The sequence below is a fragment of the Paenibacillus sp. 8b26 genome (genome assembly GCF_050626875.1).
Taxonomy (GTDB): domain Bacteria; phylum Bacillota; class Bacilli; order Paenibacillales; family Paenibacillaceae; genus Paenibacillus.
This window is the reverse complement of record NZ_CP192445.1, coordinates 57,672-173,014: the sequence shown is the minus strand read 5'-3', so window position 1 is coordinate 173,014 and position 115,343 is coordinate 57,672. Positions and strand designations below refer to the sequence as shown.

Annotated in this window: 75 protein-coding genes, 7 pseudogenes and 1 riboswitch (1 of these 83 only partly in view); of the genes and pseudogenes, 14 read left to right on the top strand and 68 right to left on the bottom strand. The window is 44.8% G+C overall.

The genetic code is table 11. The features are described from left to right. The 9 genes from ACQ4MX_RS00705 to ACQ4MX_RS00665 all read right to left on the bottom strand — a co-directional run. Positions 1–238: the 5' portion of a thioredoxin family protein gene (locus tag ACQ4MX_RS00705; RefSeq protein WP_431088772.1), read on the bottom strand. Its footprint begins 104 nt before the window's first position; the window shows 238 of its 342 coding nt (coding positions 1–238); the start codon lies at positions 236–238; its stop codon lies off the left edge, out of view. Between the two features lie 28 nt (positions 239–266). After that, a complete protein-coding gene (locus ACQ4MX_RS00700; protein WP_431088771.1) occupies positions 267–755 on the bottom strand; it encodes an OsmC family protein in 489 nt (162 codons plus the stop codon). 97 nt (positions 756–852) lie between these two features. Then, positions 853–1,782 carry a thioredoxin-disulfide reductase gene (trxB, locus tag ACQ4MX_RS00695; RefSeq protein ID WP_250261923.1) on the bottom strand — a complete coding sequence of 310 codons (930 nt, stop codon included), beginning with the start codon at positions 1,780–1,782 and terminating at the stop codon, positions 853–855. A 153-nt stretch (positions 1,783–1,935) separates the two neighbouring features. Next, a complete protein-coding gene (locus ACQ4MX_RS00690) occupies positions 1,936–3,357 on the bottom strand; it encodes a BglG family transcription antiterminator (protein WP_431088769.1) in 1,422 nt (473 codons plus the stop codon). Positions 3,358–3,578: 221 nt separating this feature from the next. Then, positions 3,579–4,118 carry a 6-phospho-3-hexuloisomerase gene (gene hxlB / locus ACQ4MX_RS00685; RefSeq protein WP_431088768.1) on the bottom strand — a complete coding sequence of 180 codons (540 nt, stop codon included), beginning with the start codon at positions 4,116–4,118 and terminating at the stop codon, positions 3,579–3,581. 73 nt (positions 4,119–4,191) lie between these two features. Continuing rightward, entirely contained in the window at positions 4,192–4,647 is a 456-nt protein-coding gene (locus ACQ4MX_RS00680) for a PTS sugar transporter subunit IIA (protein WP_431088766.1), read from the bottom strand. 8 nt (positions 4,648–4,655) lie between these two features. Then, complete coding sequence (locus tag ACQ4MX_RS00675; protein ID WP_431088765.1) at positions 4,656–4,943, bottom strand: hypothetical protein; 288 nt, start codon at positions 4,941–4,943, stop codon at positions 4,656–4,658. Next, positions 4,936–6,306, bottom strand: coding sequence for a PTS galactitol transporter subunit IIC (locus tag ACQ4MX_RS00670; RefSeq protein WP_431088764.1), 1,371 nt, complete (start codon positions 6,304–6,306; stop codon positions 4,936–4,938). The genes ACQ4MX_RS00675 and ACQ4MX_RS00670 overlap by 8 nt, the downstream gene beginning before the upstream one ends. An 18-nt stretch (positions 6,307–6,324) precedes the next feature. Beyond that, positions 6,325–6,858 carry an RpiB/LacA/LacB family sugar-phosphate isomerase gene (locus tag ACQ4MX_RS00665; RefSeq protein ID WP_431088762.1) on the bottom strand — a complete coding sequence of 178 codons (534 nt, stop codon included), beginning with the start codon at positions 6,856–6,858 and terminating at the stop codon, positions 6,325–6,327. A 239-nt stretch (positions 6,859–7,097) separates the two neighbouring features. On the opposite strand from ACQ4MX_RS00665, the gene ACQ4MX_RS00660 reads away from it, so the two are divergent. Beyond that, positions 7,098–7,853 carry a DeoR/GlpR family DNA-binding transcription regulator gene (locus tag ACQ4MX_RS00660; RefSeq protein WP_431088761.1) on the top strand — a complete coding sequence of 252 codons (756 nt, stop codon included), beginning with the start codon at positions 7,098–7,100 and terminating at the stop codon, positions 7,851–7,853. A gap of 409 nt (positions 7,854–8,262) precedes the next feature. Here the strand turns inward: ACQ4MX_RS00660 and ACQ4MX_RS00655 are convergent, their stop codons facing one another. The 3 genes from ACQ4MX_RS00655 to ACQ4MX_RS00645 form a co-directional block, all read right to left on the bottom strand. Continuing rightward, complete coding sequence (locus ACQ4MX_RS00655; RefSeq protein WP_431088760.1) at positions 8,263–8,925, bottom strand: methyl-accepting chemotaxis protein; 663 nt, start codon at positions 8,923–8,925, stop codon at positions 8,263–8,265. A 12-nt stretch (positions 8,926–8,937) separates the two neighbouring features. Next, the gene (locus ACQ4MX_RS00650; RefSeq protein WP_431088759.1) at positions 8,938–10,248 is read right to left on the bottom strand and encodes a methyl-accepting chemotaxis protein; all 1,311 of its coding nucleotides are present in this window, start codon (positions 10,246–10,248) and stop codon (positions 8,938–8,940) included. A gap of 99 nt (positions 10,249–10,347) precedes the next feature. After that, complete coding sequence (locus ACQ4MX_RS00645) at positions 10,348–10,761, bottom strand: MFS transporter (RefSeq protein ID WP_431088758.1); 414 nt, start codon at positions 10,759–10,761, stop codon at positions 10,348–10,350. A 155-nt stretch (positions 10,762–10,916) separates the two neighbouring features. Between ACQ4MX_RS00645 and ACQ4MX_RS00640 the strand changes: the two are divergent. The 3 genes and pseudogenes from ACQ4MX_RS00640 (at position 10,917) to ACQ4MX_RS00630 (ending at position 13,835) form a co-directional block, all read left to right on the top strand. After that, positions 10,917–11,637 (top strand): annotated as a pseudogene (locus ACQ4MX_RS00640) (IS5 family transposase). Between the two features lie 411 nt (positions 11,638–12,048). Beyond that, positions 12,049–12,717, top strand: a complete 669-nt coding sequence (locus tag ACQ4MX_RS00635; RefSeq protein WP_023988726.1) for an ArsR/SmtB family transcription factor — start codon at positions 12,049–12,051, stop codon at positions 12,715–12,717. Positions 12,718–12,866: 149 nt separating this feature from the next. Then, entirely contained in the window at positions 12,867–13,835 is a 969-nt protein-coding gene (locus ACQ4MX_RS00630; RefSeq protein WP_431088757.1) for a LacI family DNA-binding transcriptional regulator, read from the top strand. Positions 13,836–13,963: 128 nt separating this feature from the next. Here ACQ4MX_RS00630 and ACQ4MX_RS00625 read toward each other — a convergent pair whose 3' ends face one another. The 15 genes from ACQ4MX_RS00625 to ACQ4MX_RS00555 form a co-directional block, all read right to left on the bottom strand. Beyond that, positions 13,964–14,926, bottom strand: coding sequence for a zinc-binding dehydrogenase (locus ACQ4MX_RS00625; RefSeq protein ID WP_431088756.1), 963 nt, complete (start codon positions 14,924–14,926; stop codon positions 13,964–13,966). 418 nt (positions 14,927–15,344) lie between these two features. Continuing rightward, positions 15,345–15,674, bottom strand: coding sequence for a thioredoxin family protein (locus ACQ4MX_RS00620; RefSeq protein ID WP_190299327.1), 330 nt, complete (start codon positions 15,672–15,674; stop codon positions 15,345–15,347). Positions 15,675–16,248: 574 nt separating this feature from the next. Beyond that, positions 16,249–16,914 (bottom strand): ArsR/SmtB family transcription factor, encoded by a 666-nt coding sequence (locus ACQ4MX_RS00615; protein WP_431088755.1) that lies wholly within the window; start codon positions 16,912–16,914, stop codon positions 16,249–16,251. Between the two features lie 245 nt (positions 16,915–17,159). Next, the gene (gene trxA / locus ACQ4MX_RS00610) at positions 17,160–17,477 is read right to left on the bottom strand and encodes a thioredoxin (RefSeq protein ID WP_431088754.1); all 318 of its coding nucleotides are present in this window, start codon (positions 17,475–17,477) and stop codon (positions 17,160–17,162) included. 2,251 nt (positions 17,478–19,728) lie between these two features. Further along, positions 19,729–20,703, bottom strand: coding sequence for a cation diffusion facilitator family transporter (locus ACQ4MX_RS00605; protein ID WP_431088753.1), 975 nt, complete (start codon positions 20,701–20,703; stop codon positions 19,729–19,731). 517 nt (positions 20,704–21,220) lie between these two features. Continuing rightward, the gene (locus ACQ4MX_RS00600) at positions 21,221–21,892 is read right to left on the bottom strand and encodes a class I SAM-dependent methyltransferase (protein WP_431088752.1); all 672 of its coding nucleotides are present in this window, start codon (positions 21,890–21,892) and stop codon (positions 21,221–21,223) included. A gap of 313 nt (positions 21,893–22,205) precedes the next feature. Continuing rightward, positions 22,206–22,394, bottom strand: a complete 189-nt coding sequence (locus ACQ4MX_RS00595; protein ID WP_431088751.1) for a DUF6250 domain-containing protein — start codon at positions 22,392–22,394, stop codon at positions 22,206–22,208. A gap of 37 nt (positions 22,395–22,431) precedes the next feature. After that, positions 22,432–22,905, bottom strand: coding sequence for a PTS sugar transporter subunit IIA (locus tag ACQ4MX_RS00590; RefSeq protein WP_023988785.1), 474 nt, complete (start codon positions 22,903–22,905; stop codon positions 22,432–22,434). A 45-nt stretch (positions 22,906–22,950) separates the two neighbouring features. Then, positions 22,951–25,011 carry a BglG family transcription antiterminator gene (locus ACQ4MX_RS00585; protein WP_053325503.1) on the bottom strand — a complete coding sequence of 687 codons (2,061 nt, stop codon included), beginning with the start codon at positions 25,009–25,011 and terminating at the stop codon, positions 22,951–22,953. Positions 25,012–25,172: 161 nt separating this feature from the next. Next, complete coding sequence (hxlB, locus tag ACQ4MX_RS00580) at positions 25,173–25,736, bottom strand: 6-phospho-3-hexuloisomerase (RefSeq protein ID WP_025722481.1); 564 nt, start codon at positions 25,734–25,736, stop codon at positions 25,173–25,175. A gap of 10 nt (positions 25,737–25,746) precedes the next feature. Beyond that, positions 25,747–26,799, bottom strand: a complete 1,053-nt coding sequence (locus ACQ4MX_RS00575; protein ID WP_023988788.1) for a galactitol-1-phosphate 5-dehydrogenase — start codon at positions 26,797–26,799, stop codon at positions 25,747–25,749. Then, entirely contained in the window at positions 26,796–27,461 is a 666-nt protein-coding gene (rpe, locus tag ACQ4MX_RS00570; protein ID WP_053325504.1) for a ribulose-phosphate 3-epimerase, read from the bottom strand. The genes ACQ4MX_RS00575 and rpe overlap by 4 nt, the downstream gene beginning before the upstream one ends. Before the next feature lie 22 nt (positions 27,462–27,483). Beyond that, on the bottom strand, positions 27,484–28,737 hold the full coding sequence (locus ACQ4MX_RS00565; RefSeq protein ID WP_023988790.1) for a PTS transporter subunit IIC: 1,254 nt from the start codon (positions 28,735–28,737) through the stop codon (positions 27,484–27,486). A 14-nt stretch (positions 28,738–28,751) separates the two neighbouring features. Next, the gene (locus ACQ4MX_RS00560; protein ID WP_049828419.1) at positions 28,752–29,054 is read right to left on the bottom strand and encodes a PTS sugar transporter subunit IIB; all 303 of its coding nucleotides are present in this window, start codon (positions 29,052–29,054) and stop codon (positions 28,752–28,754) included. A gap of 1,482 nt (positions 29,055–30,536) precedes the next feature. Continuing rightward, positions 30,537–31,277 (bottom strand): SDR family oxidoreductase, encoded by a 741-nt coding sequence (locus ACQ4MX_RS00555; RefSeq protein WP_431088749.1) that lies wholly within the window; start codon positions 31,275–31,277, stop codon positions 30,537–30,539. 177 nt (positions 31,278–31,454) lie between these two features. On the opposite strand from ACQ4MX_RS00555, the gene ACQ4MX_RS00550 reads away from it, so the two are divergent. Beyond that, the gene (locus tag ACQ4MX_RS00550; RefSeq protein ID WP_068939620.1) at positions 31,455–32,030 is read left to right on the top strand and encodes a TetR/AcrR family transcriptional regulator; all 576 of its coding nucleotides are present in this window, start codon (positions 31,455–31,457) and stop codon (positions 32,028–32,030) included. Between the two features lie 725 nt (positions 32,031–32,755). Here ACQ4MX_RS00550 and ACQ4MX_RS00545 read toward each other — a convergent pair. Then, positions 32,756–33,418: a nitroreductase family protein gene (locus tag ACQ4MX_RS00545; RefSeq protein WP_023988794.1), complete on the bottom strand. Its 663-nt coding sequence runs from the start codon at positions 33,416–33,418 to the stop codon at positions 32,756–32,758. Between the two features lie 190 nt (positions 33,419–33,608). On the opposite strand from ACQ4MX_RS00545, the gene ACQ4MX_RS00540 reads away from it, so the two are divergent. Beyond that, positions 33,609–34,199, top strand: a complete 591-nt coding sequence (locus ACQ4MX_RS00540; RefSeq protein WP_023988795.1) for a TetR/AcrR family transcriptional regulator — start codon at positions 33,609–33,611, stop codon at positions 34,197–34,199. Positions 34,200–34,907: 708 nt separating this feature from the next. On the opposite strand, the gene xerS is transcribed toward ACQ4MX_RS00540, so the two are convergent. From xerS to ACQ4MX_RS00515, 5 genes are all read right to left on the bottom strand, one after another. Then, positions 34,908–35,987 (bottom strand): tyrosine recombinase XerS, encoded by a 1,080-nt coding sequence (gene xerS / locus ACQ4MX_RS00535; protein WP_431088747.1) that lies wholly within the window; start codon positions 35,985–35,987, stop codon positions 34,908–34,910. A 354-nt stretch (positions 35,988–36,341) separates the two neighbouring features. Continuing rightward, positions 36,342–36,665, bottom strand: coding sequence for a M24 family metallopeptidase (locus ACQ4MX_RS00530; protein ID WP_431088745.1), 324 nt, complete (start codon positions 36,663–36,665; stop codon positions 36,342–36,344). A 319-nt stretch (positions 36,666–36,984) separates the two neighbouring features. Further along, on the bottom strand, positions 36,985–37,326 hold the full coding sequence (locus ACQ4MX_RS00525; protein ID WP_431088744.1) for a hypothetical protein: 342 nt from the start codon (positions 37,324–37,326) through the stop codon (positions 36,985–36,987). Between the two features lie 425 nt (positions 37,327–37,751). After that, on the bottom strand, positions 37,752–38,966 hold the full coding sequence (locus ACQ4MX_RS00520; RefSeq protein WP_431088743.1) for an MFS transporter: 1,215 nt from the start codon (positions 38,964–38,966) through the stop codon (positions 37,752–37,754). Positions 38,967–39,038: 72 nt separating this feature from the next. Continuing rightward, positions 39,039–39,632 (bottom strand): TetR/AcrR family transcriptional regulator, encoded by a 594-nt coding sequence (locus ACQ4MX_RS00515; protein ID WP_431088742.1) that lies wholly within the window; start codon positions 39,630–39,632, stop codon positions 39,039–39,041. A gap of 927 nt (positions 39,633–40,559) precedes the next feature. Between ACQ4MX_RS00515 and ACQ4MX_RS00510 the strand changes: the two genes are divergently transcribed. Beyond that, positions 40,560–40,826, top strand: a complete 267-nt coding sequence (locus ACQ4MX_RS00510) for a transposase (RefSeq protein WP_431088740.1) — start codon at positions 40,560–40,562, stop codon at positions 40,824–40,826. A 337-nt stretch (positions 40,827–41,163) separates the two neighbouring features. Here ACQ4MX_RS00510 and ACQ4MX_RS00505 read toward each other — a convergent pair whose 3' ends face one another. The 6 genes from ACQ4MX_RS00505 to ACQ4MX_RS00480 all read right to left on the bottom strand — a co-directional run bounded on the left by ACQ4MX_RS00505 (position 41,164) and on the right by ACQ4MX_RS00480 (position 48,375). Further along, complete coding sequence (locus ACQ4MX_RS00505) at positions 41,164–42,270, bottom strand: Gfo/Idh/MocA family protein (protein ID WP_431088738.1); 1,107 nt, start codon at positions 42,268–42,270, stop codon at positions 41,164–41,166. A gap of 338 nt (positions 42,271–42,608) precedes the next feature. Then, entirely contained in the window at positions 42,609–43,337 is a 729-nt protein-coding gene (locus ACQ4MX_RS00500) for a ThuA domain-containing protein (protein ID WP_431088736.1), read from the bottom strand. Positions 43,338–43,372: 35 nt separating this feature from the next. Further along, entirely contained in the window at positions 43,373–44,545 is a 1,173-nt protein-coding gene (locus tag ACQ4MX_RS00495; protein WP_431088735.1) for a Gfo/Idh/MocA family protein, read from the bottom strand. Between the two features lie 52 nt (positions 44,546–44,597). Then, on the bottom strand, positions 44,598–45,647 hold the full coding sequence (locus tag ACQ4MX_RS00490; RefSeq protein WP_431088733.1) for a LacI family DNA-binding transcriptional regulator: 1,050 nt from the start codon (positions 45,645–45,647) through the stop codon (positions 44,598–44,600). A 634-nt stretch (positions 45,648–46,281) separates the two neighbouring features. Beyond that, a complete protein-coding gene (locus ACQ4MX_RS00485) occupies positions 46,282–47,346 on the bottom strand; it encodes a Gfo/Idh/MocA family protein (protein ID WP_431088731.1) in 1,065 nt (354 codons plus the stop codon). A gap of 120 nt (positions 47,347–47,466) precedes the next feature. Continuing rightward, positions 47,467–48,375, bottom strand: coding sequence for an AraC family transcriptional regulator (locus ACQ4MX_RS00480; RefSeq protein ID WP_431088729.1), 909 nt, complete (start codon positions 48,373–48,375; stop codon positions 47,467–47,469). A gap of 541 nt (positions 48,376–48,916) precedes the next feature. Here ACQ4MX_RS00480 and ACQ4MX_RS00475 point away from each other — a divergent pair. The 4 genes from ACQ4MX_RS00475 (at position 48,917) to ACQ4MX_RS00460 (ending at position 53,318) form a co-directional block, all read left to right on the top strand. Next, positions 48,917–50,125, top strand: a complete 1,209-nt coding sequence (locus ACQ4MX_RS00475; RefSeq protein WP_431088728.1) for an MFS transporter — start codon at positions 48,917–48,919, stop codon at positions 50,123–50,125. A gap of 114 nt (positions 50,126–50,239) precedes the next feature. Next, on the top strand, positions 50,240–51,478 hold the full coding sequence (locus ACQ4MX_RS00470; protein WP_431088726.1) for an aspartate aminotransferase family protein: 1,239 nt from the start codon (positions 50,240–50,242) through the stop codon (positions 51,476–51,478). Between the two features lie 33 nt (positions 51,479–51,511). After that, complete coding sequence (locus ACQ4MX_RS00465; protein WP_431088724.1) at positions 51,512–52,561, top strand: zinc-dependent alcohol dehydrogenase; 1,050 nt, start codon at positions 51,512–51,514, stop codon at positions 52,559–52,561. Positions 52,562–52,589: 28 nt separating this feature from the next. After that, a complete protein-coding gene (locus tag ACQ4MX_RS00460) occupies positions 52,590–53,318 on the top strand; it encodes an HAD family hydrolase (RefSeq protein ID WP_431091212.1) in 729 nt (242 codons plus the stop codon). A gap of 383 nt (positions 53,319–53,701) precedes the next feature. On the opposite strand, the gene ACQ4MX_RS00455 is transcribed toward ACQ4MX_RS00460, so the two are convergent. After that, a complete protein-coding gene (locus tag ACQ4MX_RS00455; protein ID WP_431088723.1) occupies positions 53,702–55,303 on the bottom strand; it encodes an alpha-amylase family glycosyl hydrolase in 1,602 nt (533 codons plus the stop codon). A 580-nt stretch (positions 55,304–55,883) separates the two neighbouring features. Here ACQ4MX_RS00455 and ACQ4MX_RS00450 point away from each other — a divergent pair. Together ACQ4MX_RS00450 and ACQ4MX_RS00445 are read left to right on the top strand one after the other, a co-directional pair. Then, a complete protein-coding gene (locus ACQ4MX_RS00450; protein WP_431088721.1) occupies positions 55,884–56,870 on the top strand; it encodes a substrate-binding domain-containing protein in 987 nt (328 codons plus the stop codon). A gap of 87 nt (positions 56,871–56,957) precedes the next feature. Further along, a complete protein-coding gene (locus tag ACQ4MX_RS00445; protein WP_431088720.1) occupies positions 56,958–59,234 on the top strand; it encodes an alpha-galactosidase in 2,277 nt (758 codons plus the stop codon). Between the two features lie 218 nt (positions 59,235–59,452). On the opposite strand, the pseudogene ACQ4MX_RS00440 reads toward ACQ4MX_RS00445, so the two are convergent. After that, positions 59,453–59,724 (bottom strand): annotated as a pseudogene (locus tag ACQ4MX_RS00440) (histidine kinase); the annotation flags it as partial. A 332-nt stretch (positions 59,725–60,056) separates the two neighbouring features. On the opposite strand from ACQ4MX_RS00440, the gene ACQ4MX_RS00435 reads away from it, so the two are divergent. Beyond that, entirely contained in the window at positions 60,057–61,244 is a 1,188-nt protein-coding gene (locus ACQ4MX_RS00435) for a macrolide family glycosyltransferase (protein WP_431088719.1), read from the top strand. Positions 61,245–61,583: 339 nt separating this feature from the next. Here ACQ4MX_RS00435 and ACQ4MX_RS00430 read toward each other — a convergent pair whose 3' ends face one another. The 27 genes and pseudogenes from ACQ4MX_RS00430 to ACQ4MX_RS00300 form a co-directional block, all read right to left on the bottom strand. Further along, positions 61,584–61,895: an aldo/keto reductase gene (locus tag ACQ4MX_RS00430; protein ID WP_431088717.1), complete on the bottom strand. Its 312-nt coding sequence runs from the start codon at positions 61,893–61,895 to the stop codon at positions 61,584–61,586. 121 nt (positions 61,896–62,016) lie between these two features. Then, on the bottom strand, positions 62,017–64,068 hold the full coding sequence (locus ACQ4MX_RS00425; protein ID WP_431088715.1) for a stalk domain-containing protein: 2,052 nt from the start codon (positions 64,066–64,068) through the stop codon (positions 62,017–62,019). A gap of 262 nt (positions 64,069–64,330) precedes the next feature. Continuing rightward, positions 64,331–65,020 (bottom strand): YetF domain-containing protein, encoded by a 690-nt coding sequence (locus ACQ4MX_RS00420; protein WP_149096369.1) that lies wholly within the window; start codon positions 65,018–65,020, stop codon positions 64,331–64,333. A 101-nt stretch (positions 65,021–65,121) separates the two neighbouring features. Then, positions 65,122–65,940: pseudogene (gene thiM, locus ACQ4MX_RS00415) on the bottom strand (hydroxyethylthiazole kinase). Between the two features lie 53 nt (positions 65,941–65,993). Continuing rightward, positions 65,994–66,103, bottom strand: a riboswitch (TPP riboswitch). 241 nt (positions 66,104–66,344) lie between these two features. Beyond that, positions 66,345–66,611, bottom strand: coding sequence for a metal-sensitive transcriptional regulator (locus ACQ4MX_RS00410; protein WP_044645886.1), 267 nt, complete (start codon positions 66,609–66,611; stop codon positions 66,345–66,347). Positions 66,612–66,687: 76 nt separating this feature from the next. Further along, positions 66,688–67,176 (bottom strand): DsrE/DsrF/DrsH-like family protein, encoded by a 489-nt coding sequence (locus ACQ4MX_RS00405; RefSeq protein ID WP_431088713.1) that lies wholly within the window; start codon positions 67,174–67,176, stop codon positions 66,688–66,690. Positions 67,177–67,210: 34 nt separating this feature from the next. Beyond that, the gene (locus ACQ4MX_RS00400) at positions 67,211–67,690 is read right to left on the bottom strand and encodes a TSUP family transporter (protein WP_431091440.1); all 480 of its coding nucleotides are present in this window, start codon (positions 67,688–67,690) and stop codon (positions 67,211–67,213) included. Between the two features lie 12 nt (positions 67,691–67,702). Then, positions 67,703–68,691 (bottom strand): annotated as a pseudogene (locus ACQ4MX_RS00395) (MBL fold metallo-hydrolase). Next, a complete protein-coding gene (locus ACQ4MX_RS00390; protein WP_431088711.1) occupies positions 68,688–69,275 on the bottom strand; it encodes a sulfurtransferase TusA family protein in 588 nt (195 codons plus the stop codon). The pseudogene ACQ4MX_RS00395 and the gene ACQ4MX_RS00390 overlap by 4 nt, the downstream one beginning before the upstream one ends. A gap of 172 nt (positions 69,276–69,447) precedes the next feature. Next, positions 69,448–70,404 carry an SDR family NAD(P)-dependent oxidoreductase gene (locus ACQ4MX_RS00385; protein ID WP_431088710.1) on the bottom strand — a complete coding sequence of 319 codons (957 nt, stop codon included), beginning with the start codon at positions 70,402–70,404 and terminating at the stop codon, positions 69,448–69,450. A 108-nt stretch (positions 70,405–70,512) separates the two neighbouring features. Further along, positions 70,513–71,040, bottom strand: coding sequence for a TetR/AcrR family transcriptional regulator (locus ACQ4MX_RS00380; protein WP_431088709.1), 528 nt, complete (start codon positions 71,038–71,040; stop codon positions 70,513–70,515). A gap of 161 nt (positions 71,041–71,201) precedes the next feature. Then, complete coding sequence (locus ACQ4MX_RS00375; RefSeq protein ID WP_431088708.1) at positions 71,202–71,936, bottom strand: DUF4309 domain-containing protein; 735 nt, start codon at positions 71,934–71,936, stop codon at positions 71,202–71,204. Positions 71,937–72,056: 120 nt separating this feature from the next. Then, positions 72,057–72,683 carry an HXXEE domain-containing protein gene (locus ACQ4MX_RS00370; protein WP_431088707.1) on the bottom strand — a complete coding sequence of 209 codons (627 nt, stop codon included), beginning with the start codon at positions 72,681–72,683 and terminating at the stop codon, positions 72,057–72,059. A 45-nt stretch (positions 72,684–72,728) separates the two neighbouring features. After that, the gene (locus ACQ4MX_RS00365) at positions 72,729–73,316 is read right to left on the bottom strand and encodes a TetR/AcrR family transcriptional regulator (protein ID WP_431088705.1); all 588 of its coding nucleotides are present in this window, start codon (positions 73,314–73,316) and stop codon (positions 72,729–72,731) included. A gap of 224 nt (positions 73,317–73,540) precedes the next feature. Continuing rightward, positions 73,541–74,773 (bottom strand): aminopeptidase, encoded by a 1,233-nt coding sequence (locus ACQ4MX_RS00360; RefSeq protein WP_431088704.1) that lies wholly within the window; start codon positions 74,771–74,773, stop codon positions 73,541–73,543. Between the two features lie 47 nt (positions 74,774–74,820). Continuing rightward, on the bottom strand, positions 74,821–76,410 hold the full coding sequence (locus ACQ4MX_RS00355) for an acyl-CoA synthetase (RefSeq protein WP_431088702.1): 1,590 nt from the start codon (positions 76,408–76,410) through the stop codon (positions 74,821–74,823). A gap of 177 nt (positions 76,411–76,587) precedes the next feature. Beyond that, a pseudogene (locus tag ACQ4MX_RS00350) lies at positions 76,588–77,644 on the bottom strand (hypothetical protein). A 196-nt stretch (positions 77,645–77,840) separates the two neighbouring features. Then, positions 77,841–79,106: an MFS transporter gene (locus ACQ4MX_RS00345; RefSeq protein ID WP_431088701.1), complete on the bottom strand. Its 1,266-nt coding sequence runs from the start codon at positions 79,104–79,106 to the stop codon at positions 77,841–77,843. 12 nt (positions 79,107–79,118) lie between these two features. After that, positions 79,119–99,290, bottom strand: coding sequence for a non-ribosomal peptide synthase/polyketide synthase (locus tag ACQ4MX_RS00340; protein ID WP_431088699.1), 20,172 nt, complete (start codon positions 99,288–99,290; stop codon positions 79,119–79,121). Then, positions 99,265–107,946, bottom strand: a complete 8,682-nt coding sequence (locus ACQ4MX_RS00335; RefSeq protein ID WP_431088698.1) for an aminotransferase class III-fold pyridoxal phosphate-dependent enzyme — start codon at positions 107,944–107,946, stop codon at positions 99,265–99,267. The genes ACQ4MX_RS00340 and ACQ4MX_RS00335 overlap by 26 nt, the downstream gene beginning before the upstream one ends. Further along, positions 107,921–109,144 carry an ACP S-malonyltransferase gene (gene fabD, locus ACQ4MX_RS00330; RefSeq protein WP_431088696.1) on the bottom strand — a complete coding sequence of 408 codons (1,224 nt, stop codon included), beginning with the start codon at positions 109,142–109,144 and terminating at the stop codon, positions 107,921–107,923. Before fabD ends, ACQ4MX_RS00335 begins: the two co-directional genes overlap by 26 nt. Before the next feature lie 638 nt (positions 109,145–109,782). Further along, complete coding sequence (locus ACQ4MX_RS00325) at positions 109,783–111,909, bottom strand: prolyl oligopeptidase family serine peptidase (RefSeq protein ID WP_431088695.1); 2,127 nt, start codon at positions 111,907–111,909, stop codon at positions 109,783–109,785. Between the two features lie 231 nt (positions 111,910–112,140). After that, the gene (locus ACQ4MX_RS00320; protein WP_431088694.1) at positions 112,141–113,259 is read right to left on the bottom strand and encodes an LLM class flavin-dependent oxidoreductase; all 1,119 of its coding nucleotides are present in this window, start codon (positions 113,257–113,259) and stop codon (positions 112,141–112,143) included. Between the two features lie 57 nt (positions 113,260–113,316). Next, on the bottom strand, positions 113,317–113,865 hold the full coding sequence (locus ACQ4MX_RS00315; RefSeq protein ID WP_134914796.1) for a GNAT family N-acetyltransferase: 549 nt from the start codon (positions 113,863–113,865) through the stop codon (positions 113,317–113,319). 370 nt (positions 113,866–114,235) lie between these two features. Then, positions 114,236–114,517, bottom strand: a pseudogene (locus ACQ4MX_RS00310) (FAD-dependent oxidoreductase); the annotation flags it as partial. A gap of 26 nt (positions 114,518–114,543) precedes the next feature. After that, positions 114,544–114,627 (bottom strand): annotated as a pseudogene (locus ACQ4MX_RS00305) (transcriptional regulator); the annotation flags it as partial. Positions 114,628–114,765: 138 nt separating this feature from the next. Then, entirely contained in the window at positions 114,766–115,269 is a 504-nt protein-coding gene (locus ACQ4MX_RS00300) for a ferritin (RefSeq protein WP_134914797.1), read from the bottom strand. Positions 115,270–115,343 lie beyond the last annotated feature (74 nt).

Below are 115,343 nucleotides of genomic sequence, written 5' to 3'. Positions count from 1 at the left end.
CGACATAGGTAACAAAGCTTGGAATACCCATAATATTTTGTTCTTCACTTACAGTACCTACATGATCTACATCCACCTCGATGAGATCCAGATCATTCGCAAATTTTTCTTCAACTTCAGGCATGAATGGATCAATAAATTTGCAGTCCGGGCACCAGTCTGCTTTAAAAACAGCAACTGTAATTTTGGGGGAACGGATAGCTGTATCAAATTCTGATTTAAAGGTAATTTTTTTCATTTTAAGATCTCCTTTTTTAATGGATGGTTTACCATTCCAATTGATGTTGTTCAATATAGTTACTTGTCAGATCATCTCCAGCATCAATCGATACCTTACCTTCGGTACCTACCGGCACACCTGCTTTGACAAGCAGCTGACCAATGTGGCATTTTTCTTCTGCTTGTAAGAATAATGCTTCGACCACAGTGATATCTTCCTTTGATGCACTCGAGGATAAAACAACATGCGGACGATGTGTAATGCTCAGTTGGTCCCCTCTAGCTATGTCCCCTTCTGTGTCCATAAAGAACCCGACAACGGGTACTTTCTTGCGATCGAGCATGTACGCTAGTGTCAGAGCATAACAAGCAATGGCAGAGGACATCAGGAGTTGTTGTGGATTAGCACCTTCTCCACTTCCGCCTTTCATAACAGGGATAGCAATTTGGGTTTGTAAATTGTCGCCTTTCACACGACCAAAACCTTTCGCGTCTTTGAACCAAACCGTATTCATATTCACTTTTTGATTCGGCATTTTAAAATGCTCCTTTCCATATTTTCAATACTTGTACTTGTCACTAAAATCCTTAGATTCCGAGAAACTTCAAAACGTTCTATTCGGTTACGACGTTTTAATTATTTTCCAAAGAATCGATAAACTTTTCGCTATCCATGGCCGCCATGGCTCCAGTCCCTGCTGCAGTAATAGCTTGACGATAGCGAGTATCCTGTACATCTCCACAAGCAAACACACCTGAAATATTTGTCATTGATGTGCCGGGTACTGTAACGATATAGCCGTTCTGATCCGTTTCAATTTGACCATTTAAAAAGTCCGTATTCGGATGATGGCCGATGGCTACAAATACACCATGTGCATGTAGGATTTCCTCTTCGCCTGAGATATGGTTCCGGACTTTCAATCCTGTCACTCCACGCTCTTCCGCAACAACTTCAAGTGGGGTCCTGCTTAAAGCCCACTCAATTTTTGGGTTTGAACGAGCGCGATCTTGCATAATTTTTGAGGCTCTCAGTTCTTCTCGACGATGCACCACAGTAACTTTGGAAGCGAATCGTGTTAGAAAGTTTGCTTCTTCCAATGCAGTATCGCCTCCACCCACTACAATGAGTTCCTTATTTCGAAAGAAAAAACCATCACAAGTGGCACAAGTACTAACTCCCCGGCCTACATTTTCTGTTTCGCCTGGTATTCCTAAATATTTCGCACTGGCACCGGTTGAAATGATCAGAGTCTCAGTAATGATTTCACCTTTGCCCTCCACTTCCAGTTTAAACGGCCGTTTTTCCAAATCTACCGTCTTTACCCAACCATTAAGAAATGTAGCCCCGAAGCGTTCCGCTTGTTTACGCATATTATCCATTAATTTGGGGCCCATGATGCCTTCTGGAAATCCAGGATAATTCTCAATTTCAGTTGTTGTTGTAAGCTGTCCTCCTGGTTCAAGTCCTTCAATGACGAGCGGATTCATATTAGCACGAGCCAGGTAGATCGCTGCGGTCAGTCCTGCTGGACCAGTTCCAACAATTACAGATTTATACATATTCATCCCTCCAAATTCGATATTTTTTACAGTTGTTTATAACCATATTTTTTAATATTCAATTGATTAATTGAATTATAGCATTAGGAAATCTGCTCGTCAATACAAGGATGGAAAATGACTACGAATGAGACACACATTGTAGAAATATATTTAGGGGCGGATGTTTGACTTTGCAGAAAAATCTTTTTTTTCGTAATCCCTTAAAGATACTGCTCCCACAATATCAACATTGGATAATAACCCTTCTAACTGCGTTTCCAATATTCGGGATGTGCCGAGTCCACTTGTACATACAATCAACAACCTTTTTCGTGTCGAACTTAAAGTAATTCCTTCTCTCCGCAACCATCCTCCAAAATGTATGGCTACATAGGCCAATTCACTATCCGTTACAGGCTGATGGATCAGACTTTCAAAATGATGAATTACTTTTTGGGTTAGGCGGTAGATTTCAGGATAGTTTTGCTCCACAGAAAAATGCAAAATATTCTCAACTTTAATCCCATACCTTATTCGATAATATGCAGGCTTTAAATGGATAAATAAATTTTTAATCATTTGTTCTTTTTCGGAAAAATTAACAGCTGCATATAGCTGAAAATCGGAAACCATACTTTCAACTACGTGATATAACAATTTCATCTCTTGATTTTCATAAATAGGGTTTAAATCATAATTTACCTTCGCGCTTAAAAAATATTTGGCGATGTAATAAACTTCAACTTCCGGAATCGTCATATTCATTTCTTCTGCGAGATTTGAACATAACGTTTTAGCACCTTTTATTGCTTCAGTAGAATCAATAACTTCTTTTTCAACGGGATCGATGCCAATATATCGTTCCTGCCTAATCCGTTTACAAAATAGATAAAACCAAACCGTAAGATTGTTCAAGATTTCATCAGTGAATTCGATATGAAACTTTGTCTCATATTCAATTAACAGACTCTTTAACAGACGCAGCTCATGAATATTGAATAATAGATAAGGTCGAAGCAATTCTTTTGGACTCTTCTGATCTGCCAAGGATGAATCAACGATGATGCGGTACCATCCACTTTCAGGTGTTACAAACTTTAGATAGTGAATCAACATCTGCCTGATATCATTTTCATTACCTTCGATGTTGTAGCCTTGGCTGCCTCCTGAGACGATTTTCAGTTGAAAACCGCTTATTTCCTCACTTAACTTTTTGATATCTTCAACGATCGTATTCCTGCTTACCTGGAACAGCTCTACAAAATCGCTTAAGAAAAGTTGATGCTCCTGAACAGCCATAAAGATAAAAATCCAAGCTCTTCTCTCATTAGGCGAATATTCATAGTATGGATGTTCGCTTACAGCCAATTGCGTTCTCAACTTTACTTTTACCTCTTCGTCAAGATAGAGTCCTTGTCCTCGAACTTGACTGATTTTGGGATATCCACTCTCCTTTAGCCAATCGTTGATTTTGGTGATGTCATTGTAAATTTTCCGCCTTGAAACATTAAATGTTGCTGCGTGTTCCTGGACTGTAACATAAGAATCATTCAGAACAAGCTGATTTAAAACCGCCAAACTTTTTTGATCCATTCTTCGGCCCACCCCAAACGTATGTCTTAAATTCTTAAGGATTAGGTCTTAATTTGATTATAAGAAAATGCTTTCATAAAAATAAGACCAAATGAGTCACGTTGCAATTTGCAGAATTGTACTTTGTCATATTAATGAAACTAACCTGCTTACCCCCTAAAGAAAAGGATTGCCCTGACTTAATTATCAGGACAACCCTTAGAAGTTTGTTAGTAGTTTCATTATTCCAGATCTGCATGCCTTTTTTTCATAGATTCGTTCGTTTCATTCTTTTGCTTCATTAAATAAAGAACTAAACTATCAAATAAAAGAAGTGATGTTTGTTCAAACAAAGCCCCCATAGGCTGTAAAGTTTGGCTGGCATCCTTCTTTGAATGAGCAGGGATTATGAGATAAGCATCTGCTAAATGGCCTAGAGTAGATGTAGTGTTTGTTGTAATTAGAGCAATTTTGACCTTATTTTCTTTCGCCGTTTTCGCTTGGTTAATCAAACTGCTTGTTTCTCCTGAACCGGATGCAATAAGCAATAAATCTCCCTCTTTTGTGTGAGGTGAATTTATTTCTCCAACTACACTCACTGAATATCCTAAATGTAATAATCGATTGGCAAATGCTCGTATCATTAAGCCTGAACGACCAGCACCAGCAACAAAGATATGCTTTGCCTGTTGAATCTGATTGACTAGTCCGCTTACTTCTTGATCACTAATTTGGCTTCCTGTAGTCTCAATTTCATTGATAATTTCTTTAAATTCTTTCATTATCTTCATCCCCTATATGATTTTTATAAAGAAAGCGGGTGAAACACTTTTGTGCTTCACCCACTGCAAGTAATTATTCTGCCAGTCTTTTTGCGATGTATTTCTCAGTTTCTTCAACTTCAAAAGTTTGGCAACTCGCAATAAACTCCTCATCTTGAAATAGACCAACCAATTTTCTAAGGACTCTAATATGCTGTTTTCCAGACGATAAAGCTAAATGAAATAGCAGCTTACAATCTACCTTTTCGGATTTGTCTTCCATTTTTCCGAATTCAATATTATTTACAGCACGTAAAACACTTATACTATCTTTTTTTACAAAATCGGAACTTCCATGTGGAATCGCAATTCCTACATCATTTGCAAATAATAAGCCAGTTGGAAAGTCTTTTTCACGATCGATACAGGCATCAATATATTTGGGATCAATATCTTCATTTTCAACCAAAAATTTTCCTGTAAATCGGATTGCATCACTATAGGTTTTTACGTTTTCATCTGCGTTGTTTACTACAATATCAATATTCATCGAACTACCTACCTCGCTAATACTTTTTTAACTTCTTCCAAGATTTCTTCTTCGCCAATCCCAGTTAGCAGGCCTGCACCTACAATTACTTTAGTTGTCACATTAGGATTATCGAGTTTTGTGGAAGAAACAATCAAATCATAGCTATTGAAACGATCTGTTGTACAATCCATTAACGATGCCTTTTGAACATCTGCTACAAGCTTTTGCTCTTTCAGGTAATCTTGTAAAATGGACACCATAATTGAAGAAGAAGCGATACCATTACCACATACGACTAATATTTTTTTATCCATTTTGAATACCTCCTTTTGGTAATTCTTTAAGTTGTTTTTTCTTTAACAAGTATCCTACTCCAAGCAAAATCAAACCAATTAAAACATAAGCGATAATTCCAATATGGCTAGCTCCAGCAAATAGAGCAGTGAATGGATTTGCTGAAGGATTTAATGATGAATACATTACTCCTGGACGTGCGCCAGCGCCAAATTTTTGGAACACTTCGTTTGTAGGTGCAGCCATCCAAGACGAAATATATAGTCCTCCACCAAACAAAAAGATTGATGTAACCCAAGTACGAATAATGTTTCCTTTAAATACTGGAACCATACAAGCAATGAAGAATACAAATTGAGACAAGTCCCCTAGAGGCATTACTTTATTCCCAGGAAGAACAACCGCTAAAATAACCATAATTGGAATTAGTAACAATGCTGGAGCAATAACTGTAGGATTTCCAACAATTAATGCGGTATCCATACCAACAGTAATTTCGCGATTCGGAAAACGTTTAACTAATTTCTTACGTGCAGCATTTGACAAAGGTACTAGACCTTCCATCATAATTGAAGTCATTTTAGGTAATAGTATCATTACTGCGCCTAAATACATACCTAATTGCAGGCTGGAAATAATGGTATGATATGGACTTTCCCATCCATAACCAAAGAAACCAAGCAACACACCAATGAGGAAGCCTACGATTGTTGGATCGCCTAAGATTCCGAATTTTTTCTGAATGGTTTCAGCAGTGACAGTTACATTCTTAAATCCTGGAATGCGGTCATAAATCCAATTAAATGGATAAGCAAACATTAAATATGTGTTCGCAACTGGATGAGAAATTGAAACTCCCTGGGGTAAACCAAAGAACTTTCCATTATTTTTTGCACCCAAGTCAGCAGCGATCAAAGCCCATACATGGAAAAGCCCTGCTGTCAAGACACCATATAAAAGATTTCCAGAATAAGCGGCCACGATTGCACCCATTGATGCGTTTTGGTGAAGATTAAATACATCAACATTTACACAATCCGTGATTTTCAATATAAGCAATAAAATATTAATCCCAATACATAAAGGAATAACAATTGCACCAAGACTTGAACCAAAACCCATGACAGCAGTTGCTGCACCACCCACATCAATTGCAGTCAATGAAGAACCTGTACTTTCAGCTAATCCTTTAATAGCCGGTTCCATTTTTTCCAACATAAAACCGATAACCATAGATAAAGCAATAAAACCTATACCCACTTTCATTGCTGATTGAATACATTCAGAAAGCGGTCTCCCTAATATCAACATGAATACAAGGAAAATGATTGGAATAAAAATAAAGTTCCCCAAATCATTAATAAACTGCGTAATTATTTCCATATCTTATCGCTAGATAGACTAGCTTACCCCCTCTTCGTCTGACTTAAAGCCCATATTCCAAGCTACATGGTCAGGTTTGTTTAGAAGCATACTATCATTTCTTTCCGCTTCCAACAAATTCTTCTTAGAATTCTCGCGCGCTGTCGCAAAATCAAATGGTTCGTCATACCAAGCATCTATAATCATTTTTGTATATTCCAGTCCATTCACTCGACAACCCAATCCTATAATTTGTGCATTGTTACTCAATCGTGCACGTTTAGCTGAATAAGGATCTGTGACGGGTACTGCACGAATCCCCCAATGTTTATTCGCTTGACAAGTAAAGCCAATCCCTGTTCCACAAATGTAAATTCCTAAACGACATACATCTTTTTGAATTAATACTGACATTTCGTCTGCCAGTTTCGCAAAAGTATTAATACCGTCTTCTTTTGTTTGAACGGGATTATACACGATTTCAGCATCTTTTTCCTCAATTAAATACTTTATAATTTCTTCTTTTCTTTCAAAACCCAAATCATCACACGCTATTGCAATTTTTGTTGTCAAAACTATACCCCTCCCCTTTTTGTATTCGCTTACTTTGCATACCAATAATATACTTGGTTTTAGTTGGTTGTCAATGAGTTTTTTTATTATTATTTTAGCGATTAACGTTTAAATAGAGGATTAAAAAACCAATCAAAACCAATTTAAAACCCAGAATCATTTGAAATAAAACGTTTTTATGCTATTATTTAAGTGAAATGGAGAGAAAAAATACTGGTTAAAGAATAAGGAGTTCATTTATGTTATTGATGGAGGAAAGAAGAGAATTAATCTTAGAAGAATTAATTACTGAGGGAACAGTTTATGTAGGAGAATTAGCCAAAAAATACTCGGTTACTTATGAAACCATTCGAAAAGATTTAACTTATCTTGAAAAAAAAGGACTTTTAGTCAAAAGTCACGGTGGCGCAACTCTAAAGCAGAATGCAGTTGAACATTCTTTTCAAGTCAGACAGGAAGAAAATACGAGTGCCAAAAAAGCAATTGCCAAAAAGGCCATGGAGCTAATCCCCGAAAATAGTTCTATAATTATCGGAACGGGCAGTACTACTGTTGAACTTGCAAAATTATTGTCACTAAAGTCTGGTTTCAAAATTTTTACTGATTCTTTACCTGTGGCTACCATTCTAATAAAATCGAATAATCAGGTCTTTCTTTTTGGAGGGGAATTACGCGAACGTAGTTCTTCTGTTTTTGGAGGGTGGACTGTAACCATGATCAATCAAATTCAGGTGGATCTGTGCTTCCTTGGAACTGATGGATTTAGTAATTTAAGCGGTCCTTCCAGCCCTTCTTCCTCTGATGCCTATGTTGATCAAGCAATCATTGCGCATTCGGATAAAAGATATGTTTTGGGTGATTACACGAAGTTCAATCGTAAAAGTCTCTATAAAATATGCGAATGGTCTGACATTACAGCCTTAATCACCAATAAAGAAGCTGATCAACAATCAATTTCAAATCTAGAAAAATTCACTTCAGTCATTACTTGCTAACATCAATATCCAAAGAATTTCCTTATCAAATTTCATATGGTCTCCCCCAGCTGCCGCATTGCCGATCATAAGGTATGCTGCTTTCTCCTCGCCAAAATCCACTCCTTCGGGGAACACCGCAACCGCCAAGCCGGTTGAATGAACCTTTTTTTGGAATCATTCGTCCCATGGGGAATGGCAGTCCTCCGCCCATATCGTTTCTTGTTCACATAAAAGCCGGCTCACATTAGCCGGCGTCAGTTTGTTATGTATTCTCGTATAAACACTTCTTATATTGAATAGTGTCCATCACTTCTTGAGGTTATGGACACGATACGATGTAAAGCGTGTAGCTTGCTGTTTCATCTTGCGATCAATCCACCAGCTCCCAAATAATTAGGTTTAAAATTAATAAGGATGTTGCCCCACCTCATTTAGGAATCTTAAATTGAGATACCATTTCCTTTACTTCATTTGCTAATGAAGCCAAAGATTCTGCTGAAGCGGCGATCTCCACCATAGACTCTTGCTGTTCCATAACGGAGGCGGATACTTGTTTCAATTCGTTAAGTGATCGCTCCGTAACACGGATCATGTCAACCATTGAAGCAGAAACTTCTTCTGAAGTAGCTGATATTTCCTCTGTAGCTGCTGAAGTTTTATTAATTTGATCATTGACATTTCCGACAACGTATACGATGTTCTCAAACGTTTCGCCTACTAAGTTCATTTGTTGGACACCGCGGATCACCTCATCAAGACCATGATCCATGGAATGGGAAGCCTGAACTGTTGCATTTTGTATTTCCTTAATTAAGTCGAATATATGCTCTGCTGCTTCCGTCGTTTGACCAGCTAATTTTTTCACTTCTAAAGCTACAACAGCAAAACCTTTACCTTGAGCACCTGCACTCGCAGCTTCAATGCCAGCATTCAAGGCAAGTATATTCGTTTGAACCGCTATATTGGAAATCAGTTTTACCATATCGTCAATGTCTTTTGAACGACTCTCTAACGTTTTAACCATGTGGGCTGATGCATTGAATGAGTCACTTATTTTACCTACTTGTGATGCTGCATTTGAGATTTCCATTTTTCCATGTATCTACGTTTCTGTGACATGTTTTGCGTTAGACCAAATGGTAGAGGATGAGTCGGCTATTTGTTGTATTGCTTCAGCAATTTCCTCCATGGCTTTGGCCGACATCTGAGAATTAGAGTACTGATCTTCAGAACCCTTTGTAACAGACACAACGGATGTCGTAATTTCCTTAGACGTCTGGACAGATTCCTCAGAAATTAGATTTAGTCGATCAGATGCTTCCGCTGTAAGCCTTACAGAGTCCTTCAGCTTTCGAATCATTAATGAGAACGAATCAAGCATTTGATTAATATTCCGGCTTAAGTTCCCGATCTCATCCTGTGAGTGGATAATCAGGCGATTACTCAAATCACCAGAAGCTACTTTTTGCATGAGTTCAGTAATAGTTAACACTGGTTTCAAAAGGAAACGTGAAGCAAATAATGAAATGAGTCCCACCGCAATAGAGGTTAACAAGATAACGAGATACGCTATATTCTTCGCTTTATCCGCTGATGTAAGAATTTCTGATGTTGCGCCCGTTACCACGACTCGCCATCCGGTTTGACTTACTGTTCCAAAGGAAGCAAGCATCATTGTATTGTCAGTTTCTTTATATTGGATCGTTCCTGTTTTTTCTTTAAGCATTGTATTTTTAAATTTCTGTTTCATATCTGAGCTTGCATAGTCCTCGAACGATTTGCCAATTAATTGTTGTTTATTGTGGGCCAAAACGGTACCATTCGACGAAAGAAGATAGGCATATCCGGTTTTCCCTAATTGAATGTAACCGATGCTTTTTAACAAGACATTCACATTCAAATATGAAGAAATAACACCTTTGAAGCCTCCTTGCCCGTCCAACACGGGTACTGTGATAATTATTAGGTTCAACTGGGGATCTTGAATGACATCACTGATTTGCAAATCCTTTTGTTGTTTATATGTATCCAGCATATAGGAAAGATCTGTGTTCACTCCGTCACTTCCGTAGGCCATCCCCTTTGTGTCAGTGAAGGAAAAGGAGATATTGTCGGCATCAGTTGCTTTTAGCATTTTTAATATTGGTAATATCCGATTAATGTCTCCGCTTTCAAAAATCATTTTATTTTGCTTTAGGGCTTCCTGCATTGTGATAATCTTTGTGTTTAGCCACCTGTCCATGATTTCAGTTTGTGAAGACGCAGTTGTAAACTGTATTTTCACTGTACTGTCTTTTAACGCATTATCGTACTTCATGGTCAAGAAAATGGTTGAAATAATAAGAGGTGCCATTGAAATGATCAGTAAAACAGCAAGAAGCTTAAATTTTAAACTTACAGTAAATCGTTTCATGATTCGTCCCTTTCAAATAAGATTAAGCACCGATTTATCCATTCAAATAATACGTAACAAAAACGGCTATCTGATTCGACTTGACCTCAGATAGCGGTTTTACAATGTTGCATTATCCTTTTTCACTCTGTCTTCTTTTGTAGCCAGGTTGATAATAATAAACGAAATAGCTGCAATAAGTCCGGCTGAACCAAAAGTGATAAACCATTCTGTTACCGATGCATTACCAGATAAGAGTAAGCCACCTACAGTAGGTCCCAATATACTCCCAAATCTTCCGATACTATTCGGAAAGCCAATGGCAGTTGTTCGAATTTCTTCGGGATAATGCTGTGATACAAATGCATTAACCAAACTGTGAGCGGAGAACAAGAAGAAACCAACCAGAATTACAAATGCATAAAGCAATATCATACTTGCTTTAATTCCCATAAGCATCAAAGAAAAAGATCCAAGGGTGTATACCGCAGGAAGCAAAACTTTGAAACCTTTTTTGTCTGCAATAGTTGACAAGAAAAAAGTACCAGCTATTGTACCTATATTAAGGAAAATAGAAAATGCTAAACTGGAGTTCAATTCGAAACCGCTACGAACCATCAGGTCAGGCAGCCAAAGAATTACACCATCGGTACGAAATAAGCGATGAGCAGTGGGAACAAATTAAGGGCATGTTTCCATCATATAAAACAGGACGTCCGTCAAAATTAAGTGATCGAACCATGTTTAATGCTATTCTATGGATCGCTCGAAGTGGTGCGCCTGGCGTGATCTACCGGAAGAACGTTACGGTTCATGGAAAACGACCTACAGTCGTTTCTGCAAATGGAGAGACACAGGATTACTTGTCGCCATCTTCCAAGCGCTTCACGTAGAGCCTGATTTTGAAAACTTGAGCATCGATTCTACGTCGGTTAAAGCCCATCAACACAGTGCCGGTGCTAAAAAAACGCAGAAGGACACGCAGTAAATCAGCATATCGGCGTCAGTCGTGGTGGAAAGACAACCAAACTTCATACAGTCGTCGATGGATTAGGGAATCCCCTCGCTTTTCTTCTGACAGGTGGTCAAGTCTATGATTCCGTTCCAGCCATCGATTTACTTGAAGGATTTGATATTACAGGAAGTCATATTCTTGGCGACAAAGCCTATGGCTCAGAAGCGATTCGGAATTGGATTACGGCTAAGCAGGCATCCTACATCATTCCGCCTAAGGCGAATAGTCAAAATCCATGGAAAGTTGATTGGTATCGATACAAAGAACGCCACTTGGTTGAGTGCTTTTTCAATAAAATCAAGCATTTTCGCCGCGTGGCAACTCGTTATGACAAACTGGCAAAATCATTCTTGTCATTTGTATACATAGCCGCCATTTTCAAATTGACTCAGTGATGAGTTTTCAGACACGCTCTAATCTTTGCATAATGAAAAAAGCTGACAGAGCGCAATGGCAGTGTCAACTTTTTTTGTGAGAGTTTATGTTTCATATGCGTTGTATGTTGGAGTAAACCAGAATTTAAGGCTTTCTTTTTAACTTTCTAAATAGGGTATTCTTATAAATTTTATCAAGTTATATCCTTTTGACTTGACTCCACTCGGGTTGTTCATGTTAAAATTTTAATATTCAATTGAATGAACAAGAGCCGATTTCATGAGTAAAGTCAATTTTTGAGTATATAATTTCCTCATTATGATTCTTCAGTTATGGATTATAGTTTAAGGTGTATTCTAAGGCTTCTCCTATGCATGATTGGAATTGGGGATTCCCGTTTTATAATACGACAAGAATAGAGGTTGAGAATAATGGAAGATATGCTGAACTCTGCGAAAATCTTTAAGGAAGATCTCTATAAACAATTGGCTAGAATCGGAAAATGTTTATCCAGTGATAAGCGTCTTGAGATCTTAAATGTGCTATCCAATGGTTCTAGAACCGTAGAAAAAATAGCTACCTGCACAGACATGAATATTGCGAATGTATCTCGCCACCTTCAAGTTCTGCTCGATGCAAAACTGGTTAAATTCACAAAAAAAGGAGTATATGTGATCTATTCTTTGGCTGATCCAGAAATCATCGAATTTCTTTCCTCTTTATGGCGAATCAGTGAAAAACAACTTCCTGACATTAGTAGAATGAAAGACGATTTCCTAAACAATCTTGATGACGTTCAAACGCTTACGATGGATGAGGTTAGGGAGAAGATTAATAATGATTCAATAATTTTGGTGGATTTACGTCCTAAAGAAGAGTATGACATGGATCATATTGCGGGAGCAATTTCAGTGCCGATGGAAGAATTAGATGCACTAATAAGAGAGATACCGAAAAACACAGAAATCATCGCATATTGTAGAGGTCCACTGTGTGTCTACTCAGCTCTGGCGACGCAGAAATTACAATCTGAAGGCTTTACGGCTTTTCGCATGGAAGAGGGCTTGAATGAGTGGCAAGAACATTTTCAGTTACATTAAGCTGACTTCTAAGAACAGACGAATAACAATTAATTTCTCCAATTCTTAACTAAAAGACTTCAAGGCCAATATTATTAGGCTCTGAAGTCCTTTTTAGTTAAGACAAACTTAGGAAACATGATATGATTTCTCTTAAGAGGTGGTTAGAAGTGGCGAATATTCAAGAAATTGCTCGCTTAGCGGGAGTATCCACAGCAACTGTATCACGAGTAATTAATAAACACGGCTACGTAAGTGATTTAACCAGACAAAAAGTTTTAGAAATTATCGAGGAGCTTGATTATGTCCCCAATGCTAATGCGATCTCTCTAAAAAAAGGTAAAACTCGTCAGATTGGAATAATGACGGTCTCCTTTAGTCCCATTATTATTAATTTTGTTCGTGCATTCACTCTTTATGCTGAGAAAAACGGATTTATCGTCACTCTTTTTATCACGAATGGAGAACCTGAAAAGGAGCTTATTGCCCTGGAAATGCTAAAACGGAAGCAATTAGATGCTATCGTGTGTTTGATACGGTCCAATGAATGGGATGTCATTGAATCCTATGCCCGGTATGGCCCCATTGTTATATGGCAACGTCTTCAAAACGAGAATCTTCCTTCTGTCTTTATGGATCAATTTCATGCCTATTCGACAGGTCTTGAATATCTTCATTCCAAAGGTTACCGAAAAATACTTAGCATATATCCGATGTCCAAAGGACTGAATACAAAGGAACGCATTCGTGCCCATACAGAATTCGTTAAGAAACACAATCTCATGGCGTATCCATTTCCTCATTTCGAAGATAAAACTTTAGTTCGTGATGGGGAGGAGCTTGCTAAATGGTGGGTATCGCAGGAAGACCGACCTGATGCTATTTTTTGTGCCAATGATGAAGTGGCAGCTGGTCTTATGACAGCCCTGCGTCGATTGGGATTTTCCATTCCGGGAGATTTGGGGATTATGGGCTTCGATAATACAGAGGTGGCTCACTTGCTCGATTTGACAACGATTGACTATCCTATCGACAAGCAAGCTGAGAATGCATTTCTTATTTTGCAAAATAAGTTAAATAACACCAAAAACAGGCTAAACACTTTAACATACAAGTTAGTTGAGCGAAGTTCGACATAACGCAGTATCTTTAGTATTACTGGCATATGGTAAATCCTACAGTACATTAAAAAAACCACTTGTCCAAATTGAACAAGTGGTTCTATTAACCCGTGAGTCGTAGGCTACCCATCCATGTAATTATATCATCACTCAGAAATATTCAGGACAGCACGGAATCGAGTCGATGCTGACATCATTTTATCGTATGCTTCGCTAGCACGATCTAATGGATATGACTCAATCATGGGGCGAATATCCGTCAGCACACTGAAATTAATCGTCGCTTGGATTTCTTCCGCTCCGCCTGTTAACGTACCTTTGACCGTGTTAGATCCTTTCAAAAAGTCCATCGCTGACAATTCTAGTGGATCAGTGGAAGTTGCCACAATGATGAGCTCGCTGTCTTGACCCAACCCATTGATCAGAGAGGAAACGGCCTTCGCGTTAGGTGCAGTTGCCAGGATGACTTTAGCACCGCCTAATGCTTGTAATGCCTCAGCCGGATCTTCTTTGGCCGAATCAATGTAGTGATGGGCTCCAAGTTCACGTACGAGAGCTTCTTTATCATTTCCTCGTGAAATAGCCACGGTGCGATATCCGGCTTTGCTTGCAAACTGCACGGCAAGATGTCCCAGTCCACCAATCCCCTGAATCGCTACTAGATCACCAGGGCGAGCCTTACTATTTTTGATGGCACTAAAGGTCGTTTCTCCAGCACACATTAGTGGAGCAGCTTCCATTGCCGAAATTTCATTTGGAATACTGGACAAACTATCCTCATAAGCAACCGTGTATTCAGCATATCCACCGTCCATTGTTAATCCGGTCACATGGCTATGTCCCCCATGCCATCCAATGCCGACACGTTCTCCAATTTTCCATTTTGACGAGCCTGATCCAAGCTCATCAACGATTCCTATCACTTCATGTCCAGGAATGCGGGGATATGCTGACGCCGCACCGCCCATGGCCATTGAATCTCCATTACATACGCCGCAAGCTTCAACGCGGAGCAATACTTGCCCTTCTGCCGGCTGCGGAACCGGTACCTCAACTAACTGCATTTTTTCTCCTGCAGCTGGAATTTGCATGGCTTTCATTTTCTTCATGAATAAACCTCCTTAGTTTTAAAATAGTGGTATTCCATTAGTATAATTTAAACGGGTCAAACATTCAATTAATTAATTGTATATTCGAATTGATTATTTTCATTACGGATGAATAGATTCGTTGTAACTTCTTGTTAGTTTTTGGATGTTCCATTCCCAGATACAGGTATAGGTGCTTAATGTGAAAAATTTTGAAGTGAAATACGCTCTTTGGATATAGCCGTATCGGCATCCGCAGAACAATCTTTATAAAAAATAGTCCTTACTTTTTTTGCTGATGGGCATCAGATTCTTTGTTCCGTAAGTAAATTGACAGCTCGCAGGTCACTTAAACCAACACCAATAATAATCACGGGATTCTTCATTCTTTTCTCCATCGTATTAAATAGTTTATTTCATGTTGATATTACCTTAGAATTTATACCGCATTGTACAACTGTTCTAATCGTGCTTCAAATTGTTCAAACTGAACAAACCGTCCTTCACGAAGATATTCCTTTTGATCAAAAAATAAGATGATCGTGGGAACTGTAAAAATCAATAATTTGCCTGCAACCGCCTCTACCTGACTAGCATCTATATGCGCAAGTTTTATTTCTGGATAGTTGTTGAGTAATTCTTTTAGTTTGGGATAAATTGCATGACATACATTACAATCCTCTTGGGATACATATAGCATACTTAATCGGTTATCTTGGATAAACGAATCTATTTCATTCTCTGAAGTTATTTCTTGGACATTTATCATTAATCTCCCGCCTTACTGTATGTTATTCGGAACTGAATAGCTACAGATCCAATAATATTCAATGCAATATTGTTCTAATTTACTTTTCTAACTCCATTCATTTAATTGAGGAACTCGACCTACTAATAAATACAAATCATGAAATCCCTATTTTCGTAAAAAACGTACCGCTTTTTTTCCTTTAAAATATTGATCGGTCAATATAATTACACTATCTATCTGTGGGAGACTTATCTTTTCTCCAAACAAAAGACAATCGCCCTAGAGATATTGATGGATTCTGGAACTTGCTCTTTTTCAAAATCGGAATTATCTCTTATGTCAAGCCATTTAATATGATCAGGCACCTGGATTGGGTTTGATTTTAAAGATAAAATCTTACACCGCGAAAGAAGCAGAAATGTTGAATTAGCCAGTAAATTTAACAAAAAAACTATTTTTCAGGGATTCCATAAGATCAATTGTACAGTTGAATTTAATGATTAATTTTCAGTATGATCAACTCTCTAAATCGAACTTTAAATGTTAAAAGTACTATATTTTCCAATTTCATCTTTTATTAAAATTTCATTCCTCATTCTCCATCGTAAGCATTCCACTCTCTGGCTCCTTCTTCTATTCGATACGCTGTGAAGCCCTGTTTTTGAATATAATCAACAGCTTGAGATGCAAGAGAACAATAAGGGCCACGACAGTATGCAGCAAGTTCTACATCAGCTTTATTTAATGTTTTTAGGTATTCTTCCAACTGCTCTAAAGGTACAGATATAGCACCTGGGATATGAGATGTGTTATACTCCTCAACTGGTCGAAGATCTATGAGAACCATGCTATCCTGCTTCATTTTTGCCAATAGGTCATTTTTTGTGATACTTTGAACACCTACATATTGCCTTTTCAACTCATCTTTAATCTGTTTTATGTCAGAGAGTCTGTCCTCACACAAATTCCATAAAGAGGACAAAAAATGAGTTACAGATGAATCACTAATATTATATATGACGAAAGTACCTTTCTTTTGAAATCTAACCAATTTCGCTTCCAGCAAAATTTGTAAGTGACGGGATACATTCGCAACACTCATACCAGTTTGTGTAGCCAAACTTTCAACAGATTTTGGTCCGTTTGATAAGAGATCCATAACCTCAAGTCTTTTGTCACTGGATAAACATTTCCCAATTCGAGCAAATTGCTGATATAAACGTTCTTTAATATCCGATTCAGGACATCTACTTTCCATTTGGAACCTCCTCTTTGTTGCAATACCTTGGATTTTCGGGTTATGCCTTCCTGCATTCGAATTACTCACTAGTATGTCCAAGTATAAAATAGCAATCCAACATTTACTTTCAGTTCATTTTGATTCTAACTCAAAAATTCACTTAATAAATTGAAAAAAACGACGGTTCAGAAAAATCCAAATCCGTCGCTCTCTTCACATGTATTTCAATGATTATTACAAAAATGGATTTGTTGAATACTCTGTTAATTAAGCAATCCTAGAATTTTTTCTCTAAGAGCTTGCTTTTGCTCGATCCCCACCATTGTTTCAGCCAGTTTACCATCTTTAAATAAGAGTAGCATTGGAATACTTCTAACTCCAAATTGTGAAGCCAATTCGATTTCCTCATCAACGTTGACTTTGGCTATTGTTGCTTGTCCGGCTAAATCATCAGCTAGCTCGTTCACGATTGGAAGTTGCACTTGACAAGGTGGACACCACGGTGCCCAAAAATCGACTAGTGTCACTCCGGTTTTAATGTTCGATTCAAAATTCTGTTTTGTTAAAGATACTGCTCCCATAAATAGAATCCTCCTCAATTAATTTGTCAATTATTCAATCGATTAATTGAATTATACTTTTGAAATTGAATTTAGTCAACGTTTTTATATCTAATCTTTATATCTCAGAATAGAACTTAAGTTCAATTTACAGCACCTGTATTACTTTCCCGTTTAAACTACTAAGTCTATTTTGTTCTTAAACCAAAAATCCGAAGACCTTTTGATTTATATCAACGGCTAAAGATTCAACTTATTTAAGATTTTAATTAACTAGGGCGTGTCTTCAAACTAAAGTAATCCACACCATATTGCTGCCAAGATTAAATAAAGCCCATATGGAAAAAAAAGATAATAACCGCCCTATTCCACAGCCAAGGAAAACGGAGCTACTGGCTTTGGTTTATCTGGTATACCCAGACTTTTAGGATCCAGATGAAGTGATCAAACTCCCTAATCTTCGCCTGGATTCTGAGAAATGGGTTCGTATTCATTTCTCAGAGGACAAAGAAACGATACCCGAGTTAGTAATTGGATTTATTGCTAAGCTTTACGATAGCCCGCTTCGTCCCTTTTTACTTAGCAATACTGGCGAAACGTTGTTTCTGTATTGTTGTAGATCTGATTTAATCTTTTGCATACGAGGTTAACTTCTCCTGCAGGTCTAAACTATGGTGACTACCTGTAGAAACAGGCTCTTGAGCAGCAATTTAGCCTGCTTCTAGCGGTAATTTTTGTTATAACTTCTTTGTCTTAGCCTCCAATTTAAACATTTTTCCGCTCGTGAAATAAGAAAAATCACAGAATCAAATCCCAAACTGGGAACTCATCTGTGATTTTGCTTTTCTTGAAAATTTCGCTTTGGCATGTCCATTTTATTCATATAGAACCATATTTCAATTACGCTGAAATGAATCCACCCACTGGTCTTATCATCTTTCAATCTGTTACTTTTTCAATATCCTTATGTTGTTTTGAATAATAAGTCTCTAAGCACCACTTAATTTTAGGCTCTCTATTCTTCTCATGAATTTTTATTAGTTGGTTTAAAACAAAAATCATTTGTACAAAATTTTCACAAAAAAAGTTAAGCTGTCGTTTATAAAAATTAATATCCTTTTGAAGGATGGCGATCCTGTTGGTTCCTCTCATATACATCAAGAAGCTGAATATGTAAATTATATATATCTTTATAATTAATCTTAATCTCCTCCCTTTTCATTTTCGTCATCATTATACCCGTATATCAAACGAAATGCACAATTTACATATCTAATATTTCTCATAAATTAATAAACAAAGTAAAAAAACTGATGGACACTTTTTCATCCCAGCTTAACAAATACAATCTAAAAATAGGCTTGTTAATTATCTAAATATCTCCGAAAGCTAAAGACAAACTTTTCCTGAGTATCGATGGATGTAGCTTCCAAATTGCAGAAAGAGATTTGAATGAGGGCAACATTCCCCCAAAAACGGTTCACAATTTCACCAACCATCCATAACGTAAAACAGCCCCGAATTAGGAGTTTCCTGTAAACCCTCGCTTATATAGTTGTGAAAGCTCAGACAGGAAAAATGGATACGATGAGATGAGACGAAAAAAGCAGCCCATCCTCTACCCGAGGATGGGCTGCTTTTGCTCTATTAGCTTTGCCTCCGTTTCGCGTTTACAACGAACTTGGTGAGGTAGGCTTGTAATCGCATGCGAAAGAGACCCTAGTACCCGGCTGAATCCATACCGAAATCTCTTCATCTCCACGTTTTTGTGTTCAATGATCGATCTGCGCTTGATCCATTTCTTGAACGTATCTCTAAGGTCAAACTCGATCTGTCAGCGGATCCTCCGGATTAATCCCGATGCCAGATCCACTTTGGCTTCCTAATTCATTCGGTTATCCAAGAGATTGTATAGGATCTGCAAAAAGAGCAAGCGAAACAGCAGCTCCGGCTTGTTTACCGGCGTGCCGTATAATACTCGCAGTAGTATGGGTTATAACATCCTTTGAGACTTAGTTTTTATAACAATCCAGTTGGATAAAAGTACTTTTTCTATTACACTGAGATACTATTTTAGTAAGAATTAGTTCCGAACTTGAATGTAGGCCAGACACCTTTTATTAAAAACTCATTATACAAGTCATCTTGATTTGATTGACTTTGTTTCCATAAGTAGCAGAACAGCCTCATCACACTATGGAGTGGAGAGGCCGCTTGTGGGGGAATAAATTCATTTCGTCTACAGCGGTTGATGTTGACGATTCCGTGTCCATCAATGGTGATGATGAGCATGCGCATCCGTCACATCGGCTTTGACGGTACATAAAATCGAGCTATCGTAAGCATGCCGTTCGGACATAACTTGTAAGGTCACGTGCCAGATTTCTTTGTGTTCCAGCATGTGTTTGATTTTTTTTAGAATCACTTCGGTTTCATAGATCGATTTTTCTCCGTTAACGACAACATGAGCAGTAAGAGCGTTCATGCTGCTTGTAATGGACCAAATGTGTACATCATGGACTCCCTTAACACCATCTACCCTTCGGATCGAATTGACAATTTCGTTCATATCAACATTTTCGGGCGTCCCTTCCATCAAAACATGCAAGGACGATTTTGTGACAAAGTAACCGCTACGTAAAACAAGTCCCGCGACAACGACACTAGCAAGCGGATCTGCCCAGCCCAAGCCAAAAAACATCATCATAAGAGCTGCGGCAATGGCGCCAACTGACCCCAGCATATCACTGAGTACGTGCAAATAGGCACTGCGCATATTCAGGTTTTCCTTGGTGTCACTTCCACGCATCATAATCCACGCAACCAACAGATTTATAAGCAATCCGATGGTACTGATAATCAACATGCCAAATGTGGCTACTTCCGGAGGATTCATAAACCGCTCAATCGCCTCGTAAAAAATGTAAAGTGAAATGCCGATCAACGTAACACCGTTAAGGGCTGCAGCTAAAATTTCAAATCTCCTGTAGCCGTATGTTTTCCCTGTGTTTACAGCTTTGGAGCCAAATGTGAATGCAAGCAAAGCCACCCCTAAAGCGATGGAATCGGACAACATATGACCCGCATCGGAAAGCAGAGCCAAACTGTTGGTAATCACACCTCCAACCGCTTCGATAATCATATACACCGTAATAATGATGAATGAAATCAGGAGTACTTTTTTATTGTTGGTATGTACATGCTTATGGTTATGTCCATGGTCATGACCATGATTGTTTACGGACACCGTTATCCTCTCCTTAAACTAATTGAATGGTTTGTCATAATACCTTTCCACTGTTTCGATCGACTTTTCATTCCCTCTCTATACAGTTTGAAAGAAACGAATTGAATTTATATAAACATATGATCAACTGTTCATGTGTTTTGATTAGCCTTATTATATTTGTTCCCGATATAGGTGTCAACCCTCATTCTTGATTGAACAAAATCTAAGCCTAAGGTGGAAATTATATGGGACAAACACGCAGAAATATGCCGAACTGCATCGGAGCGGGGCAAGGTATCGCTCTCATAGGTAACCCCTTCAGATCTCGTTGGCAAGTTCTTTACCGTCACCAACCGAGGTAAAGAACTTTCAACGAAAATGACTGACTGAAGGTAAGAATATAAATAATCACTTTACAAATGAAAACTTTTATATCGCAAATAAAAGAAAAAATTATTCGCGAAGTACCAAAGATTGTGCAACCAAGCCTATACAAATAGAGTGGTTACAGTAAGTCAATTTACACTTAGCCTGATTATTTTCTGATTTTGCTGATGAAAAACGGATATTCAAGGAACACTTCGTATACAGTTTTTTGCACAATATGATACTTAGTATTACTTATGTATTCCTCTAACATTTCAACGGGTGTATATTTTAAACTTGCCATAAACATCAAATATCCCCCATGCTTGATTAAACTAAGACACGAATCTAAGCATTTTTTGAAGTCCCCTGTTTCATTAATAGCGGACCCAATTAGGGTTACAATATCAAAGGCTTCTTGAGGCAAATCGGAATCGAATATGCTCCTGCATAAAACCTTTGACGGATTCGGATGCCGCTCCCTCTGTTGTCTATACTTAAATATCTCGCAAATACTTTCGTCAATATCAATGCTGGTTAAACCACCTCTTTCCTTAAGCCAATATCCAAGGTAATCGTCCCAATCCCCAGTTCCGATACCAACATTACATACTTGGATTTCATCAAAAATATCGAATGTCTTCTTTACGTAATCCCTTGTCACCAACTGTGTGTGAATGCACTGTGGAGAGGAGTTCCATTCTCCCGCATTCGGACCTTTTAGTTCCAGATAATATTGCAGTAATTTCTCATCATCCTTATTCATTGATAATGCCCCCATCATTAAGTTATGTTTGGTTTGTTCAATTCGATTAAATACAAACAAAAATTGCTCTTCCAACTTTATGCCTTTCCCAACTTGATATTTTGCTTACAATGTATTCTTCACCCCATTTCTGCAAATTTCCTGCTTAAGCTTGGATTTTATAAGGTAGTTTTGATTGGATACTTTGTGTCGATGTACATTGAACCAAACAGGATTAAGTATTCTATCTCTGAAAATGGACCAAATAATTAAAAAAAGTTTGTGTCGCTGTGCGGCGACACAAACTAAATCCATAGAGATACAAATATCATTATTTAACTTTTCTTAATCATTCATCTTTATGTTTTAGTTTCACTTTAACTTCATTAAAAAAAGCCGTTGTATCCCATCATTTGAGACCAAAGTATCCTTCTTTATAAGTTTGATCTTTTGTGTCGATAACTAATTTATTGTTCAAATAAACCTTAGTGATATTGCCTTGCGCTTCTACTTTGAGATGATAATCTGTATTTGGCTGTAAATCCAGTTTTCCATCATTGTTATATGTCGCAATTTCATATCCGGTCCCATCAACCAATTTAATTAATTTTACAACATTATTTTATGTGTCTCTATTAAAGCAACTTCAAGAGTATTTCCTCGATCTCGGCAGGATTAGTTGCATTTTGAAAACGTTTAACGAATTTTTCTTCTTGAAACAAACTTGTTAAGTTCTTTAAAAATGAGATGTGCATCTTAGGATTTTTTACTACAAGTACCATTACAATTTCTGCGTTGACAGTTACATCAGATCCCCCCATATCCTCGAACTCTATGCTATTATCTAAAACTGCAACGGCAATAGCAGTTTCGTTAACGAATTCTTTATTTGTATGTGGAATTGCTATTCCAATTGTCCCCATGTTGATTCCGGTCGGATATTCGATTTCACGTTGAAGCAAAGATTCTGTATATCCTTTTTTGGCATAATTTTTCTCTTCTATCTTTTTTCCAAAGCTTTTGATAAGCTCTTCCCTCGAATCGTAACGTGCGTGCAGTTGAATTAAATCCTGATCAAACACGAGTCCATTTATCGTTTTTGCGCTCATAATAATTACTCCCTTTTATAAAAATCGGAAAACATAGATATCTTTTTAATAATCCGTACCATATTTTTTGATGATACTATGGATATCCATTGCACTTTGGGCTTGAATGATAGCTTCACAATCATCTTTACTTTCAACAAGTTTCATTAACTGAACCAATGCCCTTAAGTGCTGTTGTTTATCGACAGCGGCTATGATAATAACGATGTTTATCGGCCTATTTCTTGCAAATTCAACGCCTTGCTCTAAACGGAGCAAGCTCATAGCTACTTCGTTTACCCCACTTTCGGGACTATCATGAGGAATTGCCACATTTGGGCTAATAATGATATACGGATCTTCCACATCGTAATGTTGGATCATAGCTTCTACATAAGAAGGTTGGATACTCCCTTGAAGCAGCAGCGGTAGCGCCCCTAATCGTATAGCCTCTTCCCAAGATGATACTGAAGGAAGCAATGTAATATTCTCCGGCGTTATCAGGTCATGCAAATTTGTCTTTTGTAATTCGGGTTGTGATTTGAAAGACAACGAGTGATGGCTTGTAAAGTAGTGTTGTAATTCCTTTGCAAGAAGTTGCCTGTTCTGAACGGTTGCATATTTCTCAACGATCTCCAGAATATTTTTCAAACTTAATTCAGATGGAGTGAATCCATGCAATAATTCCATCACTTGTTTTCGTAGAGAGATCTTTTCTTCCTTTTGTAATATTGGCTTGACTATAAATAGTCGTTTGTTCGTTTGCAGATATACGGAAGAAAAAACAATGTCATATTCCAAATCATACATCTTGAATTCTCTCACAGATAAGGAATCCAAAAAAATGAATTCAGGAAATAAATCATTCAAAGTAATTAGTAAAAGCTTAGAAACGGATACTCCGTTAGCGCAGACCACTACTGCTTTTGTTTTACTCAGAATGCTGTCTCCTTGCTTTGTTAACCAACCGCCTATCAGCATCGTTAAATAAGTGCATTCACTATCTGGAATATCACAGCCAATGTAATCAGCTAAAGGTTTTGCTGACTTTTTTACAAGGTGGTGCAGTTCTATGAATTCACTATTAATTGTTTCTTGTAGTGGATTAGTAATAGTAAGTTTGTATTTAATGCGATAATATGCAGGTTTTATATGCAGCATGATCATATGCAACAACTGCTTTTTGTCTTGTAAGAGGATGCAGGACATTTTCTCGAATCGCTCCAGCATCTTTTTCAATGCCTGATTTAAATCTGATACAATGTCTTCCCCAAGGAGCTCAGATGAGGAAACATTCGTCGTAAGAATTTGCAGTGTGATGAATAATCTTTCCTCGGTCGGGATATGCACCAAATCCGATAGTAGTTCTTGAACCGCTTGGTACTCCTTGGTATCCGATAATTCTTCATAGCTAATATGAGAGGAATTTATTGTTTTCCCAAGTTTGATTCTTCGCAGCAAGATCAGTAGGATATGCGGCAAAGTTTTCATCTTATCATCTGTAAATTTCAAGCTCAGATGGCTTTCAATCTTTTCAAGACGTTCATGAATCTGTTGCACTTCTTTTTCAGTGATCTCTGCTAACTGTTGAACCCATTTTTCCCCATTGTACATGTGATGAATTTTGTTAACGACATCAATCAATAACTTTCTTTTTTGAAATTCAACACCCTCAATTGAGTAACCAGATAACCGGGAATAACGGATACTAAGATCATAAGGTTCGACTAATTCTTGTGCTGCTTTTAGATCATTTAGTATGGTATTCTTGCTTACGTAAATGGAACTGGTAAAATGAAATAAAGATAATTCTTCACTACGACTCAGTAGGATCAGAATAATAAGTTCTACTCGCTCTGCTTCAGAAAAAATATATTTTTTTGTCGAAGGCTTGTTTACTTCATTAGGCACAGCAGAGAAGAGAGTAGCATCAACAATAAAAACACCCTGTTTATTCCGTTCAATTTTTGGTAGGCGTTGGCCCTCTAACCAGTCATTGATTTTTTCAAGGCTGTAACTGATTTGCCTGCGGCTTAAACCATACTTATGTTCCAAGTTCTTACTCTTCACACTTGGATTTGATAACAATTCTTGCAGCAAGCTGCTGCTTCTATCATCAAGCTGCATGGCTCTCTCTCCTCCTTCCTTGTTAATAATAATATTGACAGCTCCAGAGGATTATATAAGAGGCTTCAAGTTTAGGTCGTATTCAAATTACTCAATTTAATCTTTGGTCTTGGAGGCGCTCTGTGAAGAATCGAAATTTTGTTCTGCCTCAAATCAAACGTTTATTCCAAATTAGCATGTCTTAATTTCATGTCATCATAGGTTTCATTAAAATTAGCTACCCATTCCAAAACAATCGCATCATACAAGAGAAGACTTAATTGCTCAAATGCCGATCCCATGGGTTGAATAGAAGATTCCATTAAATCAGTATCCGTTTCTTTATTGTCAACATTAATTAAAAGCATGTAATCAGCTAGTTTCCCCAAAGTCGACTGCGAATTCGTTGTATTAAGAATTACCTTTGCTCCTGATTGCTTTGCTTTTTTTGCATTTACTATTAGACCAGCGGTTTCTCCTGAACCAGAACCAATAAATAAAATATCCTCTGCTTGAATGCTTGGAGTAGTAATATCACCAACAATATAAACCGTTTTACCTAAGTGCAACAGTCGATTAGCGAAAGCACGGATCGCTAAACCTGATCTCCCTGAACCAGCAAGGAAAATCCGCTTTGTATTATACAAGACTTGTAGAATTTGTTCACTTTCACCAACATTCATTAAGGAAATACTTCTTTCTAATTCTTTCATAATGACTTCCATTTGTTTAATTAATTTGTCCATAAGTTCACCTTCAGCTTTCTGGATACATGATTACCTTGCCGATAAGTTCTTTTCTTTCCATTAATCGTTCAAACATTTCTGAACCTTCTTCAAGCGGTATACGATGTGTAATCATTTTTTTAGTATTTAATCTGTTATTGTGCATAAAGTGAACAGTCGTTGCCCATTCCTTACCTGGGAATGGTGCGGATACACAACTCCATGATCCCCACACGGTTAACTCACTTCTTAGGATTTTTTCAAAATAAAATCTTTCCATCGCAACGTCTGCATAAGGGATACCTAGGAACACAACTCCGCCGCCTTTTTTGGCGTAACCAAACACAGTTGCTGCTGTATGGGGCGTTCCAGCTGCTTCAACTACAATATCTGCATTCATGCCATCCGTATATTCAGCGACCTTTGTCAGAACATCTTCATTCAGAGAATTTATCGTATAATCGGCGCCTAATTCCTTCGCAATTTGAAGTTTTTCATCATCAATATCAACCGCAATTACTTTTTTCGCGCCAAATATTTTTGCCCATTGAACAGCAAACAACCCAATGGTTCCCCCTGCTCCAACAATGACCACATCGTCGCCCACCGATAGATTGGTTCGATAATACCCATGTAAAACTACAGTAGAAGGTTCTACCATAGAAGCTGATTCGAAATCCAAATCATCAGGTACTTTAACTAAATTCTTCTCTGGGAGTTTAATGTATTCGGCGAATCCACCAGGTTCCTTAGCACCTATTGCATGCAATGAATTCGCTCTAGCTGGTTGACCTGCTCGATAATAATAATCATCTTCTTCAATTAGTGCTGGACATCCAGCAACATGGTCTCCAACTTTTAGATCTGTTACTTGATCGCCAACTTGTTCTACAACACCTGCAAATTCATGTCCCCATACCTGACCAGGTGTGACTGCACCCAATTTTTTATATCGAGAGATATCAGATCCACAAATGCCACATGCTTTTATTTTTACAATGACATCTTTTCCATCCAGTATTTGAGGTTTTTCCGCTCCTCCAAAACGTATGTCTCTGGCACCATACAGTTTTAATGATTTCATTTTCTCTCATCCTTTCTCTCTCCATGTTCTAGACTTTTCAAATTCTTCACATGTGCTTTGTTATTCGAAAATAAATATGATCCGATGACAACCAAAGATGCTCCAGCTTCGATACATTGACTAGCTATACTCTCATCGACTCCACCATCAACTTCGATCTGAATATCTCGTTGACCTATCATTACTTTCAGTTCTCTTATTCTATCAATCGTTTCTTCCATAAAAACTTGATTAGGTCTTCCTGGATTGATCGACATAACTAGAACATAGTCAATGATGTTTAGAAAAGGTTTCAATAAAAAGGTGTCCGTCCCAGGATTAATGACGATCCCTGCTTTCCTTCCATGTTGCTTAATCTGATCAATGACAAAACGAATATGAGGAGTTGATTCATAGTGAACTGATATCATTTCTGCTCCAGTGTCCAACACACTCGCTATATGCTGCTCTGGGGCTGATACCATCATGTGAACATCTAATTTCATATTCACTTGTTTTTTTATATTTTTAATTTGTTCTGGACCAAATGCGATATGAGGGACGAAATTTCCGTCCATCATATCTACATGAAGTACTTGAAATCCTTCTTCATATAAAACATCGCATTCACTTTTTAAGTTCATTAAATCTGCAGCAAATATTGAAGGTAAAATCAGATTCATTATTTTTCCTCTTCTCTAGTCTTTATTTAACTAAAGTGCTTACCCAATAAATTAATAAGTTCCATATCTCAGAAAAAGTAACATCTGTCCCTAAACCTTTTAACTCGACACCTGCGCTGTTAAGCATCTGTGTTGCACCTGGTGCAACAAATCCTGCCAAATAAAATGTGATAATACAAAATACTACTGTCGACACAATAGAACGGAATAGATTTCCTTTACTTGTTAACGTACACATTACAGAAATATAGGTAACAGACATTAACAGTCCTATTGGAAAGAACTGAACTCCAGGTAAAATGAGTGCCAATAACATAACAATTGGAATAGAAACGACTGTAGTTGTAATAGTAGTCGGATCGCCTAAGCCTAGCGCAATATCCATCCCCACATTTAGATTGGAGTTATTCCCCATGCGTTTAATCATAAAGTCTTTTGCCGATTTCCCAATTGGAGATAGCCCGTCCATCATCACTCCAACAACTTTAGGCATTAATACCATAACTCCAGCTATCCCTGTGGCCATAGTCACTATCTCTGTAACAGGTCTTTTAGTAATTGCCCCTAAAACTAATCCAACAATAAATCCAATAATAACTGGGTCCCCGAGAACGCCTATTTTTTTATTAATTTTACTCAGAGAAAACTCCAATTTATTTAAACCAGGAATGAAATCAATGATTCTATTTACCAGCCAGGCAATCGGATAACCCCAAGCTGAATAAATAATAGTTGTGCAGGTTGTACCTTCTAAACCAAAGTATTCTTGCCATTTTGAAGCAATTAAATCACCAACGAATAGAGCAATAACAGACATCACCAATGTTACTACCAACCCTAACCAGAAACTGTCAAAAAGAAAGTAAGCCAAAGCTCCTGGAATTAGAAAATGCATGTAATTCCATATATCCACATTTAACGTTTTTGTCCATCTAAGTCGAACTAATACTAGATTAATAATTAAACCAAGAGGAATTGCTAATGCTGCAAAAGGAGGCACCCAAGATGCCGCCCCTACAGCTGGCCATCCAATATCTGCAATTGTAAATCCAGAACCGATTTTTGCATAATAATCAACTGCCGGTTTTAGGGAGGAATTGAGCAAGCCAACAACTAATGTTAAACCTAAGAAGCCTACCCCAACTAAAAGGCCTGATTTGATAGCGTTTCCAATTTTCATTCGAAAAACTAGACCTAATACGGTGATTATTATTGGTAAAATAGCTGTTGCTCCCATATCAGTAATAGATTTAATAATATTATGCACAGTATCCATTATGATCTACCACCTTAACTATTTTTTAAATCCAGCAGTTTTTCAGCCAATTGATTTTTCAATTTTTCTTCATTAAGCCCTGTTACAAATCCCATGATGTTCATATATGGCTTTTCATCGGTTTTAAAATTATTAGTTGTCAGAACAATATCGACGTTGTCAATAATATTCGGTAATTCCGCCATACTCGTTTTAATGATATCGTAATGTTCAATTCCTGCTTCTTTTAATACCTCTTTCACTCCATCTGCTGCGATAGTAGAAGTTGCTACTCCGCTTCCACAAGCTACGGCGATTTTAATTTTTGAATTTGACATGTTAATTCCTCCTGGTATGTTAGTTTTCGAAGCTAGTTTTAAATCCATTTCCAATCCCAAAGGGTTGAAAAAATCCTCCTTGCAAATTGTTTTATATTTCCTTTTACTCAGCAGGATTAACTTCTTTCTTGCTGTGGATTCATAATAACATGATGAATTCAATTGTTGTATTCGTTTACATCCCACTTTATAGACAACAGGTTGTACAATATAGTGATGAAAAAAATGATTTTCCCTCGATATTTTTCAGGTTAAAATCCATCTATTCCAATGAATTCAATCGTATCAACGAGTTCCGGGTTGGGTACAACGGTAGACGAGGCTGAGCTGCAACATGTAGACGTGAGAGGTGATGAATTCTGGTACATGACGTCCTATGGAGAGGAACCCACATCTGCCACAACGGAGGAAATGACACTTAGCAGTGCAGATTTGGTATTGCCCGGGTTGATTCCATTTTGTCTCACTCGTATATATGACAGCTCCAGGTTTGCTGAACTACAGCTACATTTCTCCAATCCCCCCTCGAAACCAAGAATTTTATTAATTGTTAAGCCTATGTCAAATTACATCAATTCGATTGACGATCATTTTCGCAGGTTGTTAAAATGTGCTCGAAAAACCACTTGGAATCTGATGATGGTTGTTACTGTGGGTTAAAGACATCATTATTCAAAATCCACTCCTTGATCAATCTTATTCGATGTTTTTGATGCGAGGGTCAGTTAATATAGAGAATAGATATGAAGGTGCATTAAGATCACTAAGTGCTCCACGACCACTAACAGGCATTTTTCAGATCGACTTTAAGCATTCCTTTTTCTTAAACTAAATTACTTAAATTACTTTTACTTCAATCTGAAGTGGTCTGTTTCTTTCACTGCGGTTTTGTAGTAAAGCTTCTAGCGCTCCTGCAGATGGCAGTAGAAGAGCATTTGGGGCGGATCAGGGGCAATCGTCTCCCCACTGATGAAATTTAAAGTCTTACTCTGAAATTTCTGAGGTAAGCATAACGACATTTGCTATTTTACAAATGTATAGATAAATGTCTAATTGTTAATTGGATCATGTTTGTGTTCATTACGGCAATCGGGACAAGAACCTGTACCGATAAAACAAAAAAGCCGCTATAATAGTGACTTTCAATGGGACCATGTTCTTGTCTCCCGATTAGACTGGATGTTCTTATTCCGCGCGGCTTTTTGAATTGTCATACCGTCAGACTCCATAAAATAAGTTTTAGACTTACCCTAGAAATTGAAACAGCGACAGAAAATAAAGTCCTAGACTGTCGCTGTTTCATTGAACTAACGTTCCCAGTTAGTTCAAAAAACAATTTAACATGATAGCTCTTGTTATATATAAAGTAAATTCATCTTTCCGTTATCAGCTTACAGTTGGATAATAGCCTTAGATGGTGGATGACCAGTATTTTGATTTTCAGCCATAAGGAAAATTCCCTATCATCTTGTTTGGAAATGTTCAAGGCAACGCGGTCGGCCTAACCATAATTTCACTGATTAGGGTGTCATCAGGTTCATTAATGGCAAACGCGATGGCTCTAGCAATACTGTAAGGAGAAATCCCTATGCCGCTTATTTGATTGGCGATCGTCTGCACTTCCGGGCTGGTAATGCTGTCAAAAAGTTCGGTCTTCGTCAGACCAGGAGCAATCAAGGTAGATCTAATACGCGAAGTCGAAGACTCTTCCAAGCGCAGCCCTTCCGAGATGGCTCTAACTGCGAACTTGGTGGCCGCGTATACGGCATTTGTAGGGGACACATGATAACCGGCTGTAGAGGATAGGTTAATGATATGACCGGACTGCTGCTCCCGCATGGTAGGCAATACCGCTGCGATACCGTATAAAACGCCTTTGATGTTCACATCGATCATTTGATCCCACTCTTCTACTCTTAATTCATTCAGCCTGGAACTCGGCATGACCCCTGCATTGTTCACCAATACATCAATTCGGCCATACACACTTAAGGTAAACTTGGCCAAATTCTGCATATCTTCGGCAGAAACGACGTCTGCTTTTACAGAAACGGCCTCGCCGCCACCCTGTTTAATTTCATTAGCAATCGCATGCAGACGTTCCTCTCTTCTGGCTGCCAATACCACCTTTGTGCCATTTTGTGCCAACAACTTCGCTGTAGCTTCCCCTATTCCGCTGGAGGCTCCAGTTATAATCACCACTTTATCTCGTATATTTTCCATTGTTAAATGCTCCTTTACCCAAAATTTTTCTTGGTGACGTGTGTTGAATATTTAACGGTCGTTGATTAATATTATAGACAGAAGCCCCGATTACTCAATGGTTAATGGATGCGTATTTGTTTTATATACAACAACACCCTAAGAATTGTTGATTAACTGAAGGAGGTAACGAAAGGAATGGAAAACGCTGTTAAAACCGACCGACGCATTCTCCGAACCAAGCAGTCCATAACGAAGTCGTTTCTGGAGCTTTTTTCGGAAAAAGATTTTGAACAAATCACTATTAACGAGATAGCGGAGCGTGCCAATGTTAACCGCGGCACCGTTTATCTGCATTACAGTGACAAATACGACCTTTTGGATAAATGCATTGAAGATCACATCAACGAATTGATTTCGTTGTGCAAGAAACGGGAGGCCAATCCGCTTAGCCAAGGAATGGTACAAGAGCCCAAACCGGTTTTTGATTATTTGCGTGACAATTTCCAGTTTTTCTCTGCTATGTTTTCCAATCAAAGAGCCTTTCTATTCCGGGACCGATTGCTGAATTTCATCTCAGTCAATCTTATGAATAAAATGGAAAGTACTGACAATAAGCCCGTTATCGACAATGAGTTAAAAGCCCAATTCATGGCCTCTGCTTTTATTGGCATTGTGGAGTGGTGGGTACGTCATCAAATGCCGCATTCCACACAATTTATGGCCGATCAGGTTAGGAATTTATTTGAAAAGAATCAAGTTTATCCGAAGTAGCATTGAATGTATCTCAGAACTTTATCCTTTCGCTTTTACGCAAACGCTACCTAATGGGGTTCGGCAATTCTAGGCCACGGTTATGAAGTGTTCCCTTCTTTACATTAATTCCACTAACCTGCCCATAAGCGTAATGAAAAGATCAGCCGATCGTTTGGCCGGCTGCGCTAACCTGGTTAGCTTAATAAAAATGGAGCAGCTGCCAACTGGCAAAACTGCTCCATACTGTTGTACAACTAACGTTTCGCGTTAGTTGTATGGACTAATTACTGAGTGAATTTCATACTATCTTGACTAGCAACAAATCCAAGTCGTTTATTGAATCTGTAGCATCTTTACGGTGTGTATGGTTGTCAGTTAGATTATTTCGTAACCCATTGTTTTAGCCTCATTAATAGTATAACAAAATGGGGACTCTCCAATTCCTTTGCCATAATAATCCTGTCTACACGAACACCCTCAATTTAACCTCATGTTGTACCTAATCTCGAAAACCTCGGAATAATTAATTGTAAGCTGAATACCACCAATAACTTCGTTGTTATTCGAAAGGAACGATTACAACATTAGCATCTGCTGTTCAATCTTTGCGAGCGCTTCAAGCTGGTATCTTTTTGTACTACCGTCCCGAGCAATCGAGCAAAACAAGAATTGAAATTAACGATGGTATCCCTCAAGTCTCTGCTGGCCGTTGATTATGCGGGCGCCAAGTCTTTTTCATTTTGTTATTCTCTAGGCATTTCGTTAAAGAAAGCTACATCATCAACTGCCAGCCTCACCGTCGGATGACCGGGCTTCGCCGCCTTGCCGATGGCGATCAGCATAATCGGAACGTAGCGTTCTGATATCCGGAACGCTTCCATGAACTTTTGTTTGTTGTAGCCGCCCATCGATACCGTGTCGTAGCCTTTAGCGCGGGCGACAAGCATGAGTTGCATCGATACTAGCCCGCCGTCGGTATAAACTTTTTCGCGGATGGCCTCGGGCGGCATGCTCGAATACATCCCGGTATAGCGTTCCACGAACGATTTAGCCGTCTCTGCAGGCATGTAACCCGCATCGACCGCCATTCCGTAGATTTTCTCGGCCGATTTATAACACTCCAAATCTCCGAGTAGCGCAATGACAGCCGAAGCCTCGACCACTTGCTGTTGAGTGAATGCGATCGGAAGCAGCTTCTGCTTCAGCTCCGGCGAGTCGATAACTAGAAAACGCCACGGCTGCAGGTTAGCGGCTGAAGGAGCGAGCGTGGCTTGCCGCAATATTTCGGTCAATTCCTCCCGCGAAATCTTGATCTCGGGATCATAGCTACGAACTGACCGGCGTTCTCCAATAACATCAAAAAAAAGTTGGTGCTCCATCGTTAGTGACGGTTGTGAAACCGACATGGTTCTCTCCTCCTTTTGGAAAAGCAGCATTCTGCATTTTGTTTCAATACAACATTAGTAGTTTGAACAACACTTGTTGTATTTATATGTTATAATACCAACCGAATGGTACGCAATCATCAATAACCATAAACCGTTGTATAGACAACACCATTTCTATAATGTCGTTTTATTAGGGGAGATCTTAACGATGACCATTAAAAAGAATGAAGCTGATCCTCGTGTGATACGTACACGGCGACTCCTTCAAGACGCTTTTGCTTCATTAATTCAAGAAAAAGACTTTGAATCGATAACCGTTAGGGATATTGCAGAGCGGGCTACTGTTAACAGAGCGACTTTTTATGCGCACTTTGTAGATAAATTCGAAATTCTTGAGGCCAAACTAATGGAATCATTTATGACAATCATAAATCGTAGAATAAACGGTCACGAAGTTCTAAATGAAGAAACAATTCAGAGTATTTTTCTGGGTGTGTGCGATTTTCACAAGGGTCTAAGCACGATGTGCAAAAGAAGGTATACATCGCTTGGACTTGTATTCGAAATTCAAATAAAGGAAAAAATTCAAACGATACTTCTTTCCTTTATAGACAAAGACAAGATGCCATCGAGTCCAAACGCGCACTTCTTAATAAATACAGCTTCTATCATGTTAAGTTGGGGGATGTATGGGGCTGCTTACGTTTGGAACAATGAGGGGTGCCCAATAAGTGCGGAATCATTTGTTAAACAGGCTATGCCCTTAATGATGAACGGAGCCAAAGAACTACTGGGATAGGTCTTGTCGCTATTGCTCTATCCTGCCCGTTCAGATGAAACCAAGCCTGTTGTGCCTGAAGAAAGCAAACGTTGGATTGTATAGTGGCTCATCTTGGAAGAAGGTTTCACCCGTATATTAATGGGCTTACTGAATTGAACATTTTCCTTTGGAACCCACCTGTATTCGCTCGTCTCATCAGAAATAGCCAACTCTCCACCCAGTTTTACACACGAAAATCAAACATGACCTTCGAATGAACATCAGTTTGTGTGTTGTGGTGAATAGTGGACTGTAAGTTATCTGTTTAGATCATCATCAAATCGGCAATCGGAACATGTTCTTGTCCTTGGCTCGGGACAAGAACTTGTACCGATAACATAAAAAAGCCGCTAAAATAGAAATTGCGACAGAAGATAACAGGCACGTATCTTATTGTAAAAATGTATAAAGTCTTCAATTCGTCTATGTGCTTCTCAATACTTCCGATGATGATCCTAAGATTATAGATCTTCCACTTTCGGCTGTGAACGATCAAGCCCGTGACTCAAGGGGTGCTCCTATCGTGAAATGGTACAATAACCCGAATTGGTTTGTTGGAAATGGGATAATATTCTTGTCAAAATCGGTGATGAGATAAAGTTCTTGTCATTTGGTTTTGACAAGAACTTTATCTCATAAAATAAAAAAGCCGCGATTTCCGCAGCAATTAATGAGATAATGTTTTTATCATCCGACATCGGTCCCCATATTATTTACGGCATTTCTCATCTCTTCATCAGTTAAGTGTGTGTATATCATTGTTGTTTGGATAGATGAATGCCCCAACTGGTTCTTCAATCTAGGCACATCGTTATTTTCAAGATGATATCGTGTTGCAAAGGAGTGCCTCAGAGAATGCACTGTTAAAGACGGTTTCCCAAAAGCTGTCGCGTATTTTTCTATTAGCTTTTCAATAGATCTTTGAGTTAAACGTCTATTTTTTCCTTTTCGACCTACCGGTGCTGCAACAAACAAAAAATCCTCATTTTTGTCTGTTTGATATCTTGCTGTTCTGATTTGTAAATAACTCTCCAAATCCACTAAAGCCTGTTTGCTGAAATAAACGTATTGTTCCTTATTTCCTTTGCGCAAGACACGAACTAAAGCTTTATTCATATCTAAATCTTCGAGATTTATTCCTGCTACTTCAGAAAGTCTAAGCCCTGATCCCAGAATTAGAGAAACTATTGCTGTATCGCGTTCACGATTGATCTGATGAAAATTAAACAACCTCTTGTTATCTTTGTATTTCTCTCCAAAATCGTACGCCACGAATTGTCTGAAAGCATCATAGTCATCTTCTCTAAGAATTTTGCCTTCAATACGATTTGCAATAGTTTCTTGGCTCTCTTTGACAGCATTTAAATCCATTTTGGCCATAACATTGCGTTGGATATAGGGTTTTAAATCAGTGGTTTCAGCCTTATTTTGCAGGTAATCAAAAAGAGATTTTAACGAGGATAATTTACGATTAATTGTGAGTTTGGTGTTGCCGAGCTGATAATCCAGGAATGACAAAAAGTTTTCTACTTCACGGATTGTCAATGATTCAAGTACATCCAAATTTATTTCTTTTCGACTTGTTGAAGTTAGATTCTCTGAAATTAGCCAATCAAAAAAAATAATGTAATCGTGACAGTAATTAAGAAGTGTTGTTGGAGAAAGATTTCGTTTTTTACTATCAATGAATTCAGTAACGAACCATGGTAAATCAGAAAGCTTCTCATCAATTCGTTCCATGTAATGCAATTTCATTTGTTTATCCACATTTAACCCTCCTGTATTTATTATAATAAATCATTAATTATTCGTCAAATTATTATTTTACGTAATTATTATATTCCAATAAACAACCCTTTTAAATGCCCCATTAAATAACGACACAAAAATTATCGTTGCGGACGACAAGAATTTGGGCCGATTACCGCTCCCCAATATTGCTGCATATCGGTACAAATTCTAATGACACAAAAGTTCCAACATTACATCTTTTTCTTGATCGGGAAAAACACCGGCAGCCGTGTGGACTGAAAATTAATGTCCAGACTGCTGCCGGTGCTTTTAAACTAACGTTATCCGTTAGCGCAACCAACACACAAAAAACGGATTCATTCTGATGGTCTATACTGCAGTCACGATTATTGGCTGATTCTTTGTAACTATTATGGTATGCTCATGTTGTGCCACAAAGCTATTGTCGGGTACACATAAAGTCCATCCATCCGTTTGCTCAACGACATACCCTGCACCTGTAGATAAAAAGGGCTCGATTGTAATTACCAAGCCCTCTTTCAATACCCGTTTATCGTGCTTGTTATAAACGGGTAGAATATTTTGTGGGGTCTCGTGCAGAGATTTTCCAATACCGTGGCTACACAGATTCTTAATTACATTATAGCCGCCTTTTTTAGCCTCGATTTCAATAATCCTTCCGATTTCGTTCAATTTTACTCCATGCTTAAGTGAAGAGGATACTTCATTCTTCTCCTTAAATCGTTATCATCGATGTCAAACCAGGATTCAATGGAAGGGTTTGGTATTGTAGAAATCCATTCGTCGAATTCTATGCCTTGCTCCAACATCTCTTTTGTCCTAACCGGGTTACCGTCACCATCGACTACTATAAGCAGCTTAGAATCAGTATAGAATGTGTTCCTGAGCGCGTTTGCCACGCGAGGAATTGTGAGTTTCCCCATAGCGACAAGAATTTTAATTGATCGATTTGAGCCAGCATTACTTAGGATTCTCTTAGAAAGAGTAGCAATCACATCACGATCAGCTTCACCATTGCACCTTCCTCTGCTGCCTTACGGAGCTTTAGTTTGAGAACATTAGTGAATCCGATATTACGACTGATCGCAGCGTCCAAATCTCGTTTGTCAAATAAAATGATGTTGAGCGTCTTGCCAAGAACGAGTGCATCAACGGCGTCCTCTGCATAGCCCGACATTGAAATAAAGATTCCAATTGTACCAGCCAACTTGCCTTCGACATTGCCTTTGAATTGATAGAGGGTTGAAGCGGGCAGAGGCTCTGCATGCCATTTTGCTTCTAAGATATAAATGCGTCCATCAAGATAGATAAAGCCATCAATCTGTTCACCCACCGGTCTGTAACCTGTGCGCGGTTCGAGTTGCTCAAAGAAAACATCTTATTCAGTAGGTGCTCGAAATCAAATCCCCGACGCCTTTTTGCGGCCGCGTCTGCGTTGGGTGCTAGGCTTTCTACTTTTTCTTTTACGGACCGTCTCCACCGTCTGCAGCACCTACTAGACGCATCTAGTCACTTTGTGTAAATCTTCTTTACGATAAGAGAAAGACGATTTGGCCATGCAAAAAAGAGATCTGCCCACTTTTAAGGTCAGATCTCTTTGCTTTTTGAACAGTAGTTTGTTCCAAAGCCGAAGCCGTTTGTTCATTGCCCGGCCGCCTTGGCCGGTTGGCACGGGCTTGCCAGGGCTTTCAGCCTTTTTTGCCGGTTCCGCCCTTCTTCGATTTGCTCAATGTCTTTACTTCGCTTTTCCTTCCATGATTACATTTCCGCCTTGAGCTGGCCCACCGGCCTCGTTCCCCGAAGGGACAGAAGGAAGCAGAGGCCAAGCACGACTGCGGCAGAAACGTATGGATAATTGATGTTCACGTCAAACAGCGCCCCGGCTACGATCGGGCCTGCGATATTTCCAAGGCTGGTATATGCTGAGTTCAGGCCTGCCACGAAGCCCTGCTGGTCCTGGGCCAGCTTCGACATATTCGTGCTGACGGCTGGGCGCAAAATATCCATGCTTAGAAATACGATGAAAGTCACGACGAAAATGAGCCAATACGTGTGGACGAACAACGTCAACAAGATGAACAACGCAACGAAGAACAGGCATACCGAGATAACCTTCTTCTCACCAAAGCGATTCAACAGCCAGCCGATCAAGGAAACCTGTACAACCGCGCCCGCAATGGAGCCAAACGTAATGATAAATGCAATATCCCGGGTTGTAAAACCAAATTTGTGATCGACGAACAACGAGAACACTGTTTCATAATTAGCAAGTCCGAAGGCCATGACAAAAACGATGATCAGGCTGAAGAAATACGGCTCACGGTAGGAGCGGAGCAATTGGGTAACCAGCCCCGGGCCTTTCGCCCTCGCCGCGCCCGCTGCAGCGATAACGTCCTGCTGTCCGGTTAGGCGAGTAGACTCCGGCAATATGATTAGCGTGATGATGGCTGCAAGCAATCCGGCAATACCCGCCGCATAGAATGGTACCCGGATGCCGTATTCGGCGATATATCCGCCGATTCCTGGTCCGATAATGAATCCGGTCGTAATGGCGGCATTAATAAGTCCCATGCCCTTGCCGCGCTCCTCTTCGGACGTAATGTCGGCCGTATACGCCATCACCGCCGGGAAGATCATCGCCGCGCCGATACCCCCAAGCATTCGAGCCGCAAACAGCAGGACAGGTGCATTTACGGCGCCGAACATAAATTCAGATACGGCGAAAAATAGCATACCGATGACAATTATCTTTTTTCGTCCCCACGCATCAGACCATCGGCCCGCGATCGGTGAGAACAGGAACTGGGTGAACGAGAACGCCGCCACCAGCAGGCCTACCGTCGTGCCCGTAATGTGCAACAAATCCATGTAGGCCGGCATAATAGGTACTACCAAGCCGATGCCCGTAAATACTAGAAAAATATTAAACATCAACAGCAGCAATGCGCCCCTGTTACGTATTAGCAATGCCATGATTACTTCCTCCATGTTTCTTCAAAATACGTCTTGTTTACTGGCAACCATCCCTCAGGCTTGAGCTTACTTTCACCCTCGAGAGATGCCGTGCAGGAACACGTCAGCCGCCTGGCGATAGAGCGTAAGCGCCTCCTCCGGCTCCAGCTCGCGTGACAGCTGGCTCAGACCGATAATAGTGCTTTCCAGTATAATGGCGAGTCGAGCCGCGTGATCCGCCTTGAATTCCCCGTTTTCGATTCCTTGCTGTACCAGTTGCCGGTTAAATTGGATGTGATGCTTCAGAATCTGGTCGATCCGTTCCTCAATATCATTTTCCTTCTTCTCCCCTGTAAAAAACTCATCCGCCGCTTTCGTTAGCGGGTGATTCATATCGTCCAACACAAGCTGTTCCATCAGCCCGTATATTTTTTCGGTGCAGGTTTGGTACAAATGCTCATTGGATGCCCAGCTCTCTTCCCATTCCCGATTCCATTCATCAATCAGATAGAGGAAGAGCCCCTCTTTGCTTTTGAAATGATAATAGATGTTGCCCTTGCTGCTGCCCGTTGCCGCCACGATGTCCTCGATCGAGGTTGCCTTGTATCCCTTCTGGGCAAACAGCGCTTTGGAAGCCTCGGCAAGTCTGCGTTTGGTTTGCTCGGTTTGAAGCTGCTTTTTGTTCATTCCATCCACTTCTCTTCCATGAATACTGAACGTTCATTCTGTATTTTATCATTAGATGCTTAAAGAAGTAAACTAAAAAGTAGAAAAACTATTCCTTCCTTTTCTCTCCACATGCATCCATACATCAAGCATCTAATTAAATTTATAGACCAAATACTCTTTTGAACTGGACAGGTATCTTCAATATACCTGATTCTGGTTATCCGTCTATCTAAAATTGAACTCCCCTATAAAAATTTTAAGTCAATTGCGAACTATCCCTGTTTTTTGGACAAGAATAAAATTCAATAATTGTTTATTTGAAAATTCATTCTGATTATTTGCTTCTTTCCGTACTCGTACTTTTCCTAGAACTTTTTTGACGTAAAAGATAGCGGATATACACGGAAATAGGATCATCCCAGGTCGTATGATGGATAATTTTTCGGCGGACTGAGGAATCAATTGAACGTCGTATCTGCAGCGAGCGAGTTGTTAGCGTCTTATCAAACCAGCGAGTCAATTAACACTTGCAGAAGTGTATAAATCGCTTGGCGGTAAAGACTTATTTGGAGGGGAAAGATAGCTACACCCTTGTTTCAACACGATTGGGTATTTGGAGCAAAACTCAACTTCAGGAGTGGGTGAAGAAGTACAAGGCTGGCGAGACCTAACGATACACGTAAAGGACTCAGCAGCCCCTCAAAGGGCGTCCACGTACAAGATTCGCCAGTGTGGAGGAAGAACGGGATTACTTGAAGGCACAGGTGGATTATCTAAAAAAGCGGTATCCCAATCTAGTCCAGGAGGTCGCCCCCCCGTCCGCAGGACAACTATCAAATAATCGAGGAGATACGCGGCCAGCACAGCGTAACACGTCTATTAGACATTGCTGGAATCCCTAGAGCCAGTTGAACAAGGACACGAAAAAGAGACGTATGTGGAGCTGTGCTCCATTCGGATCAAGGCTTCCAGTATACGTCTCAAGCGTACAACACACGACTTGAAGAATTCAGCGTCAAGGGCAGTCACTCTCGCAAAGCCACCTGTCTGGATAACGCCTGCATTGAATCTTTCTTTTCGCATCTCAAAACTGAGAAGTCGTACCCCCACCAGTGTAAGTCAGAAGCAGAAATTGAACAAGCGGTGGAGGAGTATATCTATTTTTACAACTACCAGCGATTTCAAGCCAAACTCAGCCAACGCACCGGTTGAATACCGGCACGCGTTGGCTGCTTAGCCTTTTTTACTTGTGTACTTGACAGGGCAACCACACCATGGCGACTTTTTATGAGTGCATGTTTGTCCGTTGAAGAAAAACCGGGTACATTCCTTTATATGAAGGAAAACTGGAACCTATTATTGATGCAATTCCTACTCTTCTAGGAAGTAACACTGAAGAGGGGGCGACACTAAATGGGTAACGTTGGAATCTCTCTGGGCGGCGGGAAAGCCTTCTCTGCCCTGCTTGGTTTATCCTGTGTATAATCGGGTTTGCTGTTATCAGTATCAACCATGCTAGCTGCGGATTCTGCATCAGGCTGACATTACTTTAAGCATCCAACGTATACAAGGGTAGGTTTTCCGGCAAAGCCGCCGGGCGCATGCATGTGCTCTGCATCGGATAGAACGTCTGCTCATCGGAGGAATCATGGAACGCCCACATCGCCTCCAGCACATGGTAGGCCAGTTCACCGCTGGCGCGGTGAGGCCGTCCACTGCGGACAGCGTAGGCCATATCGGCAACACCGATGCCCCGAGTGTTCTCCTGGTAGCCCGGCAGCAGCGGGACCTCTGTCCACTTCTGCTCACCCAGCAGCCTGTAGCGAGCCGGCCCTCCGAACGTGTTCGGGTCTGGCACCTGCAGCGTGCCATGAGTACCATATATCTCGATCGGTGGCAGAGTGCTTCCACCAAAGATGTCAAAGCTAGTAATCAACGTGCCGACAGCCCCCTGCTCGAAGCGCAGCAATCCGGCTACATGGGTCGGAATGTCAACCGGGATGGTCTGGCCTCTCTTTTTCTCGCTCGTAATCGTTCGCTGGTCCATCGCCTTGCTTGTCATGCCGGAGATGGTGGCAATCGGACCCAGCAATTGCACCAGAGCCGTCAAATAATAGGGCCCCATATCAAACATTGGGCCGCCGCCGATCGCATAATAAAACTCAGGATCGGGATGCCAATGTTCATGTCCACGGCTCATCATAAAGGCCGTAGCTGCTACCGGACTGCCAATGACCCCGTCCTCGATCAGCTTCAATGACGTCTGTATGCCGGAGCCGAAGAAGGTCTCCGGTGCGCAGCCGACAAGCAGTCCCTTTTGATGAGCAAGCTCCAAGACAGTCTGGCCCTGCTCACGGGTGACCGCAAGTGGCTTCTCCACATAAACATGCTTGCCTGCCTCAAGGGCTCTGAGACATATGTCGGCGTGAACGGCGGGAATGGTCAAATTAATGATAAGTTCGATCTCTGGGTCAGCCAGAATCTCATCTACCGAATATACGTTCGGAACGTTGTATGCTACAGCCTGCTCCTCTGCCCGGCCTTGGTCCAGATCCGCTACTGCGGACAGCTCCAGAATGTCGAAGCGATGGCAATTTTCCATATAAATTCCGCTGATTTTACCACATCCGATAATGCCTATTTTCATTTTGTTCATGCCTGGACTCCCTTCACCTTCAAGAATAAATGGATTATGGCATTTCCTTCTGCATTCGATACCATTCTGTCGCCTAAATGGGGCTTGTGAACAAGCACCACTTCATTGAATTTCATTCAGATTGCTCAATTCAAGAAATTAACAAATCACCAATATATCAATCTAAAGAGAACCCGCAATTCGATGTCAATCAGGACATCGTTGCACGAGTATATACGACTTAACGAGCTTCTGCGTCCGTCTTGTCGTTGCCTTTCTGCACTCAGTCTCTTTCCAACCACGAGGTTACAGGTCATCAAAATCTCTGCCAGAGGCTCTGCCGCTTCATCCTGTCCACGTTACCGCTGCTGGCTATCTGCCATGCCCGTATAAGCCACTCCCAGGGAGCTGCACCGGGCGGCCGCCGCCTGTTTGCCTCCCGCAGCCCACAGAAATCCGCTGCGCATCATCTCGGTCACTTGAGGCATATCTATGATATCCGCGTGATGTCCCAGCGAATTGTAGAAGACGCGGCCGTTCCCCCAGCGCTTCGTCCATACAACGGGCATATCCACCGGTCCATTGGCTGAATGCGGTCCCGGTATGACCGGGAAGCGTGTGGTTGCCAGCACTTCAACCGCCGGGTCAACGTGGAGGTAGTACTGCTCGCTTTTGATCTGAAAATCCTCAATATGCTCCAGCAGCGGGCTGGAGCCGCGCTTCATGTTCACCATATACTCCACCCCGTCATTGCCGGGATGTGCAACCCATTGCCCGCCTGTCATGAACTGCCAGTCCACATTGTTCCGGAAGGCATCACACATGCCGCCATGGCAGCCTGTCAGACCAACGCCGCTTTGAACCGCTGCTGAGACATTATTGACCAGTTCCTGCTCAATCTGTCCCATAGTCCACAGCGGAACGATCAGGTCCAGACCAAGTAGCTTCTCCTCATCCTGGTAGGCTTCAAGGGTATTAGACACCTCCACCTCGAACCGCTCTTCCTTCAGAATGCGTTCAAAAATGGCTGCCACCTGCTCCGGCTCATGTCCGTCCCATCCGCCCCATACAATCAGTGCCTTGCTCATCTGAATCCACTCACCTTTCGGAATGTGATGTTATATTACATTTCTTCAATGGATACCCAGCGGCGTTCCTCAATGGATCGTTCCACCGCTTCAAGCACGGCCTGACAAGCGACCCCATCGTGGAAGTTTGGCACAGGCTGCCGTCCCTCGGAGATGGCACTCACCAGCTCAAGCATCTCGTGTGTGAAGGTATGCTCGAATCCGATCGTATGTCCCGTAGGCCACCAGGCCTCGGAGTACTTGTGTGCCGGATCGGTGGCGAGCACGCGGCGGAAGCCCTGAACGTCCTCCTCGTCTTGCGTGAAATATACTTCCAGTTCGTTCATCCGTTCAAAGTCAAACCGTACACTGCCCAGGCTACCGTTGATCTCGAATGAATTGGTGCTCCGGTGTCCGGCCGCAAACCGTGTGGCCTCGAAGCTGCCCAGCGCACCTCCGGCGAATCGTGCCAGGAACAGCGTGGCATCATCGACCGTCACTTCTCCCATCGGCGCATTCGTCCCGGCGCTGCCCTTGGCGCTCAATCCAGTCATCTCCGAAGCCAGCGGACGCTGCTTGATGAACGTCTCGCTCAAACCGACCACTTCATGGAACTCGCCGACCAAGAACCGGGCGAGATCAATCAGATGGGCGCCAAGATCACCATGAGAGCCAGAACCGGCCACTTCCTTTTGCAGACGCCACACCAGCGGGAAGGACGGGTCCATGATCCAGTCCTGAAGGAAAAAGGCACGGAAATGATAGATTTTGCCCAGGCGACCGCTCTCGACTAGCTGCTTCGTCAGCTGGACAGCCGGAGAAAAGCGGTAGTTGAAGCCGATCATATGTCTGACACCTGCTTCCTCTGCTGCCTGCAGCATGGCACGGGAATCCGCCAGCGAGAGTGCAAGCGGTTTCTCACAGAACAGATGCTTCCCATGGAGGGCAGCCTCAACGACAATTTCCTTATGGGCATTACTCGGGGCGTTGATGTCAATGAGATCAATATCGTTACGTTTCACCAGATCACGCCAATCGGTAACACTCTCGGTCCAGCCGAACTGGCGGGCAGCCGCCTGAACTGCCTGTTCGTTGCGTCCACAGATGACGGACATCTCCGGCTGCAGCGGGGCATCTGGGAAGAACATGGGTAGACTACGGTAAGCGTTGCTGTGAGCCTTGCCCATAAATTTGTAGCCAACCATTCCGATACGAAGACGATTAGACATGTCGTTATCCTCCTTATGGGTCTGAGTTCCAACAGATTGTTGACGAATGCGGTTATTGACGAATGGAAGACCCCCTGATAATCAGCTCCGTGGACAGAAGCTGTCTTATCGAGGCGCAACCGGTCAGTTCCAGGGCTGGAATGAGGTCCAGAGAATCCGGTATAAGCTTCGAGGCCGCAAGCTCCCCCATCTCATAAAAAGGAACGCGGACACTGCTTAGCGGCGGAACGGCCATCTCGGCCGCATCCGAATCGTCATAGCCCACAAACGCCGGGAACTGGCCAACTCCCAGTCCGCGCTCGCGCAGACCCTGCATCACCCCGATGGCCATCCGGTCGTTCGCTGCAAATACCGCATCAATATCATTCAGCCTGCCTGCGATTGTAGCCGACGCTTCGAGCCCGCTTCGACGACTGTAATTACCCTCCAGAAGCAACTCGTGATCATATTCAATACGGGCCTCCTGAAGCGCGGTGTGGTACCCCTTCAATCGTTCAGTACTGTTGGAATAGATATCCGGGCCGTTGAGAAAGGCAATCCGCTTGTACCCCTGCTCAATGAGGTGACTTACAGCCGCCCGGCTTCCCTCGACATGGTCTGCATCCACTTCACAGAACGACTGTCCTTCAAAATGATGATTCATGACGCAGAACGGACGCCCTTCTTCCTGAAGTCTCTTCAGAGCTTCCAACTCATCGTGGTCTTCCCTGGCTCCCAGGATGATACAGCTATCGACCTTTTGCTGGCGGAAAAGACCGCTGTAATCCATCCCTTCCCCCGGCTTTCGGAACAATAGTAGCAGATCGAGCCCGCTGTCCCTGGCCTTACTTCCAATGCCGCTCAGCATCTCGGAGAAAAAATAGGCTGAGAACAGGTGCGCCTTCGGTACATAAGGCATAACCACACCAAGATGGCCGCTCTTGCTTCGAGCAAAGTTGCGGGCCAGCGCACTGGGAACATATCCAAGCTGATTGGCGGCGTCGAGGACCCTTCTCCGCGTATCTTCTTTGATGGGACCAGCCGCGTTCAGTACCCGAGACACCGTCGCTTCAGACACGCCGGCAAGTTCTGCTACTTCCTTGCGCGAAACGATATTGCCCACCTCCGATCATTTTATGTACGCGCGTACATTTTCTCATGCAGCCATACCTCTGTCAATCCCAAACAGCGTGCCCCAAAGACAGACAAGCTTTTTCCTATCTTGAGAGGACATGTGTTATGTCATCTATCGTTATTCGTTAATCATTCTAGAAGCTGTCGCCTAACGGATGAACACTTAATGGATTCAGTTACTCTATTGGCTGTAATCTTGTTTGATAACGATTGTTGAATGCTTAAAAGAGTTGGACCTAGACGACTGCAGCAGATTTTTGAACTATCGTTTTCCGTTAGCGTAACGTTACTTTATAGAATTTTCCCTGTCTGTTCTATGGTTTAAGCCATGAAACGTCATATCCCATCTTACTAATAATCTCGAGTCCGTCTTGGAAATTTATAATGTTTTCTCCATTCCATCCATTTTCTAATCCCTTCCGACTATATATGGGGCAGATAGAAAAATTAAGAAAACAACCCCTTTGCCCTCAATTTGAGGAAAAAGGGGGTTGAGTCTAATCATTATTTCATTTGATTCCAGAACCTGTGAGAAACTTTAAGATTCAATGTTTTTCAAAGGTTCTCAAAATATAAGATCCTATTAAAAATCTGCCTTAGACGGGTCGAAAAATAGAGCTGATTTAAATAGTTCTTCGAATCACGCTTTTAGTTGCAGCCGCCTCAAAAATCGTCTCAATCAGCACCAGCACACGATGCACTTCTTCACTCATGATCGCAAGCTCCGCTTTTCCTTCGATGGTGGAGACAAAATTTTCGTAAAAGCTTTCCGCTGCAACAGGTATTTTTTCAATCGGGAACTTAAGGGTGGATTCCTCAGACGGCGGCGCCATCGTTTTTGTCAATCCTTGACCTGCTTGAATTGGTTTTGGTTCCACATGAGCAACATCCGGATTCCGGGTAACGATCTCTCCGCTCAAGTCCCAATCCCTGATCACTGCGGTTCCTTCGGTTCCTTTAATATACCAACGCGGCAGTTTTACGTAATTGGTTGTACCCACTTCAATAACTGCTGTCAGGCCGTCCTTGAACTCAATAAAGCTGGTAAAGCCGTCATCCACTTCAGTTCCCAAAATATAGCTGAGGGTAGCAGTTACGCTTTCGATTTGGCTGTCCGTAATCTGAAGCAGCTGGTCCAACAGATGGACTCCCCAATCCAGCAGCATTCCTCCACCATACGCCTTCAGTTGCCGCCAGTCACCTGGAATGCCGTTAGCCCCCTGAACCCGCGATTCTAGCTGGAAAAGCTCGCCCACGGTCTTCTTGCCAATCATATCTTTGATAATCCGAAAGTCTTCATCCCATCGTCGGTTCTGATGTACCGTAAACAAGCGGTTTTCTTTCTTCGCTACCTCGACAATATCCAAGAAATCCGCGCTCGTTATTGTAACCGGCTTTTCGCAAATGACATGTTTTCCAGCTTGTAGTGCCTGAATCGCGATTTCTTTATGAACATCATTAGGCGTTGCTATCAAAACAATATCGACGGCCTGATCGGCGAGAACGGCATCCAGACTGGCGTAGGTTTTATAGCCAGCAGCCGCAGCGAGTTCCATCCGGTAATCAACAATATCATATACACCACCAACAGCAAGCTGCTGAATAGGTTCGATCAATTGAACATGGTAGCTTCCCATGCCTCCATAACCGATAATGACTACATTATATATCCGATTATCCATTTTCATTTTCCTTTCACTCCTGATTTAAGCGCACCACATAAAAAGCGGTTGCTCACGGATCAAAATCGATTGCAGATGGGTTACTGCACGATAAAATTTTAGTTGGATAGCTCTATCATACATTTCTCATGAAAAACTTTCTTCCTCATTTCTTGCCGTTTTATTCCCGAATATTGCCCTGCGGTATTTCAATGGTGATGTTCCTGTCGCTTCCTTAAAGAAATGATGAAACGTCTTCACGCTCCTGAAACCTGCAGCCTCTGCGACCTCAGTGATTGGATTGTCTTCATTCAGCAAAATCCATTTGGCCTTATTCAGTCTGTATTCATGCAAAAAGGCTACGAAGGTCATCCCCGTATTCTTCTTAAATAGTCTGGCGAAATAATAGGGACTGAAGCCCATATATTCAGCTACATTCTTCAGCGAAATGGTTTCATGATAATGGCATTCCACATATTCAAAAATACGTTCTAGTTTACAAAGCATGTCCTTGGATTGTATTAAGGTACTTTCAGAGATTTCGCGAAGTCTAGGTTTCGTACTTCTCGGCACTTCCCGCAAAATAAGAGTCAACATCTCAAACAGTTTGGCTTTGATCATATAGACACAACCTTCTTTGCAGTTGGCGTTCTCATCATAAATGCTTTGAATCAGCGGGAGCATTTTAGCTGCTGCTTCTTCTGGCCAGTTCCAGCTTGATTGCTCCATCTCTGTAAATATATCTCTTAGAGGACGCTTCTGATCGCTTAATGTGGATATCTCTTGAAAAAAGCTCAAATCAAATTGAATAACCACCCGTTCGCTGTCGGGAGAAGCCAAGAAATAATGAACATCACCACCATTTATAAATTGAACTTCACCTTGTTTCATGCGTATCGAATTATCGTTAATTCCCAGATCCAAGGTTCCCTGAGTAACATAGATAATTTCAATTTCTTTATGCCAATGGGGATAGCAAAGTACGTCGCCTTTATTAACAAAACTCTGGAAAGGAAAATGTCTATCAAGCTCCGGGATCTCTAAATACAAATTCATTTTGGTAGACTCCTTTGTTGTAAATTTCAAAAAAAACGCACACATAACTATTCATAATCATGTTGCCTTTTCGTACAGATGGAATATCGCAACATTTACCTTATTAAGGTACTACTTTAGCAAACGAAAAACAAAGATAGCATCGCTCCCGAAATCGTCTGATAAGAGTGCGTAACGATATATTGACAGTTTCAGTTTATTGCATCATGGGCCGTTTTTTGCTATGAAACACGGATCATGCGAATAGCATACGGATTTAAATGTGCGCTTTCTCAACTTTTGAATAAAATATCTTCTTCTCTTTGAATTGTAAGCGTTTAATAATATTTTTCCTATCATAAAAGTTACAGTTGCTATCAAGAAAAAACAATTGTTACCTAGTTCGAGTAGAAAAGAGGAGGCGTGCAATGAATACGTGTAAGATTGTTGATTTTTTTTAACATTTTTTATATGAATATATATATACATTTCCATAAAAATGGTATAACCTAGTAAAGAAAAAATATTCATATAAAAAATTATCCTTATGGAGGGACAGGCCTTGAAGAGACTATTCGCTTTAAGTTGTGCTTTCTATCTGCTAATCGGCGTTACCAGTGTGGTTCTTGGGGCATTACTACCGATTCTACTGCCTCACTATGGACGGGGGTACAGTGATGGCGGGTTACTGCTGTTCCTGCAGTTTTCCGGATTTCTTGTCGGCGTTCTGCTCTCCCCCTTCATGGCTCTACATATCGGTCGGAAGTGGATGTTATCCATTGCCCTGGGCAGTATCATAGCGGCGTGTGCCATTCTGGGTGTACTGCCATCCTGGACCTGGGTCATCGTGATGACCATCTGGGTTGGCTTCGGCTCAGGCATCATTGAATCGTCCATCGGAGCGTTCACGATAGAATTCACCGAGGAGCAGAAAGCCGTAGCCATGTCCAAGCTGGATGTCTATTTTGCACTTGGTGCACTGCTCATTCCGGCGGTAGTAAGCCTGTATATCTGGCTTGGGATGTGGCATCTGACCTTCTACACCATCTCCCTTTTGACGTTTATCCTGGGGCTGTTCTGGCTTACCATGCCTGCTTCCACCTCCTCACACCTGACCCAGGCAGACCTCCAAACCTCTGAACGTTCGGTTGAAAAAGCCCGGTACTCCCGACAGCATCGTGTTTTGCTGGGGATCTTTATTGTCTTCTTCTTTGTTTATATGGGTCTTGAACTGGGGCTCATGAACTTCCTGCCCTCTATTCTGATCGAGACGCTGCAGCTTCGGGAATCCGTAGCCTCGCTGGGTGTCAGTATGCTCTGGATTGCGATGATCATCGGCCGCATGTTCTCAGGAAGGATTGCAGAGTCATCAGGATATATTCCTTTCCTTCTGTGGAGCGCAATCGGAACTTTCTGCTTCCTGGTTGCAATGGTGTTTATATCCAGCCAGTGGGCTACATTCCTTTTGATTTTCGGCGCAGGGTTATTCATGTCCGGACTCTTCTGTATCGCTCTCGTCTATGCGAACGTGCTGATTCCGGGAATGACCGAGCGAACGACTAGCATTCTGATTGCGTCGGGCGGAGTTGGCGGCTCGGTGCTTCAATATGTAATAGGCTGGAGCATGAGCGAATGGTCGGTGACGGCTACCCTCTGGATTCTGGCTGCTTTCAGCCTGCTTCTGCTACTGGCTGTTATTCTCTCGTATCTGTGGAATGGCAGGAGCAGTCGGGTAGTTAGCTCCCTTGTCCATCAGGGCAAGGAAGGATGAAATCGCCTTATTCTTGAAGGAGGTGAGGCCTACCGCGTTATGCTGTAACAGGGGCTGTACATTATAAGGATGTACTTGATGGGAATGTATATTCTGATATGGAGGGGAAGCATTGTGCATACCTTAACCAAAGAACGCTTCAGATACGGAAAAGGCATTACTCTGATTGACGATTCGGGTATGGAGTATTTGGATGGCGTATCCGGCACCTTCAATCTGTCGCTTGGTTATAATCACCCTCATGTTGTCACCAAAGTACAGGAACAAGTCGCCAATCTTACCCATATGTCCTCATCCTTTACCGAGCCTTACGTCGAGGAAGTCCTGGATCATTTGATCCAGTATACGCCAAATGGAATCGACGCGGGATGGATGAGAGATATTACCGGCTCCACGGCGAATGAATGTGCTGTGAAGCTAGCCCAGAAATATACCGGAGAACTCGATATAATCAGCCTGTATCTGTCCCATCATGGGCAGACCCAGTTCGCAACAGGCATATCCGGTAACGCCTTCCGGCGGAGGAAATTTCCCAATTCAGCTGCAGCAAATTCCCTGCATGTACCTGCTCCCTACTGCTATCGATGCCCGTTTAATTCTTCGCCTGACAAGTGTGGCTATCAATGCGTCGAAGCCATATCGGATGCCATTGCGTATGCAAGCTCAGGCTCTGTGGCCTGCATGATTATTGAACCCATCCTGGGCAACGGAGGCAATATCATCCCACCTGCAGGATATTTTAAGCGCCTCCGTCAGCTGTGCAACGAGTACGGTCTGATTCTAATCGCTGACGAGGTTCAGACAGGGATTGGGCGGACAGGATACATGTTCGCAAGTGAGCTGTTTGATATCCAGCCGGATATCATTACCCTTGCCAAGGGACTGGGCGGCATCGGTGTTCCTGTTGCAGCGGTATTGATGCAGTCTCGTCTCAATGTTCTGGAGAAACATGAGCATTCCTTCACCTCGGGCAGCAATCTGATCTCGGTCACGGCAGCCAAATCCACGTTAGAGGTTGTGTCCGAGCCCGGTTTTTTGGAAGCCGTACGGTCGAAAGGAAGCCTGCTCGGGACCCTGCTGACAGAGATGGCTGACAAGCATGATTGCATCGGGGAGGCTCGCGGCGTCGGACTGATGTGGGGATTGGAAATTGTGGACGAAGATGATGCCCCGGACGCAGCCAAGAGCAATGTGATTATCGACCGTGCTTTTGCCGAACAGCAGCTGATTCTCAGAGGTTCCCGTTACGGTTACGGCAATGTGGTCAAAGTAAGACCTTCTCTCACGGTTACGGAAGACGAGATTGTCGAAATTGTCAAGCGGCTTGACGCCGTTCTGGCCACCCTTCACTAACTATCTGCCGAACAGGCAAAAGGAGGACTATTCATGCTTGCACTGGTATACAAATCAGCTTGGGATGTGGCTCTTGAGGAAAGACCCGTCCCCGAAATTACCAAAGATAACCACGTTCTCGTCCGGATTCGGGCGACAGGCGTATGCGGTACGGATCTAGGCATCATCAGCGGCAAATATCATGCTGTGCCTTCCACTATCCTGGGCCACGAATCAGCGGGGGAAGTGATCGCTGTAGGATCAGCCGTCAGTTCAATGCAGCCCGGGGACCGGGTTGTGATTGATCCGACGTACTACTGCGGTCAATGTGATATGTGCCGGACAGGAAGACAGAATCATTGCACACATAAATCCGTAACGGAGACTGGAGTCAGTGCCGACGGCACGTTCACTGATTATTATGTGACCGAGGATCGTTTTCTGTACAAGCTGAAGGATCATATCAGCTACGAAGAAGCGACACTGACCGAACCACTGAGCTGTATGCTGACCGGAATCAACCAGATTCACCTGCTGCCGAATTTCACAACCGTCATTCTTGGCGCAGGCCCGATCGGGATTCTGTACAGTTATGCTCTTGCTTCCAAAGGTGTCACTGGCTGTCTCGTTGACATCTCAGAGGAACGGCTCGCCATAGCAGATTCCGTGGCCCCCGATCGGTGGTCCGTGCACGCCACACTGGAATCAGCCATTCATGAGCTGGCACCGTTAAAAAATCAGGTGGACATGATTGTGGATACCACAGGCGTGGTCGGTACACAGGTACTATCCCAGCTTACGAGCGGCGGATATCTGATGCTGGTGGGGCTGAGAGATGGGACAAGCACGTTCAATCCGAAAGAGGTAGTTGACCGTAGCCTCAAAATCATCGGCTCGATTGATTCCCTAGGCACGTTCTCCACGGCTCATTACCTGATTGAGCAGCAGATCGTTCCCGCCAAAAAAATCATTACCCACTCCTATCCGCTGGAAGACTATCGAGAGGCCTTTCTGACCCTGGGATGCAATATCAACGAGCGGACACTTCAGCCTTCTTCACAGGCGATCAAGGTTGTGCTGCAATCGAACGGCTCCGGTAACTAAATCCGGATATTAACAAGGGGGGATGGACATGACAACCATTCATCATGATGCGCAGCCGAATAATGAATGCACGGGAGGCCCAACAGCGTCCGTTCCAGTCAAGGCGGTCATCTTCGACATGGACGGAGTACTGGTAGACAGCGAACCGATTTATTTTGAAATCGAACGCAGCTCCTTTGCCCATTTCGGTGCGTCCATGACGGAAAAAGAGCACCACACCTATGTTGGAGTGACACTCGAATCCATGTGGCGCCAGGTGCTGGACAGACATCAGCTCACCAATACAGTGGAAGAGGCTCTGTTCTATCACCGGAAAAATGTGATGCAGACGATGATTGCACACGAGAGCCTTGTGGCAATTGACGGGTTGGAGCGGTGGCTGGACTGGCTGCAAGATAGAGAGATTCCAGTCGCGGTGGCCTCTTCCTCTCCACGGGAGCTGATTGATCTCATCATGGAAAAGACAGGGCTTGGCCGTTACTTCGATATTCGAATCACTGGAGAAGAAGTATCGCAGGGTAAGCCGGCACCGGACATCTTCCTATACGCCGCCGAGCAGCTTGGCATTGCCCCGGCCCATTGCATCGTTATTGAGGATTCACGGAACGGTGTCCAGGCAGCCAAGAGTGCGGGTATGCGCTGCATTGGCTTCCACAACCCCGGCTCGGGCCGGCAGGACCTGTCCAGTGCGGATCGCCGGATTATCAGCTATGACGACCTGTGGGCGATTAAAGAGAGCCTGCCGTTCGAGGAGTAGCTGCCTGCCAAGACCAAAATTGTGTACCAGAAGGCATATCCCCTTTATAATCATATGGAAGCGCCCGATCTTTAATATGGATAAGGGCATTAAATAACGCCCCTTGGACTACACACTGGAGAATGTCATTTATTCTGCCCTGTGTGTACTCTGACGGGCGTGCTTTATATTGAATTGGCCTGGTTGAAACGAGTAATTTCCCGGTTCAACACACAACAGTCGTAAAAACTATCTTTTTGACATATAACTGATCTCCTGACGGTTTTAAATCCTCTATTCGTATGCAGCAAAACTCATATAGAAAAATGGGGTGCTGTTAACACCCCAAACTGGATTCATCAATATATATCCTGCTTCATCTGAACGGTAATTTTTCCGTATATTCAGCTCTTTCTGTCTTCTTCGGTAATTAGAGAACTGTAAGCTGGGATTGTAACTGTTCCTTTCTTCACCTTCACATCCTTCGAGGTGGAGAAGACCACTTTCCACTTACCCTTAACCAAATCTTTCATTTGCAGGGTAACTGGCTCTTCAGACAGGTTATGATATACATACAATGTTTCTTTGCCTGAAGTGCGTGTAAATGCGGTCACGTTGGAAGAATTTGTTTGGATAGGTTGTAGACTGTCGCTGCGGAGAGCTTCATGTTCTTCTCTCAGACGGATGAGTGTGCGATAGCTTTCCAGCAGGGAATCATCGTCCCGCAACTGCGCTTCGACCGACACTTCGCCTGTGTTGTATTTGGGTTTCTCCCACGTTGGTTGACCAGGGCCATCTCCCTTGTACCAGCGCATAGGCTCCCGAAGATACTCATCGGGCTTCTCTCCCTTCATGCCGATTTCTTCCCCGTAATAGAGGAACGGCTGACCCGGAAGCGTCAAAAGAATGGAAGCGGCCAACTTGGCTTTTCGCACATCCCCGCCCAGCTCGCTCATGACACGGGTCTGGTCATGGTTGCTCAGGAACGGAGCATCGAGTGCCGCCTTATTGTACGATTTGTACAGTTTCAGCGTTTTCTCGGCGAATGTCGCGATACCCTGATCCCGGCCGTTTTTCACGGAGTTCAAAATCGTTCCACCCAGGTCAAAATTAAACAGGGAGTGGAGCGGTCCGTAATAAGGAGCTATTGTTTCCGGTTTGTCCCAAACCTCTCCTGCCAGATATACATTTGGATTTACCTTCTCCATCTCGGAACGGAACTCATTCCACCACGCGATGTTTTTATCGGCACCATCCTTCGTCTGTCCTTTAAAAATATGCATCGCCGCGTCAAGCCGGAACCCCTGTGCACCCTGCTGCAGCCAATACTTGCCGACTTTGATCATTTCTTTGCGGACTTCGGGATTGTCGAAGTTCAGATCCGGCATTCCTGACCAGAACGTACCGTAAAAATACCCTTCCCCATTCGGATTCTTATGCCATACCTGCTGGCCCCACGAGCCCTTTTCTTCCAGATCCGTGTTCTCATCCGCCCATACGTAATAGTCGTGGTATTTGCTTTGCGGGTTGGCGCTGGCCTCCTTGAACCAAGGGTGCTCGCTGCTCGAATGATTGATAACAAGGTCCATGATCACCTTGACGCCCTTTCGGTCCGCTTCTTTCATCAAGGTGCGGAAATCATTCAGATTCCCATACTGCGGGTCCACCTGATAGTAGTCGGTTACATCATATTTATGGTAGCTTGGAGACGGATTCAGGGGCATGAGCCAGAGGCCGCTGACCTGCAAATCCTTGCCCGAACGGGGTTTGCCGTCGTTTAAGTAATCAAGTTTTTGTGTAATTCCTTTCAAATCACCGTGTCCGTCTCCATTCGAATCATAAAAAGAATTGATATAAATTTCATAAAACACGCCGCTTCCAGCAGAAACCGGAGGCTTATGTCCGTTCATTTCCTGCTCGGCCACTGCACCTGAAGCGAACATCGTGAGCATAGGTACCGTTAACATGGCGGTGGACAATCTTCTTAAGCGTTTGTTACGTGTCAAAACATATCAGCTCCTTAGATTGTTATGAGTGCGCTTTCATTATAAAGAGAAACAATCCAAAAAAAGGGGATATTATTATCTATTATGGTGGAATATATCGATCTTTTTGTTTTATCTATGTATCGTACGAAAATACGACGTGCTCCTTCAGGCGCTCTCCTGACAGGTGTCTGCCGGACCAGCTCACGGCTGCAGATCATCATTGGGCTCCTCTCGAAAAAAAGCGAATTCCGAAACCGAAAAAATCTAACTATCAAAGCTATTACTTTGGCTACTCAAACTACGATGGAGGGGGGAAGCTTTTCCAAACCGATCCAACTCTGTATTCACTATATCCTCTCCCACTTATACGACGATTTATTTTACAGTCGCAATTGCAGGCATAGTTACAGAATATTCAATTTGAAACCCCTCCGTCATCAAGAGAATATTCATCATGTTAACACAAACAATCTGTACAAGTAGTAGATTAAAAATAATGTTAAAAAAATTCAACCGCCCATCTTGAAAGTGCCAAAGAGATGTGTTAGGATAAAGTCGATTTTTAGTAAAATTATTAACTAAAAAGGTGTGAGCTCTTTTGGCAACCATTAAAGACATTGCCCGCGAAGCGGGTGTGTCTGCCGCAACCGTTTCAAGGGTTTTAAATAACGACTTGTCTCTGTCCGTGAGCCCAGACACCAAAAACAGAATTTTTTCAATTGCTGAACAGCTTGAGTATAAGCCTTCCCGGCTGAGGCAATTAAAGCAGAACACGGAACGTGCCGGGAAGACGGTCTCCCTCCTGCTGTGGTGTTCCATTGAGGAGGAAAGAGACGATCCGTATTACGCCTCGATCCGCCGTGGAATCGAACTGCGCTGTGAAGAGCTTAGCCTGACGTTGGGGCAGACCTTGCGAGGCCGCTCATCCATCGGCACCCTGCAGAAGGCGGACGGTCTGATTGTTGTGGGCGGCGTTGATCCTGAAGAGGTATTCAAGCTTCATCCTGACAAGAACACCATTGTCCTTGTCGACCAGTACCATGAACAGCTGGAGTACGATTCCGTACGCCTCCATTTCCGGCAAGCTGTTGATCAGGCACTCGGACATTTATTGGAGCTTGGTCACAGACAAATCGGGTTTATCGGCGGTAAAAGCGACGGAGAGCGACGGGCGCATTATTTTGAACGGTTCATGCGGGAACGGGGATTGTACAATCCTGAATTCGTCCGTATAGGCGCTTGGACTACCGCGGATGGCTATCGGATGATGAACGAGCTACTTGTCGAACAGGAAAGACCGACGGCCTGCTTCGCTGCAAGCGACCCGCTCGCCATCGGTGCCCTCCGTGCCCTTCATGGAGATGGAGTCAAGGTACCTGAGGATATGGCTGTTGTCGGCTTCGACGACATTGAGATGGCAGCCTTCGTGCAGCCTCCGCTAACCACTGTCCGTGCCTATCCCGAACAGATGGGAAAGGCTGCCGTTCAACTGCTCGCTGAACGGTTTGAGGGACGTGAACCACCTGCGCACAGCGTGATCGGGACTAAGCTTGTCATACGGGAAAGCTCGTGCAGTAACAGCTAAAATCAGCATTTGAAAGTCTTAACGTCATTGGTAAATATCATTACGTGAAAACAAATCGATATTATTAATCCTCAAGGAGTGAATACCATGAACATTCATGTAGACGAGACGCTTGGTTTGTTTCACCTGCAGTCCAAGGATTGCAGCTATATTATCCAGCTTGTAGAAGGATATCCCGCACATGTCTATTGGGGAGCTCAACTTCATCATGACAAAAATCTAGCAAGTATACTGGAACTTAGGGAGCGCTGCTCCTTCTCTCCCAATCCTGTTCCTTCCAACCGCACAATTTCCCTGGATACGCTTCCCCAGGAATATCCCCAGTATGGAACAAGCGACTTTCGTCAGCCCGCTTACCAGGTTGCACTCACGGACGGAACTCGGATTACGGAGTTAAAATATAGTGGCTATCGCATTATAAAGGGAAAACCAAAGCTCGATGGACTTCCTGCTGTCTATACCGAATCGGATGATGAAGCGACAACCCTTTTTCTGATCCTTGAAGACCAAAATTCAGGCCTTAAGGCTACACTGCTCTATACTGTATTTGCGAACCACAGTGCCATTGCTAGGTCTACTCTTTTTGAACATAAAGGAAGCGCTATCATGAATATTGAGCATGCCATGAGCGCCTCTGTCGATTTCGCCGATTCCAACTACCAAGCTCTCTACCTGTCGGGAGCCTGGGTGCGGGAAAGACATATCCAGCGTCGCGACCTCGGACCTGGTGCCATTCGGTTGGAGAGCCGTCGGGGCTCCAGTAGTCACCAAATGAATCCCTTTCTGGCACTGCTTCGTCCTGATGCGACTGAAGATCGCGGAGATGTGTACGGGTTCAGTCTGGTCTACAGCAGCAACTTCGTCGTCCAAGCGGAAGTAGAGCAGTTCGACCAGACCCGTGTAAGTATCGGGATCAATCCCTTTGACTTCTCCTGGCGGCTTGAGCCAGGTCAGTCATTCCAGACCCCTGAAGCCGTACTGGTCTTTTCCGGAGAAGGTCTTGGGGGCATGTCTCGCACTTATCATCGACTCTATCGTACACGTCTGTGCCGGGGCGTTTACCGTGACAAAGAGCGTCCGATTCTTGTAAACAATTGGGAAGCCACTTATTTCAACTTCGACACCGATAAAATCGAAGCGATTGCTAAAGAAGCGGGTCCCCTTGGTATTGAGCTCTTTGTTCTTGATGACGGTTGGTTTGGCAAACGCGACAACGACGATAATTCGCTTGGGGACTGGTTTGAAGACCGCCGCAAGCTGCCTGGCGGGCTTGCCGACCTGGCCAAACGGGTTAATGAACAAGGATTACAATTTGGCTTGTGGGTTGAACCGGAAATGGTATCACCTGATAGTGAACTGTACCGCAGCCATCCCGATTGGTGCCTGCATGCTGAGGGTCGGCGGCGGACGGAAGGCCGATCCCAACTGGTGCTCGATCTCTCCCGCAAGGAAGTATGCGACTACTTGTACGAGACGCTTAGCTCCGTATTCTCGATTGCTCCGATTACTTATGTCAAGTGGGACATGAACCGTAATATGACGGAGATTGCCTCGGCTACAGCTCCTAGCGAACGGCAAAAGGAAACTGCACACCGTTATATGCTCGGACTTTACGATCTGCTGGAACGCCTGACTTCTCAGTTCCCGAACATCTTGTTCGAAAGCTGTTCCGGAGGCGGTGGACGATTCGATCCCGGAATGCTCTACTATATGCCGCAGACATGGACCAGTGACGATACCGATGCCATTGAAAGATTGGCTATCCAGTACGGCACAAGCATCGTGTATCCAGCCAGTACCATGGGGGCACACGTATCGAACGTACCGAATCACCAAGTGGGACGAATCACCTCCCTCGCTATACGCGGCGACGTGGCGATGAGCGGGAATTTTGGCTACGAACTTGACCTAACTGCCTTTACAAATGAAGAAAAGGAGCTCGCTGCCAAACAAATCGCCCAGTATAAGGAAATTCGCTCCCTTGTACAGCAGGGAGATATGTATCGACTCCTTAGTCCGTTTGAGGGCCGAGGCGATACGGCCTGGATGTTCGTTAGCGAGGACTTGTCCGAAGCCTTTGTCGCTTACTTCCGTGTACTGGCTGAGCCAAATGGTCCCATCCGGCGACTAACTCTAAAAGGACTTGACCCAGATAAAAAGTATATAATCGAACACGGGGCGACGGGCAACAATGCAGTCCATACGGGTAATACCTTAGTGGAAGATGGCGGTTCCCCCTTCCGCGTAGCGTTCGATGGCGAAATTTTTGGAGGTGACCGCCTAATGAGAATTGGGCTTGTTGTCTCGGATCTAACGGGGGATTTCACCAGCTCTACCTTCCGCATTAAGGCGATCCCCCGCTGATCACGAATGCAGTCAGTGACGATAAAAAATTAAAACAAGGCAGACCGATTCTCCGGTCTGCCTTGTTTAATAATTATTCCAATATTTTAGTTATCTACCTGTATGTTAATGGCGAATACGCACTTTAATATAAGAATGCGTCATAAGCCTCTTCACACGGTCTCTTCGGGTTCCCTCTAATCTCGTATGAATGACTACTGATTCCCGGAGAACCTTAACAGGTTGTCTATAGCACGTCGTGAATCAGCCAAAGCCTTGCGCGCCTGGGACATGGACCGTTGAACGATTTCATGTGCTCTCTGTGAGCTGCCTTTTGTCAGATGGGCATCTACGGCTTCCAACTGCATACTTCCAACTGCATAATCAGGCCAACAAGACCTTGAGCAAGTGTATCATGCTAATCCCGAGCCATGCGTTGCCGCTCGTTGGCTAACGTAAGCTCTTCTACTTTTTGATGTGCAAGCTCCAGTTCATTAAGTAAGTTTTGGGTATAACGATATGAATGAATTAGTTTTCAACGTTCCACACTCTCTTAAGATCTCAAAATGCATAACAAAAAAATAACTGTAAGTTCAGCTTAGCATTCAACAATCCCTTGGAATATGAACTTATTGAATGTTCATCTGCGGTAAATTTAAGGTGTAACGGAATCGAAAAAGTTCCCTTTAGAAATTCTGAAAGGACAAGTTGATATGCTTGGAGACCTTAAAATATGGTTGCAAAAAGGATATGATTTGTAAATATAAAAATTATTGTTATTATAGATAGAGAGTTTCAGTGAAAGCTGTGATCTCCAACGAAGCGTAAAGGGAGTGATGATGAATGTTACACATATTAATGGTTAACTTTCCGGCAGAAGGACATGTGAATCCTACGATCGGGATTACGCAAGCCTTTGCGGCACGGGGAGACCAAGTACATTACATTACAACTGAGAAATATAAGGACAGACTCGAAGCCGTTGGAGCAACGGTTCACCTGCATCCCGATCTGGTCAGGACTACTTTCATCAACACCGCTTCTCCAGACGGATTGAACGCATTTTTGAACATTCATATTCAGACTTCGCTGGACATATTGGCCATTACCCAAAAGTTGTCCGAAAGCATTGATTTTGATTTTGTGTTCTATGATAGATTCGGAGCTGGTGAATTAGTTAGGGATTATTTGAATATTCCCGGTATTGCTTCCTCTCCATCCTTTCTTATTTCGAAGAATCGGATGGCTACCAGCCTCTTTCGTACTGATGCTAAAGTACCGTTTCAGCTTGATGAACATGCCACAACCTTGCTGCAGCATATGAAAGAAAGATTCGGTGTTGCTCCCGAGCATATGGTGCAATTTATGAACAATTCAGGGGCGCTGAATGTGGTATACACCAGTCGATATTTCCAACCGAATGGTGAACTTTTTGGTGATGAGAATCTTTTTATTGGTCCCAGCTTCCCAGAGCGCAAAGGAGAAAATTCATTTCCCCTGGATGCATTACAAGATAACAAGGTTCTGTATATTTCGATGGGAACGGTTTTAGATCATATTGAAGACTTTTTTAACACCTGTATTGAAGCTTTTGCCGATTTTGAAGGCATCGTCGTGATTGCGGCTGGCGAAAAAGCTGACTTTACGAAAATCAATCCGGCCCCCGAGCACTTTATCATTTCACCCTATGTTCCTCAATTGGAGGTATTACGTCATTCAGATGTGTTTATTACTCATGGTGGAATGAACAGCGTGAATGAAGGAATTCACTTCAATGTTCCCTTGGTTGTACTACCCCAGGACAAGGACCAGCCGATGGTCGCGCAGCGGTTAACGGAACTTCAAGCTGGCTATCGAATAACCAAAGACCATATCAATGTACAATCGTTAAGAGAGGCCGTACATGAAGTGATGTCGAACGCAGTGTATAAAGAGGGCATACAAAAAATAAATGATAGCTTCCAGCAATCCGGCGGTACAGAAGAAGCCCTTGCAAAAATTGATGCTTATCTTCAAAAAGAGCTCGCGTAAAAAATCGCGGGCTTTTTTTCCATTTTAGCTAAGACTTTAGATTATATTCATCTAAAGAATACTCAATAAGTTTTAGGGGTTGCTTATTAGAATGTTTTTGGCTACTTTAGTTTCATAACTCTATAACTATCCCTTGCTTAAAGCATGTTCTTAAGAGCAGTTAAATAGATTCCCGTCACTTGCTTGCTAATGCTGGCATTCAGTGCAATGTAGGCATCGAAGATAGACTCAGAACTTCGTTGGTTGATCCCCAATGCGGAGTGCTGAAAGTCATCTTGCCGAGGGCGAGTGGGCTGACGATTAATCCCAGATTGGGGTGGATTCGGAACGTGTTAAGTTTCAAGAGACGATTCCTCTGGTTCGTGAGTCCTCTATCTGTTTAACTCTCGCTCGGCTCCACGATTCCAGCATCCATCCAGGATACTCCGCAGGAAGCTTGCTCACCTCATTTAAAGAAAGCAGTTCTTCTTCAGAGAAAAGGATATCCGTAGCTCCAAGGTTATCGTTTAATTGTTCGATTCGTTTGGTTCCAATGATGACGCTTGTGACGCTCGACTGATGCAAGAGCCAGGAAATGGAAAGCTGCGCAACACTGACTTGCTTCCGTTCAGCCATCTCCGATTCCTTCATTACTACTTCCTGTCTATCCATCGCTTTTTCATTTTTCGTGTGACATACAAAAAAAAGAGAAACCCAACGTCATGGAAATGACCGGGTTTCTCGACAAGTTGAGTTCCAGATTCTTTACTTGGAACCATTTTTACAAAAGCATTTATTTTGTAATCGTAATTTGTTTGGATGCAGCGCTATAATTCACTTGGTAGCCCGAAAGCTCACTAATGGCTCTTAGTGGAACTAACGTGTAGCCCTTAACAATAATCGGGGCTGTGATGGGAGTTGAGGAATTCCGGGATATATTTAGCTCATATACTACCATCTTGGGATTCTTAATTTGAAGTATCACCTGTTTGCCTTCAGTAGGGCGATTCATAAGGATCCGCTTGGTCCCTTTTTCATAATTCACCTGGTAGCCCACCCGTTCGCTGATAAAACGTAGCGGAACCATCGTCACCCCATTTATGATCTGCGGGGCCTGATCTATCGACATAGCGCGACCATCCACGTAAGCATATTTTGCTCCTGGTGTCAGGGTGAAAGAAGTTGCGTATGGGGCAACCGCATTGTTGGAGTACACGGACGCTGAGCCAGAGGTTGTTGTACCTGTACTTGTACTTGTCGTGGTTGATGAACCGCTGGTATTAAACACACGATTGCGAATAGCTTCCAGTCGATCCAGCAGATCACTTTTACGCGACCCGCTTGGCAGATCACTAATTGCGTCTCTGGCAGCACGCCAACTGGATGCACTCAGGTTATTCTCCGCAGTCCTCATCAAATCTCTTGCTTCCTCATAGTCTGATGAACTAGACGACGAAGACGAATAGGAAGTATCGGTACGTTCCGATAAACTCACACCTGAAGATTCCCCTCCATTGCTTTTTACTGCTACTACCTTAATTACATACCAGCGTCCTGTACGCAAATTCGTAATATTGTAGGACTCAGAGGTTGTAGCCCCACGATAGTCATTATCAACATATATTTTCACCCTCTGCGCTTCACTTGGAATATCGTAGGTGATTTTTATCCAGGTTTCATCCTTGCTGTCTACCTCAAGATTGGTTACTTCCGACGTACTGGAGCTCGAATTAGTCGTCGCACTCAGCTTCACGCCAGAGGACAACGCACCTGTGCTCCGCTTGGACTTAATCGTAATTCCATACGACCGAGCTGCTGTCAGGTTCGTGAACGTATATGTCGTTCCTGATGAATCTGTTATCAGTTGCCCGTCCAGATATAGACTAACTGTACTAATCCCGCTGGGTCTCGTCCAGGAAATGGATATACTCTGATTACCAACGGACGTCACTGTCGCTCCAGTCACATCTGGCACGGACGAAGTATCGACGGAGACTGTTGGGGTTGTAACTGGAATACTAACCCCCCCAGATACGTTTCCGGATTTATCCACTGTTTTGACCGTTACGGTATAGTTAGTGGAAGCGATCAAGCCACTAAACGTGTAGGACGTACCTAAGGTTCGCTGCACTTCCCTATCATTTAGATAGATAATCGCTTGGCTCAGGTCAGCATCCTTGGGCAAAATGTAATTCACAGTAAAAGCGTTGTAACCCACATTCGTCGCTGTCAGCCCGCTCACCTCCCCTGGAGGTGTCTTATCTACAGGAACAACAGAAGCCGTTTTGGCCTGTACTGAAGTCCCCTGAGATTCATTTCCGCTCTTATCCACCGTCTGCACGCGAAAGTTATATGTTGTATCAGGCTGTAAGCCGCTCATCATATAAGAATTACTTTTGATGTTATCTACATATACGTCCGTGCTGACGCTGACCTTTACATGGTCAAAATTGGTGTCCGTCGGATTTGTCCAAGACAAGTTCATCTTTGTTGTATCTGCCGGAACCGCTGTCAAATGGCTTACTTCTCCAGATGTAATACTCAACGCAGCTGTTTGGTTCGCCAACGTTTTTATAATTCTGTTAATATAGGTTCTTTGACCATCTACTTCTGTAAGCGTAGTCACGCCTGTACCCGAACCAACCTTCGCATAGCGCCCTTGACCTGCTAATACGTTTGCATGTGACTGCTCTATACCCGGATTTTTCAAATTCCAGCTATGCTCTTTGGCAGGCAACGCACTCGCCGCTACATCCGTTCCCCCCAAGATGCCATATCCCGTATTCAAAATCAGAGTAACCGTTGCGAACGGAGCCATCCATTGGCGCAATCCCTTCTTTTTCATGATCTGTGCACTCCTTGATAACAATATGTATTTGTCAAACCAGTTGGTAAGATTACAAAATCCTCCTATTGTAATCCAGCCTTGTCAGTCTAGCATAAGCAATAGACGTTCATTTAAATGTTATCGGAATATTTAAAGGAAATGTTTAGGCTAATAGTATAAGCTCTTGCCCCAAGCCAAGAACTGGACTTGTATACATAAAAAAAGCCGCGCTGAGCGCGGATACTAAAAGATAATTTATGCCTGGTCCAACCTGGTCTAATTAGGTTTTCTCTCCCATCGGAACAATGTACAGTGTTCCATCCTCGCTATACTCCGCATAGGCGATCTCGTCGATATCACCATATCCTTGCTCCCGGACCTTTGCTTTAATCTGCTCCATATCGATTTTCTTGCCCCTCATGGATTCGTTCAGCAGCTTTCCTTTATCGATGACCGTAACGGAAAAGAAGTCAGGCTGCACACCTATCCCCATATCCTGAGCGGTTGGCGGCTCGTATTCGGGTTTGCGCATGACTGATAGTGAGCCGTTCGTTTCCAACGTGGCGTACCTGACCTCACGAAGAGAAAAAATATTTTGCTGCCGAAGCATGGAAAGTAACTGTGTATACTCAATATCGTATTTTTCTAGCATTTCTTGATTAACCTTGCCTTTATCGATGAGCAGCACAGTCCGGCCCTCCGCCATATATCCAAATCTTACAAAATGGGTCGTTGCCTTCTCAAAAAAATAGGACAGCGCGCACCACAGTGCCAAAGCAAACAAAAGCTGCCCAATGCTCACCTTATCGTCGTATAGTGTATTCCCCACAATTTCGCTTAAAACCAATGACGTTAAAAAATCGAGCGGTGTTAACTGACTGAGGGTTTTCCGCCCTGTAATAAAAGCAATTATCCACAAACCAAAAAAGCTGATGATCAATTTGACACCAATCGTGACGAATACCTCCATACATACACCTCCCGGCAAGAAGTTATTTTCTCCTTACGGGTTATTACACCTGTCCATTTCTATATAAACAGTGGTTCATTTCACCTTCTATACTCTTGTGTTCAGAATATCCGCTCTAATGCGCGCACCCTACCGTACTGGCGCACATCTTCCGGCGTTACCGCGAACAGCATATTAAGTAGCTCGATCTGAAAGCTTCCTGGTCCTTCCCCACCTTTTCGTTCTGCTGCCATTTCAGCAGCAACGCCATATACGACAAGTGCTGCCATGCCAGCAGTAAGTCTGTCGTTTTCGACAGCAGCGAAAGCGCCCAGCACCGAAGTTAATAGGCAACCAGCTCCCGTAACTTTGGTAAGCATGCTATGGCCGTTCTCAATGATCCACCCTATACGGCCGTCGGTAATGACGTCTTCTTTGCGGTGATTGCAACAATCGTATTCAGTTGATGGGCTGCTTTGACTGCAAGTTGTGAAATATTCAAATTGCCTGTTTCTCCAGCATCGACACCTTTAATTTGTATGTCTTCGCCAATGATTTGTGCAATTTCAGCAGCGTTACCGCGAACAATATCCACCTTGACCCGATCCAGAATCCGGAGAGCAGAGGCTGTGCGGAATGGGGTCGCTCCCGCGCCCACGGGATCTAACAGCACAGGTACCCCATGTTCATTAGCCGATAAACCAGCCATAATCATGGACTCTACAAGTTCTTCATTTAACGTACCAATGTTAAGTACAAGCGCCCCCCGCAATTCGGGCCATATCTGCGACTTCCTCTTTGGCGTATGCCATAACTGGTGAAGCGCCGAGCGCGAGCAGTCCGTTTGCCGTAAAATTGGTGACGACCACATTGGTTATATTGTGAACGAGCGGATTCGTATCCCGCATATTTTGTAGCAACAAAGCCATTTGATCTAACATAAAAAAACCAACCCTCTTTCTTCAGGAACCTGTGAAAGACTGTTGGCCTATACATATGTATACACTTATATCCCTACGCTGGCATTATCCAACAGGTTCACACGGTCTACGACGGCTTAGTCGTACTCTCAGCTTGCTTCCACAGGCTCCCGTTATATTTTTTTCTAATGTTACGGGTTCGTCATACAAAAATCAACAGATATTTTGATCATGTAAAAAACGTTTGGAGGTTTGCTTTTGGACCCATCTATTGCTTCTTCCCCGTCTGCTGTTGTAGCCGCTGATGGCTCGGGTGACTATCTTTCTCTAATTGAAGCTTTAGCATCCCTTATGGATTGAGGGCAATAATTTCGGGAAATAATATTGCCCTACCCATTCTGAGGTTCAAGTCGGACTACAGCTCCTTAACGACTTTTTACGAGAAGCTGGATCGCTTCCTTAACAAGTTTATCTGTATCTCCACCAGCCTCTTGTTCTTCCAATATACAACGTTGCAGATTCTCTGCAACGATCTGGGCAATCGCTTTATCGGATGCGTTGCGTACGGCGGATAACTGGCTTACTACGTCCTTACAGGATTGTCCTTCATCCATTAAACGAAGCACCCCACGCACCTGACCCTCAATTCTTCTCAGGCGTGTTTTCAGTTCATCACTATAATTGTAATCCATCAGGTATACACTCCTTTTTGATTTAATCTTATACATGTATAGGTATATTATAAACCAAAAAAATAATAAGGACATCCTAAATGAATAGATTTACCTTACCCTGCGAAGCATCCCCCAGGTAGGCAGCTACTCCGGCATATTCCAAACCGTCCATCAGCTCTTCCTGTTGTAGTCCTAGCAGATCCATGGTCATGGTGCAGGCCACCAGCTTGATCCCCTGCTCTTGCGCCAGCTCGATTAGCTGCGGAAGGGAAAGCGCATTATGCTTTTTCATGACATGCTTGATCATCTGTGGGCCGAGTCCTGCAAAATTCATTTTGGACAATGCAAGCTTTTGGGGTCCACGCGGCATCATCCAGCCAAAGGCTTTTTCGAGCAGCCCTTTATTCGTGCGTACGAGTTCCTCCTTACGGAGCGTATTAAGCCCCCAAAACGTAAAGAAGATGGTCACTTCATGGTCGTAAGCTGCCGCACCATTCGCGATAATAAATGCGGCGATAGCCTTATCCAGCTCCCCGCTAAATAAAACGATAGTTGTTTTTTGCTGAGTCTGTTCCAGATTCATCCTGTAATCTCCTTTTTCACTGCAACTTTGTTATTTAAAATCCTAATATGGAACTCCAAATTTTAATGGCAGTAAGAAGGATCAACACCACTAAACTGTATCGCAAAATAACCGGGTTCATTTTCGAGCTCCATTTGGAGCCTAGAGGTGCGCCGATCAAACTTCCCAATACCGTAAAAACAGTTACGATAACCGGAATATGACCCGTTGATATTTTGCCAATGACACCGCCAATGGCGGAAATGAACACAATAGCGAGTGAGGATGCGATGGTCGTTCGGGTAGGAATCTTGAGCACGGTTAACATAAATACTCCCGCTAATGAAGCAAAGAAGACCTGAAACATGCTAATCGTGGACACTTCTTGTGCTGAAAAATGTGCTATGCCCAAGCCAGCCGGGACAAAAAGTAATAACGGATAATTGATAATGGCTCCGCCGATACCCAGCAAACCGGAAAAGAATGATCCGATCAGACCCAGAAGCACCATGACTCCATACAGGAGAGTATCCATCATGCCCCCACTTTAGTTGTCATGTACGGCACAGCGGTTAGGTCCCATTTCCATGTCTCGCTGTTCTTCTTCCGTAGGTGTTATTTTTCCCATGTTGGTCTGCCGAATTTCTTGATAGGCGTTAGGGTGTTCTGGTAAGTTAGCAGTTACTCTATTTCTGAATTCAGTCTCACTTTGCAGGTTTAAACCCGGATTCGTCTGGTAAAGCTCTGCTAATCGTGCGTGAACTTTACCGCCTTCACCCAGCTCCGTGATGCTGCCAAAATGCGCAGGAAGTACGATCAAATCATCAGGCAAATTCTTGTAACGGGTATATAGTGTAGTGTGCAAGTCACCAACCCAATCCCATGACCGTCTTCCAGCTTGGCATAATCAAAGGTCAGCTCTTCAGCATCTTTGGAAGGCAGCCAATATGTCGCCCCTATGCTCTCCGCAAGTTTTTTGCCTCCCGAAATATGATCTGCATGCAGATGCGTGTCTATCGTATGTGTGATTCGGGCTCTTTTTTCCAGGGCGAATTGTTCGTAAATATCCGTCATCCGCAGTGTATCCACCACAGCCGCTTCTCCTTCAGAAATGATCATATAGGAAAGACAGCCTTTGCCGATTCGAACGAATTGATACAGTTCACCGCCATTCTGTAGTTCAGCGACTTTGATGGGCTCCAGATATTCACTCCAGCTTTTCATTCCTCCTTGAAGGTAAAATAGTTGGCTCCGCCCGGCTTCAACCAGTTGTTCCGCGACAAATATAGAAGACCCTTCCTTGGAGCAGATGACTAGCACTGGTTCATTCTCCGGAATTTGCTCCAGTACATGGTCAACGCCATCCAGCAAATCGAAATACGGAAGGTTGATAATCTCAATCTGTTCGCCTTCCACCTTCCAATTGTTAAAATCACTCTCGTTGCGGACATCTACAATAAAGAGACGTTCTTGATTCAAAATGATTTTGGTCAATTCCTGCGCTGTCATGGCGTTGATTTCTGTTGTGGTATTCATAAGGATTCGCTCCCTTCAGTCGCACCTGTCCAGGCGGATATGCCTAAAAGCACATTTTTGACGTTTTGGGCGCCTTTGGCTGCTAATTGCTGGCAGGCCAGGTCACTACGGACTCCGGTGCGGCAAATCACTACGATTTCTTCATCTAAATTTAGCTCACCGAGTCTGCTTTCCAGCTCACCGAGAGGAATGGATTTTGAGCCGGGGATACGTTTGAAGGCAAATTCTGCGGGCTCACGGACATCGAGCAACATTATTTTCTCGTTTGCGGACAGTTTCGTCTGTAATTCTTCATGGCTTATCGGCCATGGAAAGCTTTGTTCTTCCTTCACTTCATCGGGATTAGATTTACGTAAATAATGCTGCATCACATCTCCCGATTGAAGAGTACCTAAATATTGATGTCCGGTATTTTGGGCCCAGCTCTGTAAATCGGCTAGTGAACCTTTGTCCGTGGCTTGAATTTCAATAACCTGCCCGGCATTGAGTTCATTCATGGCTTTTTTCGTTTTGACAATGGGCATGGGACAAGCAAGTCCTTTGCAATCCAGAATTTGATCTGCTTGGATGTTAGTTGATGACATTGTACATACCTCCGCTTATTTTTTTGAGGGGAATTCAATCTGAATTTCCATTATACATATACCCCTATGGGTATTAGAATAACGAAGCATACTCTCCTTGTCAACCTATTTGGTTGTTTGTGTTCACAGGCGCACGAACGAGAGTATACCTGATATAGCCTCATCATAGATATTATTGACGTTTTTTCAATGCGAGTATTGTATCTGTTATGCCTTTTTCAAAAGGGGTCTTGGGTATAGGGCCTACAACACGCTCGTATTTGCTACCATCCAGCACAACAGGTGTTTGGGTCAGATATAGCATCTCTACGATTTCACGAATCACGGGATCAAATAATCCGATCAGACGAAGTGCGGTTTTTCGCAGTGGAAAGACGGGTTTAGTTTTACCACTTGCTTTTTGTGCAATATGCACAAGCTTTTTACCGGAAATCACACCCGCCCCCGGTATGTTCCAATTTTGACCATAAGCTTCTTCCCGGCTAGCTAATTCCACGATCATCACTGCCACATCGGGTAGATACACATATTCGCGGGGGACATTCAAACCTCCTATGAAAATAGCCAGTTTTCCAGCGGCCACAGCCTCCATTGTTAAACCTAAATAAGAGGATTTGTTGGCTGTAGGTCCGTAATAATCAGGCAATCTTGCAATCATAGGCTGTGCATGATCCCAGTGGGAACTGAATATAAGCTTTTCAAATTCCAGCTTGACTTTTCCCTTACGGGTATGAGGGTTTTTGGGATGTTCCTCATTCACCAATGGAGTCAATGCCTTTCCGTACGGATAAATTCCGTCTATGATGACTATTTTCTTACCTAAACGGTTGGCTGCCTTCATGACAGATTCCCCCAAAGGAAGCTGGCGTGTCTCCATTTCGTGGTATGGAACAGCCGCACATTGGAAAATGACATCTGCATCCTTAACCGCTTCACTAACCTGATTCGCATCGAATACATCTCCTTTATAAACAGACAGATGCTTTGGCTGACCCAATGACGCTTGTAATTGCTGGAGCTTATCGGAAGAACGGCCGAAGGCGATGGTTTCAATGCCTCTGTTGAGAAGTTCATGTAGAATTGCCGACCCAGTTCCTCCGGTTGCACCTAATACGATTGCTTTTTTCATTGTGAACACTCCTTAAATAGAATAATTATTTAGTGACTAATCAATAACATAGTGCGATGAAATAACAGTTAGTGATTGATCAATTACAAAATATGAAAATAAACGAGGTTAATCGTTTATTTTCATCAGCTCCGGCAGATCCAGCGACATTGAGATATTACAAAGCATGCCTCTGGCCAGAAAAAGCATCGTTCTTTCCAATGCCTGATCAATCCCTGCCTGGCGAAAAGCATCATATACCGTCGCATGAATTTCACGTAATCCCTGCTGCATCACGTTCACAACCACGTCCTCGTGAATCGTCTGCGCCTGCATTTGCAAAAGGATCTCATTGCGGTATTCCATCATAATTTGCGAATATGCTGCAATAAGCTCCTGCTCTAGCCGTTCAGACGAAACCGAATGAATAACTCGGTGAAAAGAGTCTATGATGCGTGCAAATGAAACCTTCAGCGCTTCAATCAGCAAGGCTTCCTTGGTAGAAAAAAAACGGAAAACATATGGCTGAGAAATGTTGGCCCGTTCAGCCACTTTGGCTGTGGTCGCACGATAGTAGCCCATCTCCGCAAACACTTCAATGGCGGCGGATATGATTTCCTTTTGACGATTTATTGATGTTGACGTAGCTTTGGTCATGAAATCTCCATCCTTTTGTTCAACACAGATTCATATTAGTGATTGATCAATTACAAAATTCAATATAAACGACACTGCACGAAAATGCAATAGTAATCGCTCAGAAAAAATAAGTCGCCTCCGTGATGGTTTCGGAAGCGACTCTTTTATTGTATCTCAGATTATGGAGTCATGGAGTTAAAATACAATCTGACATAGTTGACCTTTTGTGTTTTTGTCTGATAGGAAAATACTAAATACTGATCAAGCCCGGAAGTATTTTTGATGGTATAACTGACTTCTGCTGTATCCGGTACGTCTTTGGAGGTGTCGTTCCTTTCGGTCGGCTTACCCAGTTCCTTAATGACTTGGTTGATAACCAACTTTTTATAAGATGGATCGGATGATGTAATCTCTGTAACTTTATCGCTTCCATCCAGTACGATATCCGTATGATGCTTGGCGTAGCTCCGCAGATGACCAGTAGAGCCTGACTCAGATTTTCCCCACAGCTCGAACAAAAGATCGCTGCCCGTTCCCAAACCAAGACCTTTGGGCAAATTCGGAAGCGTCCCCAGCTTGGCGGCGCTCAGTATGGTTGCTGGGAAACTGTGTGTGTGATTAGATGGCGCTGCACTACTGGCAGGTGACTGATGGGCCGAGGTTGAGCCTTGCTCAGACACCTTTCCTGTATTTTTGGAATCTGCTGCACTCTTACTATTGTTGCTCGTTTGCTGAACCGTAGAATCGGTAGATGGTGCAACCGCGCCTTCCGTAATTGGAGCAGTTGATTTTGCTTCTCCGCTATTACCGCATCCGGTGATGACAACGAAACTGATAGCCATCAAAGCAGTAGCCGTTATTAGCTTATAGGGCAGCTTTTTTGCTTCATGTGGTTGATGTGAATGTTTTATCATGAGATCACTCTTTCCTTGTTTCAATGAGGTACAAACCAAGTGTAGCTGAACCACATTTCCAGAATACCTCTACTTGTTTCCAACTTGTAAACAAGGGCATTGAAGATCATCCAACATACACTATTTACGATGGTACGATCCTAATTGTTGTTGAGAAAAAGGATAGGGAGAATTGCTGTTTTTCAACCACATATTCCCTTTTATGATGAAGATATATACAGCAAAGGCAAAGTAGATTGTCCCCCAGATCCAGTCTGTTAGGGTCGGTGCATTGTACTTGACAATATCGTGAATGTACCAGATTCCGACCGGAACATGGAGGAAGACTGCCGTAAACAAGCCCGGATTATATAAGGTTTTTGCTTTTATATTCACAACAATGCCATGCCAGACTACCTGGAAGAAGCCCATAAAAACAGGTGCGAGTCCAAGCCATATCACGCGTGGAAATAATATCGGGAGTAAATAAAACACATAGGCAATCACCACATTAATAATCATGGCTGATTGGGTGTTTAAGGGGTAGCGATCCGGGGTTTCACTTTTAAACATGACGTTGTTAAATAGACCAGCAAAATATCCAGGCCAGCGATACTCCTCAAATTGATGAAAAAGGATGGCTACAAAGCTTAACCATAAAATTCCCGTTATATCCGAAAAGATGGCCCTGTTCATAAGTAAACCAATACATACGATCACACCAATAATAGCCCCTGCGTCCTGCCAGTATTTTCTCAGAAAATTCATAGTATTCACTCCAGTCATTTATTATTTCAGTATTTTGCAAAATCCTCATTTATCAAAATATCTTTCAAATAACAGATTTAATTGTTCCTCGATTGAAGGCATTTCCACAGCCGCTCCGGATTCAAGAATCGGGCTCATCAAAGCGGGAAGAAAAATAGCCCCAAATATTTGCAGCATCATCGCTAGCAATCGTTCTGGCTGTTGCTCACCTGTCAGCTCCTTGATCGTACTTTGCACTTTGGGGAATCCCATTATGTTTAAAAACCTTCCGTATTCCTGTTGGGATGTGAAGGACATGCTGCCCATGACAATGACTCGTGAGAGAAGCTCCGGGTATTGCCGAATGACTTGTAAATAATCAAACAAAAATTGTTTCAGTCGATCTTGGGGTGGGATCGCTGTATCGTCCAAAATAGAAAAAGTGTGCTGAAAGCCACTTAATATCACTTCAATGGCTTCACTGAGCAGATTTTCCTTAGAGCCAAAATAATAATTAACTAGAGAAATATTAGTGGTCGACAGGTCGGCAATTTTCCTGATTGTAACCGCCTCGAAACCTTCCTTTTTAATGAATTCAAGCGCAGCGTGTAATATTTTTTCTTTGGTTTGCTGTTTTTTGTCTACGTGATTCATACTTCTCCTCCTCTTACCTGGTCCAATCAGAGCGGATTGAATAGACCAGAATTCTATAAGTTAAACATAATTTAAAACGATGTTTAAATTTATGTTTGAACTTAGTTTAGCACTTTGTATTTCGTAATACAAGTGCAGTTTGATATTGATATTTAGGATATACAACAACCCGCAAACGAATAAGATCGCTTGCGGGTTGTTATAAATTGAGATTGAGAAAAGGATTAAATCGCCCAATTTCCTTTGCGGAACACAGCCTCTGTACTTCCGTCCTGCAGCTCGCCGTCAATATCCAGCTCAGCGGAGCCGATCATAAAGTCAACATGGGTCAGGCTGACATTGGCACCGTTCTGGAGCAGCTCTTCCCGGTTCATTTGTGTTCCTTTTTCGAGGTTAAAAGGATACGCACTGCCGAGCGCCAAGTGACAGGAGGCATTTTCATCAATCCCTGTATTGTAAAAGATGCGATTGAGATTGGAAATCGGTGAATCGTGTGGCACCAGCGCGACTTCACCCAAATAGCGGGCCCCTTCATCCGTAGCGAGCAAATGAGTCAGATGCTGCTCGCCGGATTCTGCTGTATATTCAGTGACTTTACCGTCCTTAAAGGTAAACGTTATGCGATCCACCAGTTGCCCATTCAAATTGAGTGGCATGGTACTTGTGACATGACCATTCACACCTGTACGCTTAGGCATTGTGAACACTTCTTCTGTCGGCATATTTGCCACGGTATAAATTCCTTGGGCGTTTTCACCGCCGCCGCCGCGCCAAATGTGTCTTTCGGCCAATTCGATTCTCAAATCTGTTCCGGGTGCGCGATAGTGTAGACTTTTATAGTTTTTATGATTCAGCTTATTTTGTAGCTGTTCGAGATTATTTAGATGGCCCTGCCAATTCTGAATAGGATCAGAGCCGTCTACACGATTCATTTGGAAGATTGTATCCCACATGACTCGAATGCGGTCCTTCTCTGCTACATCGGCAAATACTTTATCGGCCCAAGCCTTCGTCGGTGCTTTAATCAAACACCAGCTAATCTTAGCATTCCGCGTATAGTGAGCATAGCCTTCTCTCGCCGTAGCCGCCGCCTTTGTCGCACGAGAAACGTGTTGCGGATCAATACCTTGATATAAATCCGGATTCGGTACCTTAATCGTTAGCGTGGCTCCACCCTCTTCGGCGAATTTCTCCATCATTTCTGCCTTCCAAGCTGGATAGTAATCAAAACTGGCTTCGTCACCATGTTCAAAACGACTGCGCGTAATAGAATCGTCCTCAAACTCTACTTGCACGTATTTGGCGCCTGCTTCATAGGCTTTGCTGACAATCAGGCGTGTGAATTCAACGGTTTCCAGTGGTGCCGTTACCAACAACGCCTGTCCGGGCTGAATGTTGACCCCTACTCTTACGACAAGCTCTGCATATTGCTCCAACAATGATTCAAATGTACTCATTTTTTCACGCTCCTGTTCCGTTTTGATTATGTTGAATGATTTCATCACTACAGTGCGGATTGCTTCTCCAGTTCACGCAGCTCCACTCTTCGTATTTTACCCGAGCTGGTTTTAGGAAGCTCTTGAATAAACTCTATTTTTCGTGGATATTTGTAAGGCGCTGTCGATGCTTTCACATGATGTTGCAGTTCCTTCACCAACTCCGATGATCCTTCTACTCCGGCTTTGAGTACAACGTAGGCTTTTACAATATGTCCCCGTATTTCGTCAGGACTGGCTACGGCAGCACACTCCTGTACAGAGTCATGCTTCATGAGCGCTTCTTCCACTTCAAAGGGACCGATGGTATAACCGGAGCTGATAATGATATCGTCACCGCGTCCTTCAAACCAGAAATATCCATCCTTGTCCTTGCGCGCCCGGTCTCCTGTAACAAAATAGTCTCCATGAACACTGACTGCTTTGCGCTCTGGATCAAGGTAATACGTATGGAATAATGCCGGCAGATCAGCACGAACTGCAATATCGCCCACTTGGCCCGGAGCCAGTGGAACACCGTCCTCGTCTACGATCTCAACCAGTCCCGGTGCAATAGATTTCCCCATCGAACCAGTGCGTAGAGGCGCATCCTTCAAATTACCGATAATCAAAGTGCTTTCTGTCTGGCCGTAACCGTCACGAATCGTAATGTTAAACTGCTCCTGAAACTTGTTAATGACCTCCTGATTAAGTGGCTCTCCCGCAGAAACTGCGCTGCGCAGTTGGGACAGATCATATTGATCCAACCCATCCGTCTTCGCCATAATCCGGTATTCCGTTGGGGTACAGCATAACACTTGAATCCGGTATTGCTGTAAGAACTGCAAATAGCGACCCGGACGAAAAGAACCATTATATACGAATCCGGTCGCTCCATTTCCCAATACGGATAGAAACGGGCTCCAAATCCATTTTTGCCATCCTGGCGCAGCTGTAGCCCATACCGTATCCGAGGCCTGTATATCCAGCCAAGGGGATGTAATCCGAAGATGGGCAAATCCCCAGCCGTGGCTATGTACGACACCTTTAGGATTTCCCGTGGTACCGGAGGTATAGGCCAGAATTGCCATGTCATCCCGGTGCGTTTTCACGGCTTCAAAGGTATCTTCCTGTCCAACCATCAGCTCATTCAGCTCCAGCCAGCCGGGTTCAGCTACGGTGTCGTCGCTGGAAACCGAGATACGGTAATCCAGAGAAGGCAAATCCCCGTCTACTTTGTCCACTTCACCTGTTACTCCGGTCCAGGCAATCACCCCGCGCGCTTCCGAATGGCGAAGTCGATAGGCAATATCCTTGGCCCGCAGCATTTCGGAAGAAGGAATAACGGCAAGTCCCAGCTTTAAGCATGCTAGGTAAATCACATACGCAATAATGCGACGTGGTACTACGACCAGAACCCTGTCTCCTTTGTTAAATCCCAGTCCTGCGAGTCCTCCAGCCAGTCGATTAGCTTTTTTCAGCAGCTCCCCATAGGTGATTTCCTCGTAGTCTCCTGTTTCGCTTAACCACTTGAGTGCTGTTTTGCTAGCGTCATGGTGCTCCATTTCCGAAGTCATATTGTAATATTCAGGCGCAAGCCATTGCTGTTGATTTGTCAAATTGTACATTCCCCTTTATACATAAGATGAGAGCCACGATCTAATCTTATTATAACACGTCTTAGTACCAGGTTCTAATACCAGACTCATTTTTTTGAAAAAATAAAGTCCGTAGAAGCGAACGTCAAAAAGAAAGAGCCAGGTTTCAGACTCTTTCTCTCTGCAGCTATAAAGCTTTTAAAACTGGAGTTCCACTTCCGAAGATGCAGCTTCCTGTCCGTTCACAAGCAGTGTAATACGGTGTTCGCGTACCTGTAAGACGGGTTCCTCCGGGAACGGTTTTGTCGGAAAGCAGAAATAATTTACGCGAGACTTGTCCTCTTGCCTTCACAAAGTCGATGCCGTATTCGATGCGGACTCGCACCGGGTCACCTTCCCGAAGTTGCAACCCATAGCTCAGCTCACAGCTATCCCCGAGATTTAACACGGCCGGATCGGCAGTAAAAGACGCTTCCGTGACTAACGGTGATCCGTTCGTTTCTTCGGCATAACCAAACAGCGCCATCACCTCGGGGCTGGACTTGCGAATCAGGGTCCGGCAGCCGTGGCGTACAATCCAGTCGGTGTCGGGATGCGTACCTTTCCATCGTTGAGCTGTTGCAATGACTGCTTCGGGATGGTCCTTGGCGATGTCGTTCAGGTTGTTGGCTACACTTTTACGTACATACAGCGAGGGATCGGCTTTCAACAGTTCCAGCACGGCCAATACTGGAGCTGGATCGCGCTTAAATATGGGCAACGCTTGCCCCCACGGCAGGCGTGGACGACAGCCTTCGCTGGCAAGACGGCGGACATGCTCGCTTGGATGCCCCGCCCAGACCGTCATCTGGCGCATCATCCGTTCCGGTTCGCGCAGCAGGAAGGGTCTGACGGCAAACTCCGCAGATGACTTCTGTGTGAAACGCTCCAGCGCTTCCATGGAAAGCGTCCAATGCTCCTCCCCCTGCCCATACACCTCCACAAAATCCGGAAAGAATAAGTACGGGAAACCGCTGCAATGCTCGTCTATAGCAAAAAGGACAGCCAAGGCTTCTTCATAACGACTGGGCAAGAACGTCCCCAATGTTAGTGAAATCCGCCGCATCCGGGCTTTTAGCTCCAGTTCATTCCACGATTCGTCCATGACTTGATGGATAAATCCCTGGGTATCAAACGAGCTATAAGCAGTTTGTACTCTTTCACCGAAAAGGCGAAGAAAATCCTCTGTGTATATATTTTTTAAAGGCTCAGCCATCTTGTATCTCCTTTTGTATCCGAATGTAAACGATAGATTCATACCTTCGTCTATGATAACCATAAACGACGCTCCAACACCAGCACCAAAATGATCTGCCTCGACGTGACGAAGCCAGATATACTAAAAATGCCAGGCCCTGTGATGAGGACCTGACATTTTGCATGCATGGCTTATGAATTGCGGGGATCAAGCTTTAGCTTATGTCCTCAGTAACGGGGGAAGGGGCTACTCTTCCAATCTCCTCTGAAGGAATCTCAAACTGGCGAATATCCTTGACCAGAAACATGATCAAGCCGCACAATGCTGTAATCAGTCCGCTGAAAAACAGCACCTCGCTCAGAGCAAAACGTAAAGCTAACGCACCACCAACCAAGGCTCCTAGTGGCAGAGCTGCGCTCGACAGGGTGTTTAGAAAGGATGACACCCGTCCCATTAACGGCAGCGGGGTAATAATTTGAATCAAGGACGTTTGCAGTACATTGATGATGCCTGTAAATATACCTAGTAACAGGACGGCCACCAGCTTCATCCACATCTCCGGCACAATGGAAAACACGTAGATCGCCAGCCCCATGGCTACCCAGGAGACCGCAATGGTAATGCCGCTCTTTTTCAATACACTGACCAGAAAGGAACCGACAAAAATACCGATAAAATAGGCTACATACAGTAAGCTGTAATAGATCGGTGAACCATAGGATACCGCAATGGAAGGCATGGCAATCACCAAGATCGCCATCGAAAAGTTCGTCAGAGCAAAGAATGGGAGCATAATTCTCAGGAAGGTGTGCCGTTTTACAAAAAGATATCCTTCTTTCAGCTCCCTCAGATAGTATCCCAGCTTCAGTGAACCTTTACCGTTCGTGTCCTCCATCGCAGGAGCGTCGGTCTGCTTGCTGAGCCTGATATACACAAAGCCTGCCAGAAACAGCATTGCGCTGGCTAGAAAAAATGTGTTTTTCATCCCCATGGCGATAATGAGCGAGGCTCCAGCCAGATATCCGGCGATGTTAACCACCTGATCCGTTGACGAAATCATGGAATTTGCCCGGACAATCAAATCCGGCGATCCTACCAGTTGCGGCAGCATTTTACTATTGGCCGGATAAAACAGTGTAGAGAAGCAAGATGCAATAAAAACAATAACAAGAATAGCGACCAGATTAACCATCCCGTCCTGAATGAGAAACGGGACAGTCAAAATGAGTACAGCCTGCGTAAACAAGGCGATACTGGCCAACAAAGGCGGTGAATAGCGATCCACCAAAGGACCCACGAGAAAGCTGAAAATCGACGCCGCAGATACGGCCGTATACGTGAAGCTAGTCATCGCCACCGACTGTGTCGATTGCTGTACAAAATACAGCAGGACGATAGAATAAATGCTGTCCGCGATGTTGGCAGAAGTACGGGAAGCAAAGAAACGGATAAAACGACGATCCTTAAACAATTGCTTCACATCTTCATCTCCTTACTGCGAAATGGTCAAAGTAGTTATGAGCCTATCATTAGCAGCTTGGAAGATTTGATGAATTTTCTCGTGATCCTCTTCAAAGGGAAGGGATAGAGAAATCTGCAATACACTTTCTGTGTATACAGACTCAAAGAAAATCGCTTTTCCTCCGTTTGCCTGTTCCTTCTTCCTGTCCAAAGCACCGATTTCATTTAAGCCTCCCTGCATTTCACCCAAGTAGTTAAACACGATTGGCAGTTGTTCAAGTCCCTTTTTTAGAATGTTGCTTGATTGCGGGTAAGCTGATTTCATTTCTTCGTTAAAGATCAGATTGAAGAAATTTAAATGATGATGTGTGGCAGTATCCAAGAGTTTCTGGATATCATTTTCGTAGGATATTCTCTCCTCCTTCAGGAGTAAGACGGGAATGTGGTCAATATATTCTCCCACCGATCCAAAGTAGTTCCGATCCCCATACTGTCGTCCATACTGTGTCAACCATAATGGAACTTCGGACTGTTCAAAATAGCTGCTCAAGAACTGGAATGCCATTTGCAACGAAATATCCCATAGGTTCACAGCCTCCTCCTGCGTTGGAATATTATGCAGGTTTAGATTCCAATGATATGAAGTAGGTGCTGCATAATTACACCCCAGCATCCGTTCATGGATACGACTATTATGATCCTCAAATGCCGGGAGCTTAAATTGCTCCACAATCTGCGGATCGCTGAGTCCTTGAGGACCTTGGCGGATATGATCGACATATTCGTGATAATGGAATGTTTTAACTGTCTGACTTTGCTGTATATGATCGTATTCCTCCAGAAGCTGATTATGCAAAACTACACCACTCGTCGCATCAAAGATGATATGTGAGCATGGCAGTAGCAGTAAATGTTCCCGCAAATTCAAGCGAACCAGCATCATCCGGTATTGCAGAGCGTGTTTCTGCTCATATGGTTCAAAATAAAGATTCGACATGAGGGATGAAAGAAGCTGCTGTTGGGTCTGTACCGGATAGATCGAAAGATCCACACAAGGCAATGAAATATGCTCCGGTGTTGGCCGTACTTCCCATTCCCAGACTCCATCCGCGTGTACAAGCACACTTCTCAGTAATTCATGGCGATGAATTAACTGCCGAATCGCTGTATTCAGACGCCCCATATCCACGTATTGGTCCAACCGAACCACGGTGCCCGAGGAAGCCGGGTGCATCAAATGGTAATGCTGAGCAGGGGCCAGCGGGAAACGATAGATAGCCTCTGAGCTGAGTAGATGCTCATGCCAGCTAGCATTCATTTCAGCGATTTTTAAAATCCATTCTTCAGTCTGACGTTGGTGACTGTTTTCCTGTTCCTCGTCTGTTTGCTCCAGCTCTGTGTGCCCTGTTCTGACCCTTAGGCTGGCGTCTTCCTCACCCATCGGAACGATATAATGAGGATGGAGGTCGGAATGAACATGAGACGAGATTCCGGCGGTCATCTCGTCCACCTGATCTGCCCGGAAGGGATGCACATGCAGAAACAAGTAGTCGCGTTCATCGTTAGGTACGAATTGAAGCATGGCCTGTACGCCAAAGGTTTCGCTAATCCATTGTTCAGCTTCCGTTACATCTGTAAGCAATGAAGTATCTTGCTTGGTGACAACTTTATCAAGGGATAACAGATCGGACAAGCTTCGAATGGTTTGATGTTGCAACACTTGGTGTATGCCGAGTGGAATACCTGATTCCTGTGCTTTGGAAACGAGCTGAATGGCCTTTAAAGAATGACCTCCAAGCTCAAAGAAGTTCTCGTCGATACTTACCTTTTCTACCCCAAGCACCGCCCGCCAGAGATTCGCCAATTGTTGTTCCACTTCATTTCTTGGAGCCACGTAAGCTATATCCGGGCTACTTGCCAATTCCGGCAGTGGCAGTGCCGTGCGGTCAATTTTACCGTTTGGTGTTAGTGGCATGGATTCCAGCTGCACAAAGTACGAAGGCACCATATAGTTAGGCAGCTTTTCACCCAGTAAGCTGCGTAACTCACTTGTACTCACTTCGCGCTCTGCCACATAGTACGCCACCAGTTGGTTTTGACCCTGCTCATCCTCATGGGATAGTACAATTACCTCTTGCACAGCCTCCACCTTCAGCAGGTTTGCCTCCACCTCGCCCAGTTCAATCCGGTACCCCCGGATTTTCACCTGATGGTCGATCCGGCCTAAGTGCTCAATGTTGCCGTCTGGCATCCATCTCGCCAAGTCCCCTGTGCGATACATCCGTTCATATCCTGCTTCTCCGTCCGTAAACGGATTAGGTATAAATTTCTCATCCGTGAGCTCCGGACGATGCAGATATCCACGTGCCAGCCCTTCCCCCGATACACACAATTCTCCAGCTACGCCCACAGGTGCCAGATGTCCATGCGCATCCACGATATATACCCGGTGATTCGGTACGGGACGTCCGATAGAAATCCGTTCATCCGCATTCGCATCCTCAGACACCGGCCAGATCGTTGTGACAATTGAGTTTTCCGTTGGGCCGTATCCGTTATAATACGGAACCTGATCTTTCCATTGCTGTACAAGCTCTAATGAGGAGGCCGATCCGGCTGTAAACAGGATACGCAGACTCGACATCCGCTTCGGTTCCAGATACACCGCATACGTCGGTGGCAGCATGACTACGGTAATTTGGTGCTCTGCGGTATATTGTTCAAACCGCTCATAGTTTAAAATCGTCTCCATGGTCGGTACGTACAGTGTGGCTCCGCAGAACAGCGTTTGGAACACTTCCCAGCAAGCGGCATCAAAGGAATAGCTGGCAAACATCAGGACATGATCCGACAAGCTCATGTGTAGGGTTTCATCAAAATAGGTTTTCAGATTGCATGGCCCGTGATGCTCGATCATAACGCCCTTCGGCTGGCCCGTCGTTCCTGAGGTATAAATCACATACGCCAGATCGTTCGGGCCAGACACTGGCTCCAGATTCGCCCCCTCTTCGTGATAGATCCCCTGTTCCCCATCCAGCACCAGTATCTTGCCGTCGAAGGCCACTTTTTCCACCAGATGGCTTTGTGTTAATAAGAGAGCTGTTCCCGAGTCGTCCAGCATGTAACGGATACGGTCCTCTGGATACGTTGGATCTAGAGGAACATACGCGCCTCCCGCTTTCATAATCCCGAGCATCCCCACGATCATATCCACCGAACGCTCCGTCATAATCCCCACCAAGCTGTCTGTTGTTACGCCGTGACTCCGCAAGGTACGAGCCAGTCGGTTTGCACGTTCATTCAGCTCGCGGTAGGTCAACTGTGCTCCTTCGAAGAACAATGCTGCCTGCTCCGGTGTCTGCGCCGCTTGCGCCTCGAACAAGCCGTGAATCGTCTGCTCGCTTGGATAGTCCGCTGCCGTATCTCCCCATACGCGCAGGATTTGCTCCCGTTCTGGCTCACTCAATACATCCAGCTCACGTACCGAAATATCCGGGTTAGCTACCACCTGTTTCAACAGTTCCATCAGATGACCCTGAATTTGCTCCACACTTTCGCGTTCAAATGCCAGCGCATTGTAGACAAAGCTCATGTGGATCGTGTTCCCCGGCAGGACCACCAGGTTAAAGTCATAGTTCGTCTGCTCGACGGACTCCACTCCCGTAATGCGGAAGCTGGATGCTTCCCCCTCACCCAACTGCTCGATTTGTTCCTCCATCGGGTAATTTTCAAAAATAAGAATATGATTAATCAAATCCTGCTTCAGCTCCGACAGCCCCTGAATTTCATATAGCGGGTACGTATCATAGGCTTGGGAAGCGATGGATTGCTCCTGATTCTGCTTCATCACGTCCGAGAACAGACTGTCCTTATGACTGTGAATGCGTACAGGAATCGTGTTAATAAACAGACCGATGATATGCTCCACACTTGGAATCTCCGCCGGACGTCCGGATACGACGCTGCCGAACACCACATCATTCGTACCGTTATATTTTTGAAGCAACATGCCCCACACCGTCTGCATCAGCGTATTCATCGTCACCTGATAACGCTTGGCGATTTGCTGAATTCCAGCCGTTAGACCCGCGCCCAAATCAAAGTCCAGGCGCTTCGTCTGATAACCTGTTTTGCTCTGGATTTTGGCCTGTGGCAAACGAGACTGCTCCTCATATCCATCCAGATACCTGCTCCAATAGTTTGAAGCAGCCTGACGATCCTGTTGCTCCAGCCACTCAATATATTGGCTATATGGCGTTACAGGTCCCAGTTCCGGCTGTTTATGGGCGAGAATCGCAAAGTAACTCGCAAATACCTCATTCGTCACCAGCGACAAGCACCAGCCATCCATTAAAATATGGTGAAAGCTCCATACAAAACGATATGTTTTCTCAGCCGTACGCAAAATCGCGACACGCATCAAAGTATCCTCCGCTAGATCAAAGCCTCTCTGCTTGTCTTTGCGCGTATATTCGAGGATATAATCGTTCCGCTCTTCTTCCTCCATATCTCGCAAATCCTCTATATACAACTCACTGCGTTTATTCCGGTACACAACCTGCAGGGGCTCGTCCTTCCAGCCGCTATAAAAATTTGTCCGTAGTACAGAATGCCGCTGTACCAGCAGTTCCAGACTCGCTGTAAACGCAGCCAGATTTAAACATCCTTTCAGGTCAAAGGAGGACTGCTCAAAATAAGCACCCGATTGAGAATCCATCAAATTGTAAAACAACATCCCCTTCTGCATCGGTGTTAGTGCATATATATTCTCTACTTCTCCAACCGACTGCGTTTGTTCCACAATGGCATCCAATTGCTCCACGGTGAGTTCCTTAAGCAGTACGTCGCTAGGTGTTAGCTCCGTCCGTTCTCGAGATATGCAATGCCTGATCACTTCCTGTAAATTCTTCTTTAACAGATGAACCAGATCCTCTATCGTATCCTTGCAGAATGCCTTGCTATTATATTTAATCTTAAGCTCCAACCTGCCACCTGTTACCATTCCCCCCACGTCTAAAGCAGATTTCAGCTCAATTCGGTCGCTGAAATCTCTTCCAGACGAATAGGGTGAAGTGTGAATATCGCTATTTTGGAGATCCTGATCAAACTCTCCCAGATAGTTAAAGTTCACCTGTGGTTCAGGATGGCCCCCTTTTTGACCTGTTTTACTCAGATACCTCCAAATACTGTATCCGATGCCTTTATGCGGTATTTGACGTAGACCCTCTTTGACCTGTTTGATACGTCTCGACACGTCGGATTTCTCTCCAATATTCAACAAAACCGGATATTGACTTGTAAACCAACCAACCGTACGAGAAATATCAATGTCTGGTATAATGCTCTCCCGTCCGTGCCCTTCCAGATTTATAAAGATACTCTCATGGCCCGTCCAGGCATACAGCGTCATACCAAGAGCAGTCAACAGCAAATCGTTCACTTCCGTGCTATATGCATGATGCGCTTGTTTCAACAGTTGAACGGTCTCTTCCTCTGTGAGTTGCATTGTTACGGTGTCCATGTCGCGAATCATAAATCTGCCATCATGCTTATAATCCTCAGGTAATATAGCCTGATCAGAACTGATTACTTTGTCTAATTGCTCCCAGTACGCGCGTTCGCTCTCCATTGCCGGGCTGATTGCATAAACAGCCAATTTTTCAGACCAGGCACGGAAGGAGTCCGTCTTATCAGGGAAATGAATTGCTTCTCCATTCACAGCTTGCGCATAAGCAGTCGCGAAATCTTCAAACAAGATACGCCACGATACCCCATCCACTACCAAATGATGAATCACGATCAGCAAATGGTCACCATCCGCACAACGGAACAAACCGACTTTCATTAGTGGCCCTTCATTTAAAGAAATACTGCTTTGAATCTCATTGGCTTTAGCTTCAATTGCTTGGTTCAGCTCCGATCCAATGGGTATATCGTCGAAGTCCAACATATCAAGATGATATAGCTCACCTTCTTGCGTCCCCCGATTCCACGCTTCATAGCTATGCTCCGTTTTGCGGAACACCGTTCGCAGAATATCATGATGTTCCACCAGTTTTGTCAGTGTCAGGCGCAGTGCCGACTCGTTAAATCTCTGGTCCTGGTGTAGCATAACAGCCTGATTAAAGTGATGTGCAGCCGTTTCATCCAAATCTGCAAACCAATGTTGAATCGGCGTAAGCAGCACATTGCCCTTAATCTCACCCTGCTCGGCAGTTCTGACACCCGCCACACTCAAGTACGGAGCCAATTCTGACACACTCGGATGCTTAAACAATGTCTTCATATCCAGCTTGTAGCCTGCCTGAAGCAGACGTGAAGATACTTGAATCGCCTTGATCGAATCGCCGCCCAAATCGAAGAAATTTTCTAGCAAGCCAATTGGCTTCTTACCCAGTACGGTTTGCCAGATAGAAGCCAGAACCTGCTCTGCATCCGTTTGTGGAGCAACATATTCACTTCTACCCTGAAAATTTGTTTCCAGTGCTGGCAGTACTTTGCGATCAATTTTACCGTTCGGTGTCAGCGGCATGTTCTCCAGTTGTACGAAGTACGCAGGCACCATGTAGTTTGGCAGTTTCTCACCCAGTAAGCTGCGTAGCTCACCTGCATTCACTTCTCGCTCTGCCACATAGTAGGCGACCAGTTGGTTTTGCCCCTGCTCATCTGCACGTGCCAGCACGATGACCTCCTGCACATCTTCCACTTTCAAAATTTGCGCCTCGACCTCACCCAACTCAATCCGGTACCCCCGGATTTTAACCTGATGGTCGATCCGGCCCAGATATTCGATGTTGCCATCCGGCATCCATCTCGCCAAGTCACCTGTCCGGTACATGCGTTCATAGCCCGCTTCTCCATTCGCAAACGGATTCGGTACGAATTTCTCCTCCGTCAGCTCTGGACGATCCAGATAGCCGCGTGCCAGACCCGGCCCGGATACGCATAACTCACCCGCTACGCCCACTGGTGCCAGATGACCATGTGCATCCACCATGTACACCCGATGGTTTGGCACAGGACGTCCGATGGAAATCAATTGTCCTGCTCTCGCATCCTCAGACACCGGCCATATCGACGTAGCTACCGAGTTTTCGGTTGGGCCGTAGCCATTGTAGTACGCAACCTGATCCTTCCACTTGTACACCAGCTCTATCGACGATGCTGATCCGGCTGTGAACAGAATACGCAGGCTTGACATCCGTTCCGGCTCCAGATAGACCGCATAGGTCGGCGGCAAGGTTGCCACGGTAATGTGATGATCCGCCATATATTGCTTAAACCGCTCGTAGTTCAAAATCGTCTCTGACGTTGGCACGTATAACGTGGCTCCGCAGAACAGCGCCTGGAAGATTTCCCAGCAAGCCGCATCAAATGAATAGCTGGCAAACAACAGGATATGATCCGATATGCCAATATGCAGCGTCTGATCGAAATAGACTTTCAGGTTGCACAGTCCGTGATGCTCCAGCATAACGCCCTTCGGCTGGCCTGTGGTCCCTGATGTATAGATCACATAGGCCAAATCGTTCGGCCCGGATACAGGCTCCAGGTTTGAACCGTCCTCGTGATAGACCGCCTGCTCTCCATCCAAAACCAGCACCTTACCGTCAAAAGCTACGTTGCCCACCAGATGATTTTGCGTCAATAACAGCTCTGCCCCAGAGTCGTCCAGCATGTAGCGGATACGCTCTTCCGGATACGTCGGATCAATTGGCACATATGCTCCCCCGGCTTTCAAAATTCCGAAGATGCCTACGATCATATCCACCGAACGATCGGTTATGAGACCCACCAAACGATCGCTCGTCACTCCGTGACTACGCAGGGTACGGGCCAAACGGTTGGCGCGTTCGTTCAGCTCGCGGTAGCTCAGTTGCTCTCCCTCGCAGAACAATGCTGCCTGCTCCGGGGTCTGCGCCGCTTGCGCCTCGAACAAGCCGTGAATCGTCTGCTCGCTTGGATAGTCCGCTGCCGTATCTCCCCATACGCGCAGGATTTGCTCCCGTTCTGGCTCACTCAATACATCCAGCTCACGTACCGAAATATCCGGGTTAGCTACCACCTGTTTCAACAGTTCCATCAGATGACCCTGAATTTGCTCCACACTTTCGCGTTCAAATGCCAGCGCATTGTAGACAAAGCTCATGTGGATCGTGTTCCCCGGCAGGACCACCAGGTTAAAGTCATAGTTCGTCTGCTCGACGGACTCCACTCCCGTAATGCGGAAGCTGGATGCTTCCCCCTCACCCAACTGCTCGATTTGCTCCTCCATCGGGTAATTTTCAAAAATAAGGATATGGTTGATCAAATCCTGCTTCAGCTCCGACAGTCCCTGAATCTCATACAGCGGGTACGTATCATAGGCTTGGGAAGCGATGGATTGCTCCTGATTCTGCTTCATCACGTCCGAGAACAGACTGTCCTTATGACTGTGAATGCGTACAGGAATCGTGTTAATAAACAGACCGATGATATGCTCCACACTTGGAATCTCCGCCGGACGTCCGGATACGACGCTGCCGAACACCACATCATCCGTACCGTTATATTTTTGAAGCAACATGCCCCACACCGTCTGCATCAGCGTATTCATCGTCACCTGATAACGCTTGGCGATTTGCTGAATTCCAGCCGTTAGACCCGCGCCCAAATCAAAATCCAGACGCTCCGCCTGATAACCTGTTTTGCTCTGGATTTTAACCTGTGGCAAACGGGCCTGTTCTTCATACCCATCCAGGTATGCGGTCCAGTAACGAGAAGCCTTCTGACGTTCTTGATGCACTTTCAGTACATCCACTGTTTCTTCCACTGTAATCCATTCCAGCTCACTCAATGTGGTATCTGGGCTAGCCGCAATCACTTCAGCCAACCGTACAAAGTGGCGTGTGATCTGCTCAATTGTTTCCCGCTGGTACAGCGTGGTCGCATACTGCAATCCGAACTGTATTCCGGATTCTTCCTCTCTCGCTTCCAGCGTCAGGTCAAACTTCACTGGAGTTTGCTCTATATCGTATAGTCGGAAGCTCAGTTCTTTGAGCTTCAACTCGCTTTGCTCGGTGTTTTGCAGTACAAACATCGTATCGAAGATCGGATTCCGACTCATATCCCGCTTCACATTCAACTTGTCCACCAGGTTTTCAAATGGATAGTCCTGGTGCTCGTAGGCTTGTAAAGCCCGGATTTTCACATCTTCTAGAAAGCTGCGGAACGTCTGCTCTGCAGTCGGATAATTGCGTAGTGCCAGGGTTCCGACAAACATCCCAATGATGGGCTCAAGATCGGCATGTGGGCGTCCCGCAATTGGGGTGCCAACAATGATATCTTCCTGCCCTGTATATTGATATAGTAACGCTGTATAGGCCGCTAATAACACCATGTACAGCGTCGAACCTGTCTGTGCTGCCAGTTCTTTTAAGCGCTCGCTAACTTCACGCTCCAATCTGAATACAACCGTGTCGCCTGCTGTGCTCCGTACCGCCGGACGGGCAAAATCGGTTGGCAGGTTCAGCACAGGCAGATTGCCCCGGAAAGTATTGAGCCAATACGCTTCCTGACCTTCCATCCAATCCTGTTGCGCTTCACTTTGCTGCCATACGGCATAATCTTTGTATTGAATCCGTAGCGGTGGCAGCTCTTCATCGCTGTATAAGCGAGCAAATTCGCGAGTCAACACGCCCGTCGACACACCGTCCGAGATGATATGGTGCATATCGAGCATCAGCAAATACTGCGGCTCTTCTTCTATTCCCTGTACGCCCAAATCGATCAGGGCAACCCGCAGTAACGGAGCGGCTTGCAGATCAAATGGACGTACAAAGCTTTGGATCTTTTCTTGTACTTCCTTGCTCACAAGCTGCTCAGTCACCGATGCATACCGTTCCTGCACTACATCACGATGTAACACTTCCACATCGGTTTGTCGATCTGCTGCTGTATAAGCTACGACATGTCCCACCTGCACCTTCGCATACTCCAACTCGAACGATACGGTATCCTGAATCTGCTGCTTCGGCTCGTTATTTATCATTTCAAAGCGGGTACGGAGTGTTGAATGGCGTGAGATCAATTGACGGAATACTTCTTCCATCCGCTTCACATCCAGCGGGCCGCTTACCCGGAACATAGCAGGCATGTTGTAGTTTACATCGTCAGGGTCAAGCTGGTGCAATACGTACATCCGCTTTTGTGCAGAGGACAGCGGATAAAAAGTTCGTTCTTCCGTCACCGGAATCAATGCATACTTCATCTGTTCCAAACTTTCAATCACTACAGCCAGCTGTTCAATCGTTGGAGCTTCGAAAATACTGCGTAACGACAGGGATTTATTCAGTTCTTTGTGAATCTTTGAAGTCAAGGTAGTTGCCCGCAGTGAGTGTCCACCAATCTCGAAAAAGTTCTCTTTCACGCCGACTTGCTTCAGGCCCAATACATCCTGCCAAATTTGGGTCAGCTTCGATTCCATTGGCGTTCGCGGTGCGAAATAATCCGTTCTGCTTTGCAGATTATCTTCCAATGCTGGCAATGCTTTGCGGTCGATTTTGCCATTCGGTGTCAGCGGGAAACGATCCAGTTGTACGACATATGTCGGGATCATATAGCCCGGCAGTTTTGGCTGGAGTATGCTGCGCAGCTCCGGCAAATTCAGCGCCTCGGAAGCTACGACATACGCACACAAATCCTTGTCTCCGTTTTCGTTTTCCCAGGCGGTGACTATCGCTTTCTCGATGCCATTCACGGTCAGCAGTTGCGCTTCCACCTCGCCCAGTTCAATCCGGAAGCCCCGGATTTTGACCTGATAGTCCATCCGGCCAACAAAGTCCACATTGCCGTCCGGCATCCACCGCGCCAAATCGCCTGTGCGGTACAGTCGTTCACCCGGTACGTAGGGGTTCGCTACGAATTTCTCGGCTGTCAGGTCCGCACGGTTCAAGTATCCCCGTGCGACCCCAATCCCGCCGATGCACAGCTCACCCAGTATGCCGATTGGCACCGGATTCAGTTGGCTGTCCACGATGTAGAAGCGTGCGTTCAGCCATGCCTGGCCAATCGGCACATGGCCGCTGCTCGGCAGCTTCGACAGTTCTTCGTCGTAGAAGCTAGAGTCGATCGCCGCTTCCGTGACGCCGTAGCTGTTCACAATGCGAATATCTGCGCCAAACCGTTCTTGCAGCACTCGGTAATCCGTCACACTGCAGCTGTCTGAGCTGGTGATCAGCAATTCCAGACTGCTCATGTCCAGACCTTGTTCATGCACATGTTGCATAAACGGTACGATTAGGGCTGGGGTCGATTCGAACACTGTAATTTGGTAATTGCGAATCCAGCCATATAGACGGCTTGGATCAATGCGGTCATCTTTCGGACAGATAACCATCGTGCCCCCGTTATAAAGCGCCCGCGCAATATCGCCAACGAACACGTCGAAGGAGAAGCTCGCCAATTGCAGCAGTCGTACCGGGAACTGGTTCAAACGGTAATCCCGACGATAGGCCGCAGCCGTATTCACCAAGCTGCGATGCTCGATCATGACACCCTTCGGACGTCCGGTTGTACCGGACGTATAGATTACATACGCCAGATCCTGCGGCTCATTGATCGGCTCGATATTCGTGGCATCCCCGGTGTACAGTGATTCGTCGTCCAATGCTAGTACGGTGTGCAAACGTAAGTTTGCTACGGATTGGGATGCTGCTTCGCTGTCAGTTGGCGAATCTGCTGCTCCATTCACAGTTCCATGAAGAGCACCTGATTCCATCGTTTCGGCGCCAGTCGCTGTTTCCAACTCACCCTCAGTCTTACCCCTGGTCAAGGACTGCTTGCTTTCCTCCAGCCATGCCTGTGCTTGCTCCTGCAATCCCGTTTGTGTTAACAGTACCGTCGCACCACTATTCTCCAGCATGAAACGAATGCGTTCGGACGGATAATCCGCATCCAGTGGCACATATGCGCCGCCAGCCTTCCACACCGCCAATACGCCGACCAGCATATCCATGGAGCGTTCACTCAAAATGCCGACAATTGACTCGCGTCCAACGCCTTCATTCCGCAATCTCCGAGCCAATTGGTTCGCACGCTCGTTCAGTATGCGGTACGTCAACTGCTGCTCCTCATACACCACCGCCATATGATCCGGTACAAGCTGAGCCTGTTCTTCTACGAAGATATGGAACAGGGCTCCTGCTTCAACTGCAGCAACATCTCTTACTCCCACTTCTCCAAAACCGTAGATGAGTTGTTCTTTTTCCTCGACGGTTACCATATTCAAAGTTGCCAGTGACTGCTGCGGATGATACGCAATAGCTCGGACGATCTCCGTAAAATGCTGCGCCAATCGGGCGATAGTCTCCGGCTTATAGAGCGCCGTGCTGTATTCCAGACTGCACACAATCCCCTCCGGCTGCTCCATGGTCTCCAAGGACAGATCCAATTTGGCCGTAGTATTTCCTAACGGGTACGAATTCAAGGTCAGACCTTCCAGCTCGAACTCCTGCTGCTCCAATGTTTTCAACTCAAACATCGTGTCAAACAGCGCATTCCGGCTCGTATCCCGTGTTAAATTCAGCTTTTCAACCAGCTCTTCAAAAGGATAGTCCTGATGCTCATAAGCACTAAGCGCATGCTCCTTCACCTCTTGCAGATAATCGAGGAACGATTGGTCGCCAGACGGATAATTGCGGATTGCCAGCGTATTGATGAAGACACCTACCAGACTCTCCAGTTCCGCATGCGGTCTTCCGGCAATCGGCGTGCCGACTACGATATCTTCTTGGCCTGTGTATTTATGCAAGAGCGTGGTGTACGCTGCCAGCAGCACCATATACAAAGTTGAACCTGTTTGCGAAGCCAGTTCTTTCAGGCGTTCGCTCACTTCACGCTCCAGTCCAAATTCGATCGTATCCCCTGCCGTACTCTGTACCGCCGGACGGGCAAAGTCGGTTGCCAGATCCAGCACAGGCACTCCGCCCCGGAAGGTGTCGAGCCAATATGCTTCCTGACGTTTCATCCAGTCCTGCTGCGCTTCACTTTGCTGCCATACGGCATAATCTTTGTATTGAATCCGTAGCGGTGGCAGCTCTTCATCGCTGTATAAGCGAGCAAATTCGCGAGTCAACACGCCCGTCGACACACCGTCCGAGATGATATGGTGCATATCGAGCATCAGCAAATACTGCGGCTCTTCTTCTATTCCCTGTACGCCCAAATCGATCAGGGCAACCCGCAGTAACGGAGCGGCTTGCAGATCAAATGGACGTACAAAGCTTTGGATCTTTTCTTGTACTTCCTTGCTCACAAGCTGCTCAGTCACCGATGCATACCGTTCCTGCACTGCATCACGATGTAACACTTCCACATCGGTTTGTCGATCTGCTGCTGTATAGGCTACGACATGTCCCACCTGTACCTTCGCATACTCCAACTCGAACGATACGGTATCCTGAATCTGCTGCTTCGGCTCGTTATTTATCATTTCAAAGCGGGTACGGAGTGTTGAGTGGCGTGAGATCAATTGACGGAATACTTCTTCCATCCGCTTCACATCCAGCGGGCCGCTTACCCGGAACATAGCAGGCATGTTGTAGTTTACATCGTCAGGGTCAAGCTGGTGCAATACGTACATCCGCTTTTGCGCGGAGGACAGCGGATAAAAAGTTCGTTCTTCCGTCACCGGAATCAATGCATACTTCATCTGTTCCAAACTTTCAATCACTACAGCCAGCTGTTCAATCGTTGGAGCTTCGAAAATACTGCGTAACGACAGGGATTTATTCAGTTCTTTGTGAATCTTTGAAGTCAAGGTAGTTGCCCGCAGTGAGTGTCCACCAATCTCGAAAAAGTTCTCTTTCACGCCGACTTGCTTCAGGCCCAATACATCCTGCCAGATTTGGGTCAGCTTCGATTCCATTGGCGTTCGCGGTGCGAAATAATCCGTTCTGCTTTGCAGATTATCTTCCAATGCTGGCAATGCTTTGCGGTCGATTTTGCCATTCGGACTTAATGGCATCTGCTCCAATTGTATAAAGTATGATGGCACCATATAGCTTGGCAGCTCTCGGCCCAGTTCGCTTCTCAGCTCGCTTGCGCCAATTTCTTGCCCGGCGACGTAGTACGCCACCATTTGCTTTTGCCCTGTTTCATCTGCTTGAGCAATGACCGTTACTTCCCGTACAAAATCAACTTGCAGCAGCTTCGACTCAACCTCACTCAGTTCAATTCGATACCCGCGGATTTTCACCTGATGGTCGATTCGGCCGATAAACTCCAGGTTTCCATCCGCTTTCCAGCGGGCGAGGTCCCCGGTTTTGTACATTCGTGTTCCTGTTGAAAATGGATTATCTACAAATTTGTCCGCCGTCAATTCCGCGCGATTCCAATAGCCACGGGCCAAACCTTCCCCTGCAATGCATAGCTCGCCTGGTACACCGATCGGCTGTAATTCACCCTTTGCGTTAATGACATAAATTTGCGTATTCGCGATAGGACGTCCAATGTCAATCTGTTTGGCCTGGGTAAGTTCCTGTACTGCCGACCACACCGTCGTTTCTGTAGGTCCGTACATGTTATAAATGCGGGGACCGTTCAATTTTTGCAAGGCCTCCAGCAGCTTGGGTGGAAGCGCTTCTCCCCCCACCATAATTTCCTGTACACCTTGGAGCGCACGAGAGCCTTCCTCATGACCCAGCAGCATTTGCAGCCGGGATGGCGTCATTTGCAGCATGTCAATGTGATGTGCTGTAATCAGCTCGCCAAGTGCCTGAGGATTGACCTGATGACGGTGGTCACCAAGTATAACGGTCATTCCGCCCAGCAACGGCAGGATCGTTTCCAATACGAAAATATCGAACGAAATGGTGGTTAACGATAGAATCGTTTTGTCCGCTGCAAAGTCGATCACTTCGCGCATTCCTGTAATAAAGTTCAGCACCGAGCGATGCTGGAGCATAACGCCCTTAGGATTTCCGGTTGAACCAGAAGTATAAATAACGTAAGCCAGATGCTCCGGCTGGGCAGTGGCTTCCAGATTGGTCTTTTCCCCTTGATATACTTCCTCATCTTCGATAAACAGAGTGTTGGCGCTGTAATGGTGTTCTCCTACCAGATCGCGACTGGTCAGAAGTACGGCGGCCTCACTGTCATTCAGCATATATTCAATACGGGCTGACGGATATTCAGGGTCGATCGGCACATAAGCACCACCCGCTTTTAACACGGCCAGCAGACCGATGATCATCTCCGCCGAACGCTGTACCATCAGGCCAACCAGCTTGTCGGGTCCTACACCGTGCGCTTGAAGTACCCGTGCCAGTGAGTTAGCGCGTTCATTCATCTCTAGGTATGTCAACTGCTCCCCTTCGAAAAATAGCGCTACTTGCTCTGGTGTTTGTAAAACTTGAGCTTCGAACAAACCGTGAATCGTCTGTTTATTTGGATATTCTATTGCCATATCTCCACAACCAACAAGGATTTGCTTGCACTCCTGTTCGGTCATCGCTTTCATTTCATGCACTTGAATGCCCGGGTTAACCACAACTTGTTCTAGTAGGTGCACCAAGTGTCCATAAATTTGCTTTATACTTTCTCGATCAAACACAAGTGCGTTGTAACTAAAGCTCATTCGGGTTTTTTTCCCTGAAAAAACTACCAGGTTAAAATCATAGTTGGACTGTTCGACCGACTCAACCCCCGTAATGCTAAAGTGGGACTCTATATCATCACCTAGTTGCCCAGACTGTTCCTCCACCCAGTCATTTTCAAAAATGAGTATATGATTAATTAAATTTTGCTTAAGTTCTGAGAGTTTCTGAATTTCATATAGTGAAAAAGCATCATATTTACTAGAAGCCACTGATTGCTTCTGGGTTTGTTTCATTACTTCCCAGAACGAGTTGTTTTCACTACTGGTAATACGTACAGGGAGTGTATTCAAAATCAAGCTGAGCATACGCTCCTTATTTGGAATATCACCCTCATTTCCGGACAGCGTACTACCAAACACTACATCATCCGTGTCGTTATATTTTTGAAGCAAAATGCCCCACACCGTCTGCATCAGCGTGCTCTGATTCACCTGATAGCGGTTGGAGATTCGCTGAATCCCGCTCATCAGACCCGGACTTAAAGCTACGTTAAAATGCTCCGTTTGACACTCTGCTCTACTCTGAGTTTTAGCCTGTGGCAAACAGCAAGCTTCTTCATACCCGTCTAGATATGCGCTCCAGTAACGCGAAGCTTTCTGACGCTCTTGATGCACTCTCAGCACATGCACTGTTTCTACCTCTGTGATCCATTCCAGCTCCCCCAGTTTAATATCAGGATTCACCACAATAGCCTCAGACAATCGTATAAAATGACGCGTAATCTGTTCAATCGTTTTCCGCTCATACAACGATGTTGCATACTGCAATTCGAACCGAATACCTTCTTCTTCCTCGCTCGCTTCCAGCATTAAGTCAAATTTCACCGGAGCCTGCTCCATGTCGTATGGACGGAAACGGATATCCTCCAGTTTCAGCTCGCCTTCTTCGGTATTTTGCAGTATAAACATAGTGTCGAACAACGGATTACGGCCCATATCCCGTTTCACATTTAGCTTGTCCACCAGTTCTTCAAATGGATAATCCTGATGCTCGTAGGCTTGCAAAGCTTGGGTTTTCACGTCTTCCACATAGCTTCGGAACGTTTGCTTAGCGGTTGGATAATTGCGAATTGCCAGTGTGCCAACAAACATCCCGATGATCGGCTCCAGATCGGCATGCGGCCGTCCCGCAATCGGAGTCCCGACAATGATATCTTCCTGTCCAGTATACTGATGCAGCAGTGCTGTATAGGCTGCAAGTAGCACCATGTACAGCGTTGAACCTGTCTGCGCCGCCAGCTCTTTCAAGCGCTCGCTGACTTCGCGTTCCAGTCTGAATACCACTGTATCGCCTGCCGTACTTCGTACTGCCGGACGGGCAAAATCAGTTGGCAGATTCAGTACGGGTAACTCACTCCGGAAGGTATCCAGCCAATATGCTTCCTGACGTTTCATCCAATCCTTTTGCGCTTCACTTTGCTGCCATACGGCATAGTCTTTGTATTGGATCCGTAGCGGAGGTAACTTCTCACCGCTATATAAGCGAACAAATTCGCGGGTCAACACACTCGTCGACACACCGTCCGAGATAATGTGGTGCATGTCGATCATTAGCAGATGCTGTGTTTCTTCTGTCCCCTCTCCGTTAAGATCCAGTAAGGCTACCCGTAACAGTGGAGCAGCTTGCAGATCGAATGGATTTACAAAATTGCTAACCCATTTTTCTATTTCTGTCTCAAATGCAAGTGCGTCTGTCCCTGCCTGTTTTTCCTGTACCTTGGCGTACTCCACCTCAAAAGGTACCCTTTCCTGAATCCGCTGCACAGGCTCATTGTTCACCATTTCAAAACTCGTGCGGAAGGCCTCGTGGCGTGAGATTAACTGCCGAAATGCTGCCTCTACCCGTCTTACATCCAGCGGTCCGCTCACCTGGAGTACTGCGGGCATGTTGTAGCTCACATCACCCGGATCAATCCGATGCAATATATACATTCGTTTTTGTGCAGAAGACAAGGTATAAAAGGGACGCTCTTCCGCCACTAAAATAGATGCATACGCCACCTCGTTCAGATTTTCAATCACCACTGCCAGCTGTTCAATCGTCGGTGCGTCAAAAATGCTACGTAGAGGAATTGGTTTGTTCAATTCTTTGTAAATCCTCAAAACCAACGTCATTGCCCGTAGAGAGTGTCCGCCAATTTCAAAGAAGTTTTCCTTCACGCCGACTTGCATCAAACCCAACACGTCCTGCCAGATTACCGATAGTTTCGCTTCCAACCACGTCCGTGGGGCAATATATTCTGTCCCTCTTTGTATATTACCTTCCGGTGCTGGCAGCGCCTTCCGATCGATTTTTCCATTCGGAGTCAACGGTATACGATCCAGAAACACAAAGTAAGACGGTACCGAGTAATACGGAAGCAACTTGGCGGCATGCTCATGAATTACGGTTAAGCTTGGTGTTTCTTCTGTATGCAGTACAATGTAGGCACACAAGACGGATTCATGATCTTTGCTTTGATTTACAGTGACGACAGCCTCTCGAATTGCAGAATGGCTAATCAAAGCATTTTCAACCTCACCCAGCTCAATCCGGAATCCACGTACTTTCACCTGATGGTCGATTCGGCCGATAAACTCCAGATTTCCATCCGCTTTCCAGCGGGCGAGATCGCCCGTTCTGTACATTCGTGTTCCTGTTGAAAATGGATTATCTACAAATTTGTCCGCCGTCAGTTCCGCGCGATTCCAATAGCCACGAGCCAATCCTTCCCCTGCAATGCATAGCTCACCAGGGATTCCAATTGGCTGTAATGCACCCTGTCCATCAAGGATATACATTTGCGTATTGGCAACGGGGGACCCGATATCAATATGTTTAGCACCTGTCAGTTCCCTAGCTGATGAAAATACAGTTGATTCCGAAGGTCCGTACATATTGTAGATACGCAGCCCTTTAATTTGTTGCAATTTCTTCAGTAACGTAGGCGCAAGCGCCTCGCCCCCAAGAATAATCTCCTTTATACCTTGTAGTGCGTGCATTCCCGCTTCACTGCTGAGTAACATTTTAAGGCGAGAGGGTGTCATTTGTAGCAAATCTATATGCTGAGCAACAATTAATTCCCCAAGTGTCTGTGGATCAACTTGATGATGGCGATCACCCAGTACAAAGGTCATTCCGTTTAGCAGCGGCAATATCGTCTCAACCACAAAAATATCGAAAGAAATAGTAGTCAGCGACAGAATCCTTTTGTCAGGCTTAAAATCAATCAATTCATGCATTGCTGTGATAAAGTTCATAACGGAACTATGCTGAAGCATGACCCCTTTTGGATGCCCGGTCGACCCTGAAGTATAAATAACATAAGCTAGGTTCTCTGATTGAACATTCGCTTCCAGGTTCGATTTCTCTCTCTGATATAATTCCTCATCTTCTAAAAAAAGCATTTTTGTTTTGTAGCTATTCTCTTCTACCAGTTTACGATGGGTCAAAACTACAGTCGCCTCGCTGTCTTCAAACATGTATCTAATACGGGCTGGTGGAAATTCAGGATCAATCGGCACATAGCAACCGCCTGCTTTCAGTATAGCTATCATACCAACGATCAGTTCTGTCGAACGTTGCAACATCAGACCTACGGGCTTGTCAGGACCAACGCCATTTTCACGAAGCACTCGTGCCAGTGAATTAGCCCGCTCATTCAGTTCTAGGTAAGTCAAGCTCTGTTCCCTAAATACAAATGCTATGTTCTCCGGGGTCATTGCAACCTGCTTTTCAAATCGTCCGTGGATCGTCTCATCTGTCGGAAAAGGTACGACGGTATCGTTAAATCCGGTCAGCAGCAATTGCTTCTCTTCATCAGATACGATCGTAATATCAGCCAACTGCACCCCGACATCCTGCGTCACTGTTTCCAAAATTCGCACAAAATGCTCTGCCAGCCGTCGGATGGTCTCCAGTTTAAACAGCTTCGTGCCATACTCCAAAGTGAAGGACAAACGTCCTTTTTCTTCAGTCACATGCAATGAAAAATCCACCTTGGATATGCCCGCGTTGAATTCTTCCGGTTTAAAACGAATGCCTCCTGTTTCCAAAACATCTGTGCCGACATTTTGCAGACTGAACATCGTATCGAACACCGGGTTTCGACTTACGTCGCGTACCAGTTCCAGCTTGTCTACAAGCTCATCAAACGGGTATTCCTGATGCTCCAGTGCCAGCAGCGAATTTTGCTTAACCTCCTGCAAAAAGGATTGGAACGTTAAAGAAGATTGCGGATGATTGCGAAGAACCAGCGTATTGACAAACATGCCAATCATCGCTTGAGTATCCACATGCCGTCTTCCGGCAACAGGTGTACCCACGATAATATCCTCTTGACTAGAATATTTGCCCAGCAGGACATTATAAGCTGCCAAAAGTACCATAAAGATCGTAGATTCGGTATCTTGGGCCAATTTGTAGAGTGTGTTAGTAAGTTTGGATTCCAATGTAACGGTCAAGCTGTCACCTTCAAAACTTTGTGCTTGCGGACGTGAAAAGTCCGTAGGCATATTCAGTACAGGAAGCTCGCCATTCAAGGTCTGGAGCCAATATGATTCATGCGGCTTGCCATGCGTCGTCATTGATCTGCTGCTTCTGCCAAGCAACAAAGTCCTTGTAATGAAGCTGAATGTTCGCAAGCTGTCTGCCCTGATACCGTTGAATGATTTCATCCAGCAGCACGGCCATGGAGAAACCATCGGACACAATATGATGCATATCCACTACCAGTATGAAGCCACCTTCGATAAATTCGTACAGTTCGGCACGGAATAAAGGAGCTGTTCCCAGATGAAAAGGCTGAACAAACAAGGCCCGAGCCTGTTTTGCTTCTTCTTTGGAAATACGGGTATACGGGATGTCGAATGGAATCGTGTCCCGAACTTTTTGTACTACTTCCCCGTCTTCCAGATCGAAATACGTCCGAAAGGATTCATGTCGTAAAATAACTTCCTTAACGGCTTCAACAAAGCGGGGGACCTCCAGATTTCCCTCTATGAAAAGCTGACCGGGTATATGATAGGCCGTTCCGCCTCCCATTTGATCCAGCACGTACATTCTCTTTTGGGAAGAAGACACCGGATAAAAGGCCTGCGATTTTACAGATACAATCGGTTCATAGGTCTGCTTTGTTCCACCCGCAATATATGTAGCCAGCTCAGCAATCGTTTGCAGCTCAAAAATGTGGCTGAGTGGAATGTGTACACCCAATTCCTTGTTGACTCTCGACAGAATGACCGTCGCTTTTAGCGAATCACCGCCCAGTTGAAAAAAGTTATCGTCATAGCTGATATCCGTTACATTCAGAACGTTCATCCAAATGTTCACGAGCTGATCTTCTACGCCGTGGTTCTCAGAAGCGACGTCTGTTTTAGCGAATACACTTGCTCGTTTTGGCGCTGGTAGAGCCTGTAGATCAGGCTGACCATCCGGCAGAAGAGGAATATGATCCATAGGAATCCAAAAACGGGGCTGCATATAATCTGGAAGAATTTCGATAACAGCCTTTTTCAGTGCGTCTTCTTCCCAAGGCTTCGATGCGTTTGCAACCACATAGGCGGTTATATATGAGACTTTTCCAGTTTCGCCCGTTTGTGGTGTAATGACGCAGGACTCCCATTGGAAAATTTGCAGCAGGTGTTTCTCCAGTTGCTCCAGATTAACCTGATGTCCGCGAATGTGAATGGTCCGATTTAAATTTCCAATATGCCGCAGCTTGCCATCGTTTTCCACGTAAACCCATTCCCGGGTCGTTCCCAACAGGCCTGCTCCTGAGGCTTGATACACCTCCCCTGCTGTCCCGACAGGTGCCAAATGCTTGTAGGCATCGAGAACGCAAAGATAGTTTCCGTTGGCATCGGTATTTGCTGCCCATGCAGCTCGAAGTTGTTCGTTCTCTGACGCACGAAGTAAAGACATCGCGGAAACGCGAGCCCCTTCTTCCTCTACAATGGAATGCAGCAGATTCAGGAAATACCCTGACCAAGCTTCGATGATGTTTGGCTGAAAAAGATCCGAATTGTAGTCAAAATCAAGACGTAATTGCTTCTGTGCCTCTGTCACGTTCAAAAACAACTCATATTTGCTGAATGATACCTCATTCTCAATGAGTTCTGCTTCCATTCCATGGAATTGAAAACGCGGAATCGGTCGATCCATATTGAATACAGCGTTAATGACAGGCAAATTCCTCAGCCCCAGCTGAGCGAGTCCGGCAAAGCTGTACTTTTGGAAGTTGTCCAGTTCATTCATGCGCTTTTTGACCGTTTGGGCATGCTCCGTAAAAGTAGCATCAGGACGCACTTCGCTGATCACCGGAAGTAAGTTGACACAATTGCCGATCAGGGAGAAGGCGTCCATATGGGATTGTCCTGCGGTGGGAACCCCCACCGTTACTTCCTGCTGCCCTGTCAGGCGATGCAGAAAAATCTGAAAGGCTGATAGCAGCGTTATAAAAAGACTGCTGCCAAGCTTTATGCTGGCGGATCTCAACTGTTTAACGAGCGGCGCTTCGAGCATTACAGTATGTCTGCTTCCGCTGGAAGACGGAATCTGTATTCCCCTCACCGGAGATGGTAGATTGAGGACAGGCGGCTGCTTTTCCAGCACTGCTGACCAAAAAGCAAAGGCCTCTTCTTTCCCGGCTTTCAATTGATCCTGCTGCCAAACAACGTATTTCCGAAAAGGTACTGGATCGGGAAGGTTGTAGTCAGCATGTCGGACAAGCGCAGAATAGATGTGTTCCAGTTCCTGAATGAATACACCAATCGACCAGCCATCCGCGATAAAATGATGGAACGTAAAGACACTCAGATGCTCCTCATCTGATATTTTCAGCAGATGAATCCGGAATAAAGGCTCTCCTGGCATCATGGCAAATGGGGTTTCGCTGTCCTGGATCATCCATGCCCGGATATGCTGTTCCTGTTCATCCGGGTGGTGACTGGTAAAATCATGAAGCGGAACTTCCACTTTCATCACAGGAGCGATCACCTGAGTTTCCCCATCGCCGCTCATAAAGGTATGTAAGGCCTCATGACGGTTCACGATGGTCTGGACAGCCTGGTTGAACGCCTTCTGCTGAAGTGGACCACGAAACCGCAACAAGGCGGTTTCGTGTAAAGATTGAGAGTCACTTCGTTCTGAAACAGAGGCGAACCAAAGCTGCTTTTGATCAGGAGTCAGCGCAATTACGGTTTCTGGAACACCCACTGCTTCAGCTTCTGGAGGTACGGTTACAGGTGCAGGTTGCTTGCCCGGCCCTGGGCCGTTTCCATTCGGGGGCGGGTCCGGTAAAAATCCCCCTTTACGCAGCTCGTTCACGCTATCCTTGACCGCTTGCACAATTCGCGCAATATCTTCCTCGGTATGGGCCGTGGACAAGAAGCAGTTTCGTCCTTCCCAGATATAGATGCCTTTGTCCAGCATGTGATAAAAGAACAATTCCAGATCGCCTTTGAGCACGAAGCGGAACAGGGAGCCAAAGTTAACCACTTTCATAGGTACATGTTCGTCAGTGAAATAGCTGTTCAGCTCGGCTGCTAACGCCGAGGTGCGACTGTTCAAGCGATTTTGCAGCTGCTCGCCGTTGTTCTCCAAATGATCCAGCACCGCTAAGGAAGCAGCCATTGCCAGCGGATGATGGCAGAAGGTTCCTGCGACAAAGGTCCGCTGCTGCTCATGTTGTGGATAGGAATCGTCCCCGAAGCTCCACGTGCCTCCATCGATCCCGTTCATAAAGGCGGCTTTTCCGGCTACGATACCGATGGGCAGCCCACCGCCAATGATTTTACCGTAAGTCACAAGGTCGGCTTGTACCCCAAACCACGCTTGGGCCCCTCCCGGCTGAATCCGGAAGCCTGTTATGACTTCATCAAAAATGAAGGCAGTACCCGACTGCTCCGTCATCTGGCGAATTTCCTGCAAAAAGGCTTGAGGCTGAAAATCCGGTCGACGGCTTTGCACTGGCTCCACTACAACCGCCGCCAGTTCATGCGCATGGGTGCGGATATAATCCAGGGAATCGTCCGCTCCATAATTAAGCACGACGATATCGTCCACCATATGCTGCAAGATACCTGGAGCCAGAGGTGTCGAATGCTCCTTGTTGTCACCTGCGCTCCCCAGTGCCAGCACTCCGTCGAATGTACCGTGATACGAGCCGGCAAAAATGACGACTTTAGCCCGTCCCGTAGCAGCACGTGCCAAACGGAGCGCGACCATGACGGCCTCGGTGCCGGAATTGTACAGGGCAATCCGTTCCACACCGGTCATCTTGCAAATTTTCTCGGCGACTTGCCCGGCCATGTTGGACATCGGGCCGACACACATGCCGTTTTTCAGTTCTTCCTCAATTTTTTCTCGGATAAAGGCCGGATTGTGCCCAAACAGATTCACGCCAAAGCCCATCGTCAAATCGACATATTCATTGCCATCCAGATCCCAAATTTTTGATCCGTCTGCACGTTGAGAAACGATTTGGTACACCATTTCCTTCAAAACAGGCCGGAAACCAGCCGCATTACGGTTATTGGCGTATACGGAGCGATACTGCTGGGTGTACTGCTTGGTGCTACGCGTACGGGCCGTGTAGCGTTCAATCAGCTCTTGCAGATGTTGTTCCTGACGGAGCGAAAGCAATTCGCGTGCTTTAACATCCAGCTTTTTATAAGGCGTATACGGTTTGGCTTCATTGCCTGTCTGCTTGGGAACAGCCTTTACGGAAGGAGTCGGTGCTAATGCAGCCGCGACTTCCTGCTTGGACTCGATACGGATAATCTCCGCGCTTCCTCTACTTGCTGAGGGCAAAATGCTGGATTCCGGGCTAAATGGCTCGGAAGCTATTACGGATGCAGATGGCTGATGTCGGAGAACATCAAGCTGCTGTGACATCAGATGTAGCTGTTGCTCCAAAATTCGCTCTACACCCGCAGAAGCTGTAGCGATTGGAAAGCTTTGAGCCCGTGTTTGTCCAGCCGTATCTATAGCATAAACGGCTGATTCATGAGACGGTTGGGTTAGCGGGGAAGCTACATAATCAACCTGATTCAGAGTGGTTTCCGGACGATTTTCCACAGACTGAACCGGGGTTTCAGCAGAAGTGGAAATGCTCACCCGCTCGGCTACGTAGCTGGCCAACAGCTCCAGCGTGGTCAACGTTTCGAAAAATTCGTTCATGGGAATGTCCAGTCCGAAGGTATCCTTGATGCTGTGGCGAACCTGAGACAAATTAATGGAATCTAGCCCGAGCTCCAGAAAATGTGTTTGTGGCTCCAATTCCTCCAGACTGAGCTGGGACACGTTACCGATCATTTTCGCTAACCTTTGAAGAATAGCTGATTTGTGCTGATCGGTAACCGATGCCGACGCTAAATACTCGTTCCCCATAATTCCAGACTCCTTTACTGTTGAGTTTTCATGAACGGGTACCTTCTGTTCCGTTTGAACCTGTTCGGGCACGTTAATCCAGCATCTTTTACGCTCGAATGGATACGTAGGCAGAGAAACCTTTTTGTAGTGCTTGCCTGCATATAGAGCATTCCAATCGATCTGCGCTCCCTGCACGTACCTGGCAGCCAGTTGCTCCAGTGATTGCAAGGTGTCCAAGCTTCCAGTAATCGTCTCTGCACCACCTGTGCTATCCGCTTTTCCAGTGTATACGCCTTCGACGGCTCTGCCTTGTTCGTGCAATTGAAGTACCTTCGCTTTCAGCGCATCCGCTCCAGCGGCAGTTATCGCAATCCGGTGATTCAGGTGACTTCTTCCTGTGTTAGCCGTATAGCATACATCCTGCATCACGAGTTCTTCCGCGTGACCGAATCGTTCTGCGTACCGCCCGACCAGCTCGCGCAAAGCGGATTCACTCCGCGCTGACAGGGTCAGCAGCAGCGGTGATGATCCATTGTTGCTGACCGTGGAGGTTTGATCCGATTCCGTCTTTGCTATATATTCCTCCAGCACCACATGGCAGTTTGTCCCGCTGAATCCAAAGGAACTCAGCCCGCTTCTTCTCGGGAAGCCGTCCGTTTTCCATTCCCTCAGCTTCGTATTGGCATATACCGGAGATTCCTCGAAATGGATCTTCTGGTTTGGCGTGCGAAAATGAACGAGCGGTGCAATCTGCCGATGCTTTATGGACAGTACGGATTTGATCAAGCCCGTAATCCCGGCGGCTTCGTAAAGATGGCCGATATTCGTTTTGACCGTGCTGATCGCCACAAACTGTTTGCGCTGTGTATGCTTGCGGAAAGCTTTGGTAATGCCGTCAATCTCGATTGGATCGCCCAGCTTGGTTCCGGTGCCATGCGCTTCGATATAGCTCACCGTTTCGGGATCAATCTGTGCATCACGCCACGCCTGCGAAATCACTTCCGCTTGAGCCAGCGCATTCGGCGCGGAAATACCAATCGTACTGCCATCCTGATTGATTGCACTTCCCTTGATCACGGCCAAAATGTTGTCACCGTCTTGCTCCGCTTTACGCAGCGGCTTCAGGAAAACCGCTCCAACTCCTTCGCCCCAGCCCGTTCCATCCGACTGATCGTCGAAGGCGCGTGCCCGATCATCGGAGGATTCCATGCCAATGCCTGCTTTCAGAGGCAGCAAAATCGTCTTCACTCCACCTGCCAGTGCCATATCGCAGTCTCCATTGAGGATGGACTTGCAGGCCAGATGCACCGCCACGAGTGAGGAAGAGCATGCTGTATCAATCGTTAGCGCCGGGCCTTTTAGATCGAGCAAATATGCAATCCGGCTGGAAATAATGGACGATAAATTACCAATGGCAAAGTTCGGCAGCGCACCCGGTTCCACCTCGGACAGCAGGCGCTCGTATTCGAAGCTGGTTTTGGAAAAGCCGACATACACGCCGACCTTTTGGCCTGCCAGTTGCTTACCTCCATACCCCGCATCCTCAATCGTGCTCCAGGCGGTTTGTAGAAATAACCGTTGATTGGGGTCCATTAGCGAGGCTTCCCGTGGTGTCAGCTTAAAGAAGGAGTAATCGAACTTGTCTACTTCGTCCAAATAGCCACCTTCTGCGATTTGCATATTCCGTCCTTCCGTATTCAGACGGGAAATGAAAGCTTCGGCGTCTTTTCTTCTTTCATCGCTGTACGGACCGATATTGTCTGCCCCTGATGACACATTCGCCCAAAACTGCTCTAGTGTATCCGCTTGAGGAAACTTGCCGGACATGCCGATGATGGCGATATCCCGATCATTTGCTTCCTCCTTGGCCTCGGGCTGTGCTGTTACAGCCGCGTCGCTGCTTAGGCCCTGACTGGAGATATACGCTGCCAGCTTGGCGATGGTCGGATAGGAAAAGAAGTCCGTCACTTCAATATGAACCCCTAATTGATCCTCCAACTGGTCCACAATCTGAACGAGTTGCAAGGAAGTTACTCCGATATCAAAGTAGCTGTCGTCCGTACCAATCGACTTTACACTTAAAATATCCTGGCAGATTCCAATCAGCTTCTGTTCTATTTCTCCCTGAGGCAAGACTGCACGCTCAGCAGCTTGCAGGGTTTGAGTGGCCTCGGCCAGAGTTGTCAGTATTTCATCGAATTCGCCCTGCTCATAACTTTGGGCTAATTTAAAGCGCTGAACCTTCCCGCTGGTTGTTTTAGGGATACGCCGGATCGGAACTACATCCTGAATATTCCAACCGCCCCGGTAATTCAGATGACTTTTCAGTTTTTGGACAAGCGGCACAAAATGCTCTATCTTTTTCGTGTGCATCACAAAAACAACAATACGATCCTGCCTGGTTTGCGCATCATGGACACCACACACGGCTACTTTTCCGAGATCCACGCCATCCAGCTCCTCGGCAATTCTCTCGATGTCATGCGGATAAACGTTCTGTCCGTTCACGAAAATGATATCCTTGGCTCTACCCGTAATAACCAGGCGGCCATTCCGCATAAACCCTAAATCTCCGGTGATGAGCCAGCCATCCTCTGTTTTGACCTTGGCGGTAGCCTCGTGATTGTTGTAGTATCCAGCTGTCACATTTTTGCCGCGGATCTGTGTGTGTCCAATCACACCATCTTCCAGCACCCGATTTTGTTCATCGCAAATGCGGACAGAGGTACTGGCCATCGGATATCCCAAATCCACAAAAGTAAGACACCGCTTGTCGGACTTGTCTACTTCTTCTATGGGTTCACCTACGTGTAACTGCTGCCGATTCAAATAAAGCGGAATAAAGGAATCTTTGTCCAGAGGGGGAGTGGAAACACCCACGCTCGCCTCTGCCAATCCATAGACGGGAAACATCGCATTTTTATTCAAGCCGTGAACACTCATCGCATCCATAAACACATGGCAAAGCTCTACAGATATCGGCTCAGCTCCATTTAAAATCATACGTACGCTTGACAAATCCCAGTTATCTGCTGTTTCAGGTTTGTACTGATCAAGAAAAAATTTATATCCGAAATTGGGAGAGCATATTTGAGTCACCTTATGCTCCGATACTTTTTTTAGCCATAAAGACGGGCGTCGGATAAAAAGTGCCGTCGGCATAATTAGCTGCTTGGCATTAGCGACCACACAGGTTAAATGAAAGGCGATCAATCCCAGATCATGCGTAAGCGGCATCCAACCCAAATAAGCATCCTTGGAGCTCATGCCCGTTTGATTTGCGATATCCCGAATATTGTAAACCAGATTTTCATGTGTCAGCATGACCCCTTTAGGATCACCTGTAGAGCCTGAGGAAAATTGGATAAAAGCCAAATCCTCCGGTTTGGATACATGAACTACACCTTTATTCAGACCGGAATAGTCGAATGTATGGCTTGAAAAAGTTGCTTTTTTAACAGGCTCAAAGGAATCCAGCAGTTCGTGCTGATGCGCGTACTTTTCCAGTTGCTCCAAAACCTTGTCATCCGCAACCATATAAGGGCGGGAGAGCGTATTCCAGATTTTAAACAGTTTCATTTTATGCTCATCATTATTCCCGATGCTTACAGGAACAGGAACGATTCCACCGAGCAGGCAGCCCCAAAATACATTCACAAAGGTATGATTGTCGTCGATCTGCATGATCAGCTCATCGCCAGGCTGTATCCCTTTTTGCTGTAATGCATGAAGCACCTGTGATGCTTGCTCCAGAAGTTTACTATAGGACACATATTCCTCTTGCTTATCACCGGAAATAAAGGTGATCCCGTTCTCATCCCGGCTTGCACGGTCTTGAATGATTTCAATTAAAGTTTGAAACTGCTCCATCCTGATCCCTCCTCAATTGCTCTAGCATTACTTTCTGCTCTCCTTCGGAAACCTGTTTGGTTTGTAACACCAGGCGAATACACCCCAATATTTCCTGTCTTTGCTCAGAAGCAGGAGGTGGGCTACTGCCTGATTTCGAGTTTCGCAGTAATTCTTCCAGTTTCCGGACAGGTAAAATAACACCTTTTCGATACTCATCTTCATTCCAATTGGCATTGGGGGTAGACACCGCCAGTGACAGGGAACGGGCAACCCAATCACGGATCGAGAAACGGCGTTCCAGTTCAACTCGATCCAGGTCTCTGTCCAGGGAAAGCACTTCAATAGTGGTGTTTATTTCTTTCGCCAAATTTTTCAGCACTGTCCGTGGGCCTAACTCAATGCCTTGCTCCACGCCATGTTTTTCCATATATTGCATGGTTTGTATCCATCGAACCGGGTGAGTCATTTGCGAAATCAATCCTTGACGGATGCTGTCCACATCGGAGTATGGCTGAGCGGTCACATTGGAAATCACGGGCCACTGCGCTTCATGGAAAGTATATTTTTGCAGCTCTGCGGTCAGCTTGTCCGCAGCGTGTTGCATAAGCGGACTATGAAAAGGACCACTGACCTGCAACCGGGTAATTTGAGCCCCTCGCTGCTCTAATTCGCCAGCTACCACAGCTACCGACGTATGATGACCCGAGACGACGTACTGATTAGGTGAATTGTAACAGGCAATGACGACAGGCTGATCGACTGTGGAGTGCAGACGACAGAATTCTTCCACGACGTTCAACTCAGCTCCGCGAATGGCAATCATGCTGCCCAGCCCTGCCTCAGCGGTTTCTTCCATGAAGCGTCCCCGCTCTTGAACCAGTCGTAAAGCGTCGCCAAAGGATAGAACACCGCTACTTACCAGAGCTGAATATTCACCCAGGCTATGACCTGCTGAAAATTCAGGGATAATCCCGATTTCGTGCATATAACGCCGGAATGCAATGACGCTGATCGTAAGAAGTGCGGGCTGAGTATAGAATGTCCTGGATAATTGGGTGATCGGACCTGCCATGCATAAAGCTTTCAGATCATATCCCAAAATATCAGCAGCCTCTTCAAACAAGCGATCCGCTTCTGTAAAGCCGCTATGCCATGCCGCTCCCATTCCTACATACTGGGACCCTTGTCCCGGAAAAACCAAAGCCATGCGATTCATTTCAAACCCCTTTCCTCCCCACAAAGATGTGGCAAAACAAAAATGTTTTTACGATTCAGGTGTTAATGTACATATGTATGGAGATATGGAGATATGGAGATAGATGCAGCAAACCATAACAAAGCAAAGTTGTACGGTTGCCAGAAAACAATAAGCACAATTTAAGATTTAATTAGGTAATTGAATTGCCATTCGTGGTGTAATTGAAAATGAGTTAGGTGTGTGTAAAAACTTGGAAGTGTAAAAAACTTGGAGTGGACTAAAGACTTAGGTTGGGACCTAAGAATCCAGTATCATAGATGAGTGTGTCGAAAAAAATACCGAAGGTAACGCAATTTTATTCCAAAAGAAAGTATTAATTGTGAAATATTTTAACTATATAATAAATATGGACTTGAAAAATGTCAATATTTTTTCAAATTCCTTTAATAAGAAAAAAATTAAATAAATAGAAATTGATAGGGCCTTATAAACACAAAAGTAAATTAAAGTATGACGTTGTAATGTATAAGTATATTATACACACAAACAATGCCCTCTTTGGTCTGAAAATCAGGCATTGTTTGTAATTTTTTAATGAATTTTGATGAATTTTTGTAAAAATTTCTGTCTAGTAAGTGCAAGCAACGGGTTTTGTACTATATCTGGTGCTTGACAAACCAGTTTGTAATGCGTTGAAGTCGTTCCACACGAAGCTGCGGATGCCCTTTTCGTGAAAGCTCATGGCTTGAGTCTGGAAAACGGACAAATTGCGTGGATTTCCCCAATCGCCGCAGTGCAGTAAATAGCTGTTCTCCCTGCTCAATGGGACAACGAAGATCCTGCTCCCCATGCAAAATAAGCAGTGGTGTATTTATTTGCTTAACATATGCCAGCGGGGATTGTCTCCACAAGACCTCGAAATCGTCCCAAGGATTGCCGGAAACCTCGTCTTCTGTAAATGAGTAGCCAATGTCGCTCACGCCATACATGGATAGCCAGTTGGATATGGAGCGCTGGGTCACGGCTGCACGGAAACGGTCTGTGTGACCGACAATCCAGTTAGTCATAAAGCCCCCGTAGCTCCCCCCTGTAACTCCTAGTCGTTCTGGATGAATGAATGGAAACTGGCGAATGGCCTCATCTACCGCACTCAGCAAGTCCGTGTAATCTCGTCCACCGTAGTCGGCAAGAACGACATTGGTAAAAGACTGGCCGTACCCTCGGCTTCCTCCCGGATTGGTGTAAATGACCGCATATCCCTGCGCCGCTAGCAACTGAAACTCATGAAAAAAAGAGTGGGAATACATCGCATGGGGGCCGCCATGGATTTCCAAAATAGCGGGATAGATTACTCCCTCCGCAAAACCGACAGGTTTCATCACCCACCCTTGGACCCGCCGACCATTCTCGACCTCGGTCCAAAAGCCCTCAGGCACACTTAGCTCGATCTCTTCAAGCAGCGAGTCATTCACCTGCGTCAGCCGTTCCTCTGTCCCGGAAGAGATCGCAATTCGAAATAAATCGCCCGGCAATGCCACGTGAGTTGAAGCTGCAATAATATGCTGCTCATCCGGGGTGAGCGTGAACTGATAAATTTCTCTGTCTCCCTGCGTCAAAACTGCAAAGCTTCCATCAAATGCAAACTGATATACATGTACATTTCCTTCACGGGTTACAAGTGTATACAGGGATTGACCGTCCGTACTAAAACGTGGTGGCCCTATATGAAGGTGTGAGCGCATATCGCTCATACCCGCGTTACCGAGGTGTGCGTCCAGCGTTTCACTAATGCATACTGCTGATCCACCACTCGAAGGGATGATGTATAAACGGGTCTGGGTCGCGTCTTTAGCATGTCGATCATGTCCGTAAAAGGCAATCGTTGAACCATCGGGAGAGTATGCAGCACTCTCGATTTGCAGCTCCGACCGAGTTAGCTTACGTGGTATTGCCATACCTCCTTTTGAAATAGCAGGATCTATCGTAAACAAATCATTCTGCCTGCGTAAATCCGTGTCCTCTTCTGAATGCTCCGCTATTCTGGCCACGAATAAAATAAGCTTGCCATCCGGCGACCAGACAGGTTCCGCCACATCATACGCGCCGAACGTCAGTTGGACGGTGTCCCCTGAATTTACATCGGTCACATATAAGTGATTTCGCGTATCATCCCACAGCCCGTAGCCATCAGACTTGGCTTTTGTTCGGTTAACGACCTGTCCTTTTGGCTGCACTTTAGAGTTTGCGCTAGCGGATAAAGGAGGCTGGGTCGATTCCACACCCTGTTTGGATGTACCGATCTGGCCGTGTTCGACAGTTCGAAGTGTATGTACCCCCTGTTTTCCAGCACCGGATGTTGGGGGTAACAGACTCTCTGAGGTTTTTGCGACAAAGGATATGTAGGCTCCGTCCGGTGACCAAGCCAATGAATGAACGCCTTTCTCTGCCCATGTAAGCTGCCGAGCCTCTCCTCCGCGAGCTGGAATGATCCATACCTGACGTTTACCTTCCAGTGTGCGGAGAAAAGCAAGCTGTGATCCGTCAGGTGACCAGACAGGTGATTCATCTTTCGGCCCATATGTGAAGGGCAACCGCTCGGATTGTTCTGATGGCAAAACCCAAATGTTAGAATTATAGTCTGTCCGGTCTTCATTAATATACTGCTCTACGTAAGCGACTGCACCGTTACCGGGATGGACAGCAGGATCGCTGACCCACCGAAGATGGTATAAATCCTCTGCTGTTATATGGCGTTTAGTTATATTGGATTGCGGGTCACTCAAAACAATTCCTCCTCAAATCATCAGATCTCTATAAGATTCGAAATGTATTAATCCGATGAAATTTGTAAGATTTAAATGATATAAAAATCACGTTACTCTTTTTACTTGTCTCTGTCAATTTGCTTCTTCATATATTTCCAATACAAAAACCCTACCTCGCTGGTCGCCACGGACCTGAAAGCCTCCTAAATGGAGGCTTTTTATGAGATAAGGTGATTGAACAGTCAACAACTATAGTTGAAAAATAGGAGATATGGGTGACGCATCATTTTTTACAGCGGTAATTGACCTGCTTCCAACATCAAGATTCGGCCCATGCTGCCAAATCGCGCTCGGAATTTCTCGTCGCAGTACTGGTATGATATCCTCGGTAAACCGATGCAGCTGTTCGAGCTGCTCTTGCTCACCTAGCCCGTCCACGCTGATGCTGAGTACCTGATTACCGAACGCGGTATGATAGTTCCGTATTTTCTCAAGAACGCTCTCCGCAGAGCCGATCAGAACAGGACCGTTACGAATATTATCCTCCAGACTCGTGAAGGGCGACTGATTGTGCTGAGCTGCCGCTGTCGAGTGGTAGGCATCATAATAAGGACGATACCGTCGGATCGCTTCCTCATCCGTATCTGCCAGATACAGACTCCCTGCTCCGGCACCAATTACGGCCTGTGCCGGATCATGTCCGTAATAAGCCAGCCGTTCGCGGTAATGATCAATAAGCGCTTTATACTTGGCCTGAGGATGGAAAGAATTCGAGGAAAATATCGGCTCCCCGTATTGAGCGGCCAGTTCGGTCGATAGTGTACTGGAAGCACTACCGTGCCATATAGGAATATGCTGCTGATACGGCCGAGGCTGTGTCGTAACTTGATGCAACGGAGGGCGGTAGCTTCCTTCCCACGTAACCTCTTCCTCGCTCCACAGCCGTTTGAGCAAACGATAGCGCTCGGCAAGCGAGTCCCACTGTTCTTCCTCCGTAATTCCAAACAACGGATAATGGCGCGGGTCATTGCCTTTACCAATAATAATCTCTAATCTTCCACCTGATAAATGATCCAACGTCGCATAGTCTTCTGCCACGCGCACCGGGTCCAGCACGCTAAGCACCGTTACCATAGTCAGGAGACGAATCCGTTCGGTTCTCGCCGCAATAGCGGTCAGCACCAGCGGGGGTGAGGATGACAGAAAAGGTGCACCGTGCCGCTCCCCCACACCGTATGCATCAAAACCAAGCTCCTCTGCGAGAACAGCCTGCTTGATTACATTTTGTAATTTTTGCTGCGAGCTCCAGGTTTCCCCGGTAAGCGCATTAGGCTGATTAGCCATCAGGCTGAATAACACAAACTTCATTTCATGAAAACCCCTTTCGGAGAACGAATCGGCTTCGTCCCATCCCGGGCATCGGGTCTAATTGCGGTTAGCAGTCTCTGCTCCGTTTTTTTCACGAATATATGTTTCAAATAATTGGGGATTCACAACTTTACGCAGTAAATGCATCGTTCCGTCTCCTGTACCATGGTCAAACGCATGGATACGCTCATACCCCCAACGCTCATACATAGACAGCAGATAGGGATGCTTTTCGGCTGTTGCCAGCGTAACGGCAGGAGCTCCCACCTGATCACGGATAATATTCTGCTCTACCCAGTTTAGCAGCTTGCGTCCGTAGCCCTTGCCCTGAGCAGCCGGGTCGACGGCAAACCACATGACAAATGGTAGATCGGTTATAAAATTAAGAGCTCTATTTTTGAGATGGCTCACTGTAGCCTGAATTACGCCATCGACTTCCAGCACGTAGCAGTCATTATTTTTAATATTTTCCTGAATGAGAGGAATGTCTGCCTGAGCGGCAGGCCATTTAAGCTCCAACTGCCGAATCGTTTCGTACGCCTCATAAGTTACGTACTGCAATCTCTCTGCATCTTCCTGTTGTGCCAGGCGATAGATTTCGCTCATGTTAACCCGCCTCTCCTGTATAATTAATTTATTAATCCCATCTGCTTAATCGGGTATAAAAGATAAAATAACTGTAGCATGCTCTCCATCCAGCGACAAATTAATTTTTTCTATAAGTATATTTAAAATAACGATAACCTAACGAAAGTGAGCACGAATTGCAAAATCTTCCTCCGTTAAATCCAGATTTACACACATAGCAGTTCGGCTGCCGTCGGCCGCGGCAAAAATCAATTGGGAAGGCATGAAGTATGAAGAATCCCCGGCGGCATATACACCAGGTTTGAGTTTCTAGCCCTCAAGACTTGAGTTCCATCCGTAAAGCGAACATGCTCGCTCAAGCTGTCTATTTTGGCCGATGAAGGTCGGGCGAATCAAGCACCTCAAATCCGAATTCAGTTTTGTCAATCGAAACAACCTCGGTTTGCAGATGATCGACAGACGGATAGCGCAGTACTTCCTCAAAAGCAACGCGACGGAACTCGGCCGGCGTTACGCCGTCTTTCGTAATAAAGCCGTGCGACGCATGCGTAACGGCATTTCTGGGCTGGTTGTTGTCGATTAAAGCCACGCTTCGTCTTGCCCGGCCAAGCACAAGGGCTGCATTCAATCCGGCGGGTTCTCCGCCAATAATAGCACAATCGTAAATCATGATGCTCATCTCCTTGCCAAATGCTAAACGCCTATCGGCTTAACCGACGAAGCAGTAACGAGCATGAGCATGGTGTGCAGGGCATAATTCGTCGCTTTTGTAAATTTCATGACTACACCTAAATTAAAGACTTATTGTGTCTGTAATATCCTTGAATCGGCTAATGTGTCAAACTTATACCTGATTATAAAAAAAGCAGAGAAGCCCGCAAACCGGGCTTCTCTGCTTTTTCGTCCTTACATGTTGCTTTATTCCGCAGGGGCTACAAAGGTGCGATTGGCAAACTCACTGTCCAGCATATAAAAGGCATTGCTGTCCCTTTCAATCCGTTTGAGCTTCTGGATTACACTGTCGAACAGAGCTTCCTCTTCGACTTGTTCATCAATAAACCATTTCAGGAAATGGATCGTCGCATGCTCACGTCCGTCCAGAGCTAAGTCAGCCAAATGATAAAATTTCTGCGTATTTTGCTGCTCATGCTTGTAGCCGTGCTCGAACACATCCAGCATGGAATCGTAGCTGTTTTTAGGCTCCGGTAATGCTGCCAATGTGGCGCGTCCTCTGCGATCATTAATATATTTGTACAGCTTCATGGCATGAAACCGTTCCTCTTCGGCTTGTACCAGGAAAAAGTTTGCGAACCCATCCAGACTTTCGCTGGAGCAATAAGCAGCCATTGCCAGATATACGTGAGCGGAGTAAAATTCAAAATTCATTTGCTCATTCAGAGCCTGTGCCAAATTGTCTTTCATGTCTCAGGTCACCTCGGTCATATATGTAATGATGTAGCGATCTTAGTGTACCACAAGAGTGTCAGCGGGAAAAT

Bases quoted from the DNA above. Each gene is read 5' to 3' on its own strand.
- ACQ4MX_RS00335 (WP_431088698.1), bottom strand. From the start codon at position 107,946: ATGGAGCAGTTTCAAACTTTAATTGAAATCATTCAAGACCGTGCAAGC.
- ACQ4MX_RS00615 (WP_431088755.1), bottom strand. From the start codon at position 16,914: ATGGAAAGTAGATGTCCTGAATCGGATATTAAAGAACGTTTATATCAG.
- ACQ4MX_RS00315 (WP_134914796.1), bottom strand. From the start codon at position 113,865: ATGAGCGAAATCTATCGCCTGGCACAACAGGAAGATGCAGAGAGATTG.
- hxlB (WP_025722481.1), bottom strand. From the start codon at position 25,736: ATGGACAAATTAATTAAACAAATGGAAGTCATTATGAAAGAATTAGAA.
- fabD (WP_431088696.1), bottom strand. From the start codon at position 109,144: ATGAATCGCATGGCTTTGGTTTTTCCGGGACAAGGGTCCCAGTATGTA.
- ACQ4MX_RS00360 (WP_431088704.1), bottom strand. From the start codon at position 74,773: ATGAGTACATTTGAATCATTGTTGGAGCAATATGCAGAGCTTGTCGTA.
- ACQ4MX_RS00300 (WP_134914797.1), bottom strand. From the start codon at position 115,269: ATGAAAGACAATTTGGCACAGGCTCTGAATGAGCAAATGAATTTTGAA.
- ACQ4MX_RS00670 (WP_431088764.1), bottom strand. From the start codon at position 6,306: ATGGAAATAATTACGCAGTTTATTAATGATTTGGGGAACTTTATTTTT.
- ACQ4MX_RS00545 (WP_023988794.1), bottom strand. From the start codon at position 33,418: ATGTCGGTTTCACAACCGTCACTAACGATGGAGCACCAACTTTTTTTT.
- ACQ4MX_RS00620 (WP_190299327.1), bottom strand. From the start codon at position 15,674: ATGATAAATGTCCAAGAAATAACTTCAGAGAATGAAATAGATTCGTTT.
- ACQ4MX_RS00590 (WP_023988785.1), bottom strand. From the start codon at position 22,905: ATGAGCGCAAAAACGATAAATGGACTCGTGTTTGATCAGGATTTAATT.
- ACQ4MX_RS00405 (WP_431088713.1), bottom strand. From the start codon at position 67,176: ATGAATCTGGAACAGACTCAGCAAAAAACAACTATCGTTTTATTTAGC.
- ACQ4MX_RS00660 (WP_431088761.1), top strand. From the start codon at position 7,098: ATGTTATTGATGGAGGAAAGAAGAGAATTAATCTTAGAAGAATTAATT.
- ACQ4MX_RS00430 (WP_431088717.1), bottom strand. From the start codon at position 61,895: ATGGATAGACAGGAAGTAGTAATGAAGGAATCGGAGATGGCTGAACGG.
- ACQ4MX_RS00675 (WP_431088765.1), bottom strand. From the start codon at position 4,943: ATGGATAAAAAAATATTAGTCGTATGTGGTAATGGTATCGCTTCTTCT.
- ACQ4MX_RS00625 (WP_431088756.1), bottom strand. From the start codon at position 14,926: ATGAAGAAAATGAAAGCCATGCAAATTCCAGCTGCAGGAGAAAAAATG.
- ACQ4MX_RS00635 (WP_023988726.1), top strand. From the start codon at position 12,049: ATGGAAGATATGCTGAACTCTGCGAAAATCTTTAAGGAAGATCTCTAT.
- ACQ4MX_RS00445 (WP_431088720.1), top strand. From the start codon at position 56,958: ATGAACATTCATGTAGACGAGACGCTTGGTTTGTTTCACCTGCAGTCC.
- ACQ4MX_RS00650 (WP_431088759.1), bottom strand. From the start codon at position 10,248: ATGAAACGATTTACTGTAAGTTTAAAATTTAAGCTTCTTGCTGTTTTA.
- trxA (WP_431088754.1), bottom strand. From the start codon at position 17,477: ATGGGAGCAGTATCTTTAACAAAACAGAATTTTGAATCGAACATTAAA.
- ACQ4MX_RS00480 (WP_431088729.1), bottom strand. From the start codon at position 48,375: ATGAATTTGTATTTAGAGATCCCGGAGCTTGATAGACATTTTCCTTTC.
- ACQ4MX_RS00400 (WP_431091440.1), bottom strand. From the start codon at position 67,690: ATGGATACTCTCCTGTATGGAGTCATGGTGCTTCTGGGTCTGATCGGA.
- ACQ4MX_RS00320 (WP_431088694.1), bottom strand. From the start codon at position 113,259: ATGAAGTTTGTGTTATTCAGCCTGATGGCTAATCAGCCTAATGCGCTT.
- ACQ4MX_RS00690 (WP_431088769.1), bottom strand. From the start codon at position 3,357: ATGGATCAAAAAAGTTTGGCGGTTTTAAATCAGCTTGTTCTGAATGAT.
- ACQ4MX_RS00485 (WP_431088731.1), bottom strand. From the start codon at position 47,346: ATGAAAATGGATAATCGGATATATAATGTAGTCATTATCGGTTATGGA.
- ACQ4MX_RS00550 (WP_068939620.1), top strand. From the start codon at position 31,455: ATGGAAAACGCTGTTAAAACCGACCGACGCATTCTCCGAACCAAGCAG.
- ACQ4MX_RS00410 (WP_044645886.1), bottom strand. From the start codon at position 66,611: ATGGATTACAATTATAGTGATGAACTGAAAACACGCCTGAGAAGAATT.
- ACQ4MX_RS00700 (WP_431088771.1), bottom strand. From the start codon at position 755: ATGCCGAATCAAAAAGTGAATATGAATACGGTTTGGTTCAAAGACGCG.
- ACQ4MX_RS00380 (WP_431088709.1), bottom strand. From the start codon at position 71,040: ATGACCAAAGCTACGTCAACATCAATAAATCGTCAAAAGGAAATCATA.
- ACQ4MX_RS00365 (WP_431088705.1), bottom strand. From the start codon at position 73,316: ATGAATCACGTAGACAAAAAACAGCAAACCAAAGAAAAAATATTACAC.
- ACQ4MX_RS00460 (WP_431091212.1), top strand. From the start codon at position 52,590: ATGACAACCATTCATCATGATGCGCAGCCGAATAATGAATGCACGGGA.
- ACQ4MX_RS00435 (WP_431088719.1), top strand. From the start codon at position 60,057: ATGTTACACATATTAATGGTTAACTTTCCGGCAGAAGGACATGTGAAT.
- ACQ4MX_RS00585 (WP_053325503.1), bottom strand. From the start codon at position 25,011: ATGCAGCTTGATGATAGAAGCAGCAGCTTGCTGCAAGAATTGTTATCA.
- ACQ4MX_RS00515 (WP_431088742.1), bottom strand. From the start codon at position 39,632: ATGAACAAAAAGCAGCTTCAAACCGAGCAAACCAAACGCAGACTTGCC.
- ACQ4MX_RS00340 (WP_431088699.1), bottom strand. From the start codon at position 99,290: ATGACGACGCATGGCAAGCCGCATGAATCATATTGGCTCCAGACCTTG.
- ACQ4MX_RS00375 (WP_431088708.1), bottom strand. From the start codon at position 71,936: ATGATAAAACATTCACATCAACCACATGAAGCAAAAAAGCTGCCCTAT.
- hxlB (WP_431088768.1), bottom strand. From the start codon at position 4,118: ATGAAAGAATTTAAAGAAATTATCAATGAAATTGAGACTACAGGAAGC.
- ACQ4MX_RS00390 (WP_431088711.1), bottom strand. From the start codon at position 69,275: ATGTCATCAACTAACATCCAAGCAGATCAAATTCTGGATTGCAAAGGA.
- ACQ4MX_RS00385 (WP_431088710.1), bottom strand. From the start codon at position 70,404: ATGAAAAAAGCAATCGTATTAGGTGCAACCGGAGGAACTGGGTCGGCA.
- rpe (WP_053325504.1), bottom strand. From the start codon at position 27,461: ATGAATCTGATTTTACCTTCAATATTTGCTGCAGATTTAATGAACTTA.
- ACQ4MX_RS00655 (WP_431088760.1), bottom strand. From the start codon at position 8,925: ATGGAAATCTCAAATGCAGCATCACAAGTAGGTAAAATAAGTGACTCA.
- trxB (WP_250261923.1), bottom strand. From the start codon at position 1,782: ATGTATAAATCTGTAATTGTTGGAACTGGTCCAGCAGGACTGACCGCA.
- ACQ4MX_RS00540 (WP_023988795.1), top strand. From the start codon at position 33,609: ATGACCATTAAAAAGAATGAAGCTGATCCTCGTGTGATACGTACACGG.
- ACQ4MX_RS00575 (WP_023988788.1), bottom strand. From the start codon at position 26,799: ATGAAATCATTAAAACTGTATGGTGCCAGAGACATACGTTTTGGAGGA.
- ACQ4MX_RS00500 (WP_431088736.1), bottom strand. From the start codon at position 43,337: ATGAGCAAGGCACTGATTGTATGGGGCGGATGGGACGGACATGAGCCG.
- ACQ4MX_RS00505 (WP_431088738.1), bottom strand. From the start codon at position 42,270: ATGAACAAAATGAAAATAGGCATTATCGGATGTGGTAAAATCAGCGGA.
- ACQ4MX_RS00680 (WP_431088766.1), bottom strand. From the start codon at position 4,647: ATGAATATTGATATTGTAGTAAACAACGCAGATGAAAACGTAAAAACC.
- ACQ4MX_RS00520 (WP_431088743.1), bottom strand. From the start codon at position 38,966: ATGGCATTGCTAATACGTAACAGGGGCGCATTGCTGCTGTTGATGTTT.
- ACQ4MX_RS00370 (WP_431088707.1), bottom strand. From the start codon at position 72,683: ATGAATTTTCTGAGAAAATACTGGCAGGACGCAGGGGCTATTATTGGT.
- ACQ4MX_RS00555 (WP_431088749.1), bottom strand. From the start codon at position 31,277: ATGGAAAATATACGAGATAAAGTGGTGATTATAACTGGAGCCTCCAGC.
- ACQ4MX_RS00465 (WP_431088724.1), top strand. From the start codon at position 51,512: ATGCTTGCACTGGTATACAAATCAGCTTGGGATGTGGCTCTTGAGGAA.
- ACQ4MX_RS00425 (WP_431088715.1), bottom strand. From the start codon at position 64,068: ATGAAAAAGAAGGGATTGCGCCAATGGATGGCTCCGTTCGCAACGGTT.
- ACQ4MX_RS00560 (WP_049828419.1), bottom strand. From the start codon at position 29,054: ATGTCAAATTCAAAAATTAAAATCGCCGTAGCTTGTGGAAGCGGAGTA.
- ACQ4MX_RS00565 (WP_023988790.1), bottom strand. From the start codon at position 28,737: ATGGATACTGTGCATAATATTATTAAATCTATTACTGATATGGGAGCA.
- ACQ4MX_RS00495 (WP_431088735.1), bottom strand. From the start codon at position 44,545: ATGTCTAATCGTCTTCGTATCGGAATGGTTGGCTACAAATTTATGGGC.
- ACQ4MX_RS00420 (WP_149096369.1), bottom strand. From the start codon at position 65,020: ATGGAGGTATTCGTCACGATTGGTGTCAAATTGATCATCAGCTTTTTT.